The sequence below is a fragment of the Acidiluteibacter sp. genome (genome assembly GCF_055129545.1).
In genome coordinates this window covers 57,672-173,014 of the sequence record NZ_JBSRUB010000007.1, presented here as the reverse complement: position 1 = coordinate 173,014, position 115,343 = coordinate 57,672, and the positions used below count along the sequence as shown (strand labels likewise).

Here is a 115,343-nt window from a genome sequence, read left to right as displayed (position 1 = left end):
ACTATTACATTGGTATGACTGCCAAACGCAGTTCCTCCACAGGCATACCCAACAGCGTTTGTTGGAAATTGAACATCTAGAAACCAAGATGAAGTGAATGCTGTTTGATAAAACGACCACGTTTGCCCACCATCCGTTGTCCTGTGTATTCGTCCGCCTCCATCTGTCACTGCTATAACGGTATTTTGGCCAATTACTTCAATTGCGTTTTCTTGGTCACCGTGATAGTAAATTCCATTCCATTGCGAATAACATAATGTCGGAATTGAAATAGTCAGAAGAATGAGTAATATTTTCATAGGATCTGTTTTATATGTTGGTCAAGATACATGATTTCCAGTATTTTCTGCGGCAGTCAGAAGTTAAAGATACAAATTACTTGGCTACCTCAGGAACAGCTAAAAATGGAATCCCATAGCTATCGGATAGTTAAAATTTCAAGGCAATGTGTTACATCCTGCCTGGCGCATGGCAGAGCCGGTTACTAAGTTTATCAAATATGAACTCCGGCTTCACGATAGCTATCGGGATTAGTCGGAGCCATCTAATCGATTGGTAAATGGCTATTTAACAACAACTTTTATTTTCTTGAATTGGTGGACAAGGTACAGTTCCATAAGAGCAATAAACGCAACAATCTCCTACTTGTGGTTTCAGAACTGTTTTGCAATTCTCACACTGGTAGAAGAATTGACAAGCATTTGTTGGCATTTCCTCTACTTTATGATGTCAGTAGTTTGGATAAGTAATTTCTGATTTTAATTGAATTTCCATTAATATTCTTCCCTGTCGGTTACTTTATAACCTGTTGAATTAATTGCCTTCTCAATTTCTGTTTCATTGGTTTTTGTTTTGTCAAATTCAATGATTGCGTTTCCATTTTCGTAGGATGCTTTTGAGGTTACAATTCCGTTGAGTTTGTTTACTTCGTGATTGACGTGTTCTTCACAACTCGTACAAGTCATTCCATTGATTTTAAATTCAGTTGTTTTAAGGTCCGATTGGTCAACTACTATTATTTGCTTTTCTGTATTTGGGTAAAAAACTCCTGAATAGTATGGGAAAGTCAACATCACAATTACAAATGCTGTTACAATTCCTAAAAACTTTTTTGATTGAATAAATTTTGGTTTTTCATCTGTCTCACATTCGCAGTCAATTTCTTTTTGAGGTTTTAGTTTTTGATACCAAGCAAATCCAAGAACCAAAATTGTTAGTCCGATTAAATAAGGTCTAAATGGCTCAATCCAAGTGAATGTTGAAGCAATTCCGCTTGTACCTGCGATAATTGCTAAAACTGGTGTAATACAGCACAAAGAAGCAGTAATTGCTGTCAGTAAACTAGTGCCTATTAATTTGTTATCTGTTTTCATTTTTCAGTTTATTGCTAATAATTTAAATATTAATGACTTAAATCATTATCAATGAAATGTATCGTATGTTGGTAGTTGTTATTTATTCCTTGTTATTCATATTATTTTGAATGTTTAAGAATGCATTATACGCATTAATTATTCCACCACTTTTAGAAAGTGTAGAAAATTTTGCTTTTTGTCTTTCCGAACTAGCAAGGTTTGGAGTCAATATTTTTTTTGGTTTCGTAACCTTGTAAGAACTTTCTAATAAAATAGTAATAAGTTCTTGTGGAGTTAGGTCAGGATAATATGACAATATCAAGGCAGCAACACCAGAAACAACTGGAGCTGCAATGCTAGTGCCAGTAGTTTTTTTATAAGTGTTTGATGAGTCAAGAGATATTAAATCTACGCCAGGTGCATATATGTCGACATGTTTTATGCCGTAATTCGAGAACGTGCCAATTAACTCAGCATTGAGATTCATCTGTGTAGCTCCTATATTCAAAAAGTTTGTCGCTTCGACTTTATCAAGGTAAATATCACTTGGAAACCTTTCGTTTTGATCTAAGTTTTCACCTTTATTGCCGGCACCATGAATTAATAGAACACCATTTTCTTCAGCATACCTTATAGCTTTGTCAACAAACTCTTTTTGAGGAGATAGCTCTTTGCTAAAACTCATATTTATTATGTCTGCTCCATTATCAACTGCGTAAATTATCGATAAAGCTACGTCCTTGTCTCTTTCATCACCGTCTGGAGTTGACTTAAGTACCATTATTTTTACATCATTTACTATACCGTTAATACCTATATTGTTGTCTCTAGTTGCTGCAATAACACCTGCGACGGTTGTGCCATGGTCAGACCTTGAACCCTTAACATTATTATTTCCATATGATCTTTCTTCCATATTTAATGGATCATCACCTACTAGTTTTCTGGCATCAAAATCGACATTAAGATAATAGTCTAAATATAATTTTGAATGATTTATTAAATCTTCAATATATTCATCGTCTACACCTTGATCATACTTTTTATTAAGAAAACTTGCTGCATTTAATACTTCACTTTTGTTTGAGTTTACTTTTCTTAAGTCAATTTGGCTCTTTATTTCAATGTCTGTATTTTCTTTGATAATCCTTTTTGAATTATCCCAAACGTTTTTAAAATTTAGATAATTATCTAACTGTTTTTTCCTTTTGGATAACTCTTCATTATAGAGTTTTTTAGCTCTTTCGTAATCTTTATGATTTGTATCTTGTGATTTTACAATTCTTGTGAATTCAAGGTTTTCGTATAAAACATTTTCTCCTTCTTTATTACCGATGAAATTCCAGCCGTTAATATCATCAATATAACCGTTGTTATCATCATCAATTCCGTTGTTAGGAATTTCATCATCATTGACCCATATTTTATTTTCAAGATCTTTGTGATTTATATCCACACCACCATCAATTACAGCAACGACTACTGTTTTTTTAGGAGTCAAGTTAATTAGAATTTCATCATATGTTTTGTCAATACTTGCCCCCAGTAACTTGTCGTTTGATAAGTCTTTGTTGTACCAATTGATATATGCAGGATCAAATTCATTAACGTCTGCTTTTTGCGCAAACAAAATAGAAGTACTAAGAGTTAATAATATAAAAGATAATTGCTTAAACATATTTATTGATTTAGTGAATATTACCGCCAACGCCAGTTCGTCTCAAAACGAACTTAGCCCTTTTGTAAATATATAATTTTTGATATTGATTTGAAGATGAACAAAGAATAATTCTATAGCGTCAATTTTGAGATTAATTTGCATTTTTGGCTACTAAGTTTTTCCTTCAAGGACTATAAGTCCGCGGGGGCGGGGTTTAGCTACTTTTTTAATAATTCTTGTAATTCAGAAAGAGCTTGTTTTTTTTCATATCTGTAGGCCAATTTGAAGCATAATACAGGGATACCTATTATTACAATACAGATAATTAGTCGTTTCCATAAAAATGTCCATTCATTATTCTCTTGTATGAGTAATCCTGAAATAGTAGCATAAGACCAAGCTAACATAGTCAGGGTACAAAGTAGAGTTCCAAAAGAATTTAACTTGGTCCTTAAAGTAAGTTTCAACTGCCCATCAATTTCAATGAGTCTACCATGAATTACAGGATAAAAAGATCCAAACCAAAGGCTTAGTTTCCATATTTTAATTTCATCATCTGAGTATGTGCCTGAATATCTATATCTAACAAAAAATGTTGTTTTAAAGTGAGAAAAGAGACTATCCTTTTTGGGATAATGAATTAGACCTTTTAGTTTATTTTGTAAATTACTTGTCATCTTCTTCAGAAACTATAAAATAATATTTAGACAGATAAATTTCCATTTTAACTTTTGAATTTTAATGAGTGAAATGTTCGTTAAGATACCAAGGTACAACCTTGCTTGCGGCAGGCAGAAGATAAAGATACATGAGTTACACTTTTATTTGTTGTATTCAACAGATGAAATTTTTTAATAGATTCTCTAAACTAAAATAGATCTTTGAAGGGATGTTCTTTTAAACTGCGACTATTTTAGTCTGAGAAATTTGTTCGATTGTGCACTGTTTTTTATTTCACTTTGTCTGACGTGTTTTGAGTCCAACGATTTCTGCCACTTGACATTTTGCTACTCGTGTTCCACCTATCATAAAGATCCCAACAATTCCTTCATGAATTCGTTCTTGGTGGTACTTTATCATTTCTTCATTAATTATCCACATTTGAGCTTTTCCTGAAGGTGAAACATTGTGTTCTTTGGTTATAATTACCCTCCCTTGGTCATCGAGAAACTCTGACCAAATCATAAAACTCTGATTTGGTATATGATTTTCATGTTTGTACCAAAAGTCGGAACGGAAGCCTTGTACTGGTAGTCCTGAACTTCTTTCACCTTCTTTTTCTGGCAGAAAACAATAGTCGACAGCAAAGTCAGGTGGTCGATTTAGTTTCTCTTCATATGGTTGGTGGTCGGTCATTTTTTTAATGTTCGTTAAGATACATGCGTTACAAAGTTAAAGATACATGAGTTACACTATATTTTGATAAACTTTAATAGATGTTTTGTACTTTTCTTTTTTTACAAAATCCGTCGAGGGGATTTTGTGGGGTTGAAAATAGGGAAGAAGCTAACCAAACTACCTTACTAACAATGAGCTATACAGAATATTTGCGGGTCGTTTTTATTTTTATCAGCCTGGTTTTCAGTCTGTAAGTTGGGTATGTTAATCAGTCCAACCGATACGAAAAGAGCCGAAGTTACAACTTTACAGAACTGAAATGTCAGTATTTAAAGTCGTCATATAGTTGCTTAAAAGTATAAAAGATAATTTAGGTAGTGTACCATACATACCAATTGTCACTTAGTTTTTTCCAATTAACTATTCTTCCGCAATCATTGAATTTAGGTTGGGATTCTAACTTTGAGTATGCAAACCCTTGACAATTGTCTAAAAAACCGTCTATTGTGAAAGAAATAATTCCATTTTCTAGGATTGCGAAACTAATTAGCTCTGTTTCAATAAGTCTATTTCTAAGGTTCTCATAATCAACATTCTCAATATTTTCATTTTTGAAGATTTCCTTCAATGGTATTGTAGAAGACTTTAATTGAAATGTATCAATCGTTTCTGAATTATGTTTTATTGGATAAAGATTCAATGTATTCCATGTTCTTTGGCCGTCTGACATCTGTGTTATTGATTCAGATTTTTCTATTTCTAGAACAAACTCATTCAACTTTATTTCTCTTTGTTTAAAGAATATATAATCAGCTGCATAAAGTATGCTTGTGTAGAAATATAAATAATAGAATAATGATAATCCTACCGCGGTAAACAGTATCAATCGCTTAATTAGCTTTTTTTCTATAGTTAGGTAATAAATACTTGAAAATAATAAAATTAAAAAAGCTATAAATTCAATTGGGAGTAATATAAAAGTAGAGGTAGTTCTTATAAAAAATATCGTTGCGATATAAGGAATAAGAACACAAATAGAAATCACAATAACTAAAATTCTTGCTCTCATTAAAAACTAATATTTGCAAATATTTGAATGCCCGCTAATATCCGAATAAAGCGAAAGGACCATTTATTCACCTTATGTCGGGATGTACTTTATTTTTACTGTTTATAATTTATTTGACTGATAATTAAATTACAAAAACGTTTCCTCCGCGGCGGACAGGTATTAGTCGTTTTCGCTACGGCGGTCACGAAAAAATGGATAAATATTCATCATCAATTCGTCAAGTACTTTTCTCAAACCCGAAGATAAACCAAAAAAAACAATAAAGGAGGGGAGTACTTAAAAATAGAGTGTTACCCTAACAGATCACATCCAAAGAAGAAGGAATCACTTTAATCACCAAATCTTCGGTCACTTTAATGGGTTCGCCATCGATGTGCGCAATGTCTCTGTGGTGCTTTATTTTGATTTCTTTGCCTTTGTAGGTTTTATAGTACTTCGATTTTTCCAATTGCTTACTAAACAACTTAAAAATCATATCAGGCACCATCAGCGCAGGAAACTGTTCGAGTACACACACTGAAATCAATCCATTGTCGATCTCTGCTGAAGGCGCAATCCATGCATTGTTGCCATATTGGGAAGAGTTGGCAAAACTCACTAAAAACGCATGCGATTCTATGCTTTTGCCATCCACCTCTAGCGTATATTGATCTGGTATGAAATTGAAAAACTCGTTCGCCGTTACTTGCATGTACGACAAGAAACCACGTTGCCCAAATTCAGCAAATTTCCAACCGACATGGGCGTCAAAACCCAATCCGGCTGTTCCCAAAAAGGGTTCTCCATTAATGGTGGCGGTGTCTATTCGCTTTTTATTGAATTGGTTGATGCGTTTAATGGCATCTGCAATATCCATTGGGATCTTTAAAGATCGAGCCATTCCATTTCCTGAGCCTAATGGCAAAATACCTAATGCAGTGTTTGTGTGTATCAGCGCTTGTCCCACTTCGTTGACAGAGCCATCGCCACCTACTGCAATTACCGCATCCAATTTATTCAGCACCCCATCTTTACTCAAGGTAATGGCATGCTTGGGGTGTTCTGTATAAATGACTTGGTAGTTAAACTTTTCGTGGTCTAGGTGTTTTTCCAGCAACTGAACGACCTTATCTTTGGACTGAACCCCTGAGTGCGGATTGATAATGAAAAGGATATTGTATTTTTCAGAAGGAGTGGACAAAGTTGGAAAATTTAGAACCTCAAATTTAAAGACTATTTCTTTAAGGAAAGTTCATTTGAAATCATTCTGTGATTATACTGTTGAATAATTGCTTTTAGTTTATTTTCCATACTTAATCGCCTAGCCATTTCTACCGCGGCTAAATTATTAGTCAGTGTGGTATCTGTTGGATAATGGTATAATCCCACTGTATTCTCACCGTCAAATTGCAAGGTATAATCCCCCTCAATCAACTGATAAACTCCTGTGAGGTAGTTCACAGCAAAAGAGCTTTTGGAACTGTCTAATGGATATTGACCGAAATTGAGTGCTTCTCCATTAAAATTGGCGATTTCAAGGCAAATGGGCGAGATATCGGCATGCTGAGTCACTTGGCTGTAACGACCAACAGCGGGGCCATTTTTCCAATTGTAAATCAATAAAGGAACGGTAAAAATTCCAAGTCGATTCAAGTATTTTGGGCGAGCAGATTGTGCCGTATGGTCAGCAGTGATTATAAATACGGTATTCTCAAACCATGGCTGTTTCCTTGCAGTTTCAAAAAATCGCATTAAGGAATAATCAGAATAGCCCACACTTTCGTGCACATCTAAAATCCCTTTTGGAAATTGGTCTTTGTGTTTCGCTGGAATCGTGTAGGGGTGATGAGACGACAAACTAAAAATAGTAGAAAAGAAAGGCGCTTGTTTTTTACCCAATTCCTTGGCAAAATATTGAAAATAGGGTTCGTCAAAAATGCCCCAGTTGCCATCGTAGTCTGCTTCATTGTTGTATTCCGTTCTGCCGTAATACTTCTCAATGCCCGACATTTGAGCAAAGGCATCAAAACTCATGGTTCCGTTCGTTCCTCCATGATAGAAACTACTTGAATAGTTGAGCGGTGATAACAAGGTTCCAATGCCTTGTATAGAATTGTTGTTGTAACCTGAAGTGATGTATGGATTGTCCATCAAACTGGGTAATCCAGCCAATATTGAAGGCAATGCTTCAATGGATTTTTTACCATTGGCGAAGGCATTTTCAAATACTACACTTTCTTCCATTAAAGAATCTAAGAAGGGAGTATACCCTTTTCCACCATTATAACTGCCGATGTATTCCTTGGAAAAACTCTCTAAAATAATCAAGACAATATTGGGATGCTGATTGCTTTCTGCAGTGTATTTATAAATGGGATTAAATCGTTGATTCAATTTGCTTTCGGTGAAGTAATCAACTTCTATTATTTGTTCTTTAAAGAGCGTTCGTGAAATGGTGAATGGAGTATTTAATACCAAAGGAACATTTTGAATACTGGCATATTGGCTTGCTTGAAGCGAAGTAATCGGTCGCATTTGCAGGCCACCTCTGCTCGCTGTAATGAAAATTCCTAGCCAAAGCACCATGATCACCCATTGTTTCCAGGGTTTAGATTCAGGGATAAAGCTGGACCTGGTTTGATTGTAGCACCAATTGATGAACCACATTAAAACGGCAAATACCACCCCAAGGTACCAGTAATCTAAAATAAATTGAGGAATCAATCGAAGGGTGTCATCGCCGGTAGCCACAAAATCAAAAATGTCGGCGGTGGTGCGCTTTAAAGTAAATCGAAAATAGGCGATATCAATCACAGAGACCAAAACACTCAATGCTGTGGAAAACAAGAACAATCCTTTTAGTGTTTGTTGGTAACCTTTTTTATTGCGCTGTTTGAGGGGTAAAACTGAAGCAATAGAAAACGGAAAAAAAATGTAAGCAATGGCCGATATATCAAATCGGATTCCACCAATAAAAACCATGGGGTCGATCTCTGCAAAATAGCTTTTATTGAAAATAATAAAAGCAACTCTCATTAGCGAATACAGCAGAATAGCTATCCCGATTCGTTTGATTAAGAGGACTGAATGGTGATAATAGTTGCTATTCAAAGATTAGGCTTTTTTTTCGACCGGTAAATATATGAAGAAAGTACTGCCTTTTCCCAATTCACTTTTAGCAGTGATGTATCCATTGTGGTTTTCTACTACTCTTTTGGCTATTGCCAAACCAATGCCAGTTCCGGTGTATTCTGAACGACCATGTAAGCGTTGGAAAATAGTGAAAATACGATCCAAGTATTGTTCATCAAAACCAATTCCATTGTCATTAATAGTGATTTCTATGAATTCATCACTGACAATATGTGGAATTCTGTTTTCAATTCTAGTTGATGGAATAATTTTTGTCTTAATTCGTAAAATGGGTTCAACATCTTTTTTTCGGTATTTGATTCCATTGGAAAGAATGTTTTGTATTAACTGTCGCATTTGTACCGGGGTTCCATTTACTAGCGTTTCATCGGTCAATTTCAATTTTACTTTTCCGTTGGATTCGTAAATAACTTCACTTAAATCTTCCAATACTTCGTTGATCAATTGATTGACTTTTATCGATTTTCGATCACCAATATTTCTAGTTGAACGAGAGAAATTCAATAAATCTTGAATCAATGTCTGCATCCGAGAAGTAGAATTTATCATCCGATCGAAATAAGTTCTTCCTTTTTCATCCAACTGATCGGAATGTTTTCTGAGAATAATATCCGAGAAAGAAATTACTTTTCGCAATGGTTCTTGCAAGTCATGAGAAGCCACATAAGCAAATTGCTCCAGCTCTTGATTGGTTTGGCTTAATCGATGAATAGACTCTTGGAGTTTCAACTCTAATGCACTTCTTATCTGAATGTCCCGAATAAAATGGAGGTAAGCTAAAATAATGATAATCAATGTCAGCGCGGCAAAGATAGAAATGATTAGGTAGTTTTCTTCCAATGCAACCTCCACATCATTATTTCGCTTATCTAGCAGGTTTTCTTCGGTTTCTTGGATCAAACTAATGATGGATTGGATGTTATCCATGACATCAATTTCTCTTTTTAAAGAAGTTTTAATCATCGCCTTATTAAGCAAGCTATCTTCTTTGGCGATGTGGATTTCTTCAGCAATAAAATACCACTTATCAATTAAAACCAACAATTGCTTGAATCGTTTCTGCTGTTTGGGATTGTCTGTGGTTAATTCTTGTGATTCATTGTAATACTCCATGACACCAATTTTGGAATTGATGTAGGGTCGTCTAAAATTCTCGTCTTCTGAGACGAGGTAAGCCCGATGGTTATTTTCAGCGTCTTTTAATTCCACTAGTAATCGCTGAATGTTATAAATTACATCAGAGGTATGAACAACCCAAGCTCGTTTAACTTTAAAGGAACTTAGACTTCTATAAGAAACAGTGGATAAGATAATCAATAAAAGAATAGCTGCGCTCAAAATAATTCGCAGTCGTTTTTCTATTCGATTATTCTTCTTTTTTAAAGGCATAAAATGGGTTAAACGTTGTTTTTCTTTCGATCGCTTTCTTTCTTCATTTCCATTAACCCACATTTGTCACAGTCGTGGGATTTTATTTGTTTGCGCATGGCATAAATCAAATAAAATACAGCAGCAGCCAGTAAAGCAATTATTCCGATAGTTTCTAAAGTCATTTTGTTGAAAAGAGCTAATGGATTTCTCCAAAGTTAGCTAAATTCACATAACTTTGGTCGCTTAAAATATACCAAACTCAATACGATGAGCTTACTTTTCGATCACAAAGATATTCCGCACACTACGCTAAAAGACTTATATAAAAACTTGCTAAAACCTCGAATGATAGAGGAGAAAATGTTGGTGTTGTTGCGTCAGGGAAAAATATCTAAATGGTTTTCAGGAATAGGTCAAGAAGCAATCTCGGTAGGAACAGCAATGGCCTTGAAACCTGAGGAATACATCTTGCCAATGCACCGAAATTTAGGCGTGTTTACATCTCGTGGAATTCCAATGAGCAGATTATTTGCGCAGTTTCAAGGTAAAATGAGTGGATTTACCAAAGGAAGAGACCGTTCGTTTCACTTTGGGACGAATGATTACAACATCGTAGGAATGATTTCTCATCTTGGACCTCAATTGGGGGTAGCTGATGGAATTGGCTTAGCAAGTTTGTTGGATCGAAAGAAAGAAGTGACTGCGGTATTTACCGGAGACGGTGGAGCAAGTCAAGGAGATTTTCACGAATCATTGAACGTGGCTGCAGTTTGGAATTTACCAGTGTTGTTTATCGTAGAAAACAATGGGTATGGATTGTCTACGCCATCTTCCGAGCAGTTCAAGTGTCAGCAATTCATCGACAAAGGAATAGGCTATGGTATGGAAGCTGTAAAAGTGGAAGGAAACAATATTTTGGAAGTGTACTCAACGATTAAAGCCTTGGCGGAATCGATGCGAGAAAATCCTCGTCCAATATTAGTGGAATGCATGACCTTTAGAATGAGAGGTCATGAAGAAGCATCAGGTACGAAATATGTTCCGAATGAATTGTTTGAAGAATGGGAAACCAAAAATCCAGTAGACCGATATAGAGAATATTTAGAATACATGGGTTTCTGGGATGCAGATCAAGAAGCATTGCTGCGACTAGAAATTAAAAAAGAAATAGAAGACGGTTTGGCTATCGCTTATGCCGAGGCCGATGTTGTGGCTGATACTGCAACAGAATTGGCCGATATGTATGCGCCATTTGATTTCCAAGTTACTGAACCAACTGGTGAGCTAGCCGACAAACGGTTGATTGATGCCATTTCAGACGGATTGAAAGAAGCCATGGTAAAACACGAAGACTTGGTGTTGATGGGGCAGGACATCGCAGAATATGGCGGTGTGTTTAAGATTACAGATGGTTTTGTAGCTCAATTTGGAAAAGAGAGAGTTCGGAATACACCTTTGTGTGAGTCAGCCATTATCGGAACCGCTTTAGGCTTGTCCATCAAAGGGAAAAAATCCATGATGGAAATGCAGTTTGCCGATTTTGTAACAGAAGGATTCAACCAAATAGTAAACAATTTGGCGAAAATTCATTACCGTTGGGGACAAAATGCAGATGTAGTGGTGCGAATGCCAACGGGAGCAGGAGTAGCAGCAGGACCTTATCATTCGCAAAGTAATGAAGCATGGTTTACACACACTCCGGGCTTAAAAGTAGTTTATCCAGCTTTCCCTGAAGATGCAAAAGGATTGTTGTTGACCGCTTTTGAAGATCCGAACCCGGTGTTGTTCTTTGAGCACAAAGCGTTGTACAGAAGTTTGAGTGGAAAGGTGCCAGAGGGATATTATACGATCCCTTTCGGAAAAGCAAGAGCAGTAAAAGAAGGAACTCAAGTATCTATCATTACTTACGGAATGGGCGTGCATTGGGCATTGGCAGTTCTAGAAAAGCACCCTGAGATTTCAGCCGACTTAATCGATTTAAGAACCTTGAGTCCGTTGGATACAGAAACCATTTACGCTTCAGTGAATAAAACAGGTAGGGCCATTGTATTGCAAGAAGATGTCATCAGCGGAGGAATTGCTTCCGACATTTCTGCATTGATTATGGAGAATTGCTTCACTCAATTGGACGCTCCAGTAAAACGATGCGCAAGTTTAGATTCAGCGATTCCGTTTAATCCTATTTTGGAGAAAAACTTCTTGGCATCCAATAAGTTTGAAGCGGATTTGTTGGCCTTGATAGCCTATTAAAAAGAGAACCACATAAAATTTACACAAACGACTCTTTCATTTTGGGAGGGTCGTTTTTTTTTGTCCATTTTGTTAAGGAATCTTAAATCATCTGTATATTTGTTTGATTGACTATTGAATAGAAAAACGACTAACTATGAGAACTAGAATACTACTTTTAATTGCCTTTTTTCAATTGGCGACGTTGGCTTTTGGGCAGCAACTCAAATATTATGGAACTACTTCTCAAGGTGGAAATAGTAATATGGGGTCTATTTTTACTACAGACACAAATGGATTGAATATTAAAACGGTATATTCAATTGGTGATCATAGAGGTAAGGTTCCTAGTAATTCAAAGTTATGTAAAGCCAATAATGGAAAATATTATGGTTTAACAAAAGAAGGTGGACAGTTTGATTATGGAGTAATTTATGAATATGATTATCATAAAGGAGCCTGTATAACTATTTATGATTTTGATGGAATTATTTTTGGCGGAAACCCATTAGGTAGTTTAATTCAGGCTTCTAATGGTAAGCTTTATGGTATGACTTCATTAGGAGGAGTATATAATGAAGGGGTTATTTATGAGTTTGATCTCAATACAAATTCTTTTATAAAAAAAGTAGATTTTAGTATTGCAAATGGATCAAAGCCCAATGGCTCTTTATTAGAGGCTTCGAATGGGAAATTGTATGGTATGACTAGTGCTGGAGGTGCTTCTAATTTAGGAGTATTGTTTGAATACGATATCATTACAGATACATATTCTAATAAGGTAGATTTTATTGGAACAAATGGAGCTAAAGCATTTGGAAGCTTAATAGAAGTTTCAACTGGAAAATTAATTGGAGTTACTCGTGATGGTGGAGCTTTATCACTTGGAAATTTATTTGAGTATACATTAGCTACAAATACATTAGTTTCAAAAGTAGATTTTAGTGGAATTACAAATGGTGCTTTACCATATGAGAGTCCAATATTAGCTTCAAATGGTAAATTATATGGATTAACCCGATTTGGTGGAGTTAATAATAAAGGAACTCTATATGAATATGATATTTCATCAAATATTCTGATCAAGAAAAAAGATATATACAATGGTGCTGGGTCAGGTGTTGAGCCAAGAGGTAGCCTAGAAGAAACTACAAATGGAGACCTTTATGGTATGACACACATTGGTGGAGTAAACAATCATGGAGATATTTTTAAATATAACTTTAATACTAATATTTTAACACAGAAGTTTCTTTTTAATAATCAACAATCTGGTGCTTCTCCATTAGGCTCATTATTGAAAATATCAAATAATAAACTAATTGGTGTTACAAGTTTAGGTGGTCAATTTTCTAGCGGGGTGCTATTTGAGTATAATATCAATTTAGATTTGTTTAAAAAAGTTCATGATTTTGGCCTTGTAGATGAGATTGTTTACCCAACTGGTAAATTAACTTATGCAGATAATGGAATGCTTTATGGATTAACATTTACAGGAGGAAATTTTGGAAGTTTATATGATGGAGGTACACTTTTTGAATTTAATCCTAGGACTCTAAAGGTAACAGTAAAAGTTGATCGATTTTATGATTATTTACCTAGGGGGGTTCTACCGGTTGGTGACTTAATCAATATCAATGATGGTTACTTATATGGATTATCATTAAAAGGTGGAACTCCCTATTTTGTCTCATTGTTCAAGTATGATTTTACATTAGATACAATGATAACTCTTCATACATTCAGCACTATAGGACAGCCTGCTCCTTTTAGAAAGTACTCACTTTTGCATCATTCAAATGGAAAGCTTTATGGTATAGGAAATAATCCAGGTGTAGGTACCACTATTTTTGAATTTGATATTAATACAAACTCTCATACTTTGCTATATAATCTGCAAGATGCTAGATCATCATATTTTTTAACGGAGGACCAAGGAGGTACACTTTACGGGGTTAGTGCACAAGAGGCTCAATATTTAGTGAAGGGATATCTATTTAAATTTAATGTTTTAACTAATACTTTTTCAACTATTCACACATTTACAGGGTTAGATGGCCATACTCCTGTTGGGGAATTATTTTTAGCAGGAAATAACAAGTTTTATGGAGTAACTAAATTAGGAGGGGCAAATGATAAGGGCGTAATATTTGAATACAATCCCACCCTTAATTTATATACAAAAAAGTTAGATTTTGATAGCATTAACGGTGCAAATCCTGAAGATGGAATGTCAGGTTTTAAGAATGGTAAATTAATTGGAACCACAAAGTTTGGTGGGACAAATAATCAAGGAGTGATATATGAATACGATTATGTCTTGAATACTATTCAAGTGAAACATAATTTTGATAGTGCAAGTACTGGAAGTTTTCCAATGGGAAGGTTAGTTAAAGCAAATAGTTGCGGTAAAATAAAGAACTCAATATCTATTAATACTTGTTTTAGCTACACATCCCCAAGTGGAAAATACATTTGGACTAACTCAGGAACTTATACAGACACATTAAAAAATAATGGATGTGATAGTATTTTAACCATAAACCTAACAGTTAGTAAAATAAACAACACTGTCGCAACCCTTAGTCCAACAACACTTGCCGCAAATGCTTTCGGAGCCACCTATCAATGGCTAGATTGCAATAATAATTATGCAATCATCCCGAATGAAACAGGGCAATTGTTTACAGCAACAGCAATAGGAAACTATTCCGTAGAAATTACTTCAAACGGCTGTGTAGACACTTCCACTTGCTATCCAATAACTGTAGTCGGCATTTCAGAAAACCAATTCAACTCCAACCTCTCAGTATTCCCCAACCCAACCAATAGTAATGTCACACTATCTTTAGGTGGTAGGTATGGTGCTTTCACCACTCAAGTGTACAATGTACATGGAATGTTAATCAATGAAAGCGCTCACCAATCTGCTAACCAAGTTGAGGTAGAGTTAGGAGACTCAGAAGGGATTTATTTCATTCATTTAATCACGAACAGTGGAGAAAAGGTGGTACTGAAGGTAGTGAAAAATTAAGTTGAGAAATAATAGAATTATATGAACGACTCTTCCAATTTGGTAGGGTCGTTTTTTTGAAGTGTGAGAGTCAATTAGCCTCTCACACCAATTTAATGTGACTTCACTTTGCTTAAAACTGAATGACCCTTTCATTATGTCGTTTGATTATAAGTTTATTGAGTTGTTGAAATATTTTGAAAAAAGCCTTACATTTGCAGTCCAAAAAATCGGCGTATTGGCGTAGTCGGTTAACTATTAATTCCTTTCACTTAAATGCCAACTCGTAAGTGGAATACAAGTAAATATTCAGAATGTCTGAGAACAAAGAAAAAGACACGAATCCTGCAGAGGAAATCGTAAACAAAGCACAAGAAGTAGCAAGTGATGCTGTTGAAGCAGTTAAAGACGCAGTGGAAACTGTAGTTGACAAGGTTGAAGAAGTAACTTCAAAAGAAGAAGTGAAAGAGAAAACTCCAAGAAAAAAGGTTGAAGTAGATTCTTCTGACGAAGATGAAGACGAAGAAACTGTTGAAACAACTATTGACAATAGCATTAATGCTTCAGTAGCTGCAGATTCTGCAGATTTTGATTGGGATTCTATCGGTAAATTCGATGAGTTGTACTCAAAAGCAGAAAGAGATGAAATGGAAGAAGTTTATGGTAATACATTAACTTCTATTAATGAGCAAGAAGTTTTAGACGGGATTATCGTTTCTAAAAACTTGCGTGAAGCTGTTGTAAACATCGGTTACAAATCTGACGGTGTTATCCCAATGAATGAATTGAGATACAAAGAAGAAGTAAACGTTGGTGACTCAGTTGAGGTTTTCATTGAAAGTCAAGAAGACAAAAATGGTCAGTTATTATTATCTCACAAAAAAGCGAGAGCGCTTAGAGCATGGGATAGAGTAAATGATGCATTAGATACTCAAGAAGTAATCAAAGGTTATGTGAAATGCAGAACTAAAGGTGGTTTGATCGTTGATGTATTTGGTATTGAAGCATTCTTACCAGGTTCTCAAATTGATGTGAAGCCTATCCGTGATTACGATATGTATGTAGATAAAACAATGGAATTCAAAGTTGTGAAAATCAACAAGGAATTCAAAAACGTTGTAGTATCTCACAAAGCATTAATCGAAGCTGAGCTAGAAGTTCAGAAGAAAGAAATTATTGCTCAATTAGAGAAAGGACAAGTATTAGAAGGTACTGTTAAGAACATTACTTCTTATGGTGTATTTATTGATCTTGGTGGTGTTGACGGTTTGGTTCACATTACTGATCTTTCTTGGGGACGTGTTAATCACCCAGAAGAAATCGTTGAATTGGATCAGAAGGTAAATGTTGTTATCCTTGATTTTGATGATGATAAGAAGAGAATTGCTTTAGGTATGAAGCAATTAGAGAAGCATCCATGGGATGAGTTAGACGAGAAGTTAGCCGTAGGCGACAAAGTGAAAGGTAAAGTTGTTGTAGTTGCTGATTATGGTGCTTTCGTTGAAATTCAGCCTGGTGTTGAAGGTTTGATCCACGTATCAGAAATTACTTGGTCGAATCACTTGAAACCAGCTCAAGAATTCTTTACTGTATCTGACGAAGTTGAAGCTCAAATTTTAACTTTAGATAGAGAAGAAAGAAAAATGAGTTTAGGTGTGAAACAATTGACTCCTGATCCATGGGAAGGAATCGTTGAGAAATTTATCGTTGGCGACAAGCACAAAGGTAAAGTAACCAACATTTCTGACTTCGGTGTATTCGTTGAATTAGAAGAAGGTGTTGACGGTTTAGTTCACATTTCTGATCTTTCTTGGTCTAAGAAAATCAACCATCCAAAAGAAATTACCTCTGTAGGTGATGAACTAGAAGTGGTGATCTTAGAAGTGGATAGAGAAAACAGAAGATTAAGCTTAGGTCACAAACAATTGGAAGAAAATCCATGGGAAACTTTTGAAACTGTTTTCGAAATAGGTTCAGTTCACCAAGGAACAATCACTGAAATTTCTGCAAAAGGTGCTACAGTAGTATTGCCTTATGGAGTAGAAGCTTTGGCTACGAAGAAAAACATCGTAAAAGAAGACAATACAACAGCTGCAGTTGATGAAGTGTTAGACTTCAAAATTGTTGACTTCAACAAAAACGCACGTAAGATTGCTGTAAGCCACACTCAAATCTTTAAGGACGCTGAGTTCGAAGATGTGAAAGAGAAAAGAGCAACAGCAAAAGCAGAACATGCTAGCACTGCGAAGAAAATTAAGACAATGCAAGATTCTCAAGAAAGAACAACTCTTGGTGACTTAGATGCATTATCTAAATTGAAATCTGAAATGGAAAAAGGCGAGAAGAAGTAATATTCTTTTCTAAACCATAACATTTGATCCCTTCTCGATTTATCGGGAAGGGATTTTTTTTTATATTTCGGCTTCAAACCAATTTGAATGACCAAGGAAATAATTACTGACCAATTTTCAGAAGCAGCTATCAAGGATTGCAAAACATGCAATACAGAGTTGCTTGGAGCCTATTGTTACAACTGTGGACAACGAAAAATTTCTCATCGGTTTAAAACAATCGATTCTCTAAAGTGGGTATTTCAACAGCTTTTTAATATGGATCATGGGTTGTTTTTTACAACGATTCGCCTGTTACAGAATCCTAGAAAGGTGTTGTTGGACAATATTACGGGTGCAACCGTGAAATATTTGCATCCATTCCGATTCATATTTATTTGGGCTACGATAAGCGTGGTGATTTCATTAATATTTGGATTGAATGAAAAAGCTCAAGAGATGGGTGCAATTCAATCAGATGTCCGTAACGAGGAACTTGGAAAGGAAATTCAAGAATTTATTATGAATTACCTTACTATAATTACTGTTGGTATGGTTCCATTTTTCGCCTTCTACAGTAAATTATTCTTTCGAAAGTATAAATTGAACTATGCAGAGCACTTAATTATCAATTCATACAGCTACGGAGTTACGATAGCAGCAGGGATATTAACTTTTTTCTTGTGGTTTATTCCTGATTTTTTTCAGTGGTCAATTTTCATTTCAGCTGTTTTAACGATTGGCATTTTCTCTTGGATCTATCACCATTTTTTTGGAGGTAACTTTTTTATTAGCGTGGTCAAATCATTATTGATTTACCTCATTTCATATTTCACCATAATGCTGATTGGTGGTCTTGTGGGAGGTGCTTTCGCAATTGTAAATGCGATTTCGTTTTAAATAAATTTTTAGTTGAGGTAGATTATGAAAAATCTAGCTCACTAAAATAAATATTTAAGGGCATTTTTTTATTTTCAAAAAATTCTTATTTCAAAAACACTTCAGCTTCATTGGTAAAAGCCTTCAATTCGATTGGGTTTCCACTTGGATCCAAGAAGAACATGGTACGTTGTTCGCCGGTTTTTCCGGCATATCGCATATAAGGTTTTACAATAAATTCAGTGTTTATGGCCTCTAATTTTTCTTGTATAGTCTTGAATTCAATTACCGGAATAAGACAGCCAAAGTGGGGAATAGGTACGCTAATTCCATCTACTTTACCACAATAATCCAATTCAGGAATATTGGAACTGACATGTGCAGAAAGTTGGTTGCCAAAAAAGTTAAAATCAATCCAGTTTTCTGTGGAACGGCCTTCCACACAACCTAATAATTTAATATAAAACTTTCTAGTGCTTTCAATGTCTTTTACCTTAAATGCATAATGGAATGTTTTCATAGTTTCTGTTTGAAAAATCAAGGTATAAATTAAACTCCAACTTTTATTAAATAATGAGTTAATCTTTGAGAACGATATAAATAAATCCTTTAAATGCGACTACATTAATTAGTAAAACTACTGCAATAAAAAATGCGATAATTCTGAAAATGAAGCACAAATTGGACTAAAAAAAAGTGATGATTGGTAGAGCGTACTTTTACTAATCAACACCTTTATGTGTTTACTTCAAATCTTATTGTCTAGTCGAATTTAGCTTCTCTAAAAACCAGTTTAAACTTCCCATCTTTTGCATTCTTAACGTCAGTACCGTAGGAAATGTTTGCATTAAATTCACCTTCTACGGTATATAATTTTTGTGCTCTTCCAAAGAAATCTTCTGTTCCATAATAAGTAACTGATGTAACCTTAAAATAATTTGCAGGGAATGGATTGTCAGTTTCATAACTTCTATAGTAATCCCCAGATATTTCGTAATCTAAACTAATACTTGTTGGACATACTTGACACTGACCAACTACTATTTTTTTACCAATTAAGGAATCTAAATCTTTCTTTACGATGGAATCCTTGTCCATTCTGATTGTAATTCCAATGTTAGTTTTTAGCGTATAAAATGAAGCATCTGTGCTTGAACCGCTGCCTGTGCCTCCGCCGTTACTTAATCCCGAATGACTTTTTGGAACTCCATCAAGTTTAAAATTGATATAAAAAGGATTCGTTACTACTGGCGCCGGGACCACCTCATCATCCTTATCTTTCTTACATGATTGGAAGGAAATGCTAATTATTAATGCAGCTAGGATTAAAATTTTATTCTTCATCGTTTTTAAATTTTAATTGGGAAGTTAATAATATTATTAACTAAAAGTATACCTAAAGCTCCATATTGACCGCTTTTATTCTAAAATTTTATTTAAATCTTTAGTCCAACTATCAATTGGTTACTTTGATTTTACAGGTGCTTTTGAATTCAATCGCTCTCCGTTCAATTCAAAAGTTTCAATGTATTCCTGCCACTCGAAGTATTCTAATGCTTCTTTAGGATCCTTTTTTAGAGCAATTGCAAGACAAGGATTTAACAAAATATCATCGGGGTTCGTATCTCCACCCTCACAAAAAATCCGAAGATTCGTATTTTTTGATGGATCTATATACGTCCAAAGACCTCGGTCATTAAAATTTGTTGTGCTATCTTTTTCTTCTGTGTTTGTTTTTGATTGGATGACAAATTTAAAATGGCTGAGCTTTATTCAATAGTGCATAAATACTACAATTCTAAAAAATAGGTAGAATTAAAGGAAGTAGCAGAAAGGTTATTTTATAAGTGCTTTGACTTATTTCACTAGGCTAACTCTAAGACATGGCTTGAATTAATCTGATGTCTATTTTGACCTTAATTGATACGATATACCAGTTTCAATGCAAATGGCATTGTGACCATTGTTGGGCATTTGAAGGTTGGCATTTGAGTTGTGCCGAACCGATATCCTAAAATCAAACAGCAATCTCTTGCATTTTTGAGAAAAGCCAAAACCCGCTATGTCCAAGAAGGAGAAGCCCTTTTTCAGTCGCTCGGTATCTCCCGTAGAAATCATACGACCAATACTCCCCATAATATACGTGCTAAAATTTCTAACTACCGTATACCGAATTTGAAACCCTGCATTCAATGCATATTCGTTAAATGTTTTTTTTTGAGTGAACTTTTCTCGTTGCTCCAAAAAATCTTCCCCTCTTTGTTCTTCAATAAACGTTTCATTGAGTAACTGATGTTCAGAAAAATAGATACTCGGTTCTACCAAAAAATCTAGACTGAATTTACCTTTTTCCATTAAAGAAGTCTTCAGATGAATCTTAAAATATTGATTGTTATACGTATAGTTTTTATTGTTAAAGGGGAATCGATTTTGGGAAGATTGGCCGTAGTTGACACCAATATATATCGGTTTTTTACTTTGCGCAAATTCTTGAGCTTGTATTTGAAAGCTTAAAATGATGAAAGCAATAGTGATGATGGTGACACTGATTGAACGGCTAACGCTTGATAATTGCACTCTAGGTATGTTGAAGATTTGAAAAGTGCGCATAATTATCATTCTACATTTAGTAAATCGACTTTTCCATATAAATTCATTTGAACCTACTTCCTAGTAGAATTTACATTCATCAATTTAAAATCGATTGGCGTTTAGGATTAAAGAAAGTAGTGGAAGGGGTTGCTTTCTATACAATCCAATTCAGGCAATCATTTTGGGGTGGTAAAAACTGGAATTAAATTATTTCAATAGATAGGTCAACCCAATGGTCGGCCCAATGCCTGAATAGAGATTGTTCGACTGATCAGAAGTAATGTTATTGATGGTGAGATATGGAATGATGAATTCAATTCCGAACTTCTCATTGAAATAATAGTTGCCACCCAATCCAATATTTAGGATCGTTATTCCTCCACTTAATTGATCGTGTTGGAAATTTCTAAAATTATTGTTGTCCGCATTGTATTGAATGGTGCCCAACCCAAATCCCAATTCTGCAAAAACTCGCCACTTCTCTTGGTTTACAAAGTTATTTCTTAGAGTAGGAGTAAAGGCAAACGATTGATAATAGGAATCGACATTTCTAATGGTCAGGTTATTCATTGTGCCGTAGGAAAAATTTAATTCAATAGAGGTTTTATTGGAAATGTAATAGCCAATAGATGGCTTCCAAACAAAACCATTTAATCCGGAGATAAAACCATCAGCATCTCCAAACAACGGAAGACCTGCAACGGTTAATTTTAAATCATTTTTTTCGGATTGGCTAAAGCCGTTTAAAAATCCAAAAGAGCACAAGATGAAGAGTAGTAGAGAACGTTTCATGGTAGGTCTAATTTTTAACAGTTAAAGATAGTGCAATTTTGGCTTACGCTAGGTTGAACTATTTAATTATTTTAAGATTCGGTTTCAATGGATTTTCATAAAGTTTGTACTTTGCATTATTCCAAAGCCCGCGATTTCAAATGGAGGCCAATAATAGCATTCAATAGTCTCAGAATGGATTTATCTATTTCTTGATTTCCAAACCCGAATGTAACAGTTTATTTTCAAAAACAAGATTGTGAACAAATTAAAACGAGATCAATGAGTGGGCCAGTGTGCAATACATCGCTTAAACGATTAGAAAAGTAGTTTTACTTTTTTGAACAAACAAAAATGGCGCTCCATTTGGAGCGCCATTGCATTGAGTTAGTTACTTACCTGCTTTCTTCAAGCGTTTTTCTTCTCTTTTCTCTTTTAGCGATTTTGTCGGTTCTTTTTTAACCGCTTTTTTGGAATCTTGTCCTTTTGCCATGGCGTTAATCTTTTAAAGTTTGATTGGTTCTCCGAGCAATGCGCTTGATTTCAAGTAGTCATCAATCACAATGGTCCATCGTAAAACCAATGAAAAAGTACGTGTTTTTTGAATACCTTGTTTGGTTTTCCCTCATTTATTTTAATTTCACTTGTAATTAATGCGGTCCAACGGCAACATTTTGTTTCTAAATGCTGTTTATAAAAATGGTTGATTTTTATTAATTTTAGACGCATGTGCACACTGACTTATATTCCAAAAGGAAACGGAAATTTCCTTTTGACCTCCAACCGCGATGAATCCAAACATCGATTGCCAGCCGTATTTCCGGTTTATCAAACCATCATCGGCAACCAAGTATTGTTTCCACAAGATGGAGACGCCAAAGGAACGTGGTTGGCTATAGGCGAAAATCGAGTAGTGAGCTTGCTTAATGGCGCATTTAAGCGGCACAAACACCAACCACCTTACCGAAAAAGCCGTGGAATTGTGTTGTTGGAGTGTTTTGAATACGCCAGTTTCGAGCAGTTTACCTTTGATTACGATTTCAGCGGTATAGAGCCCTTTACTATCATCTGTTTGGATCAGCTCCAAGATGAACTAGAAATGATTGAATTCAGATGGGATGGCTTATTGACCCACCTTAAAATCTTACAACTAGATCAGCCGCACATCTATTCATCTGCGCCACTCTACCCCAAAGCTGTCCGATTGCAACGAGAAGAATCGTTCGCCGAGCATTTGATGAAATTCCCAGAAGTAAACCGCCAGCAAATGGTCGATTTTCATCGTTTCGGGGGCGATCAAGAACACCCGACCATTCGCTTGGACGAATCGCATTTTGTACGCACGGTTTCCATTTCTTCTATCGAAAAAAATAATGGAAGTCTATCCATGCACTACCATGACTTAAAGCAAGATGCAACGATTGTTGAGAAATTCAAATAATTGGATTTTAAACTATTAAATCGTTTACTTTATTCTTTAGGTTATTATAAATACCTTTGTGAATCTACCAAAAGTAGACGATTTGCATTGGATTGATGGAAGTATTTTTATTCTTTACATGCTCATTATGTTGGGCGTTGGGTTTTTCTTTCTCAAGAAAAATGAAAATTCTGATGATTATTTTGTAGGTGGCAGAAACATGAGCAGCTGGCACGTCGGACTCTCCGTAGTAGCGACAGATGTGGGTGGCGGTTTCTCCATTGGCTTGGGTGGTTTGGGCTTCGTAATGGGGCTTAGTGGTTCTTGGATGTTGTTCACAGGCCTCATTGGTGCATGGCTCAGTGCAGTGCTGCTGATTCCAAAGATTTCAGCCATGAATGATCGATTTAAATTGCTCACCTTCCCGCAAGTATTCGGCAATCATTATGGCCCGAAAGTGGCGCTAGTGGCAGGCTTTATTTCGCTGATTGGTTACACCGGATTTTCAAGTTCTCAAATTTTAGCTGGCGCCAAATTGGCTTCCGCTTCCTTTCCATCTTTGGATTTAACTACGGCACTCATAGTCATGGGGGTTATTGCGGTGGTGTACACTGTAATGGGAGGAATGAAAGCCGTGATTTACACCGATACCATCCAATGGATGCTATTGATGTCTGGTTTGGTATTTATCGCTATTCCAATGGCTTATTTTGCAGTTGGTGGGTATGATACCATTGTAGCTTCTGTGCGACCAGAAATGTTGTCCTTGACCAATTTTGAATGGTCTCAGTTGTTCAATTGGGCCATCACCATTATTCCCATTTGGTTTGTCGGCATGACTTTGTATCAGCGGATTTTCTCTTGTAAATCAAAGAAGGATGCACAAAAAGCGTGGTTCATAGCAGGATTATTTGAATGGCCATTGATGGCATTTATGGGAGTGCTATTGGGATTATTTGCTAACGTAGCCGCCGATCAAGGAATGTTTGCTGATTTGGGATTTGCTTCAGCCGAAGGAATGGATCCTGAAATGGGATTGCCCCTGTTATTGAGTCAAATTTTACCCATTGGTTTAATGGGAATCATGATGTCGGCTTATTTCTCGGCCATATTATCTACTGCAGATAGCTGTTTAATGGCAGCTTCAGGAAATTTAACCACCGATATTTTTGGCAAACTTTTGAAGCAAAAAAGTCACCATACTGTGTTGAAATATTCACAACTCTTTACTTTCCTCATCGGTGCTTTTGCCATTTTACTTGCCATGAGCATGGAAAATGTATTGGAGCTAATGTTGCTTTCCTATTCCTTTATGGTTTCCGGATTATTAGTGCCCATCCTAGGTCTTCTCTTTTGGAAACGAGTTAGTTCAAATGCCGCTTTGGGAGCGATGATAGTGGGTGGAGGAACTACCGTAACCTTGGAAACAATGCAAATTGCACTACCTTACGGCATCAATGCTAATTTCTTTGGCATCTTAGCTGCATTATTCGTATTCATTATTATGACATTTACAGATAAAAATTCAATCGAAATAAATCAAGCAAATGGAAAAAATTAAACTGTCTCCGAAGGTATTGAACTCTTTCTCAGGCCAAGACTTATTTTACAGCAATCATAAAATAGCAAAGTTCTTAAATACCCACTTGGATGAATTTGGCGACAGTGTCGAAGACATTCTAAAGTGTTTGGATTATGTATTTGAAAAGAATTTAGGGAACGGAGGATTCGTCTTATTGGGAATTCATGAGCAAGAAATTATTGGAGCCGTTGTAATTAACGAAACTGGTATGTCGAAATACATTCCTGAAAATATTTTAGTGTACATTGCAGTTCACCGTGATTATCGCGGTAAAGGTTTGGGTAAACAATTGATGGAACAAGCCTTAAAGTTGACGAAAGGCGATGTGGCTTTACACGTAGAACCCGACAATCCAGCCAAAAAATTATACGAGCGATTGGGCTTTACCAATAAGTATTTAGAAATGCGTTTAACAAAAGATTAACGATGTTAACTGAACCATTCTTACAATCACTACATTCATTTCGACAACTGTTGCACCGGTTTCCTGAGGTTTCTAACAACGAAAAAGAAACGGCCGATCGAGTGGTTCATTTCATTCAGCAATTTCAGCCTGATGAACTATATGAAAATGTAGGCGTGCATGGAATTTTGGCAGTCTTCAATGGACAAGAAGAAGGCCCGACTATCGCTTTTAGAGCAGAATTAGATGCGTTACCCATTCACGAAGAACCGAATAAGGAAATAGAATACGGATCTCAGAACGTAGGAATGGCGCATTTGTGTGGGCACGATGGCCACATGGCAATGGTACTTTCTTTATTGGAAGAGTTGTCTTCCCATCCGATTAAAAAGGGAAAAGTGGTCTTATTGTTTCAACCTGCCGAAGAAACTGGTGATGGTGCACTGCAAGTGCTCGAAGATTCGCGTTTTCAGCAATTGTCAATAGATGCAATTTATGCCTTGCACAATATCCCTGGAGTAACGCTAGGTAAAGTTTTGACAAGAGAAGCCCATTTTGCGGCAGCGTCAAAAGGGTTGATTATAAAATTGAAAGGAAAAACGGCACATGCAGCTGAGCCTCAAAATGGAATTAATCCTGCCGTAGCGATTTCAAAACTAACTCAATACGTAGCTGACTTAAATCAAGATTTTAAGTCGAAAAATTATGCAATCGTAACTATTGTTCACGTCAAAGTGGGTGAAGCGGCATTTGGAATCAGCCCTTCGGATGGAGTTCTCATGTTGACATTGAGAAGCTATCTGAATGATGATATGGAAGCATTAACAGTTAGAATTCACGAAAAAGTAAAGCAATTCGCAATAGAAGAGCGGTTGCAGTTTTCCATAGAAGAAACAGAGGTGTTTCCTGCAACAGTGAATCATAAGGAGAATGCATCAATCATTGAATCGGCAGCTCAGGCCAATCATTTAGAAGCGGAAGAATTGAACCAACCATTCAGTTGGTCCGAAGATTTTGGTCACTTTCTGAATGCCACAAAAGGCGCAATGTTTGGGTTGGGGTCGGGAATAAATCAACCGGCATTGCACCATTCCAATTACAATTTTCCTGATGAATTGATTGCCATTGGTAATCGCATCTATTCGTCCATTATTCAACAAACCAACCGATAGTGTTTCAGACTTCATACATCGAGCTGAGTCAATCAGCTTTAGAAGAAAATTACAAATTCCTACAAAGTGTAGTGGGTGAAAATACGCTCATTAGCACAGTTATTAAAGGGAATGCCTACGGACATGGAATTGTAGATCTAGTTCCGATGGCTGTAAACGCCGGTCAAACTCACTTTTCGGTGTTTAGTGCAGACGAAGCTCGATTGTGTCGAAAAGTGGCGCCTGAAGCAGAAATTATGATCATGGGCATGCTCGACAACGAAGAGTTGGAGTGGGCTATTCAGAATGACATTCAGTTCTACATTTTTGAAATAGACCGATTACAGGCTGCATTAGATTTTGCTGAAAAGCTTGGAATACCGGCTCAAATTCATTTGGAATTGGAAACAGGGATGAATCGAACAGGTCTGCGCAAAGAAGAAGTGAAGCAAGCTTTAGAAATATTGCTAGCCAGCAAGAATTATATCTTGAAAGGGGTCTGTACTCATTTTGCAGGAGCTGAAAGCATCGGTAACTATGTTCGTATACAAGAACAAATAAAAAGCTTTAAAAAGCAGCGGAAACAATTGATGAAAGCCGGATTGGTTGCCGAACGTTACCATTCTGCTTCTTCGGCAGCTACGTTATCTTATCCAAAGACACAGATGGATATGGTGCGAATTGGTATTCTAAATTATGGCTTTTGGCCAAGCACCGAAACATTTATCCACTTTGTGAAGGATAAGTTGGATCGAACTGACCCCTTGCGCAGAATACTGAGTTGGAAAAGTAAAGTCATGAGCACCAAAACTGTGGAGACTGGTGAGTTCATTGGTTATGGAACCACCTACATGGCGAGGAAAAATATGAAAATAGCCACTGTTCCAGTAGGTTATAGTCATGGCTATAGTCGATCTTTGAGCAATCAAGGACGAGTGCTCGTAAACGGTGAGCGTGTGAGTGTAGTTGGAATTGTAAACATGAACATGATGGTGCTCGACATTACCGATATCCCAGATACTAAAAAAGGAGACGAAGTGGTTTTGATTGGAAATCAAGGCGATTTTTCCATTTCGGTTTCATCATTCAGTGAGCTAAGTGACCAATTGAATTACGAACTATTGACCAGGTTACCACATAATATCCCACGAAAAGTAATTAAATAAAGTAATTATGGCATTCATTACATTAGACAAAGCAAAATTAAAACACAATTATAATTTTTTAGATGAGTTGTTTAAATCCAACGGAATAGAATGGGGAGTTGTTACCAAATTACTCTGTGGGAATGAATTATTCTTAAAGGAATTGATTCAATTGGGTGTGGAAGAAACCCATGATTCCAGGATTTCAAATTTAAAGACCATTAAGTCGATTAATCCAAAAATTCAAACAGTATACATTAAGCCACCCGCAAAAAGAAGCATCAAACGAATTGTAGAATACGCCGATGTTAGTTTTAACACTGAAATTGAAACGATCAGAATGCTTTCCAAAGAAGCAGTGGCTCAAAATAAAATCCACAAAGTGATCATAATGATTGAGATGGGAGATTTGCGTGAAGGCGTAATGGGGGAGGAGTTGATTAATTTTTATGGAGAAATTTTCGAAATGCCAAACATTGAAGTTTCAGGAATCGGAACCAATTTGAACTGCTTACATGGAGTAATGCCTTCTCCAGATAAGTTGATTCAATTGAGTTTGTATGAACAACTCATAGAAGCTAAATTCAACAAAAAGATTCCGTTTGTAACAGGAGGAACTTCAGTGGTTGTGCCACTTTTATTACAACGAATGCTTCCAGCTGGAATTAACCATTTTAGAATAGGTGAAATGCTATTTTTCGGAAACAACCTATTTACGGAAGCTCCAGTGGAAGGAATGAAAACTGATGTGTTGAAATTGTATACTGAAATTATTGAGTTAACAGAAAAACCTAAAGTACCAACAGGGACCTTAGCAGAGAACCCAAGCGGAGAGATGATAGAAATCAACCCGGATGATTATGGAAAGACTTCCTATCGAGCGATCTTAGATGTTGGTTTATTGGACATTAATCCTGATTTTTTAATTTCTAACCACGATGATATTAACATCGTTGGCGCAAGTTCTGACATGTTGGTGATTGATTTAGGCGCAGACGAAGGAACCTACAAAGTAGGTGATTTAATCTCCTTTGATTTAAAATACATGGGTGCGCTGAGTGTCTTGAACAGCGACTACATCGAAAAGAAGCTTATCTAGGTTTAAGGGATTCATAAACATGAGGGTAGATAATACCTTCCCACAATAGGTATTCTTGAGCAGAAGGGTGCAATCCATCAGCACTTACTAATTCAGGATTGTCTTTCATCGCTTGTGTCGTTGGGAAAATGTCGATAACAGTAACTCCATACATAGTTCCAGCATTTTTTATTACGTCATTGAATTCTGAGATTCCTGCAGTAATGTCTCTCCCATTACTGTATTCGGGACCTTTAGGAGTGGCAGAAAAATCAGGAATAGTAATCAGAAACAATCGATCAGAAGATAAAGTCTCCAGCAATGTTTCAACAATATAAGTTAAGTTACTTTCAAATATTCCGATATTAATGCCTTTTACCCAATCATTTACTCCAATAAGGACGGTTGCAAAATTGGCTTCTGACTTTGCAAAAATGGACATTTCATTATCTATCAATTGTTGAGAGGTGTAGCCAGTGACAGAAGGATTAGCTACTAAGGTTATGTCCACATCTTTTTTTGAAAGGTGTTTGGTTAGAATACTCGGCCAACATTCGGTTGTGTTAACTCCTTCACAGATTGTGTATGAATCTCCCAAGGCAACGTATCTTATTGGATCAGTATTTTGAGCAATTGAAAATAGGTAAGTTGTTATAAAATAGATTGCTAGTAATATTTTTTTCATTTTTAAATGGATTTGGAGTGGTTTGTGCACAGAAATACTAAAATACAAAACTATACGAGATATGAAAACAGATGCACAATATTTAAAGAATTCATTAAGTGATAATATAACAACAGGATTAATTGCAGGTATTATAGCAGCATTAGTAAATATCGTTTATTTTTTTGCCTACAATCAGTTCAGTAACTATACGGAACCTTTTATTAACATTTACATGGTGATCTTGGCTTCACTGATTCCAGGTATCTTTTCTGGGATATTATATTTTATCATGAATAGATACATCAAGAATAATACTTTCAAGCTATTTTCAATGGTAATATTATTAGCCACTTTTATTAGTTTGCTAGTACCCTATATGGTTAGTTTGTCTGAAACAGTAGTAAGTTTAAGAGGGTTGTTCTTATTGACCATTCCGATGCACATTATTGTTGGTCTCACTATTATTTTTACTGGTGGCTACAGAATGAACGAATAGAAATAACAAATTACTTCTACTGTTGTTAACTTAGCAGCATGTTTAGTAAAATCAACCACACTGTGTATCCCCCATCGTCAAAACCATTGATGATATGGGATGGTGAGTGTGGTTTTTGTCATTATTGGATTATCCGTTGGTGGATCATGTCGGGAGATGTAATTGAATACCAAAAGTATCAACTGGCCTGCAAGCGAGTAAAAGATATTTCAATTGATCAATACAAAGAAGCTGTGCGGTTGGTTTTACCTGATGGAAAAGTCTATTCAGGACCAGATGCGGCTTATAAGGCATTTCAACTAGCAGGGAAATATACTTTCCTAACGAAATGGTACGCTGAAAAAGAATGGTTTCAAAAACTTTCTGATTGGGGCTATCAAAAAGTAGCCAATCACCGCTATCGTTTATTTGAATGGACGAAACGATTATTTGGGAAAAATCCACGAACGCCTAAAAACCATTGGATAAACTATTTGTTCGCTATGATGGTCATCTCTCTTGGGCTATTTGTGCTGACTTTATTCGTTATTAAAAGCTTATAAACTGAAGCACAACCCAACACCAACATTCAAAACAGAAATGGTTTGTTCAAAATTTTCTTTTGTAACTGTTTTTACCCCATTTCTGTAGCTAGTGGTTTCTTTCTTAAATTCTGGGAGGGAAGTGAAGGTTTCTGCATTCAATCTTAAATACAGTTTTGAAACCAATGGGATTCTTAAATGAGCACCATAATTTATCCCAAAAGCAATGGCATCTTCCACTTTACTTTCCCTTACCACAACAGAGCCACTTTCGTTAGAGGTTACAGTTACTAATGGCTGTGATGAATTAACAGCTCCACCTAAAAATTTAAAATCTAATCGAACCTTCTTGATGGGAATAGTAAAATAAAGTCCTGCTAAAGCGTATACGTTCAACCAATCATCAGCTTTTACTTCAATCGAATTATTGGTTACTAATTGCTTTTCGTATTCCGATCTGATTTCACTTTCATTGATTGAATTAGTATACAATCCCAAGTTTACTCCGATACCAACAAACCTTGATATATAAACCCCGCCTTCAAGAGAGGCATATTTTCCAGCGTTTACTGATGAGGCCCTTGCTGTATCAAAATTTTTATACTCACCAACTGGCATACTTAAACCTGCATTTAATCCTACAAAATGTGGGTTTTTCAATTGAGCAGAAAGGGTAGAGGCGAAAAGTAGTAGTAATGTGGTGATAAAAATATTCTTCATCCTGTTTTTTTACAAAGGTATAAGAATTCGGATAGTATAAAAAATGAATTTTAATTGACTTTCAAATCAATTCTTTTATCTAATTTGGGTCGTCCTGAAAAACAAAATGAATCTAGAAATAGAATATGGCAATAAATTTTAAAACAGATAGTTACGTATCTATAAAAGGGGTGGTTGGATTACTATTTGGTAGTGTAATTGGAGTCACAATCGGGTACTTTATTTTTACTTCTGAATCTGAGAGTCCGTTGGTTTTTAATCAAAAGCAAACTCAAAACCTTAGTGAATCGCAACAAGCGAAATATCGATATCTTAATCCTAGCATCGCCTATTTGGACTTTAGTTCAATTGATTTAACATCCATAGATGGAATGGATAGTATTTTGAACAGGCAGATAGAATCTGCCAAAAAAAATGGACAGATTAGCTCAGCGGCAATATATTACCGGGATTTAACTACCAATCAGAAAGTAAGTATGAATGAAGATGAAATCTTTTCGCCAGGTAGTTTAATGAAGGTTCCAATTATGATAGCAATTTTAAAATATGCCGAAACCATGCCTCATATTTTGAATCAAAAACTAACGTATCAGATCTCTAAGGAAGCGGTGTATTTAGAATCAAAGAATCAGAGTGCGCGCTCCAATAGTAAGTTAATTCAAGGTTCTGAATATACTGTTGCTCAACTAGTAGATATTATGATCGTGGAGTCCGATAACGAAGCAACAATTCTATTGATTGATTTCATAGAAGAAGAAAACCCTAATTTTTTAAGCAAAGTCGAAGAGGAATTAGGGATGATTGTTCCTGATGGAATTGATTTCAACGAGAATTTTATAACAATCAGAACCTATGCATCCTTCTTTAGAGTGCTTTACAACTCATCTTATTTAGATAAAAGGTATTCCGAAATGGCTTTGGACATTTTATCTAAAACCGGATATGGTTATGGGATTCGTCAATCAATTCCGAAAGAAATAGCTGTGGCTCATAAATATGGTATAAAACCAAGTAAAGATCACCTTGTCCAACTGCATCATTTTGGAATCGTGTATCACCAAAAGAAGCCATTTTTAATTGGTATAATGACCAAAGGGAAAGAGGTGGAGTATTTGAAGGCTTTTATTGCAGATCTGACTACAACCATTTATCAGCGAATTGATGAGCGATCAAAGAAATCGAGTGAATTGGGATATAAAAAGGATATTGAAGATTAATGTCCTGAATAGATTACACCAGATGTTGGCGTCTCATTTAATTCAATAGTTGCTAATTCAGGTAAGTTCGGTTTGATTTTGTTCCAAATCCAAACTGCTAGACCTTCACAAGTTGGATTCTCCAATCCTGATATCTCATTCAGTACTTTATGATCAACACTTTTAACGACTGGGTCTACAGCTTTTTTCAAGTCAGTAAAATCCATCACCCAGTTTAAGTGTTCCTTTAGCTCACCTTCAACAATCACTTTCAAAAGGTAGGTATGACCGTGCATGTTTTTACATTTATGCCCTTCAGGCACATTTGGTAAAAAGTGCGCGGAATCAAAGGTAAAGCTTTTGAAGATTTTCATGTGTTTTAATTTTTTGCAAAGTTCCATAAAACCAATGGAAAAAGGAAGAGCTAATTATGAATTTAGCAAACTAAAAGAAGCCATCGATTGGATGGCTTCTTTAGTTTTATTCTTTAATTATTGGTCAACCTACTTTAAGGCGATAAATTTACATTTTAACGTATGTCTGCTCTGTAGTGTAGACAATACCATTGTCAATTATTGTATTTGACAATCGTAAAGTAGTTCCGTCATTTTGAAGAATGCTAAAACTAATATTAATGAAGAAGATTACAACGTTTAACTGATTATCATTATTTGATAATGACCAAGTGAAGTTTGTTATTTGTTCATCTGAAGGGTCACATTTAGTTAAACCTTCATTAAAAAAACCGGTGTTGTTGGAATTAAATCTAATAAAGTCGTCTTTTTCACATTGATCTAAACTTGAATATGTAGCGACTACTACATTATTCTCCATCTCAATGCTATTGGTGAGGTAATAATTTTTGTCTTGAAATTTATCCTTTGCTGATTCTTCATCTTTTTTACAAGAAGATAGAGTAAAAATGAAAATGGATAGGGATGCGACAATGAATGCGGTTATTCTATTTTTCATGGTTATATGGTTTTAAATTAATTCAAATTTAATTTGAAAAAGAATCCAAAATTATTTTTTTGTAAAAACTTCTTAACTATTACTAATGAAAAGCTCACGCTATTATTTCTTTTGTAATGTGATTTCAATAGAGTAACTATCTTCTCCATCTTTTTCTAAAGAATATAGCTTTAGAATAGTTCCGTTATTTTGCATTATATCAAAAGTAGATAGGTCAACAAAATCGAAAAATATATTCATTTTTGTATCATTGTTTGCCAGAGACCAGGCAAAGTTGTAAAGTTGACTACCACCAAAAGTGTCACATTTTAAAACTGCTTCATCAACGTAGCCGAAGGAGTTGGAGTTAAAACGATAGATGTTGTCACGATCACATGCTTCTATATCAGCAAAAGTTGAAACTACCATGTTATTTTCTAATTCAATTTGATTGATTACAACAAAGTCTTTGTCTTGAATTTTTTCTTTGGCAGTCTCTTCATCTTTCTTGCAAGATGACATACCTAATAATGCAAATACCAACACAATTAGCGTGATTTTAATGTTACTTTTTTTCATATTTACAGTGTTTATTTTTTGCCAAATGTAGATTGATTTTTAATATAAAATCACAGTTGATAAAAATTAATATCAGCATTTAATTAACTTGTAATTAGCATTTTGGGTAGAATTTTCGGGGGTGTTTTTAGCTTAGCTTGTTACTTTTGATTTAAAAGTCTACATTTTTTTTGTAAAAGTTAATTCAGAAGAATAACCACTATCCACTTCCTGAAAGTATAAACGTAAATTGGTTCTATTATTTTCTAAAATATCAAATTTTTGAGCAGCTAAGAAAAAGTTGACGTTCAAATTGGTGTCATTATTTGTTAACGACCATGTGAAGTTTATTTTCTGAGGATCAGATGGATCACATTTCGAAATGCCTTCTTCAAAGTAACCTCTGGAATTTTCATTTAATCTTATACTATTTTCTTTCTCATATGCTTCCTAATTAGCATAAGTTTCCAAGATTGAGTCATTGAAAAAGATACTTGATTGATCAAATAAAAATCTTTGTTTTGAATCTTATCTTTTGTCGTTTCTTCTTCTTTATTTACAAGCCTATTTGCTTCTAAATGATAAAGATGGGGCAACATATTTAATGGATGTTATTTTCTTTTTAATGACTTTAAATGTGAACTATTTACCTGAGTTAAATCTGAAAATCAATTCAGAGTTACTTCTCGAAAAAGTCGTCTAAAATATTTTTAATTGGCTGAATTTTATGCACATATTCTATGGAAGGTCCAGCACACCAAAAAGTCTTATAGGTCGCACCTTCGGCAGCTTTTTTCACTTGATTCATACCACGCACATAAATGAACATTTTGATATATTTCTTCAGCCATTTATTCTTCAATAAGGTTCGTTCCCACCAACCAGCTTTTGCACCAATCTTTTGAACGTAGGGTGTATTGATAATGGTTAAGTGGGATCCTGAAATTCGGTCGGTTAAAATGATGTCTTTTGCACCATAATCGACCATGGCTTGCTTGTATTCTTGAGAAATATCTGCTTCGTCACAAGCTATAAAAATGGTTCCAACACTGGCACCTGCAGCTCCCCAACTCATGGCTTCTTCTAATTGAGCACCTGTGGCTACTCCACCGGCTGTAATCACAGGAATATTGCACTCTCTTGTTAATTCCTCAATCAATTCTTTAGGTGAAATATTCCCGCAATGACCACCTGCTTTACTGTTTACCGCAATAACTGCATCTGCTCCCAATCCTTCTACTTTTTTAGCATATTCTAAATTGGTGACATCGCAAAATACTTTGATGCCTTTTTTGTGTGCTTTTTCTATCACTTCAGCCGGACTGCCTAAAGAAGTGATGATATATGGAACTCCATTTTCGACTAAAATATCAAGCTGTTTTTTGTATTTAGGATTTGATTTATTGACAATCAAATTCACTCCAAAAGATTTGTCAGAAGCTTTTTTAATGGTTTGAATCGCTGTGATTAATTCTTCATCTGTTCTGTAATTCAATGCTGGAAAAGCTGCGCTTACTCCATAATGTAAGGCTTCAATCACCATTTTGGTATTTGAAATCAAAAACATAGGAGCTACTATTAATGGATACTTGACGCCTAATAACTCAGTGATGGTTGGAGTTGTTTTCATTGTGGCAATTTAAGGATATACAATGGTAATTGTCCCTTTGGTTTCCAGTGGACCAGTTAAATTTTCATCAAACTTCGCAGATCGTGCTGCAGTTTCCGCTTTCACATACAAATATTCGCTGCTTGTTGTTGTGCCATTTGCACCTGCCAATACACTCCTAATATTCCCATATTTATCCACCACAATATCGACTACCACAGTTCCTTTGTCTTTGGTTCCAATCGAAACTTTTGGCTCGCGAATCATTTTTCTATCCTTAATCGCATACTTTACAGTGAATTGATCTACTTTAAATACCACTTCTTTAGTATCGTCCAATAATGCACCATCATAAGGTACGTATTCATTAAAAAATAAAGTGCTCACCTGAAGCATCGGATAGGTAACCATTTTTCGGTTCACCACCATACTTAATACATCGTCTTTCAATTCAATGACAACTCCACTTACTTTTTCTCCACTTTTTAGCACCAAGGTGTGTTGCGCAAAAATGGAAGTTGAACAAATTATAAATAGGGCGATAAAAAAACTTTTCATGTGATTCACTTTTTTTTGATTCATTTCAAAGTTCACTATTCATCTTTTGGTATTTATTCCAAAAGGAGATACTTTTAAACAACCAACTAGGGAAAAAGTAAAAAAGCGCCTTTGCTAGAAAGTGCGCTTTTTTAAAATAAAATGAAATGAAAGTGGAGTAGAAGTCGATTAAGATTTACTTCCAAGCATTACAATTTCATTGACCAATACTTCAGTGACATATCGTTTAATGCCATCTTTGTCTTCATAAGAACGATTGGTTAATTTTCCACTCACGGCCAACTCGCTGCCTTTATCTAAATACTTTTCAGCGATTTCAGCTGTTTTTCCCCACATCACAAGGTTATGCCATGTAGTGTCTTGTACTTTTTCGCCTTTTGCATTTTTATACGACTCGCTTGTAGCGATTGACATGTTGGCTACGACTTTCCCGCCTTCTAAATGTTTTACTTCTGGTTTTGCGCCTAAATTTCCGATTAACTGTACGTTGTTTCTTAATGCACTCATAATAATTTGTTTTTGTGATTTGTGAATTATTTCGAGGCAAAGGTTGGAATGATGTAAACGTTAAATCGGTTTTAAACGTTTATTAGTCGTTTATCATTCGTTTGTTGTCGTTTAAAAACGTTTTTATTATTGATTTAAAGTAATTTGAATTTTTTATTGAAAATGTGGTTTACTAATTCTTTTTTACTAAGAATTAAAAAAAATCCTGTGCTTTGAGAGAAACTTTGCGTCCTTTGCGGTTAAATGCATTTGTCAATTAAAAGCAAACATCGTTACTTTCTCTATTGATCAGGAGAAATACTTTTCAAAAAATCAATCGCTGTAGCATTAAAAATGTGAGGTTGCTCTACATTTACAACGTGTCCGCAATTATCAATTACATGTAATCGGGCTGAAGGGTGATGACCCACTAATTTAGTAATCGATGGCAAAAACATATGGTCCTCGGAACCCATGATGTATAAAGTAGGAACTTTACTGTCATTTATTCTAAAGAAAGACAACAATGGATTCACTTCAGAAATCAGTGTAAACCAACGTTTAAATTCTTTTTGGTAAAGCTTTTTAGCTTCATTGATGAATAAGTTACGCGATTCTTGGTGCTTTTTTCGAGGCATGATGATGAATGCAAAAAAGCGATACAATAGGAGGTAAGGAATAACAGATTTAAGCAAAGCCCCTGTGCGCATTAAAACTTGTCCTCTTAAATTTAATTTCATCACTGCGCCACCCATAATTAAACTGTCTGCCCTTTCCGGGTAACGTTCTGTTAATTCTCGGATGATAATTGTTCCCAAAGAGATGCCGACAAAATGCGTGGATTTAATCTTTAAATGATCTAAAACATCAATTACTTCGTCACCAATCACATCAAAGCTGTACTCTTTTAGTTTTTCGTAGAAAGGTTTTTTAGATTTGCCATGACCTCTTAAATCAACCAATAACACATTAAAGTGCTTTTGGAAATCACGGATTTGTTTATACCAAATCGAACTACTACCACCTGCCCCGTGAACAAAGGTCACCCACTGAGAACTGGTAGTATGCAAATGGGTAGAATAGTATAGCATCAATTAGATTAACAGAAGTTGCAAATATATGTTTGTAATTTTAAAAAACGATAACTTTAGTAATGACTTATTAATTTACGATTAATCCATATTTAATAGTTGAAAAAAGTATTAAATATCGCTAAATTTAATTGGTTTTGAAGTTCTTAAATTTATATCTTGCAATAGATAATATAAAAACATCCCACATGAAAAGTATAATACAGACTATTTCATTATTAATTCTGATATTGAGTTCGATAAACTCTCATTCTCAATTTTTATTGCCCAACTTTGGTGAACCAATTAAGGTGACAGCACTAAATAGTTACGCAGAAGAAAGTATGCCATTGCCTACTTTAAATGGCAATCGACTATTTTTCTTAAGAACTTATTTGGAAGAAATGGAACCCAAAAGTGATGGGCAAGACATTTGGTATGCAGATAGAGATGAAAATGGAGTTTGGGGAACGCCGATCAACTTTTTGCAAGAAGCAAACAAAAGTATTTCTAATGCAGTGATTGGTGCATCTGCCGATGCTGATAAAGTTTATGTTTTTAAAACCGTTACCAATAGACGAAAAATAGATCAAGAAATAATGTTTACGGTAAAAGGGGAAGAAGGTAAATGGAAAGATTTGGAAGCTTTAGAAGTCCCAGGTTTAAGATTAGATGACGGCTATTACTCTTTTTACATGAACAAAACGGAAGATATTTTAATGATTAGCATGGCACCTGCTGATACCAATGCATTTGAAGATTTATATGTGAGTTTAAAAGGTCCAAAAGGAAATTGGTCACCAATTATTAACTTGGGCAGTACTATAAATACACCCGACTATGAAGTGACGCCCTTTTTAGCTGATGATAGGAAAACGCTTTACTTTTCTAGTAATGGCCACGAAGGATTAGGAGAGTCCGATATTTTTGTGACATATAGGTTAGATTCTACTTGGCAAAATTGGTCTATACCTCTGAATTTAGGTGCACCTATTAATTCTCCAGACTTCGATGCTTACTTTGTTATGGGGAATAATAAGGAAGTTTATTTTACCAGTAATCGAGGACAAGAATACAGCGATATTTATTATTCTAAAGTAAATAAAGGAGTAAAATTTGTTGGAGACAAACAAGATCTTTTAGTTCGAGGAAAGTTTTTGTACAATGGATTGCCTATAGATGGTGTAAAAATTAGTATTTACGATGAAAATGGAAATTTAATAGATGAGGCCATTACCGATAATTATGGTTTATTTTCTTATTTAAAACTAGCAGGGGATAAAGCCTATGTTTTAAAGTTAGACGAAGAAGATTATACAAAATATCCTGATGCTAAAATATATTATGTCGATGAACTAGGAAAGATTACCGGACGATTTGTATTGATTGATGATGGTAAATATGCCGAAAGAGTAAAAGACCTTATTTATGCTGATAATATCTTAGGATTGTTTAAATACAAGAAAATGCCAACATCAGGTACTCAATTGGTTGTTTTTGATGAGAACGATTATCCCATCGATACTGTTTTAACGAATGACTTAGGACAATTTACTTACCAAAGAATGTCAGGAGATAAAAAGTACTATTTTAAACCTCTTAATGTTTCGGATGAAGATTATTTATTATCGGAAATTGCATTATTAGATCAAAATGAAAACGAAGTTGTAAATGCGATACAAGGAAAGAACAATACCTTTGTTTTTGACCCTGCAGAATTGGCAAATTACATCAAGATTAAAAATGCTGCAGTTGCAGTAACTGTAAAGGATCCGATTGAAAAGAAAACACTTCCTAAAGGTAAAGCGTTTGACAGTCCGAGTGTTGAAACAACAATTTTCTTCGGGTTTAACGATATTTTCTTAACGGTTGATGACCGTAAGAAATTAATGGAAATCGTAGAAGACTTAAAAGATGACAAACTGAAAATAATCAGCGCAACAGGTCACACCGATAATGTTGGGACTGATGATGTAAATATGAGAGTAGGTGAACAACGTGCAGCCTCCGTAAAACGATACATTGTGGCGAAGGGAATTGACGAATCTAGAGTGGAAATCGTATCAAAGGGTGAAGATTTTCCATTAGAGAGTAATGATACGGATGAAGGAAGAGCAAGAAATAGAAGAGTCGTAATTGAATATAAGTAGTAAGCTACTTTCTGAAACTGATCAATTCCTTAATAGTAATGGCATTTAATGGAAATTCCAAGACTACATGAATAAAACTCAACAGGAACAAAACGATGAATCCTGTTTGAAAATCATAAAAGTAAATGGCAATAGCGGCGAACCAAAAAAGTCCTATTGCCATTGTTTTTTTAGAATTTAATTGTTTGTGCCAGCCGATTACAGAAGTCTTGGAGAACCAATTCAGATAGTGATAAGTATATGCAAATCCGATAAAGGTTTGGATCTTTAATCCTACAACAGATAGTGCGTAAAATTGTCCATTTTCCAACCCACCGAAAAGCTGTGCGAGGAAAGAGTTTACTTTGACCATATTGCTATTTTGATAAGCCGACAAGGTTGATTCTGAAGGTGAAAAAGGAGTGATGTCAGTTGGAATAAAATAGATGATTATCGGCATGATCAATAAACTTATAAATGTGAGGTAGCCCCAATTGGATGCCGATTTCTTCGCCCCATAAAGAATGAATAAGGCCGTAAATACATATACGTGAAGGATGGTTGGGAGAAATACTGCGAAATAGACAAACGAAGTAGGAAGGAGGTAATAGATCAAGATAGCGACAACTATACTTCCCGAAAAAGCGATGTATTGCTTTGAATTTTTCAATGAAACCAGCGCTATGGAGAAAAAGAAAACGGCAATCAACAAAAAATTACTTCCATCTGCCAAGTGGCCGATGAAGGTCCTTATTGACTGGTTGATCTCTGGATTAATAAACAACACAATTGGATAAATAGATACTGCAATTGCCGCTACAATAAACGGCAATATCCAGCCTTTCTTCTTTACAAAATAGTCCTTGCCTTTGAGCCACTGAAGTTCTGTAATGTAATGCAACGGTCCGAGCACGGCATAAGAGAAGAGAAACAGCTCAAATGGAATAATAATAGCCACAATCAAGGAGACCGCAATTAATCCAATATTTAGAATGTCAATGTGCTGTGACTTCATGTTGCATTTTTAGAAATGCAATAATTCAAAAATTATATGATAATTGAAAAGATTCTTCTGAAAAACTTCAAATTTACTTCACCAATTGACCTTCAACTTCGTCTAAAAATTGATTCAAGAATTCATATTTCACGTGAGACATCACTACAATTTTCCACCAAGATGGACGAGTTTCATAAGTGTCCGCAACTAATTCATATTTCATAGCTACTTGACTCGGAATTTCTCCTGCCTTTATAGTGACAATGTTTAAGTAAGGATTTCTGAAATAGTGAATTCCCATATTATCTAATCGGCCACACAAATAGTTGGTTCGATCAATTAGTTCATCCATTTTAGCTTTCCAACCCTCAGAGCCATAGTTCATCAACAACATCCAAATCACAACGGCATTTGCACCGCTTCGGCTTCCACAAATGGTAAAATCCAACCCTGGAACATACTGCGCTTCATCTGTTGCTACGTATTGCATAAACCCTTTTCGGATTAGGAAGATTCCTGTACCATAAGGAGTTTGCAACATTTTATGACCATCAATAGAAATAGAACTCACTCTTGGGTTGGCAAAATTGTGTTGGCTATCCAGATTGGTAAAAGGATATATAAAACCTCCAAAAGCGGCATCTAAATGCAATTTAAAAACTAGATTGTTGGCATCCAAAAAGTCCACTACTGGATCTATATCATCTACTGAACCAAATAGAGTAGTGGAAACATTAAGCACCACTATAAAATACTTCACACCATTTTCTCTTGCTGCCAGTACTTTCTCTTCTAGTTTAGCAGGTATAATTTGTCGGGTTTCATTGTCTACTGGCACCAAAATGGATTGTACTTGAAGCAAATCACTTCCTTTGGCAATGGAATAGTGGGTATCATTGGAATAGATAACCCCGATTTGATTAGTAGTGGCGCCGTACTCTTTTCTATAGTAGTTTCGATAGATCCACATCGCTTCCAAATTAGCCTCCGTTCCTCCTGTAGCTACATATCCGTCTTGCTGTCCTTTAGCTCCTTGAAAGATTTCTTCGGCACAGAGTTCGATCAATTCTCGTTCAATGCTTTGAGTCCCTTTGAAAATGTCTAATCCTTTGTTTCCCATGGTATGGCAACCAATATGATTGGGGTTGGCAATCATTGTTTTAAGGAAAGGGGCTTTTGCTAAAAAAGGGGCATCTCTATAAAACTCGTCTTCATCTAAATAAGTACCCGGGATTCCTAAAATTGGACTGGTGGCGTAGTTGCTGTTTCCTTCCAGAGCAGTTTCTACCGTTTTTAAAATGGCTTCTTTTGTTCGCGATTTCCAATACATAATCTTTTATTTAATGACACTCGATGAGCTGTGTCTCATGATCAATTTTTGGGCTTAAATATGGGATGTCAAGATTTAAACCTCTTATTATAAACAGGATTCCAATGGCTAAAACGAAAACTGGAATCACTTTTTTCACCTTGTTTCTGAAAGAGAATTGCATTCGATTTCCCAATATGGAAACACTCAGCATCAATGGCAAGGTGCCTGCACCAAATGCCATCATAAACAATCCTCCGTCGAAAGGGGTAGCCATGGCCAACGAACCAGCTACTCCCATATATACTAGGCCGCATGGCAGCAATCCATTTAATATCCCAATGGACCACAAATTAAAATTGGAAGTTCTTCCCAACCGTTTTCCTAAGCCGCTTTTTACTTTCCCTAACCAGCTGTTGAATGCAGGAAAAGAGTGCATTCTATTGGTGTAAATGGATGGAATAACGATACTCAATATCATTCCTATCCCGACCGCTATGGATAAAGTCTGCTGATATCCGGCTAACGCAAATCCTTTGCCCATTAATCCGAATAAACAACCAATGATAAAGTAAGTGAATAAACGTCCCGAATTGTACAATGTACTTCCTAAAATGATGGACGACAATCGGTCTCTTTTCATGGGTAATGCAAACGCAATAGGACCACACATACCAACACAGTGTAAGCTGCCCAAAAGTCCAATCAGAAATGCAGTCCAGTATTCCATTTTTTAGGGGATAATGATTGTTCTTTCTTCGTAATAGGATTTGTTACCAGCAGTCCAATCCATTTTTAGGACGTACTTTCCTTTGATAAATTTATCAAGCTGAATGCTTTGAGTATTTGATTTAGCCTCGATTTGTACGTCAAAATCTTTGGTCTCATCCGAAGGACGAAAACAGTTAATGGTGCCTGATGCTATCGACTCTGCGCTGTTTGGTAATACGATGTTTAACTGACCACCAGTAATATCAATCTTCAAATCTTTGTCTAAATTCATTGCCCTTTCAGTATCGTTGATTTTTTGTTGATACTTGATTTCTTGAGCGTAATAATCTTCAGTCACCAAATCAAAATTTTGATTGAACGCCATGTAGACCATTCCTAATGTAAAGACAACGAAAGTAGTATAGAATATGGCGATTTTTGTTCCCCAATTTATTTTCATTTTTTCTTACGTTTTACAGGAGCTAAAAATGATGTCTCCATGTCATCTAATACTTCACCTTCTTGGTTGATTATTTCAAATTCTATATCGGTCTTTCTATCGTTCAGTTGATCCATGTCTAGAATCAAGAAGAAACTCCCTTCCGTCATTGCTTCAGAAGGAATAATTAGACTTTCATGTCCAATGATTTCTATTTTGCCGTCCATTCCTTTTAAACGAATGATGGCAGGAATAGAGTCGTATGTTTTGTTGATGATCTTATAGTTGTATAGATTACTGATTTTATTATCAGGTCGTTTTTGGTATTGTTGACCAGTAGCTTTTAGAACGGTGGCATCCACTTCAGAACGACTGAGCAATAGAAATCCAACAACAGTAAGGATAATGGTTAAAACCACAGTGTAAGCAATGGTTCGAGTCGACCAAATCTTCTTTTCTTTGTTCACGATTCCTTCTTCAGAATCATATCGAATCAATCCTTTTGGCAAACCAACGCCTTCCATCATTTCGTCACAAGCATCGATACAAGCGGTACAGTTAACACACTCTAACTGGGTTCCATTTCTGATGTCAATTCCCGTAGGACAAACATTCACACACTGATTACAATCAATACAATCTCCTTTATTGGCTTCAGTTCGGTCTTCGTTCTTTTTGAATTTTCCTCTGATTTCACCTCGAACATAATCGTAAGCCACCACAATTGAATTTCGATCGAGCATTACGCCTTGCAATCTTCCGTATGGACAAGCGACAATGCACACTTGTTCTCTAAACCAACTGAATACAAAGTAAAATACGCCAGTGAAAATCAAAATGGAAATTAATCCACCAATGTGATTAATAGGGGAGTCAGAGACTACTTGAAACCATTCTTCTGACCCGATGATGTACATCAAAAAGGTATTGGAAATGATGAATGAAATCAAAAAGAAGATACCGTGTTTTAAAACTCGTTTTCGAATCTTTTCATTTGTCCATTCACTGTCTTTTAAGCGCCTTTGTTGTTTAAAGTCCCCATCTATCCAATATTCTATTTTTCTAAAAACCATTTCCATGAAAATGGTTTGCGGGCAAACCCACCCACAAAAAATACGACCGAAGACAACGGTAAACAGTACCACAAAGAGCACAAAACTCAACATAATCAAAACGAAGATGTAGAAATCTTGTGGCCAAAACACTTGTCCTAGTAATACAAATTTTCGCTCTAGGATGTTCATTAACAATAATGGATGACCACCAATTCTGATAAATGGTCCAGAGAATAAAAAGAGCAATAAAACAACGCTCACCCATGTGCGAGCGTTGGTATATTTTCCAGAAGGTTTTTTTGGACTGATCCAATGCCTTCCTCCAGACTCATCTATTGTAGCGATGGAATCTCGAAAAGACTGGTCCATGTATTCTTCTTTCTCTTTCATTGTCGTTTTTTTGAACTTCGTTCGTATCTATTTATTCAGTGACAGCTGCCACTTCACTTTTTTCTACAGCGTCCTCAGTTACTAGGGTGTCAGTAGGGATAGCCTCCACTTTTTCTTCTATCCAAATATCACCTTGAGGGTCTTTTGGGTTTGGAGGGTTAGATCCTTGAAGACTGATGATGTAACTGGCTAATTGTTGCATTTGTACTGGGTTAAACTGACTTTGCCAAGCAATCATCCCTTTAGCCGGTACACCGTATTTTATTGTTGAAAAGATATTGCTTATTCCACCGCCGTTAATCCAATACTCATCCGTTAAGTTTGGTCCAACAAGACCTTCAGCCAAAGCGCCGTGACAAGTGACACAGTTTCCCTTGAAGATGTTTGCTCCTGTAGTAATGTCATCTAAATCAACTAATAGTGTGATATTATCTTCCGTGATTTGTTCACCACCGCTCTCCAAAGCTTCTGCTTTTGCTTCAGAAGCAGCTAGCATTTCAGTTTCATACTCTTCAAGTTGCAATGCGCCACTTCCGGTTACGTGATATCGAATCAAGTATACAAATGCAAAAATGATGGTTCCGTAGAACATGTACTTCCACCAAGGTGGCAAGTTGTTGTCCAGCTCTCTAATGCCATCATAGTCGTGATCCAACATGACGGTAGCTTCTTCTTCAACAGGCACTCGATCCACTAATTTGCTACCGATGGTATCAAAAATACTATTCATTTCATCTACCGTGAAATCATCACCTCTTTTGTATCGAATCATCGTTTTCAATGATCGAAATAAAATCGCAATGATTAGCGCTAAGAATGCTATAGTTGTAATCAATGTCCAAAACAACACATTACTCATCACGAATGGGGCAGAATCAGTCGCTCCATTTTGAGCATAAGCACTCAGGCCACCGCCTGCTAGCACTAATACTGCGATGGCTTTTATGGTTTGTTCTGCATTGGCCGATTTTGATTCTGGCGTTTCAATCTTTCCGATACTTGCGATACTTTGTCCGATAGCATGGATGATGAGGAGCAACAATAAAATGACTCCCAACAACAATGAAAGTAGAAATGCATCAGAAATTCCTGCATTGACAGCCACCGCATTTTCTGCTGCGAAAACGCTTACTGGTGCTAAACCTATAGCCACAACCGTCAGTATGGTTTTTATAGTTTGCTTTTTCATGGTTTTTTAGATTCTTTGGTTAGGTAATTGGTTGTTTCGTTTTCTTCGTTCTCAAATGGCAATGCAGAAAGCATGCTCACTTCAGACTTTTTCATTCTGCCTACCCAAAAGAAGAGGCCAATAAAAAAGAGGAAGAAAATGATGAAGGAAATAACAGGGTAGATGCCTATCCCTGCTATTGTGTCCATATTGTGTTTGATAAATTTTAACATGATCTCAGTTTTTTATTGTCCAGTTTTTGTTGTTTCAATATCTCTTCCCAATCGTTGCAAGTAGGCAATTAAGGCTACTATTTCTCTATCAGGACTAACTTCGAAACCATCTTCTTCCAATAAACCCCTCATTTCTTCAACGATTTCATTGGCTTGTTTCATTACATCTGCATTCGCTCTTTCAGGATAATCTTCTTCGTAAGGAACGCCCAACGTAATCATGGCTCTGATTTTAGCTGCAGTTACAGTGGTGTCATAGTTCTTATCCAACAACCAAGGGTAAGCCGGCATGATAGATCCATCAGATACACTTCGAGGATCGTATAAGTGTTTGAAATGCCAAGAGTGTGGCTTACGTAGTTTGCTACTTCCTTCTCTTGCCAAATCTGGACCGGTACGCTTAGATCCCCACAAAAATGGATGATCGTAAACAAATTCACCAGCTTTAGAGTACTCACCATATCGTTCTGTTTCTGATCTAAATGGTCGAATCATTTGGGTATGACAACTCACACAACCTTCTTGGATGTAAATGTCTCTTCCGTGTAATTCCAATGGAGTGTATGGTTTCACCGCTTCAATGGTTGGTATGTTAGATTTTACCAAGAAAGTAGGGACCATTTCTATAATACCTCCGATTAAAATCACTACTAAAGAGCCGATGAGCATCAATGTAGGTTTACGCTCTAATAATCTGTGCCAGTGTTCATCTTTGTGATTTTTAGATATTGGAGTCATTGGAGCAGCTTCAGCCGTTTCATTTCTTTCAAAAGAACCAGACTTAGCTGTTCTGATCAAGTTGTATACCATGGTTAATACTCCGATGTAGTACAACAATCCACCCACTGCTCGGTAAGCGTACATTGGCAAGATGTTGGTTACTGTTTCCAAAAAGTTTGGATACTTTAAGAAACCATCAGCAGTAAAGTCGTTCCACATTTGACTTTGAGCAAATCCTGCCCAATACAATGGAATGGCATAGAATAAGATTCCTAAGGTTCCAATCCAGAAGTGGAAGTTGGCTAATTTCTGAGAATACAATTTCGTTTTAAACAAGATTGGCCATAAATAATACAACATACCGAAGGTCAAGAATCCATTCCAACCCAATGCTCCAATGTGTACGTGTGCTACGATCCAATCTGTAAAGTGAGCGATGGCGTTTACATTTTTCAATGATAACATTGGTCCTTCAAAAGTCGACATCCCGTATGCGGTGATCGCAACTACCATAAATTTCAGTACTACGCTGTCTCTAACTTTATCCCAAGCACCTCTTAAGGTCAATAATCCGTTGATCATACCACCCCAAGATGGAGCTATAAGCATGATGGAGAAGACTACTCCAAGTGATTGTGCCCAATCAGGCAATGCAGTATATAATAAGTGGTGAGGACCAGCCCAAATGTATAAGAAAATCAATGCCCAAAAGTGGATAATTGACAATCGATACGAGAACACTGGACGGTTAGCTGCTTTTGGTACAAAGTAGTACATCAAACCCAAATAAGGGGTAGTGAGGAAAAAAGCCACCGCATTGTGTCCATACCACCATTGCACCAGTGCATCCTGAACACCTGCATACCAAGAGTAACTTTTTACAAAAGTAATAGGTAACTCAAAAGAGTTTACGATGTGAAGAACCGCTACAGTTACGAAGGTGGCGATGTAGAACCAAATGGCAACGTACAAGTGACGTTCTCTTCTTTTTAGGATAGTGGCGAATAAGTTCCATCCAAAAACCACCCAAATTAAAGTAATGGCAATGTCAATTGGCCATTCCAATTCAGCATACTCTTTTGAAGTGGTAATTCCCATCGGGAGCGTAATTACTGCCGAAACAATGATTAATTGCCAACCCCAAAAGTTGATTTTACTCAAGGTGTCGCTGTACATTCGAGTTTTTAATAACCGCTGAAGCGAATAATAAACTCCCGTAAAGATACCGTTACCCACAAAGGCAAAAATCACTGCATTGGTATGCAATGGTCTTATTCTACCGAAGGAAGTAAACTCGATGCCCAAGTTGGCAGCAGGATAAATAAGTTGCAGTGCGGCTAAAAGGCCCACCAGCATTCCAATAACGCCCCAGAATATGGTGGCGTTTCCAAAAAGCCTGACAATGTTATTGTCGTAGCTAAATTGTTCTTTTTGAATGGTTGTGTTCATTATTGATTAGATTTATCTGGTTGTTTTTGATTGACTGAATTCGTTTCTGTGGGTTTGTCGTCGAATAGCATTCTGACGGAAGGGGTATAGTCGTCATCGTATTGACCGGCTTTTACCGACCAGATAAAAGCCACTAAAAATCCGACGGCTACGATAAGGCTAACTAGGATAAGAATAATTAATACACTCATGGTTTAATAATTTACTCCAAAGTTGATACTACAAGGAAAGTTAAAAAATGATAATTGTCAGGTTTAAGTAAAAAACCTTCTAAAGGTCACAATCGTCTGATATGCTTGAATATGTTGGGTGAGAAGTTTCTATTTTTTTCAACTTAGGGTTGAAAATTTCCCATTCGGTGATTCTATCGATGTGTAAGTGGAGGCTGAAGGTACGTCCTTTAAATGAATTTCTTACACAATGAAAGCCCATGTCGTCATTTAAATAATAAAATGCTCCCGCTTTTACGGTAATGGAATTTAGTTTAGTGGCACTTTTTTCTTCTCTATTTACCGCATAAGTGTCTATTGTTAACTCTCCTTCTATGACCTGAATCCAACCTTCCTGAAAACTATAACTGTGAATAGGGGAGAGCTGCTTTTGTTCCCAACACATCAGCAATAATTCATATTCTTCGCAGGAGCTGATGCAGTTGCGGGTGTATTTATTCGCATCCCACTTGATGTAGGGCGTAAATTCTTTGGCAGGAATGTCCAAGGCTTTTAATATTTCCATATACCCGCCATAGCCAGGGCCGAGGTTAATGTTTTTGAGCAATTGATCGACTGTTTGAATGGATGGGATCATCGTTTATGGTTTTAATGTTGATTCGTACCAAATTTAAACCACCCTAAAAACAGATAAAATGATAATTGTCAGGTTTGTTGGAATACTTCAAAGATTAACTACAGAGACACAAAGCTATGCCTGCGCCAGTCAGGAACACAAAGGTGTGTATTAATCATGAGGTCTTGTATATAGAAAATGAAATTATAATAGGCCAATAATTGAGATAGAATGAGCATAAAGAACCTCTGTGAACTCTGTGGCTTTGTGGTGAAAAAATTGGGTAAAGCACATGAAGAAATAACCACAGAGACACAAAGAACACAAAGGGATGCTTATAATCAAGTACTTTAATAGTAAAGAAAGCTAAAGTATTAATCATTGAGAAGTTAGCGCAGTATAAAATCTCTGTGAACCCTGAGCCTTTGTGTTGAAAATAGGGTAAAGTACCTGAAAAAATAACCACAGAGATACAAAGAACACAAAGGGATGCTTATAATCAAGTACTTTAATAGTAAAGAAAGCTAAAGTATTAATCATTGAGAAGTCAGAGCAGTATAAAATCTCTGTGGCTTTGTGGTGAAAAAATTGGGTAAAGCACATGAAGAAATAACCACAGAGACACAAAGAACACAAAGGGATGCTTATTATCAAGTACTTTAATAGTAAAGAAATCTAAAGGATTAATCATTGAGAAGTCAGAACAGAATAAAAGCTCTGTGAACTCTGTGCCTTTGTGGTGTAAAAACAGGGTAAAGCACCTGAAAAAATAACCACAGAGACACAAAGAACACAAAGGGATGCTTAGAATCAAGTGCTTTAATAAAAGAAAGCTAAAGGATTAATCATTGAGAAGTCAGAGCAGAATAAAAGCTCTGTGAACCCTGAGCCTTTGTGGTGAAAAGATAGGGTAAATACGTGATAGAATAACTATAATGACATAAATAAATGCTGTATATTAGCACCTTAGAGATAACATAGAAAAGCCATGACTGAAAATGAAATTTCAAGGAAGATAATTGGTGCTGCAATTGAGGTGCATAAACAATTAGGACCAGGCTTATTGGAAAGTAGTTATGAAGTTTGCCTTGCCTATGAACTAAAGTAACAAGGATTAAGAATACAAACTCAGGTAGCTTTGCCTGTAGTATATAAAGAAGTAAAGTTGGAAGCAGGTTATCGGATTGATATTATAGTAGAAGGCAAGGTAATAATTGAATTGAAAGCAATTGATTTTCTTGCCGATATTCATACTGCTCAACTTTTAACATATTTAAAACTAAAAGAGTTAAAGCTTGGCTTGCTAATTAATTTTAATAACATAAGATTAACTGATGGAGTAAAACGTATACTAAATGGATATTTATAATTAACACTCAAACCCCATGCTCAAACTCCTACTCATTATTCTAACCACCATCTTTACCTTCAATTCTTATTCACAAACAAATGGAGGAGAAGCCTGTCAACCTTTATTATTAAACGATAGTTTATTTCAACTGCAGTCTGATTCTTACAATTTTGGTATTTCAACAAGCACCCATGTGCAAGGTATCCGGAGAGATTTAGTTAGCAATATCAATGACATTGTTGCCATTGAAGAAGACTGTTTGAAATTTAGAATAAACTATAGTTGCGGTTGTGGGGATAACGAAAAACGATTGGCCACTAACGGACTTTTGGTTAGAGATAACCAAGGACGAAGCTATTACGCTATAAAGTTTATTTTCTCAAACTACAACAAAGGCTGCCAGGCATTGTGCCACGATATTCTTTCGTTTGATATTTCTGAATTAAAAGATTCTTCAAAAATAGTATACTTGAAGTTCGATGAATTTGAAGATTTCATTGAGTATTGAAAGGGCTAGAGTAGGACTATAGTCTCATTAAACTATGCGTTATTAAAAAAGACTTGCAGCCCATCCTAGTGATGCACTTGAAAAGACTGCAAGTCTGTTAAAGTGATTTTACTATTCAGAGATTAATTTGCCTGATTGAATCACACTTCCATTATTCATGACTCTGTAAAAGTAGACTCCAGAAGGAAAGTTGGGCTCAATGGTAGTGACTTGTTTACTGATTTTTGTATCGAGTACTTTTGCTCCCAAATTATTATAAATGCTCAATTCACAGTTTTGAATGTGTGATGCATCATTTATTTGAATAGATGCAGTGCTTCGAAAGGGGTTCGGATAAATTGAAACCGTTGCTTTTTCACCATTTATTGTTGAAATACCAACAGTTGTACAATTGGTTGGAATCGCAGTCGCTGTTGCATTCATTGCAGTTGAAGTCAATGCTCCATTGGTTGTAAGCGCTCTTCCATCCAATACTACTCCTGTATTTAAAGCGCCCAATGCTCCATTGTTACAAATGATTGTACCTCTAAAAATGGAATAGTTGTTTATGCTCACTGCTCCTTCCACTTTCCAATACACATTTTTAGAAAGTGCGCCATTCATAAGAACTACTTTAGCATAGGTACTTGTTGATAATGCTCCATTAATCTGGATCACAAAAACGGCATTAGCATTCCCTTGGGCATTCAGGAAAAGGGTATCAGTAAAGGTGGCTGCTCCGCTCATCAAATAGGTATGTGGAGTCAACACCAAGTTTTTCCCAAAGTCGGCTGGGTACAATAATTCGATGTCCGGGGTAAGTGTGTTGACATAATTATAAGCCACTAATAAATCTGCTGCAGATTGCGCTGTAGAACCGTCAGGAATCAGGTGAACAGTACCAGACACCAATAAAGGATCAAAGCCAGTTGCAGATCCATTGTTGCTACCAACATCTCCAGTAACATTGGTGATTCCTGAATTAGAGACTGCACCATCAGATGAAAATATAGCGTAGCAAGCGGCAGCGCCTAAATTAGGAGCAGTAGGACCATTCAGTAAAGGACTTCCACAGCCGATCGGCATTTGGGTCAATACTCCATCAACCGTCACCGCCCCAGCAGTAGAAAGTGCTCTACCTTCTAGTTCAACTCCAGTATTCATCGTTATCGCAGCATTGTTAGCGATAACCGTCCCTCTCATAGTTGTTCCCGAAGCCATGCTTACTAAGCCTTCTACTTTCCAAAATACGTTGCAGGCTAATGCTCCATTAATCAAATTAATTTTTGAGGCAGCATTGGTCGACAAAGGACCTTGAATTTGAAAGATAAATACAGCATTTGGATTGCCTTGGGCATTTAAATTAAGGGATAAATTTAATGTGGTGGCAGATGAAATCGAATAGATTCCAGCAATTAAAGTATCTCCATTTCCTAAAAGTGGTGCTGGAAAGAGTGTTGGAATAGCATTATTTAATTGGTTATAAGCGATCAGTAAATCCGATGCGCATTGTGCACTCACTCCATCGCCATCGTGCATTTGGCCATTTACGTTTCCAAAGGCTGTGCTAGAGCCATTATTGGTTCCCACATTACCAGTAACTTGAGAAATACCTGAGTTGCTTACTGCTCCATTAGTAGTAAAGAGGACAAAATCTCTAGCTGTTCCCAGATTGGGTGCTTGCGCAAAACTATCTGGAGAAAATGAAAGGCTTAAAACTGTGATTATAATCGAATAAAGTATTTTTTTAATCATATTTAAAGGTTTATTGTTGGGAATAAATTTTCACAGCAGCCGAAAAAAGACGGCATTTCAAGAAAATCGAAATGCAATTTTTGATTTTATCTTACGATGGTATTGGCATCCATAGTTATGGAACCAGTTCTTGCCATGGCGCTTCCACCTAAAGTAGCTCCGGTATTGAACGAAATGGTTTCCATTACGATTACCACTCCCTTAAAAACAGAGGTAGTTCCAAAAGTAGCCGAGCTGCCCACTTGCCAAAAAATATTTGAAGGTAATGCTCCACCGGCCAAGATAACTTTACGTCCTGAAGTGGTGGTGAGTGAAGAGGCGATCTGGATCACAAAAACAGCGTTAGCATCTCCTTTTGCATCAAAAGTGACATCTCCTGAAGAGATTGCTAGGGAGGAAGTTGATTTGTATAGACCTGGAGTTAGTGTAAGTCCACCTATATTTCCTGAAAGGGTAACGATATCTGCAGCTACTCTTCCTGCGGCATCATTGTATGCAGCAGTAATGTCCCGCTTTGCTTGCTTGGCAAGCGTATCGTTAATGTGCAATGTACCATTTAACGTTCCTGGAGGAAAACCGCCAATTGAGGTTCCTGGACTTAGGCCCAAGTCGCCTGTGATGACAGTTGCTCCGGTATTGGTTACTTCTGCGCCACAAATCACCGCAAAGCTAGATGAAGCACCCAAAACAACTTTCGTTTGTTTGGTGGTTTGTATAGGGATTACTGTTGGATTTGAAGATCCATTTGGAGTTGGTTCATCTGTATCTTTCTTACAGGCAGAGATTAATGTAATAGTTGTTAATGCAACGACAGATAGTAGTTGGCTTATTCTCATTTTTGTTTTTTTATGTGTTGAATGAATTTTCAATTGTGCACAAAATTGAGAGCAATTACCGACGCTATGGTTACATAAAAAAAGAAATAGGTTACATAAATCACACATCAAAATCCTGTAAATATGTGGTTGAAATAAAAGGAAGTGGATTTAGATTCCGCTATCCAAGGAGGATGACATGCTTTCTAGGAAAAGTTAGGCAACTATAAATTTTTGGACATAAAAAAATCGCTTCAGCATTGCAGAAGCGATTGAAGAATCATTGATTCCTGTATTCTATAAGTAAGTCTGTAAGTTTGTTTGAGAAGAAACTCTTCTTAAACGTCTTAAGCCTCTTTCTTTAATTTGACGGATTCGTTCTCTTGTCAATCCAAAAGTGTTTCCAATTTCCTCCAATGTCATTTCACTTGAGCCACCTAATCCATAAAATAAACGGATTACTTCTGCTTCCATACCTTTTAGGTAAGAAAGAGTGCGCTCTAAATCTTTAGATAAAGATTCTTGCATCAATGAATCAGTAGGATCAGGAGTGTCACTGTTTTCCAATACACTAACTAAGCTATTGTTGTCGTCATCATTGCTCATTGGCGCATCGATAGAAACTTGTTTCTTCGACATTTTTAGTGACATTTCAACTTTAGCTACGTCCATTTCAGTTAAATCACTTAATTCGTCAGCTGTAGGCGTACGCTCGTTCTTTTGTTCGAACTCGTTAGAAGCCTTACTGATTTTTTGGATTTCACCTAATCTGTTGTGCGGTAAACGGATAGTTCTTGAATTGTCAGCTGCTGCTTTCAAGATACTTTGTCTAATCCACCAGACTGCATAAGAGATAAACTTAAACCCTTTGGTGTGATCGTAACGCTTTGCAGCCTCTATCAAACCTAAATTCCCTTCGTTAATAAGGTCTTCAAGGGTAAGTCCTGTATTTTGATATTGTTTAGCCACAGAAATCACAAAACGTAGGTTGGCTCTCACCAATCTGTTAAGTGCTCTCTCATCACCAGTCTGAATTTTAATCGCTAATTCTACTTCTTCTTCTGCGTTGATCATTTCTTCTTTAGAAACGTCTTGCAGATACTTTTCAAGCGATTTACTTTCTCTCTTGGTGATCTGTTGACTAATCTTTAGTTGTCTCATGGGTTATACCTTCTAAAAATGTTTAATGTAATATGACGTATAAAATCTAGCAATAATTGTACTAGATATTGTTTTTTTAAGCTTTTTTAATCTTTTAAATTCGAATCATTCTGATTTTCCCTTCAGAATCATCTTGTTTCCATATTGTTGGTTCAAAAATATGAGTCAAGTAACGACTGTATAATTTCAACCTTTTTGCACCTTCTTTGTCATCGTTTTCATTTGTGGGTTCCCCAGAAAATTCAAACTCTGTAATTTTAGGATGCCTCTCCTTATAGTAACGCACAACTTCCACTAAAGTTGCCATTACCCTATAAACTTCTCCTCGATTGGTCAATGAATACTCTTCTCCATCAAATTCATCATTCAATACTCCAAATACGATAGAAACATTAAAAATGTTCGTCGATTTTCTACCAAACTTTACTTCGTACCTCAATCCTGAGTCGCTGGTGAAGTAGAATGTAGAACCACTGTCGATAGTTGGGACTACTATTTTATAAGGAGTTAGCAATATCTGTCAATCAATTTGACTGCAAAGATAAAACAAATCTCCTTTTTTAAAAATTGTACAACAATTATTATGAGAACTCTTTACGCTTTGGTTATTTTTGCCCTCAACCATAAAATTAAATAATGGCAGGATATAGTAAATGGATCGCAGGTGGATTAGGATGGGCTTTTGGTGGTCCTTTAGGAGCAATACTTGGTTTTGCGGTTGGTAGCATGATTGATAAATCTTCTACTGAGGTAGATACAGAATTTTACCAAGGTGGAGAAACAAGAAGATCCAATCAAACAAGGACAGGAGATTTTAGCGCAAGTTTAATTGTGTTGGCAGCTGCTGTGATGAAAGCCGATGATAAAATTTTAAAAAGCGAGTTGAATTATGTTAAAGCTTTTTTCGTGCGTCATTTTGGAGAAGCCAAAACCAAAGAATTATTGGTGTTGTTAAAAAATGTACTCGATCAGGATATTAATGTGTATCAAATTGGGCAGCAAATACGATTGAATATGCGCCAAGCCGATCGATTGCAATTGTTGCACTTTCTATTTGGTGTAGCAGGAGCAGATGGAAACTATAGTGAATCGGAAGTCAATGTGTTGGATCAGATTTCATCCGCATTGGGAATTAATTCTTACGACTTTCAGTCGATTAAGGCCATGTTTATCAAAGAAACAGCAGGAGATTATAAAATCTTAGAAATTGATAAAAATGCTTCAGATGATGAAATAAAGAAAGCCTATCGAAAAATGGCGACGAAATTTCACCCTGACAAAGTGGCGCACTTAGGAGAAGATGTCAAGAAAGAAGCTGAGCAAAAGTTCTTAAGAGTGCAAGAAGCGTATGAGAACATTAAGAAGATGAGAGGAATAAATTAATTATAACTCTTCGTCTTTCCTTTCTTTTATAGCAGGTTTACTGACCGTATCTTGCTTCTCTTTAACCAAACTATAGGCAATTTGGAACAAGGAAAACTCATATTTTACAGTCGTTTGTTTTTGGCTTGATTTTTTAGGGCCTTCCATTGGCTTTGCATTGGTATTTGCTAGCGCAGGGGCACTGAAAAATAGTAAAATAGCGGTGGCAGGAATGATTAAATGCTTTTTCATTGTTGCACGGGTTTTTGTAGACCATAATATTACCATTTTTTATTCAACTTCAATTCTATTTTTTTATAGATGGCGATATTTATTCACAAATGGTAACTTTATAATCAAATGAATACGACGGACAAAAGAAAATTTTTCTTCTCCATATTATTTCCATTCCTTTTTGTGGTGACGATATGGTTGATAAAAGCAGTGGAAATCACCTTTGACATCTCTTTTGTTGAGTTTGGGATATACCCTCGCAAATGGAGTGGCTTAATGGGTATTTTATTCATGCCTTTTATTCATGGCGATTACAATCATTTATTTAATAATTCAGTCCCACTGCTTATTCTCGGAAGTAGTTTGTTTTATTTCTATCGGCCAGTAGCGTTTAAGGTTATCTTTTGGTCCATTATCATGAGTGGTTTGTGGACTTGGATTTCTGCGCGTGACAGTTACCACATTGGTGCTAGTGGTTTAGTATATAGTTTGTTTGGATTTCTTTTTGTCAGCGGTTTTATCCGAAAACATTATCGATTAATTGCCATTTCTTTTCTAGTTGCATTCTTATATGGAAGTATGATTTGGGGCATTTTTCCGATCGATTACAAGGTTTCCTACGAAGGTCATTTTTGGGGTTTGTTTGCCGGATTGATATTGGCTTACATTTATCGAGATATTGGATTGAAAAAAGTGGAATACGTTTGGACCAATGAAGATGAACGACCAGAAGATGATCCTGATGCGTATTGGAATAAACCGTTGAATAATCCTCCAATCAATAACGCCCCGGAACCGCCAATAAGTCCAGTCATTCCCACAGAAAGAGAAGTGGTATATCATTATAAGCCGAAGGGGAAATAAAATAATTACTATTTTTTTTACAATTAATCAAACAATAAATATTTTTCGTAAGTTTATGCCAATGAGTGAAATGTGACAGTATACTAGTTTCACTTAAACCCATATTTGTATTCAATGACTCACGTAGAGTCTTTTCTATAAATTAAATTTAAGCTTATGAAAAATGTTAGTGTAAAAACCTTTAAGAAAGTAGTACCATTTCTTTTGTTTTTATTGATTAAATCAAATGTAATTGCGCAAATCCCTCCTGACCAGCCATGCCCAACAAGAATAATTGTACCGGGTAATTATACCGTTGATGATTTAGTGAATGATCCTGATTTTTATGGACTAGTTTCTCTAGTATATGATCCACTTTCTCTTTCAACAGTTTATACGCTTCAAGTATCAAGTTCTATAGTACTGTTTCAAGGATTGTTTTTTGTAAATCAACCTTTTCAAATATTAAGCACAAATGCGGTTTTTGAACTTGGGGCGGGTATAAGAGTAGTACCAAGCAATAAACAGAATATACCTGATGGTAAATTGATTCTTACCGAAAGTTTATTAGAGGGTTGCGAAACTATGTGGGAGGGGATTAACTTAACAACTGGAACTACTTCATTAAGAATGACTGATTCTGAAGTAAGAGACGCAGAGATTGCAGTTTTGTCAAACTCAGGAGCACATTTTGATATAAAATATTCAGTTTTTGATGCAAATTATGTAGGTATTAAAATGCCCGAATACTATGGAGAACATACAGGAACTGTAATAGGGTCTACATTTAAAGCCTCCAAATTTTTATTGCCACCTAGGTCAGGTAGTAGAGCTTATGCAGGAGTTTTACTTGATGGCGTAATTGATTTGAGTACTAGTAAAGGTTTTACCTTAGGTGATAATAGCATTCAGAGTTTTAAAAATTATTTTTTTGGAAATGATTATTCTATCCCTATACAGCCGGGATTGTTATTTGGAATAAAGTCAGATAAATCATCCGTTAAAATAATTAACAATGAATTTAGGGGATTTGTTTCAATAGATGTTATCGATCCAAACACTAAAGCTGCAGTTTATATTGATGGAATTTCTCAAATAGGTACTTTTAGTCCAATTACTGTTCCTGTTGTGACAATTGGTGGTAATGATACTTATGAAAGAAACTTCTTTTATGATTCAAATGAAAATATTAGGTTATTCGGAATTCAAAAATCAAAGGTTATAAATAATTTTTTCAGTGGTTTTTATCAATTTACAAATTCTACTAATGCTGTGGCAATTGGTGGCAGAGACAATACACATGCTTTAGGTGAATTACTTATTGAAAATAATGATATAAATGATAATTTACAAACTGGAATTAGTTTATCGAACTATTTTACAAACGATGTTATCATAAAAAATAACTCTATTAATCTTGAGGATGCATACAGAACTATTGGGATATATAACGACAATATCCATCCTGGTGCAACTTATGATTTACTTAGTAATGTTATTGATGATGCTTGTATTGGAATTAAGGTCATTAATTCTTCAGGTGCCCATATTGTTGAAAATATCATTGATTTAAAAACAAATACCTATCTGTTCAACGCTCTAAACACTGGAATTGATATTTCAAACACTTTTAACTTTGAAGGAAATAGGAATGTTGAAGTATGGAATAATCAAATTATTGGAGATAATACCATTGCTCCGGCATATTGTAAACAAACGGGAATAAGAGTTTCTATGTCTGGGCATGATGCAATGGTAAGCTGCAATGAGATTAGCTATACGACAACATCGATACATTATTTAGGAATTAATACTGAAGGAGATGATTCTTTTATACTTGGAAATACAATGTCTCAGGCTGATTATGGATTTGTTGCTTCAAATGGTACTGAGCTTGCTAACATTGGTTTAATAACCTTCCCTTCTGATAATCAATGGGACTTTATACCAATACATACCTATACAGAAAATGCGAATGGACAGTTTACTAGGTTTTGGACAAGAAATGGAGGGTTGCCCTTCGAACCTTGGAATAATTTATCGTTAAATCCAATTGAAGAAATAATTGTTGACCCAAATGCAAATGGTAATTTTTATGATTGTGATGACGTTTTTGTACCTCCATTTCAACGATTAGCCTCAAATATTACTACACCAAAAATGAAAAGAAGTACTATTTTCTTAAGTGAAAATTGGTTGAAAAACTACGGTTTCTTTAAAACTTTGTATTCGACTAAAAGCAGATTAAATACAGTATCAATAAATTACTTAGATAGTTTGAAAAGTACTTCTATTGGGTCTGCCATTTTAACTCAGAACAATGGGGATAGCTTGAGTAAATATAGAAATGTAAGTACCAATTTTATGGAAGATAATTTACTTTTTGCCTATTCCATCCGAGAAAATTTGTTGTATTCCAAACAACCTACTTTATCTAAAATGGATTATTATAGAATGGATACCATTGCAAAAAGTTGTCCGTTTGTTGTTGGCCCATCTGTTTACGAAGCAAGAAGTATTTTATTTGAACTTTATGGCATTGAGTATTATAATCAATGTGAAGAAATTATTGGAAAAGAAAATTATGAAAATGGAAAGGGTGCTAGATTGCGATCAGAACCAATAAGAGAAGAATCTATTTTAGATATTGACGTTTTTCCAAACCCTGCAACTGATTTATTGACCATAGAAACTACGTCAGAAAATGTACAATATCAATTTTTTGATTCTTTTGGAAAATTAGTTAAACTGGGAAATATACAATTCGGAAGAAATGAAATTAGTGTTAAGGAATTGATTCCTGGAATTTATTTTTTAATGGTTTCATCAGAGAATAAAAATGTGTTTACTAAGAAAGTAAATATAAAATAAAAACCAATAGGGATCAATCCTTTTTGATCCCTATTTTTACATAGAACCAATGAAAGCCTCTTCATCTTTTATGCTCTTGTTTTTTGTGGTATATTTTTCAACTGCCCAAAACTTAATTCAGAATCCAAGTTTTGAGCAGTATACGACTTGTCCAAATAATGGTGGACAAATTACACGATCAATTTATTGGCAAAATCCTACCAATGCAACTCCTGATTATTATCATGTTTGTTCTACTAATCCTTCAATTTCAATACCGTCAAGTTCTATAACAGGTTTCCAAATTCCTAGAAATGGGGATGCTTATTGTGGCTTAAATTTAAGCAGTATTCAAAGTCAATATAGAGAATATATTTATACAGAACTATCAGCTAGATTAACAAAGAATAGAAGATATAAAGTTGAATTTTATGTAAATCTAACTGATATTTCAAAATATGGCATCAATCGGGTTGGTGCATATTTATCTGCACATATCCCTGTTCCTCCTGTATTTGTGGGCACAGGGCCCTTAAGTATGTACACTCCACAGATAAATAACCCATTGGATCGGGTTATTTTGGACAAAGAGGCGTGGACCGAAATTTCAGGAATTTATACTGCCACAGGAGGTGAACGTTACATTACATTCGGAAATTTTTATGTGGACGATTCGGTTTCCACAATGAATACACCACCAGTTACCAATCCTTATTTTACAGCGTATTATTTATTTGACGATATGTCTGTCATTGAGTTGAATGACTATGATATTGAAGTATCTCAAATTGCAGTCAATGAAGTTTGTTATGGCAATCAAGATACAGTAAACATTACTTTGACTAATCACGCCGATTCGGCCATAGATTTTACGGTAGATACTGTACTTTTGAACCTCAATTTAGCGGTAAATGGTAGTTTAATCAACTCGTATTCTTATGAGTTGAATAACAATAATTTGTTAGGAACTGCATTGCAGCCGGACAGTTCAGTTCGTATTGAGATAACTGGAGTAGATTTTTCGATCATCGATTCACTTTATACTTTATCGGTAATCAGCAGCATGAAAAGAGACATTAATTCGCTCAATGACACCCTTAAAACCACTCATTCTCCTAGAATGGCAGTGGGAACTATTTCACCTTTACCAAAAGAAGTGTGTCACGGATCTTCAATAGAACTCATAGCTTCTAACTCAATTGGATCAGGCAATTGGCAGCACTCAGACGATGGTTTAATTTTTCAAAATTTTCAACCCAATGACACCATTAATCAAGTGTTGTATCGACCTACATATTTCCGTTATCAAGTGTGCAATGTTTTGCTTAGCGATACTTTTTTGGTTGCCGTAAATCGCCCTCCGTCAACTAACGACACTAGCTTTAATAGCTGTGAGTACAATTGGGTACTAACACCTCGAATAGAATTGCCCAAACAAACATTTGAATGGTATTATGGAAGTGATACTACTACTTTTTTCTACAAAGGAGACACATTGACTGTTACAGATACTTTGAATTCATTTTTTTACATCAAGTCGGTGGTAGATTCCTGTACTTCCAATGAATTTTCAATGGTTCAATTGCTTTGGGAGAATTGTGAAACACCTGATACTACTAAAGAAATTCAAATGGTGATACCAAATGTAATCACACCAAATGGAGATGGGATTAATGATTTCTTCATTTACACAATAGATTCCAATCAGACCATAGAAACAATTATTTTTGATCGTTGGGGCAGAGAAGTAGCCAATTGGAAAGGTAATCTGCCTTGGACTGCAGAAAAAGTAGAAGCTGGAACCTATTTCATTGTTTCAAAAATAAATGGCCGAGTTTATAAAAGCACATTGAGTGTATTGAAATAAGTTATCACAACCGATAAATCATTCGTGTAGTGCATGCAAAATGACCAGTATTTCCCATGGAGTGATCAATGTATTCGAAACCAGTTTTTTCATACAAATGAATGGCCTCTTTCAAAGCTGGGAAGGTTTCTAAATAGCAGATTTCAAAATCCTTTTCTTTCGCAAACTCCAAACAAAGTTGCATCAATTGTTTGCTAATTCCTTTTCCTCTTGCCGAAGTATGTAAAAACATCCGCTGTAATTCGCAAACCGAATCGGGTTCGCCTGGTAAGAGATTAATTCCTGCACCTCCCAACAGCTTACCATTTTCGAGGGCAACGAAATAGCGGCTTTTCACTGATGTAAAAGTAGTTGAGAGTCGATTGGTGCCATCATCAGTAAAAACAGTTCCAGGCGTCGCTGAATCGTATTCAATCAATGTATCTTTAATGATGCGACTCAGCGCTTCATCGTCTTTGGCTTCGATGGTTCTGTAGGTAATTTGCATTAGAATTTTAAACGCAGTTGAACTTTAATTTCACTTTTCACACGACCTTCAATTAAATCCTTGCTTGAAGAGATTTCATCTCGGTCGCTGTAATACGTTTGTGCATACCGCACCCATAAATCGATGCCTCTTCGAATGTGATATTTAGTCGATAAATAGAATCGGGTTCCTCGTCCACTGTAGGCGGGAATAGAAAAGGCGTAGAGCACATCGTTTTCATAAGCGTATATTCGACTATTGTAGGAATCGGTGTCAAACAGCGCATATCGCAAAGAGAAAGAGAAAGGGCTACTCAAACTATTGTATGAAAGGTCTTGATACAACACATATCCATATTCTGCTTTTTGATCGCCTTGGATATATCTGACCATTTCAATTCTATTGTCGAGGTCGAGTTGTTTGTTGATTTTATAGCTGATGTTATAACGATAATTGGTTTGTTTTTCATTCACCACAAGGTCGATGGGTTCTCCTTCAACTCTCAAATTAGCACCTCTTTCTCGTTCTCGAATCCGAGCATACATGCTCAGTTGTTTGTTGGGAGAATAAGTGATTTGAGCGAGATAATTGTAACCATCTGTTGGAGCATCCGATTGAAAACGCAACCAAGGGAAAACAAACCGATCAAAATATCCCGAAAGGGTGATGGTTTTAAATGGCTTGGCTGTAATTCCCATAAAAATTCCTTGTTCATTTACATTGGTTCCACCATCACCAATGGCATTGCTTTCAAATGGTTTAAAGTCTCTGTCGTACTTGCGTTGCTGAACAGCCAATGATAATTTAGGATCTAAATAAACCAATAAACCATTGGTAGTCGCCATTCCTCCATCAATGGAGTGACTAACCTCCCCAAAGAAGTTGAAATTTTTGTAAATATAATTGTAATCCAATCCTACGTTGGTATTTTCCTTTCCAATCTGGCTAAACTGATTATAGGTCTGTGTGCGAGGTTGATATTCTCCTTCCAGTTTATTTGTAACTGCCGTTAATCCGAAGTTGAAATTTCGTTTTTTATAGGTTAAGTGACCACCTAAATAAGTTCTTCTGATTCTATTTTTATTTTCTAATTCGCTTGGGGTTCTGTGAAATCCAGATTCACCTAAAGAGGTAAAAACAAACGTTTCTTGGTTATCCAATGTGTCGGTTACGTTAGCATCTACCTTATTGGAGGAATAAAAAGCGGTCAACTCAAAGTTGTATTTCTGAAGGGTAATTCCACCACCCCTCATAAATCGATCTTCTTGAACTGAAGTATAAGGACGTAAACCTCTTGCACTGCGCTTTATGGTTTGAAGATCGGCAGTTTTCCCAAAAGCTAATCCTGACCAAAACGTTAAACCTTGTCCAAATTGGGCTTGGAAATCTCCTAAAGCTAGCTCTTTTACGACTCCAAAATTTTGAAGGTATAAATGAGCTGAATAAAAGTCAAATCCATTCTTTTGAGTTCCTGTAAAGAATTCTTCACCGGCGTCTTTGTCTGCTGTAAATCCTGCACTGACATTATTGCTATAGGTAAATTTATATCTGGCATAATAGCGATCCTGACTTCCTAAATAGCGTGCATTTTCATTTTTATCTAATTCTTCAGGTGTTGCATCTGTGTATCCTTGCTGCTGTTCTAGCGTTCTAGTGTAACGCATGAAAAACTGATTGTCGCCATCCAATATAATGTCTTTTAAACTTGCATTGGGTGCATCTGCGTTTCGGTTCACCTTTACAAACGGTTGAATCAAACGAATGGATTCTATGTCCATCCCATCAACTGATTGCAGCTCTTCTAAAGTAATTAGTTTGCCATACTTCTCAATATGAACTAGTAAATTATTGATTTGAATGTCATTAATTAAACCTAAAGTTTGAAGCTCTTCGAAGCTCGTCTTATTTAAATTGATCGGCTTTCTATAATAGAACTCCAATTGCTCAAATAGGGTGGTGTAATCGGCATCACCGCTTTCATTGTTGTCCAATAAAAACTCAATTCGAGATTCAATGATGCGGTTTTTCTCTTTTTCGATGTCTAAGTTTTGCGACAAAGCATCGGATGCATTAAAAAAGTAAAATAGGAGAGAAGAATAGAATAGAAGTTGCTTCATTATTCAAACGTATAGGACAATGAAATTTTTGGAGAAAATCCTAAGTTGGAATCAAAACAAGAAGCAAAATCCATTTGGAAGTCTTTGAATAAAAGCCCAAAACCAAAACTGCTTTCTGCTGGTTTGTTTGCTATTCCTGCTCGTAAATAAAGGATCTCAATTACTTGGTATTCTAATCCAATGTGAATACTTGGGTCAAATTCTAGGTTTTTAGAAACTTGAATACTGGTATTTAATTTCTTTGAAAATTCGTAGTTCAGTCCAATCTGAATTTCAGTGGGCAAACGTTCGTCTTTAAAGTCGTTTAGATTATCTCTGGTAGGTAGTTTTGTTCTGGTAGGGTTACTGATGGTAGCCGCTAGACTTAATTCATCATTTATTTTAGTGTAAAATCCAACTTTGGCAGTTAAAATACCCGCACTTCCATATCCTTCACCGATTTTAAGATTAAAATAATTCAATTGAGCTCCGACACCAAATTTCTCACTCAATTTGATTCCATAGCTCAATCCCACTTTATTTTCTTGGTATTGTGAATATCCAAATTGAGATAAACTCAATCCAAAACCAGAGTTTTTTAACGCATAAGTGGCAGCGACAGATTTTAGTGCCAATTCTTTCACTAAGAATGAATTGGAATAGTAGGCGCCAACCGAAGTTTTGTTGTAAAAAGCTATCGCTCCCATGTTGTTTTCTACTGACCAAAGGTCTGCTTGGTTAATGGATGCTCCGCCCATTGCTGCTGCTCTTCCGCCGATAGACTCATTTAATTGGGCGCTTACGTGTATTGCAATGAAAGATAATAAACCAGCTAGTAGTGTTTTAACCATTCGTAAAAGTTAATAAATTCTAAAATTCTAAAGTACAAATCTTTTTAGAGAAGCTTATCAGCACTTACATTAAAAAACAATTAATTATACACTAGAATTAACACAGGTACCATTATATTTGCCCCATGCGACTACTCTCTCAATTTATTTTTTGGATCACCGGATGGAAAACTGCTGTAAAAGATAGTCCAGAGGTGAAGCGATGTGTACTCATAGCATCACCCCACACCAGTAATTGGGATTTTTTATATGCTAGATGTGCCCTGTATATCCTAAATATTAAAGTAAAGTTTTTAATCAAGAATGATTATTTCATTTTTCCGTTAAACCTCTTTTTGAAGTCAATGGGCGCGATTCCAGTTGACCGATCGAAAGCAAAAGGCAATAAAGTACAAGCCCTTATTGATTTGTTTGATGAGCACAAAGATTTAGTGACGATGATTCCGGCAGAAGGAACTCGAAGTTTAGTAAAGGAATTCAGAAAAGGATTTTATCACGTAGCTAATGGAGCCAAAGTGCCAATTGCATTAGGGTACTTGGATTACAAAAAGAAAATTGCAGGAATTGGTCCGTTGTTCTATCCCACAGGAGACATCGAAAAAGACTTGCAAAAAATCTATGCATTCTATCGCACTATTAATGCGAGGTACCCTGAAAATGCTATGCCTTAAGATTTAATGTCTTTGTTCATTTGATCGACTTTTGTTTTTAAGCTTTCTTTGTAGCTTTGAACATTGGTCATGATTTGTGGATTAGAAGTGGCAATGATTTGAGCAGCTAGAATCCCCGCATTTTTTGCTCCATCCAAAGCTACTGTTGCTACAGGCACACCACCAGGCATTTGTAAAATAGACAAAACAGAGTCCCAACCATCAATAGAATTACTTGATTTTACTGGAACTCCAATTACAGGAAGTGGAGTCAAAGAAGCGACCATTCCAGGTAAATGAGCTGCACCACCAGCACCGGCTATAATTACCTTTAATCCTTTTTTTAGGGCTGATTTCGCATAATCGAACATTAGTTCAGGAGTTCTGTGAGCAGAAACAATTGAGATTTCATAACTCACACCCAATTCTTTCAATACTTCAGCAGCTTGATTCATTACTTTTAAATCTGAGCTACTTCCCATTATAATTCCAACTTCTGCCTTCATACTGCTTTTATTTTGATGGTTTCTTTTACTTTTTTGGCAATTGTTTTAGCTTCGGCCAAGGTTTCTGCAACAATCGTTACATGTCCCATTTTTCGGAAGCTTTTGGTGGTGGCTTTTCCATACAAATGAATGTTGACGCCTTTCATTGCCATTGCTTCATTAACTCCTTCATATTTCGCGCGACCTTCAAATCCTTTTTCGCCCAATAGATTCACCATTACAGATGGTTTAACCGCTGCTGTATCTCCCAAAGGAAGATTCAATATGGATCGAATGTGCTGATCAAATTGAGAGGTGAAATTGCCTTCAATGCTTTGGTGTCCGCTATTGTGTGGACGTGGAGCAATTTCGTTGACCAACAACTCTCCTGAAGTGCTCAGAAAGAATTCTACTGCCAATAAACCCACCATATCTAATTCGGTAATCACTTTTTGAGCCAATTCTTGCGCTTGTTGTTCAATTGCAGCTGAAATATTGGCAGGAGCAAAAAGGTATTCCACCATATTGGCTTCATGGTTAAACTCCAATTCAACTACCGGGAAATTTTTCACTTCTCCACTCTCATTTCTAGCTACAATAACCGATAATTCTTTGTCCATTGGAACAGCTACTTCGCACATAGAAGGGCCTTCCATCGCGTTTTCGATATCTTCCATAGAGTTGATCTTTTTTACACCATATCCATCATACCCAGAGGTTCTTAATTTCTGAAAAAAGGGAAATTGAGTCGCTTTTTCAGCGATTTCATTTTTGTCTTTTGCAATAAAATAAGGAGATGTAGGAACACCAATCTTAGTAAAGAATTCCTTTTGTAATCCCTTATCTTGAATTATCTTAAGCGCTTTAGGTTGTGGAAATACTTTAATGCCTTTTAATTCTAAATCAGCTAAAGCGTCAGAGTTTACATCTTCAAATTCGATGGTAATCACATCTTTATCTAATCCGAAATTGTATACGGTATCGTAATCTTTGAAATCTCCCACAATAAACTCATTTGCCAATTGATGACAAGGAGCTTGAGGGGTTGGGTCTAGAACAGAAATAAATAAGTTGTAATCGTAGGCTTTTTGCAACATCATTCTGCCCAATTGACCTCCGCCTAAAAGGCCAATTTTAAAATCAGCACTGTGAATACTTTTCATGGCGCAAAGATAAACTGAATGAGTGGATGAAGCCAAATAAAAAAAGTAGAATTATTCGATTCGGCGTGATATCGAAACTTAAAAAAGTTGACAATCGATCGAGTCATGACATAAGAAGAAGATATTCTACTTTCTGTCTTCTTTCAATACAGTAGTCGTTTTCTGGATTGTTTTGATAACAGCATACCAAACTATTCCCAATACTAACCCCCAAAACCAATAACAATCTGTGAAGCAAGGTTGCTCCGTTAAGAGGTAGCTAGAAATGGAATTGAATACATAAAACATTAGAAATAAGTAAAGTATTCCAGCTTTCTCTTGTCTAATAATTTTTATGGCACTAAATGAATTACTAGGTGTTTTCCATTTTGAGAAAGAAGGAACAAATGCAGGTATGTTTGCAGAATAGTTGGTGTATTTGTCGCCATATTTATCAATTAAGTAGGATTCTTCCGCGAAAATAATACGCTCATAGTACAACCAATACAGCAGGGTGAATGCCATTATGAACCAAAAGTTCAATGTCAACATGGCAATCCCCAACCACATGAAATAGTTACCTACATATAACGGATGACGACAAATAGAGTAGAGGCCAGTCGCATTGATTTCATCAGCAATTTGACCTTGAGAAGTGTTTCTACCAGAAGTATTGTCGGCAGAATATCCTACTGCAATAATTCGAATAATGAGCCCCAGGGCACTTACTGCAAAACAACCAATGTTGAAATAGCTGATCCAGCTAGGCGCCTCTGTCGTTAATTGTGTTTGGATAAAAACAGTCAATCCTGCGATAATGATGATTACTGGTAAGTAACTTCTATATCTAAATAGGAAATTTCCCTGTGATCTTAATTCGTCTTTTAATGCCATAATTACGATTGAAAAACTCTTAGTGTTTTGTTAAAAGTTGGTAAATGTATGTATTCAGAATTGAAAACTAAGACTGTTTCCGACGTTTCTATTCATAAAAATAATATCCTTTTGAATAAGAAATTGTTATTTCTACATTAAATTATTTACTATTAAGATTTTAAAATAATACTTGGAAAGACCTAATTTGAAAGATTCATCATAAAAACGGAAGGGAAATTGATTCAAGGTAATAATATTGGACCAAGGCATTTGAACCAAATTAATAAAACAGGTAGATTTCATTAACACAGGTAAAATTGTTTAAATCCAAAGATAGAAGAAACAGCAGTTGGGAAAGATTAGTAAGTATTAAATAAATATCGATTACTTCCCAGTTAATGAGTTGGTTATAATTGTATTTAGACACTATGCGTCATCACCGAAGAAATGATTGATTTTTTTTTCCACTTTAATCAAACGCCCTTTTTTGTCTTTTTCTTTAAAATAGACAATGACTTTATTAAAGATGGGGATTTTTTTAGCCAACAGAAAAAAGGAAGCGAATAAAAAGGCATAGCCTAGTGGGATCATTGGCAAAAGGGCAAATGCACAACCTAATATAAAAAGGAGGATTCCGTATACAACTCTAGAATAGGGGAATCGAAATGGATTGAATTTCATTATTTGCTTTGGCTAAATAAAAAGTTTTTTTCTTCCTTGGTTAAACTATCGTAACCTGACTTTGAAATTTTATCCAATATGGCATCCACTTTTTCTTGTTCTAGTTTTTTGTTTGCGTTATACTGGTAGTCAGATTTTGGAACGCCAGAGCGGTGAGTGACCTTTATTCTCGACTTTTTTTCGAAACTAAATAGTTTCTTGAAAAACCGTTGAATTGGCCAAATCCATGCGCTGATGTCTTTTCCTTTCTTCAACTGTATAGCAAAGAAGTAGCCATAAAGAGCACCTCCGATGTGAGAAATGTGTCCTCCACTATTACTTTGACTGATGCTCAGTACATCTACAACAAATAAGAAGATAACAATCCATTTTAATTTAATGTTGCCAATGAAGAACATGCGCACTTCCATATTGGGCACGTAAGTCGCTACAGCAGCAAGAATGGCCATGATAGAAGCCGAAGCTCCTATCGCTTTTGATACGGGAATGACCTCTCCAAAGACAGGGAATAAATTGTAGGCAATAATGTACAATATTGCACCTGCTAATCCACCATTGATGTATACGCTCCACACTTTTTTCTGACCTAGAAATTGGCTGAAGAGTTGACCCCCAAAATACAGCGCAATCAAGTTGAAGATCAGATGGAGAAAGCCTGTATGAGTGAACATATACGTGAATAATGTCCAAGGGCGCATGATTAGCTTATCAACATAGGTTGGAACAGCCATGAAGTCCATGATCCAATCGTTGGCATCGCCACCTTTGATAGCAAATAGCCACAAGGTGACTAAAATAATTTTTAGCGCTATAAATACAGCTCCATTGATGTAAATCAACCGAGTAGCTGCATCTGCATCAGTATAACCCTTCAACACTTGTTGAAATGAAAATTTATTCATGTTTCTAATAGAATTGATTGGTGTCTTTCTTCCAATATTGAATCAAGAAATAACCGAATAACATTCCGCCTAAATGCGCAAAGTGAGCCACATTATCTCCAGGGTTGTTACTAATTCCTGAATACAATTCAATGGCTCCGTATATGATTACAAAGTATTTAGCTTTGATCGGAATAGGAGGGATCAATAACATCAATTGAGTATTTGGGAATAACATTCCGAAAGCCAAGAGGATTCCAAAAACAGATCCGGAAGCACCAACTGTTGGAATATCTCTGGTCATTAACAATATTTGTTTCGCCTTAGAAATGGTGGCTTGAATGTATTCTTGATTTTGTGCATTTTGCGTAAATTCTGCTATAAATTGCATGTAGTTTCCGCCGCCGCCATGATCGTCTAGGAATAACTCAAAGTTTGATGGAGTCGGGTTTTGAATGTAATAGTTTACTGCTTCTTCCAGGCCGTTCAGGGCAAAAGTTTGCACAATCATATTGATAATGGCAGCTCCAACTCCTGTTACCATGTAATAGAGTAAGAACCGTTTTGGCCCCCATACAGTTTCCAATACTTTTCCAAACATGTATAAGGCGAACATATTGAAAAATAGGTGCATAAAGTTACCGTGCATAAACATATAGGTCACCAACTGATATGGCTGAAACTCTGGGCTAGAAAAATGATGGATTCCTAAAATACTGGTCAGGTTAACACCCTGACTTTCCAATACCATCGTAGCCAACAGCATGATTACGTTGATGATCAGTAAGTTCTTTACGACCTCTGGAATATTACTTAAAAATGATTGTCTGTTTAAATTCATATGCGTTGAAATCGTTTATCTAATTCGTCAATACCATAGGTAATCACGATTGGTTTTCCATTGGGCAAATTATTGGGCATTTCACAAGAAAATAATTCGTCGATTAAGTTCTGCATTTCATCTTCATGCAATAATTTACCTCTTTTAATAGCCGTATTGTGCGCCAGCGATCTAGCCAAACTTTCACGCTTGTCTAATCTCAAATCGTCACTGTTCAATTTAAATTGATCGAGTAGTTTTTCCAATAATCCTTTCAAGTTATTTTCGGTCAATTCTACTGGAACTGCATTGATTACAAATGTATTCTTGCCAAATTCATTAATTTCAAATCCCAACTGATTGATTTCGTCTACTATGCCTATCATCATGGCGTAATCATCAGCTGAAAACTCAATCGTTTCAGGAAATAACAACCGCTGACTAGCGTGTTTCTTTTCGTTTAATGCCTTGATGAAACGTTCGTACAAAATTCGTTCATGTGCCCGCTGCTGATCGATAATTACAGCTCCCGACTTAATTTGGGTCATAATGTATCGCTGATGCAATTGCACCATTTTGTGGGCATGCTGAGTCGGTTTGTCATCCCAATTTGCAGTTATGATTTGACTTGCGGGTTCAGGCTCAATACTATTAGTAGTCGATTCTTTTTCAAAATCAGCTTGACTGTATAATTGTTGCCAATTGGTGTCTACGCGCTGTCGTTGTGCACTAAAACTGTCGCTTCCAGTTGATGGTCGCGGTGGTTTTTGATTGTTCTCAAAAGGGTTGAAATTCGGGTTCACCTCTATGGTGGGAACTTTAATCTGATCTGGAACACGCAAAGAAGCGTTAAAGCTCGTTTCTTGTTCAAAATCTAAGCTTGGCGCAATGTTGTATTTTCCCAATGCCTGTTTAACCGAAGTTCTTATAATGGCATAAATAGAGCGTTCATCTTCAAACTTAATCTCTGTTTTTGTGGGATGTATATTGATGTCAATCCGTGCGGGATCAATGTCTAATTTCAAAAAATAGGAGGGGTGCTGATCTTTAGTAACTAGTTCATCAAAAGCAGCTTGTATGGCATGATTCAAATAAGGACTTTTAATGAAACGATCGTTTACAAAGAAGTATTGCTCTCCCCTGGTCTTCTTGGCGTATTCTGGTTTTCCAACAAATCCGCTGATGCTAACAATGTCTGTCGTCTCCTCAACAGGAACCAATCTCTGGTTATATTTATCACCAAAAATACTGACAATTCGCTGTCTGAAACTGCCTTTGGGCAAATGAAACAATTCGCTTCCATCAGAATGAAATTTGAATGAAGCTTCAGGGTGGACCATCGCTACACGATAAAACTCTTCAATGATGTGTTTGGTTTCTACAGGGTTGCTTTTTAGAAAATTACGTCGAGCTGGAACGTTAAAAAATAAGTTCTTTATGCTTAAATTACTTCCTGATTGAGTAGAGCAAGGTTCTTGCGCGTCTACCACACTGCCTTCAATTACGATGTATGTTCCTAAATCCTGATCATCTTGTTTTGTTTTCAATTCTACCTGACTAATGGCTGCAATGGAAGCCAATGCTTCTCCACGAAATCCCATTGTTCTCAGGGCAAAAAGATCGTCTGCAGATTTAATCTTAGAAGTAGCATGCCGTTCGAAAGCCAATCGAGCATCGGTCGCACTCATCCCTTTGCCATTGTCGATGACTTGAATTAAGGTTTTTCCAGCATTTTTGGTTATTAAACAAATATCCGTAGCTCCTGCATCTATTGCATTTTCTAAAAGTTCTTTTACTGCTGAAGCAGGACGTTGAACAACTTCACCAGCTGCAATTTGGTTGGCAACTGAATCTGGAAGAAGTTGGATGATGTCTGACATGGAATGGAATCGAATTGAATGTTTTGTTTAACGCTGTGCAAAAGTACAAAATTCGAAAGGCATTACTTGGCAGAATTCTTATATTTTATTGGAGGTTGTAACTTACTTTAACACCACATAAGCCAAGCCTATTAAGGCAACCAATATGATTAAAATTCGTGTGTTCGATTTTCTTGTGAAATTGGAAGTGTTTTTATTGCTTTTCCATTGCTGTTTTAGGGTTCCTCTTAAATGGTCGCTACTGTAATTGGACGCATTGTCTTCTCGATTGAGTTCTGCTTTGATTCGAGCTTTTCGATCTTCCATTGCTTCCTTGGACTCATTGTAGTAACGAGGAGTAAACTCAAATTGTTTGGCAGCTCTACTTTTAAAAAATGATGGTAATCGCATTCCTGACATGGTTCAAAATTACTAAATGTTGTGCAAGTGCAGAGTTAAAAAAACGGGTTAGGAATAGAATTATTGTAAAGCCTCTTTTTATTCAACTTGAACCTCTATTGCTCGTTGATTTGAGTCTTCAAACTATAATAGTGTACTATTCTATAATTAACTTCATTAGGGCATCAATTTTGTTAGAATTTTAAACTTACAAATAGCTATTAAATAGTAAGTTAAATTGATTGGGTTGTTCAATGTAGTGCATGTGGATTAAAAGTCTATTTAGAATAGAATTGGAGTTGTTTCATTTTTTTAATGAACTTATGCTGAAAATTGTTAAAATTACCGTTGGAAACCGTTTATATTTAAAATAAACTTGAAACAAATGACGCAAGAGGAACTCTCAAAATTAACAGATCAAGAACTATTGATAGAGGCAAAAAAAATGAAATCAACGGCTGTAATAAATGCATTATTAGTTGGATTTTTGGTTGGAATTATAATTTACAGTACTGTAAAAAATACATTGGGATTTTTTACTTTGATCCCATTGTTTTTCATCTATAAAATAGTGAATCGGTCTAAAAATGATGAGGCACTGAAAAAAATACTTGAAGAAAGAGGGTTGAAATAATCAGCAAGTTATTCTCATTTTACTTTCCTACTCGCAAACCACACCGCAATCGTGGAAAAGCCTACCACAGAAATGGAACTGATTGGCATTAAAATCGCCGCAGTTACAGGCGACAATAAGCCTTGAACGGCAAAACTCAATCCAACAATGTTGTACAAGAATGAAATGATAAAACTTGCAATCACAATGCGTTTGGCACTTTTGGCGAAGGCTAAAATTTGTTCCAATTGATTGAATGCATCCGCCGATAGAATGAGATCGCAGGCAGGAGAGAAGGCGTTGACATCTTCGGCCAAAGCAACTCCCACATTACTTTTTTTCAAAGCTCCAGCATCGTTTAGTCCGTCGCCCACCATCATCACCTTTAAGTTTTGAGTTTGCAACTGTTCGATGTAATCCATTTTTTCTTTCGGACTTTGTTTAAAAATCAAGTCACTCCCTTTTGGAAATAAGGAGATCAATCGATCCTTTTGTCCATCATTGTCACCTGAAATTAAAGATAGACCGTAAGATGCGCTCAATTTATTCAGTAATGTATCCAATCCTTCTCTGTATTCGTTGTAGATGGTGTAATAGCCAATTGGTTGGTTATTGATAGAAATCGCCACAATGGAATCAGTGGTATTTTGAATGTCCATTCCAATCCAAGACGGTGAACCTATTTTATAATGTTCGTCGCCCACTTTTGCAGTTAAGCCTTTTGCAGGAATTTCTTCAAATTCGCTAATGGCCGACCAATTTTCTTGTTCGATAGAATTAAAAATCAACCGACTTAATGGGTGATTTGATTGCCTCAAAATGGTGTGTACATCATTTTGTTGGATAGCCGTCAAAGCTTTGCCAATGTAATGAATCGTTTGGTTGTTGCTGTAGGTTAGTGTTCCTGTTTTATCAAACACGATGTGGTTAAGATTGGCCATATCTTCTACCACAGCCGATTCCCTTAAATAACAATTGTGACGCCCCAGCCATCTGGTGGTGTGTCCAAATGTAAACGGAGCTGCTAATGCCAAAGCGCAAGGGCAAGCGACAATCAAAACGGCCGAAACCACTTGAATGACGGCATGAATTCCGTTGGCCCATTGAAAAATGCCTGATACAATGGCCACTATCAATATAATTGGAGTAAACCATTGGCTGATTTTGTCCGTAATTTCAGAGAAATGGTTGTGGGTTTTGTCTTGTTCCACTTGATCATTCCACAAACTTGTCAATTTGCTTTGTGATAACGGTCGAAGGGCTTCAATTTCTATGGCTTCTCCTTGTTGTCGTCCTCCCGCATAAATGCGATCTCCAGATTCTTTGCTGATGGGTTTAGATTCTCCTGTGGCAAAACTATTGTCTATTTGAGCGTCTCCGCGAATTAGAATACCATCCACAGGAATTAATTCTCCATTGTGAATCAGAATTCGATCTCCTTTTTGAATTTCATTGACTGGAATGGATTTTTCTTCATTGTCTTTAATTCGTACGACCGAAATAGGGAAGTAGGCTTTGTAATCGCGCTCAAATGACAGGCGGTGATAAGTTTTCTCTTGAAAAATACGTCCCAATAATAAGAAGAACAGTAATCCACACAAAGAATCAAAATAGCCTGCTCCAGTTTGAGAAACTACTTCGTAAAGGCTTCTAATATACAAAACTAATATTCCCAAAGCGATGGGAACGTCAATGTTGAGTCGCTTGCTTTTCAAACTAATCCATGCCGATTTGAAATAATCCCAACCGCTATAGAACGCCACTGGCGTGGCGATGAGTAAATTCAAGTAACCGAACCAAATGGCAAATTCCTCATAACTTTCTAGGTCTAGCCCAAAGTATTCTGGTAAACTCAGCAACATGATGTTTCCAAAAGCAAAGCCTGCTAGTCCAACTTGGTACACTAGTTTCCTACTGATGGCTTTTTTCTTGGGTTGATCTATTCGATCAAGGTTGATCTCGGGCTCGTAACCCAAGCTTGCCAATAATTCGACTAATTCTCTGAGAGTAAAATCCTTGTTGGAAAATGTGACTACAACTTCTTTCTTCAAAAAATTAACACGACTTTGCTGCACTGCGGGCTGCAATCGGTATAAATTCTCCAACAACCACAAACAAGAGCTACAGTGAATCTGTGGCAAGTATAAATGCGTTCGACTGATGGAGTCGTCTTTATAATCCAATAATTGCTCTTGAATTTCTTCGTTTTCTAAGTAGGCAAATTTGTTTTGTTTCTGCACTTTCGGAGATATCCCCGGCATTTGCTCCAATCGGTAATAGTCGCATAAGTCATTTTGATTCAATATTTCATACACAGTTTGGCACCCCTGACAACAAAATGTTTTGTCTTCAATTTTAATTGTTTCCTCTTGGCAAGGGTCTCCACAATGGTAGCAAGTAGTCATGTCTATTTATATTGGCTCTAAACACCGATTATGGTTCAAAATTCCTTTTTAAATCAGTTCAAAAGTATGACATTTGTCAGGTATTAAAACAGCTGTCATGAAAGAAGAAATAGAGGTTCCAAGTTGTCAAAAATGTGGCGCTAGACAAAAATCTGTTTTTTGTAGCCTTAATAGCGATCAATTGGTCAAACTCAATGAGGAAAAGGGGTGCGACTTCTATTCTAAGGGTGATGTTATTTTCAAGGAGGGGAGCTACTCGAAGGGACTTTTTTGTGTCAATAAAGGTAAAGTTAAGCTTAGTCGAATAGGACAAAGTGGCAAAGAGCAAATTGTACGTTTTTCTACAGCAGGAGATATATTGGGGTATAATTCGATGTTGAGTAAGCGTGCATTAGGTGCTACAGCCATCGCTTTGGAAGACTGCTCCATTTGTTTTGTTCCGGCCAGTCATTTCTTTGAATTAATAAAGCAAGAACCAGAATTTAGTTTGAAGATGTTAGAGTTAACTGCTAAAAACTGGGACAATGCTTCTAAATTGATCACCAATATGGCACAGAAAACGACCAAGCAACGGTTGGCAGAAATGCTATTGTGGTTGAAGGAAACATTTGGATTGGATAAAGACGATTGCATCGATGTTCAGCTCTCCAGAGAAGAAATTGCCAATATGGTTGGAACAGCAACAGAAGCAGTGATTCGTCTGTTGGCAGATCTTAAAAAGAATAAATTAATTGGCTTAGAAGGGAAGAAAATCAAACTACTGGACATTCACGGATTAGTGATGATTGCCGATTTAATCGATTGATTTCAATAGCGATTTTTTAATGCCTGGACTCAAGGATTCAGTATACTCTTCTGTCATGAACAATTGAATTTCATTTTGAAGTTCAGGATATTTCTTGGCGATTTTTAGCATTAATTTAATTGCGGTAATTCGAGTCGAAGAAATCTTCTCTAAGTCTTCCCAGATATTGGCGCAAACGTCAAATAAATGGCCTTCAAATTCTTCCTCCATGTCATACACCTCAAAGATTTTTAACAATTCACGCTGGTGACCGTCTTCTTTTCCTTCTATCGATTGTATGATTTCTAATAAATGGGGTTTTAGTCGCTCGTCGTTCTTTTTCAAACAGCCTCTCAATACCCAACCAGCTCGCCAAGAAATTTGATCTTTGCTGTCCAAGCACAACTCAAGCAGTCGATTAAACTCTTTGCTGTCCTTATTGGCAGATTCAATTAGTTTTTCCTTAAAATTGGGTCCTCTGAAGAGGAGTTGAAGGGTTTCTAATTGTTGATTCTCAGATGACATGTTATTGTGCGTGTTTAGAGGTGATCGTTGACTGTGAAGCCAGTACTTTTTTCTATAAAATTATGTAAAATCAGTAATTGATCCTGTCCTTTTTTCTGACCAAAATGAGAAGTGAAGTAAAGCGACAAAAACAAAAGAATTAATGCAGGAGTCAACCACAGAATTTGGGCTGATTTGTCCAAAGAAATATTAGTGAGTCCGATAATTGCAATGATAATAATTGAAAAGCCGATGGTTGCATAAAAGAATACAAACATGGTCCAAATGGACGGTTTAGGACCATATAATCCTCTCATTTCTGTTCCTTCTGTTGTTTCTTCTATAGAAATGACCAGCTGTGGCGACCAATAATGCTGTTCTGTTTTTGGGATGGTAATGGTTCCAAACCCGTGATTGATTTTTCCTTTACAACTGCACCCTTCGGTTTTTAAAAAAGCATTGATCAGAGATTCAATCTCTAATTGACTTTTGGTGGTTCTTACTTTAAACCGTGTACGTATTTGTATGGGATGGCTTTCAGACATATTGGTTTTCAGAATGCACTAAAAGTAATAAAATCTGATGAAATTAGAATAAGCACATTTTTTAGGTCATTAGTTTGTTATGTTGTTTTCTATAAGAAAGGTAGATAAGTATTCCCATTAGCGTTAGCGAAACTGAGGACGCTGCTAAGGTTCCTAAATCTAAACCTCCATTTGAGATGGGTTTTGTTAAAAAATCGCCAAATGTGGCCCCAAACGGTCGAGTAAATATAAAGGCGATCCAAAAAAGTAGGATTGGATTGATACTGGATTTCCAATGCAGGATTACGACGATTAAAATGATAAATGAAGTAATCCCTGCGCCTTTTAAATAGGAAAAGTTTAAACTATCCGTAATGAAATCGCCAAAAGCAGTTCCTAAGCTATTTGAAAACAAAACGGCCATCCAAAAATAAAGTTCTTTGGACTTAGAGTGTATCGGATAGACCGATAATGAATGGTACTTTTTATACCATATCGCAAGCGTAAATATCAATGCTAAAAATAGAAGAATACTTCCAAAAGTGTAACCTAAATGGAAGGTTCTATCCATTAAATCTGATATTTCTGTACCTAGGGTAGTAGTAGAAATTATGACTAACCAATACTTCAGTGGAGAATATGCTTTGGTGCTCAACTGTATGAATATTAAAACAGTAAATAGTGCTAAAGTGATTCCAAAACCAATCAAATAGCCCAGATTTAACGTCATTGAAAGGTAGTCACCTAATGTTTCACCAAGAGTTGTAGCGACTATTTTCATGATCCAAAACAATAAAGTTACTTGAGCAACTTTATTGAGAGTAGGGACTGGATTCTCCATATTATTAGTGTTTAACGGTCTGTATTTAAAAGCGAAGTCTTTTTTTGAATCAATTTGATGATAACGTACCAAATAATTCCAACGACTAAGCCCCAAAACCAATAAGATTTGAGGTTGTAGTATTTGCCTTCATTCAAAAACTCTCCAAGAGATTTAAAAATATAGACCATTATGAACAAGTTGAGAATACCAGTTTTCTCCTGTCTAATAATTTTGACCCAACTGAAAGTATTCTTGGGTGTTTTCCATTTACTCAATTCAGGAATGAATGCAGGAACTGTGGCTGCATAATCGGTGTATTTTGTTCCATATTTATCAATCAAAAAGCTCTCTTCTGCGAAAATAATTCGCTCGTAGTACAACCAATACAAGAAAGTAAATGCAATCAAAAACCAAAAGTTTAAGGTAAACATGGCGATTCCTAACCACATAAAAAAGTTGCCTACATACAATGGATGTCTGCTAATGGAATACAGACCGGTGGCGTTAATGTCATCGGCAATTTGTCCTGCAGAAGTGTTTCTACCAGAGGTATTGTCAGCAGAGTAACCCACTGCTAAAATTCTGATGAGCAAACCAAAAAATCCAACTAGAACGCATGCCACATCATAATAGGCCATCCATGGTTTATTTACGGAGTTGAGTTTGGTGTCTACAAACACACTAATTCCTGCTACTATAATCAAAACAGGGAGGTAGCTTCTATTTTTGAATAGAAAATTACCTTGTGATCTTAATTCGTCTTTTAATGCCATTTTTTTAATTTAATTGAGGTTAGAATTGATGTTTGTATCCCACTCGGATAACTTGAGATTCTCTATAATCGGTACTTCGATAACTGAATCCATTGCCTTGAATATTTTTTCGAATAATACTTGTGTTTAGCAAGTCTGAAGCATTGATGAAAAGTTCTCCTTTGCCATTGTTTAACGACTTTTTGAGTCCGGCATTCAATGTGAATCGTTCACCCATTTTTCCTTGTGGAATGATGTCTGGAGCGAGGTAAATAGCAGTGATGTTGACATCTATTTGTTTTTTCAGGTGGAAGGTAGTGTTTAATTTTACATTTCCAGAAATGATGCTTTGTCGATTCGCAGAAAAAACTTGCGGAGTTGGGTATAAATTATTGACCGTGAATGCTTCGATTGTGTTGTAATAGACATTCACTCCTAAATTATAGGAAATAGATTTCGTCATATCTTGAGAGAATACAGACTCTATTCCGGTTGTGTTACTTTTTCCTGCATTTTGAAAGACGGCATAAATCAAATTACTACTATCTGCTGTAGATGATATCCTGGTGATGGTTCCATCCGAAAATCGACTAAAAATTGAATTGTACCAGTAGCCTTTCTTTAATGTTTTTTTATGAGCGAGTTCAAATGAATTGGTGTATTGTGGCCTCAAAGATGGATTCCCCACTTTTATGATTTCAGCATCGTCGTATTTTGGAAAAATTCGAATGTCTACTTCATTAGGACGATCTATCCGACGGTTGTAGAAAACGGAAAGTTTGCTCCCTGAATTCACCTTATAACCCAATCGTAGGCTCGGAAATGGTTGAAAGTAATTGTATCCATCACTTTTGTAGGTGTTGTGATTGGGGTCTACTTTATAATCTAATTTTACGTATTCCAATCGCAATCCCAATTCGGCATCCCACTTATTTTTTTCAACTGAGTAATTGCTATAAACGGCAGGAATAATCTCTGAATAGGTTGCTTTTCCTCCTGCATTGGTATCTAATGGAGATTGAGCACTTGGAAAAAACTGCATATTTGTTGGGATGGTTCTGACTCTTAGTTTTACTCCTGTTTCTAATTTTCCATACTTTAAAGGTTCGGTATAGTCAATACTCAAATCGCCTACTTTTTCATCCGAAAGGAGTTTGAAGGCTTCCTCTCCCGAATAATTGGGCAGTGTGTTTTGAAAGGTATATTGCTCGTTTTCTCGATGAAAGGTGTAGTTAAAGCTTGAATTCAAACTTCTTCCGGGCAATGCAAATTGATGACTGTAAACCACTTTGCCCATAATGGTTGTCTTCAATTCATTCTCAACAAACTGCCACAACCTTGTTCGCTCTTGGTCATTGTTAAAAAATGGCTGTTCGCCCTTATCGATAATGTGTTCCGTTCCGAATAAAGTTGAAATGGTAATTTGATTCGATTCATTGAGGTACCAATCCAGACCCAAAGTAGAAGTGAAGAAGTTGGTGTTTCTATTCCGCTTGGTTTGTTGATTGATAACCGTCCCATCGTCATAAGTCCTAGTTACAAATTCATTTTTATTTAAAGATTGGGTGTATAAATTATCTACTTGCAAAAAGACATTGATTTTCTTTTTTCTGTAGTTCAATGACAAGGAAGGATTAATTTTTGGCGTATATTGATACTGATCGCTTATGGTTGGTAAGTTCTCTCTTCTGACCCACAAAGAACCTACTCCAGCTGTTGCTCCAAACTTTCCATTGAATCCTTCTTTTTTCTCTTTTTTAAGAATGATGTTGATGATTCCGGCATTGCCGTTGGCATCGTATTTAGAAGTTGGGTTATTAATAATTTCAATGCGTTCAATAGAAGAAGCTGGGATATTTTCTAACCCTGATTGTCCGCCATAACCAGTCAACGCAGATTGCTTTCCATCAATTAGAATGATTATTTTGTCGCTTCCTCTTAGGTTTACTTTACTATCTACGATAGTGATTCCCGGTAAACTTTCCATCGCTTGGATTGCAGATCCACCACTTTGTGAAACATTGTCTTCTAGGTAGAATTCTTTTTTATCCATCTTGGAGGAAATGGCATCTCGTTTTCCTTGAATCATTACCTCTTCTAATTTAGTAACGCTAGGCTCTAATTGGATTTCACCAATGGCAATGAAGTCAGATTTATTTCCAACGAATAGGGATTGTGATTTTGAGGAATAACCAATGTAAGAAGTAGTTAAAGTGTAGTTGCCTGGCGTCACATTTTCGAAAGTAAATCGACCGTTCATGTCTGTTATAGTTCCCGATTGAAAAGTAGAATCATCTGCTTTGTTGATTACCACGGAAACGAAAGGAAGCTTTTCTTGAGAAGAGTCATCGACAATAGTACCAGAAATTGTAATGCTGGAAGTTTGAGATTTAACAATAAAAGGCGTGAAACAAATAAAAAGAAATACTGTGATTCTGAAGTTTAGAGACATAGTTCATTGTTTATTTTGGTAAAACTATGTGGTGATTCTGTTTTTTATTTGAAGTTAAGAGCCAAAAAAAAATACCAAACAGTTTGCTTGGTATTTTTTAATGATCCGTTGTTGTTTTAATCGTCAGCTTCTTCTTTCTCAACTTCTTCTTTGACTATTTTTCCTGAATGGTCGAGTAATAAGTGAATTGTTTGTTCATCGTTTTTCAGTTCGACTTCATATCCTTTGAAATCAGGTTTCTCTATAATCTCAGCATGTTCTGCTTTATAAGTGCTATAGCTTTTTAGAATCATGCTTTTGATGGAGTTAGGCAAATCATTGACCAATATTTTTTGTTCTGTTTCTTTCCATGTGCCATCGGTACCAAAGTTGGCGGAATAATTTATTCCATCTATTCTAAATTCGGCTTCCCATTCGTTCGCATTTTCTTTCTCCCATTTCACCGTTTTTGCTTGAGGGAATTTTTTAGAAAATGAGGTGGTAATAGTTGTTGGAACATCTTGAGCATTAGAGGTAAATGACAACCCAATGACTAGACTAATTGTTGCAATGGTGTTTTTCATAATAGTTGTTTTTAATTGTTTAAGAATCAAAAGTAGGTTGTAATTCTAAAGAAAGTCTGTAGACTTATTGTTTTGAAATTTTAATTGAAAAAGTAGTGCCATCGCAGAATAAATCCATTTTTAGTTGACTCGTTTCCACAATGCGATTTACTATCGCCAATCCTAATCCCAATGAATTTGATTTCTGATTGCCTTTTTTAAATCGGTTTAAAATTTCTTTGGTATCACACATTTCTGCAGTGGAATTAACAATACTAAATGAGGTGGAATCTAATCTGATATCTATTTTTCCACCTCTTAAATTGTGCTTTATTGCGTTTGTTAATAGGTTTGTTATTAATATATTCGCTAGTGTGTTGTCGATTCCTAATTCAAATTTATCGATTGAATTTATAGAAATACTTAGGCGACTCTCTTCCGAAAAAGCTTCGAACTCCTTCAATTTATTATCGATTAGTACATTGAAATTGATGGTTTTAATTTCATTAAATTGGCTATTGTCTAATTTCGCCAACAGTAGTAGTTTCTCATTCAATTTGGAAAGTCGCTGTGCGGCCTGATAGCAAGTATAGATTCGTTTGTTATTCTCTGCAGAAGGCTCATCTTGAATAATCTCATCTAGCGTCATTAAAATAATGGCCAAAGGAGTCTGAATTTCATGAGAAGCATTTTCGGTAAACTCTTTTAGCGTTTGATAATCCTTTTGAACCTTAAGCGTGATGTCTTGAATTGATTTTTTGAGTGTTTCAAATTCATCTATATTGGATGCCTCAAGCAACAAAGGTTCAGGGTCAGAAAGGGAGAAGTACTTTAATTTATTGATGTTGGCATAAAACGGTTTCCACAATTGTTTCGAGAATCGTTGATTGTAGAAAAATAGAAGAACAGCAAAAAGGATCAGATTTAGAGTGAAAGTAAAGATGGTGGCCAATAAAAAGTCTTTTCCTTCGATGATCGATTGCCGTACTTTAATGAGGTATACTTGGTTATTGATGATCCGGTATGATTCTATTTCTCTAAAAAGTTCTTCTTCTGATTCTATAGGATCGTATAGATATTTATTTTGTATGACAGTTCTTTCCGTTTTTATTTGATTCAGTTTCTTTACTTCAATAATGGGTTCAATCGAAGTAATTTCGATCCCTTTTTCCAATTGTTGAATAATTCTTAACTCATCCAACTTGAGCTTTTCATCTACTTCGTCATAAATCAAAAATTGCAGTGTAAGGTACAAAGCAAATAAGGAGATAGGCAATGTGAGTAGCAATACCGCTAGAAAGTTTCGATTGGTTTTGGTAATTAATTTCATGATTAGCAATATTTATAACCTATCCCGTGAATCGTCTTCAAATAATCGGTTCCTTCGAGTTGATCTATTTTCTTTCTTAAATTCTTGATGTGGGTATAAATGAAATCATAATTGTCAACGAAATCAATATTATCTCCCCACAAATGTTCTGCGATGGACTCCTTGGTTAATACCCTGTTTTTATTGGTAATAAAATAGAGTAGGAGAGCAAACTCTTTTTTGGTTAATTCCAACAATTGGGCATTGATGTAGGCTTGATTCTCTGAAAGATTAATGGAGATTTCATTAAAGGTTAAAACCTCCTCCGATTGGAATAGTTTTCTTCTTGCCAGTGCTTTAACTCTAGAATTTAATTCAGCTAGATGGAAAGGTTTGGTGATGTAATCGTCAGCACCCAAGTCAAGCCCTTTTACTTTATCGTCTAATGAGTTTTTCGCTGAAACAATAATAATGCAAGGTTTCTCTTGGTGTTTTTTGATCTCAGACAGAATGTCCAATCCATTGCCATCTGGTAAACCAATATCCAAGATAATGATGTCAAATTGATTGTAGCGTAACTTTTCGTTGGCTTCCTTTTTATTGAAAGCTGTTATTACCACATCGATTTCCTTTTTTAGAAAATTAGCCATCGTCTGGCACAGTTCAATTTCATCTTCGATAATCAGTAACTTCATTTTACAAAAGTATTCCTTAATTCTGAAGGATTTCTGAAGTTGATGGATAGGAATAGGTAGTTCAAAAAAAAAGCGAATGAAATTGAATTCATTCGCTCTAGTTATTATTTCACGTAATATCGGACTAGCTTTTGGACAGGGGAAGTAGGGTTAGAGGCATACTGTATCTGAGTATTGTAAATGATCCCTATGTTTTTGGCGTATAGTTTATTTCTGTTTCTATCTCTGAAATGAGCATACGCTCCCTTAAAGTCAACTTTCTCCAAAGCATTATAGGTTTTAAACGATCCCGCAGGCACTGATACAAGACTGTCTTTATTTCTCATTTGTCTGTAGATATGATAAACAGTATCATTAGTCGTTATCAAATTATAATGGTTAAATAAAATTGAACTGAAGTCGGTTAATGAAAAATAGATTCTACCATCAGAGTCTATTATATAATCTAAAGAATCTCTTAATATAAAATGAGTTTGTGTATTTGGAATATGAGATGGAAGTATGAGAACCGCATATTTATTTCCGTTTATCAAAGTATCTCTTTCTACGTAACTGCTATCATAAACACCCAAAGCGGTTTCATTGCCATTAGTGTCTATGTTGTATCGCTCATAAATCCAGTAATTTCCAACATCAAGCTTTGCATATTCACTAGCTGAAGTAGCATTAGTAACAGGAGGAGGAATGATTATATCATCATCTTCTTTTTTACAAGCATAAAGAACTATGGTTAGAAAAAATAGAGACAGCCATTTGTTTAATAAAGTCATCGTTTTTTGGTTTAAAATTCAGTCTAAAAACGATTCGCTTATCACTTTATTGTTATAGCAACTTAATTATGACTTTTTTACAAACTCGGTCAAGATTACAATCTGCTGTCCGTTTACTTTTCCTTCTATTTGTGAAGCATTGTCGTGAACCAATGAAATGCCTCGAACAGCCGTTCCACGTTTTGCGGTAAAATTGGCGCCTTTTACATTTAAATCTTTGATTAAAACCACAGCATCTCCAGCAGCTAATAATGCGCCATTGCTGTCTTTGTGAATGATTCGATCTTCTTCTGCTACATGGTCGTTAGTGGCTTTTGCCCATTCTTTGGTTTCATCTTCCATGTACATCATGTCGATCAAATCTACTGGCCAGCCTTCAGCTTTCAATTTGTGCAACATTCTCCAAGCTACAACTTGCACTGGTGGGTTTGGATTCCACATGCTGTCGTTTAAGCATCTCCAATGATTGGGATCAATCAACTCCGAATTTTCCAACTGCGTTTTACACGTTTCACAAGCATATACTGATCCATCAACTGTTCCGCTAGGAGTGGGAGGAACGATATAGATTCCCAAGGATTCTGTTGATCCACATAATTCACATTTTGATTCGCTTCTTGCTTGCAATTCTTTTTCTAAACTCATAAATTTCGCTTTGGATGCCGCAAAAGTAGGCTTATTTGAAGAAATTAAAAATCAAAGGCTAATTTGTTAAATGTTAGTTAGAAATATTGCAAAACAGACGATTTTTTTGACCTACCTTTGTAGCACTTTTTTCAAGAAAAAAACAATCTAAAAATATTTAATAATCAATTGATAATAAAATGAATAAGTCAAAAAGCGAAGCACTTCTAGCCCGTAGAAAAAATGCCGTTGCAAATGGTGTTGGTGTATTTAATACCGCTACAGTTCAATCGGCAAAAGATGCCACCATAATAGATGTAGATGGAAACGAACTAATTGATTTTACAGGAGGAATTGGAGTGGCAAATGCAGGTCATTGTCCACAGCCTGTCGTTGACGCTATTATCAATCAAGCGCAAAAATTTATTCATACGAGTTTTAATGTGGTGACCTATGAGCCATACATTGCCTTGTGTGAAAAACTAAATACCTTATTTCCTCACGGTGGTAAAGCAAAAACCATGTTGGTGAGCACCGGAGCTGAAGCGGTAGAAAATGCGATTAAAATTGCAAAACAAGCTACTGGCAGAAGCGCTGTAATTTGCTATTCTGGGGCTTTCCATGGTCGTACGATGATGGCCATGACATTGACTTCCAAAACAGCATACAGTATCGGTTGTGGCCCATTTGCGCCAGAGGTGTATCGAATAGATTATCCTAATTTCTACAAAAAGGGAGAAGGAAAAACAGAAGAAGAGTTTGTTGCTCAAGAATTAAGACGATTAGAGAAATTTTTCATAACAAACGTTCAACACGAAGATGTGGCGGCCATTATATTGGAGCTCGTTCAAGGAGAAGGTGGTTTTACTGTGGCTCCGAAAGCATATGTTAAAGGATTGAGAGAGATCTGTGATAAATATGGCATCATGCTGATCTTTGATGAAGTGCAAACCGGTTTTGGACGCACAGCCGCTTGGGGAGCCATGAATCATTATGATGTTCAACCAGACATTTCTACTTGGGCGAAATCAATGGGTTCAGGAATGCCAATTGGAGCTGTAATCGGGAAACAAGAAGTAATGGATGCAGCAGCGCCCGGAACCATTGGTGGAACGTACATCGGAAATCCTATTGCTTGTGCCGCTTCATTAGCGACCATTAAATACATGGAAGACATCAACCTCAATGAAAAAGCTCAAAAAGTAGGAGACATCATTCGCAACCGATTTGAGGTATTGAAGTCAAAACACCCTCAGATAGGTGAAGTTAGAGGACTTGGAGCCATGATTGCGATGGAGTTTGTGAAAGACAATGATCCCAGCCAGCCAGATTATGAATTGTGCTCTAAATTGGTCAATGCTTGCGCAGATAGAGGATTAATCGTAATTTCTGCGGGAGTGCACAAAAGTGTGTTAAGAACCTTGTGTCCTCTAGTAATTTCTGAAGAGTTACTGAATAAAGGCTTAGATATTATAGCTGAGGAATTGGCTAAACTGACTGCATAATTGCAGTATTAATTTTTACAAATAGATTATAACAACTTACCATATGAAACCATTTTCAATTGGAGGCATCCAGATGCACGTATCAGCGAATCAGAGAAATATCCCGTTAATGAAACACAAGATTGACGTGATGTGCTCTGTTTATCCTTGGGTTCAAATGGTGGTGTTGAGTGAGCTTTGTGCTTATGGTCCTTTGACCTATTTTGCACAAGAAAGTCACAATAATGACGAAAAGGAATTTCAAGAAATTGCCAAGAAATATGGTATTTGGTTGATTCCTGGAAGTATGTTTTATAAGCGAGACGATAAAATATTCAATACTGCTTGTGTCATCAATCCTCAAGGTGAGATTGTTGGTCGTTATGATAAGATGTTTCCTTTCTATCCTTATGAAGTTGGGGTGACTGGTGGCGATCAATTTTTGATGTGGGATGTGCCGCAAGTTGGAAAGTTTGGTATTTCAATCTGCTACGACATGTGGTTTCCTGAAACCTCTCGAACAATGGCTGTAAATGGGGTAGAGGTAATTATTCACCCCACGTTAACAGGAACCATTGATCGTGATATTGAATTGGCATTGGCTCAATCTACTGCGGCAACCAACCAATGTTATGTGTTTGACATTAATGGATTAGGAGAAGGTGGTACTGGTCGTTCTATTGTATGTGGCCCTGATGGTCGTGTGTTGTATCAAGCGAGTACAGGACCTGAATTAATTCCAATTGAAATTGATTTAGAGCGAGTAAAAAAGAGTCGTGAAGAAGGTTTATTGCGACTAGGACAGCCGTTAAAAAGCTTCAGAGACCGCAAAGTGATGTTTGATATCTATGAACCTGGAAAAAAATATCCAGAATTAGATAAATTGGGCTCATTATCTAAGCCTATTAGAATGAAGCAAATAGAGTCGACTCTTAGCAGTCAGCACCCACCTGAGTTTTCAAATGATGGAAATAATGATATTCCAATTAATAAAATTCTGTAACTTAAGCAGAAAAAAAACATGAAGACATCAACAAGGCGACCGAAAGTAGAAGAAATAAATATTAAAGGAAGTTTTGTCAGTTGGTTTGAAATTCCCGCCCTGAATTTTGAACGTGCAGTAAATTTTTACAATTCAATTTATCAAATGAAAATGGAGACGAATACCATGAATGGGTATTCTATGGCCTTTTTTCCGGGAGAAAATGAAACTGGTGGAGCCATCATTTCAGGCGAGGGTTCGAGTCCCAGTGATAAAGGATTATTGATTTATTTGAATGGAGGAGATAATCTAGATTTGATTTTGAATAGAATTGAACCTGCTGGCGGGCGTGTACTCATGTCGAAACAAAAAATTAACGACGATGCAGGTTACTTTGCACTGTTTATAGATAGCGAAGGAAATAAAATGGCTCTTCACTCAAAAAATTAATTAATGCCAAACGAAATTGCTTACACCAAAAAATTTAAAGCGAAAGATTATTTTAACATTGCCCAATACAGAAGTGATTCATGGAACAACCTGAAATTAGTAGCCACTCATTTTGCTAAAAATGATTTCGAGCAATTTACTTCAGAAACCTTTATTGAGCGAATCAATCATTCTTTTGAGTCCCTTAAAGTTATAGAGCGCTATTTTGCTTATCCTGGTGTCAAATACATCGATTCCTTAAAGTCGATGTATGATAGAGGCCAATACGCTGCCTTTACGCACTCTATTTCTGAAGTAGTGCGTTCATTGATAAGCGAAAGTTATCGTTCCAATAGAAGCGCCACAGAAACCGAGGAAAAGCGCAAGAAAATGTTGGGGGATGATAAAGTGAATCAGCCTAAAAGGCAGAATTACTTTGAAGTCATCGTCGTCGATGAGATCTCTGAAGACGAGAAAACGAACCTTCGAAATAAATTTGAACAACTTAGAAGCAAGAGTGAACAGTTTACCTACGATGTGATCTTCTTATCGAATGTGGAAGATGCATTGATTGCGTTACTGTTTAATCCCAATATACAAACTGCGATCGTCCGCTCGGGAATTGCAAAAAAGTCGTCGGAAGATTTAAAGTCCATCCATCCTTTTATCACAGGATTGGACAGCATAGAAATCGACGAAAGCAAAAACTTAGATTTAGGATTGAACTTAGGCAAGATCATCAAGTTGCTGCGTCCTGAATTAGATTTATTTTACATCTCAGATATTGCCGTTTCTCAATTGAGCGACAGTACCTTGGATTGCTTTAAAAGGGTGTTCTATAGAACGGAAGACCTGCAAGAAATACATTTAAGTGTATTGCACAGCATTAAGGAACGATACGAAACGCCATTCTTTTCGGCATTAGTTGATTACAGTAAAAAACCAACAGGAGTGTTTCACGCCATGCCTATTTCTAGGGGAAACTCCATTTTTAGGTCTTCTTGGTTGCAAGATTTTGGCGACTTCTATGGGAAGAATATTTTCTTAGCAGAAACCTCCGCAACTACTGGTGGATTGGATTCATTATTACAACCTACGGGTCCTTTGAAGAAAGCACAAGAACTTGCTTCAAAAGCATACGGTTCGTTAAGTTCGTATTTTGTAACTAACGGTACTTCAACTGCAAATAAGATAGTACTTCAAGCATTGGTTCAGCCTGAAGATTTAGTGCTAATTGACAGAGATTGCCATAAATCACACCATTATGGGTTGGTACTTTCGGGAGCATTGCCTGTGTATTTGGATTCCTATCCTGTCGAAAAATACAGCATGTACGGTGCAGTTCCATTAGCGGAAATAAAGCACAAGCTGCTTAAATTAAAAGAAGCAGGGAGATTAGACAGTGTTAAAATGTTGCTGTTAACCAATTGTACCTTTGACGGAATTGTGTACAACGTTCAAAAAGTAATGCATGAAATCTTGGCCATAAAGCCAGATATGATTTTCTTGTGGGATGAAGCGTGGTTTGCATTTGCTGGATTTACGCCTATCTACAAGCAGCGTACCGCCATGTACTCGGCTAGAATGTTGCAAAAAAGGTACAAAAGCGACAGTTATAGAAAGAAGTTTGAAGCCAATAAGAAATTAGAAAACCCGGAACCAATGCCTGATCCTGATTTAGTAAAAATCAGGGTGTACGCGACACAATCTACTCACAAAACGTTGAGTGCTTTGCGTCAAGGTTCCATGATTCATATTTATGATGAGTCTTTCAAGCGAAAAGTAGAAGATTCCTTTCACGAGGCCTACAAAACACATACTTCAACTTCTCCATCCTACCAAATATTGGCCTCATTGGATGCTGGAAGAAGACAAGTGATGTTTGAAGGTTATGAAATGGTGGAGAAAAGCATCGAAATGGCGATGGTATTGCGTTCGAAGATTGCTACCCATCCGCGTTTGAAAAAATACTTTGATGTGTTAACTGTTGAAAACAATATTCCAAAAGAGTATAGAAAGTCAGGGATCTCTCAGTATTTTAATCCCAAAAATGGATGGATTCGAATGGAGGAAGCATGGACGAATGATGAGTTTGTGTTGGATCCAACAAAGATCAATTTGTTTATTGGCCGTACTGGGGTAGATGGAGATACGTTTAAGAATAAATTCTTAATGGATCAGTTTGGAATTCAAATCAATAAAACATCAAGAAACTCTGTGCTTTTCATGACGAATATTGGGACTACGAGAAGTTCAGTCGCCTATCTGATTAGTGTTTTGCTAAAGATTACTGATCAATTGGATGAGCAACGGGAAGCAATGAGTAATGCTCAATTAAAAATAGTGGAAAGGAACATTAAGTCGTTAACGGAGGATTTACCGCCATTGCCTGATTTCAGTCATTTTCACAGTTCATTTCAAGCAGTTCCAGGTGTGCCAGGTGGTAATATACGAGAAGCCTATTTCTTGTCTTATGACGAAACAAAATGTGAGTTCATCAGAAGAGGAGAGTGCAAAGAGGCGATGGCCAATGGTCGCGAGATCGTTTCGGCTTCTTTTGTGATTCCTTATCCTCCTGGTTTTCCAATTTTAGTGCCTGGTCAAGTATTGAGCAATGAAATTTTAGAGTTCTTTATCAATTTGGATGTGAAGGAAATCCATGGATATCGAGATGAGTTAGGGATTCGAATCTTTACTCAAGCAGCTCTAAATCGTAAAAAAACCGCTACCGCCATGATGGGAGTCTATTCCATGAATGGCCACTCTAAATAATTAATTTCTAATAAAATATAAAGTATGTCTGCAAAAAAATCAAGCTCGAAAACTAAGAAAAAATCAGAAAAGGAAGTGTTAAAAGGAATACCTGAAATTAGAAGATTCTTTTACAGAAATGAGAAACCAGTTTATTTTATAAGCGCGACCAATTTTAACTTATTGGGAGCTGATGAGTGGGTTCGAAAGTTCAAATTTATCTGTTACATCGAGTGTTTTGATGGTGGACATCCAAACGTATTTGCTCCTAAAGAAGAGCTTCCACACGAAGAGTTTACTAGCATTGAAGACATCAATAACTACCTTTTAGAGCACAAAGAAGTGGTGGATTACATTAAAAAAAGAGGGCCTGGTGGAAAAGCACTTTTCTTAATGTTTGATGAACGAACTGAAGAATTGGCCAAGAAAAATGGCCTAGAGGTTTGTTTTCCTCCAGCCAAGATGAGAAGCTTTATGGACAATAAGGTGAACACGAACCGAATTGCTGAAAAAGCAGGTGTGCCTTGTGTTCCTTATGTGTTGACTAAGATTTCATCGTATAAAGAATTGGGAAAGAAAGCCAAAGAGTTGGGAACGGATTTAGTAATTCAGTTGCCATACGGAGATTCAGGACATACGACCTTTTTTATCAATGATGAAGCGAGCTATAACAAGCATGCAGACGAAATAGAGGGAGAGGACGAAGTAAAAGTGATGAAACGCATCAACTGTAGAGGTGCGGCAATCGAAGCTTGTGTGACCCGCCATGGAACGATTGTAGCGCCTTTAATGACAGAGTTGGTTGGCTTTAAAGAATTGACTCCTTACAAAGGCGGCTGGTGTGGAAATGAAATCTATGCCGATGCATTTACGAAAACCATTCGTGCGAAAGCAAGAAAATACACCAGACTATTTGGAGATCAGCTACGAAAAGAAGGTTACAAAGGATATTTTGAATTGGATTACTTAATCGACCAAGATAACAATCAGATATATTTAGGAGAATTAAATCCACGTATTACAGGTGCGAGTTCAATTACCAACCATGCGGTGTTTGCATTGGCTGATATGCCATTGTTTATGTTCCATTTATTGGAATGGATGGATCAACCGTATAAACTTAGTGTTAAGGCAGTCAACGATAGATGGGCTCGAAAAGAAAACATTGACAATTGGTGTCAATTGGTGATAAAATACACGGAAGACAACATTAAATTAGTTTCAGAAGCTCCTAAATCAGGAATTTGGAGTTTACAGCAGGACGGAGAATTTGTTTATGATAGAATGGACACTCACCGTAGAGCCATTGAAAATGAAAATGAAGCGTTCTTCTTGAGAATTACCCGAAAAGGCGATTACCTCTACGAAGGTGCCGATATGGGAATTCTAGTGCTTAGAGGCCGCTTAATGACCGATAATTTTGAGTTGAAAGATCGCGCTAAGAAATGGATTAACGCCATTAAAGGCAAGTATCAAACAATTGACCCAAGTGAAGCTCAAATTCAATTGAAAGAAGCCGAAATAGGTGGGTTTAAAATGATGTAAAATATGCTCGTCTCGCTTAAGAGTGTTGAAGAAGATAAGGTAGGAAAGAAGTGGCAGAAGTGTTTCAACAAGTCGTGGCCGTACTATAGGAATTGGTACGTACAGGAAGGATTGCTAGCGCGTCCTGGCTATTTAACGTGCGTCGAACAACTGGAAAAATACATGCCAGAGCTGTTGCCCATTTATGAAGAAGTTGTGCGATTGGCTGGTGGTGGAGACTTGGCTGCTCGCTATTTGAGCATGTACAATCCGCCGGTGTTTATGAGCGGTTGCACGCAAGTGGCGTGGAATAAACCGCCCTATTCTTTGATTCGAAACTACGATTACAATCCCAAATGGTTTGAAGGCAATGTTTTTAAAACGAATTGGTTGAAGCCAGTTATTGGAACTTCTGATTGCAATTGGGGGTTGCTAGATGGAATCAACGCAGATGGACTTTCCATCTCCTTGACGTTTGGTGGGAAAAATAGCAGCGCCGACGGTTTTGGGATTCCACTCATTATGCGTTATGTTCTCGAAACGTGTTCGAATACGGAAGAGGCGGTAGCTTGCTTGCAGCGAATTCCTTCGCACATGAGTTACAACATCACTATTTTGGATAAAAATGGAGCGTTTCGAACCGTGTATCTATTCCCGGGAAAGGCGCCATTTATCGATCATGAAATGGTGGCGACAAATCACCAGCAAGCCACGGAGTGGTTGGCATATGAGGAGTTTACTTTAACCAGAGAGCGAAAACAGTTTTTGGATGAAATGGTAAATATTCCGAATATTTCACGAGATCAAATACGGAACAAATTTTTATATCCACCTTTGTACAATAAAGACATCCAGAAGAATTTTGTTACTCTTTATGGTGTTCAATATGATATAGAAGAGTTGTCAGCTACCTATTTTTGGCCTGGCAGAAGCACCAAACAAAGTTTCGATAATTTCAGACAAGAACGGATTTATATCAATATCAATAATGCCAAAAAGGGCGAGTTCAAATGAAGTTAGCAAACTTCAAACAGACAAATTAATACCGAACAATTCAATATATAACAACATGAGAAATTATCAGTCAAATAACTATATCGCAGGGAAGTGGGAGTCAAAAGGAACGGGAGAATTTCAGGTTATTTTAGATAAATATCAAGGAACCGAAATCGGAAAAATTCCACAAGCGACAGAAGAACAGATGGAAGCAGCAATCGTTGCGGCCAATGAAGCTTTTGAAATCACTAAAAGATGGTCGGCAGGAAAGCGCGCAGAGATGATGCAAAAGCTGTACGACAAGCTAAAAGAAAGAAAAGACGAATTCATTAATATTATCATCAATGAAGGCGGGAAGCCTCGTTCATACGCTACCAATGAAGTAGATCGAAGCTTAACCACTTTGCGTTTGGCCATAGAAGAAGCCACTCGTTTTGGTGGAGAAGTGGTGCCGATGGATTGGGGAGCAGGTGAAGGGAAAACGGCTTTCACGAAGCGTTTTCCTATTGGCGTAATTGCTTGTATTACACCTTTTAACTTCCCGTTAAATCTAGTAATGCATAAAGTAGCTCCTGCGTTGGCAACTGGCTGCACAACGGTAATTAAACCAGCGCCACAAGCGCCAATGTCGTGTTTGGCTTTTGCGTCCTTGATGGAAGATGTGGGGTATCCTGCAGGTGTCATCAATGTATTGGTGTGCGACATTCCTGTTGCAGAGAAATTGGTAAAGGATGAGCGTGTTGCTAAATTATCGTTTACTGGAAGTGATAAAGTAGGTTGGTATTTGAAAAGCATTTGCGGCAAGAAAAAAGTAACCTTAGAATTGGGCGGAAATGCATCTGTTGTTGTCGATGAGGATGTTGACGTAGAATCAATAACAGACTTAGTAGCCAAAGGAGCTTATTTATATGCCGGACAGATTTGCATCTCTACGCAACGAATTTTTGTGCATGCGAAAGTATTCGACCGTTTTCAGTCGGCGTTGATTTCATCCATTCAGAAACTAAAAGTGGGTGATGCGCAAGATGATAATGTGATGGTAGGGCCAGTAATTGATAAAGGACATTTAAACAGAATCAATGATTGGGTGCAAGAAGCCAAACAACAAGGCGGAAAAGTATTATTGGGTGGAGCCATTTTAAGTGATGAGCACAACCTTTACGAACCAACATTGATCACCAATAGCAATTCGGATATGAAAGTGGCCGCAGAGGAAGTATTTGGGCCAGTAGCGGTATTGGAGAAGGCGAACAGCTTCGAAGAAGCCATCAAAATGACGAATGACTCTAAATATGGATTGCAAGTTGGGGTGTACACCAATTCGTTGAAAAATTTCAAATACGCCACTGAAGAGTTGGAAGTAGGAGGAGTGATTATGAATAACATCCCAGGGTTTAGAATCGATCACATGCCGTACGGTGGAGTAAAAGATTCAGGATTAGGAAGAGAAGGAATAAAATACGCCATGGAAGAAATGACCGAAGGGCGTTTGATCGTGTATTAATGTTATTTTTTAAACCGCCGTAGGGACGTTGCATGCAACGTCCCTACGGCGGTTTCTTTTGTTTTTAGTTATTCAACGGAGCAGACAAATTCCACAATTTGAATTGATCGTCTTTATTCACACCTTCTTTCAATTCAATGTTAATGCCATCAGAAAGACCAGTCTTCACGTATCGCTTTTCAAAAATCTGATCTCCAACCATCAATTCTACATAAGCAGAGTCGCCATCAAATTGCAATAAGGATTCTGGCAAAGCCAAAACGCTGTCTCTTCTTTCCAACACAATGTCTGCATTGGCGCTGTAGCCAGCTCTCACAAATTGATTTTCTTTTAATTTAACTGCCGCTTTGATCTCAAACTGAATGGCGCCATCTTCTTCGATTCCTTTTGGAGAAATGTATTCCAAAACTGCATCAAAGGTTTCATTTTCAATGGCTCCAATTCTAAGAATCAACGCCATTCCCTCTTTAATTTTACCTACTTCCGATTCATCTACTTTTCCTTCAAACACCAAATCGCTCATGTCGGCAACAGAAGCCACTGTGGTTCCGTCGTTCATGGTATTGGCTTCTATCACTGAGTTTCCTTCTTTGATTGGCACATCCAACACCATTCCTGAAATGGTAGATCGAATCAATCGGTTGGTGGTGCTTTTGTTGTTGGAAGTTTCTCCTTTTTGAATCAATTCCAAATTGTCTTGTGCAGCCTTCATTTCTTCTTTTGCTGATTTGTAAGACAATTCAAACGGTTGAAATTCAGCAGCAGCAATCACGGATTTGTCTTTTAACTCTTTATTTCGATCCAAGTCCATCTTTGCATTGTCCAAACTAATCTTCGCTTGACGCACTCGATTTTCAGCATTGTTTAGGCTCACCATGTTTGGAATAATCTTCACCAAGGCAATTTTATCTCCTTTTTGAATCATCTGCCCAGCTTCCACATAAATGACATCAATGATTCCTGACACCTGTGGTTTGATTTCAATCTCTTTACGGGGAACAATTGATCCTGTAGCCACTGTCTTTTTGATGATGTCGGTGGTTAACGTACCAGTGGTTTGGTAAACCGTTGGCACCTCCTCCGATTTAGAATACAAGAAATAGATCGTCCAAACGAAGATGGCCAATAATACGATTCCAATAAATATTTTAAAAAACTTTTTCATAATCAATTGTTTACTTTCTTGTTTGTGTTCTTTTTTATTCTGTTCTAAGTGCTTCTATGGGTTTTACTTTCACTGCTTTCCTTGCGGGAATTAATCCTGCCAAAGCGCCCGAAATAACCAAAATGACCAATGCTGTTAAGGCCACTTGTAAATCGATTTCTGGGTTGGTAAACATGCTGTCGCCGTCAGCAGGGCCAAGGTTGGCGGCAATTAATTCCACCACACCAATTCCTCCAACTAATCCAAAATAGCCTGCTAATCCGGTTAATACAATGGATTCCGTCATAATTTGAGAAATAATGGAGGCAGGAGTCGCACCAATGGCGCGTCGGATTCCTATTTCTTTGGTTCGTTCTTTAATCACAATCAGCATAATGTTGGTCACTCCAATCACTCCAGCCATCAACGTTCCAATGCCCACCACCCAAATGAGGGTAGAGATGGCGCTAAATAAACCGCTCATTTGTTTGAATTCTTTCTCTGCATTGAACGATCCAAAAGCTCGATCGTCTTGTGGAGCAACTTTGTGGCGCTTTTTAAGAATGTTCACAATTTTCTCTTCAACTGCTTCACCTGAAGAATTCGGGTTGGCGGTCACTGCCATCCAACCTACGATGTTGCCATAATTGAATGCTTTCTGAAAAGTAGAGAAGGGAACAAACAGCGTTTTGGTGTCTTTTTCAGCTTGGTTGCCCGATTTCTTGGTTTTCCAAACGCCAACCACTTTAAAATAAACGCCATTGATCTTTACATTTTCATTGATCGGACTTTTATCGCCAAACAGCACTTCTTTCACATTCGTGCCGATGATCACTACTTTTCGTTTTTCTTCAATGTCCAAATGGTTGATGAATCGGCCTTCTAGAATGTCCATCGGAGAGATGAATTGAATCTGAGGATAATCACCCATCACGCTAAAGTTGCCCGATTTGGTTTGGAAACTCACATTGTTTCCACCTTGATAACCCCGTAATTGATTCCGTGGCGCTAAGTATTCTATTTCGTTTACTTCACGGCGAATGGCTTCCATGTCTTCATTGTCCATATTGAATCGGCGGCCTTTGGGCAAACCCGCATAGGGAATGGAAGTGCTCTGTGTCCAAATGAAAACGCTATTGGTGACCGTGCCGCCAAAACCACTCGTAATCCCATTTTCCAATCCTTTTCCGGCCCCCAACATCACCACCAGCATAAAGATTCCCCACGACACGCCAAAAGCGGTTAGAATCGTCCGAACGGTGTTCTTTCGAAGAGAACTATATATTTCTTGCCATTTATCGCTGTCAAACATATTATTCGTCTCTTAGTGCTTCAATGGGTTTAATCGCTGCTGCGCGAGTGGCAGGAACCAATCCTGCTAACGTTCCGGCTACAACCAGTATAACGGTTGCCGTCAGTGCGACTTGAAAATTAACCTCTGGATTATTGAAAAACTGGGTGTCTGGCGGAATAAAACTGTCCACCAATTCGATGAGGCCAACGCCCAACACTAAACCGATGTAACCAGCCACGGAAGTAATCAATACGGATTCCATAATAATCAGACTAATAATGGAGTAGGGCGTAGCACCTAAAGCTTTACGGATGCCAATTTCTTTGGTGCGTTCTTTCACCACAATCATCATAATGTTACTAATTCCTACAATTCCTGCGATAATCGTCATGGTTCCGATCACCCAAATAAAGAGGGCGATGTTGTCAAACAGGTTATTGAATTTTAGGAATTCTTCTACATTGTTCCAAAAACGAATGGCACGCTCATCCTCTGGATTAAAGACATGGGCTTCGGCCATTTTTTGACGAACTGCTGTTTCTATCTGATGGCTTTCTTCAATGCCGGCATCGCCTACGGTAAACATCATTTGATGCACTCGGTTTCTACCGTTGAATACCATTTGAGCCGTGGAAATGGGCAAATAGAGCATTTCTTGTTCGTTTTCGCCACCTTCGTCTTCAAAGATGCCAATCACTTTAAAGGGAACGCCGCTCACTTCTAAATACTTTCCCATCGGGTCTTCGTCCTTGAACAACGTCTTTTGAACCAACGTGCCGATGGAAACGACTTTCCGCTTTTGCTCAATATCTATGTTATTGATAAACCTTCCTTCGATGGTTCTTGTTTTCTCGATGTATTGATGATCGGGATGAACGGTTCTGATTCCAAAATCGCCAGTTTCTTTTTTGTAACTCACATTGGAACCAGGCACATAAAAACGACCACTCGCTTTCTCCACGCCTTGTATGTCGGTCTTGATGGTGTTGAAATCAGCATTGTCGAACTGAATAAAACGCCCAGGTTTCATGCCTTTATAGGGCTCGCTCGTTTGACCGCCAAACACCCAAATGCTATTGGTGGCGGCATCTCTAAATTCTACTTTTACGCCGTTTGACAAACCAGTACCGGCTCCCAGCAGAATAATCAACATGAAAATTCCCCACGCTACGCTAAAGCCAGTCAAAAACGTACGCAACTTGTTTTTGCTGATGGTGTGAAATATTTCTTGCCATTTGTCTCTGTCGAACATGGTGGTTAGCGGCTTGGATTAATCAATGATGCGTCCGTCTTTCAGTCGAATCAATCGGTCTGTTTTGTCGGCAATGTCATTTTCGTGAGTAACTATAATTACTGTAATTCCTTCTTTGTTGATTTGTCGCAATAAATCCATCACTTCGTGGGAAGTGGTAGAATCCAAGGCTCCTGTAGGCTCATCGGCGAGCAATACTTTAGGGTTGGAGATTAACGCTCTAGCAATGGCTACCCGTTGTTTTTGACCTCCAGAGAGCTCGTTGGGCATGTGTTCGGCCCATTCTTTTAAGCCTACTTTGTCTAAATATTCTAGCGCCAATAAATTCCGTTCTTTTCGGTTCACCTTTTTGTAATAGAGAGGAAGCGCAACATTTTCCATGGCATTTTTGAATGAAATCAAGTTGAACGACTGGAAGACAAACCCCAGGAATCGGTTTCTGTATTGTGCGGCCTTGGTTTCGCTTAAGTCTTTGATTAAAGTACCGTCTAGGGTGTACGAACCTTCGTCGTAATTGTCGAGCATGCCCAAAATGTTGAGCAACGTAGATTTACCAGAACCGGATGATCCCATAATGGAAACCATTTCACCTTCCTTAATTTCGATGTCGATCCCTTTTAGGACGTGCATACTGTTCTTACCCATTTGGTAAGACTTGTGAATGTTTTGCAACTTTATCATAACTGCTGACCAAGTTAATGGAAGATTTGGTTGTGGAATACAGCTATTTTATAAGCGGTCGATTATACGGATGGGATGGAAAAGTGGGGGGGATTTAGTTTACTAAAGGAGATAACCCATAATGCACTATATAGATTATTAACGACTTTATTTTTCATCATAAGCTTTCTTCTTAGCTATATAATCCATTAAAGAGGCTTGACTCAATGAACAAGATATTTTTCTTTTACTTAATTCAATGGGTCTAAAGGTGAATTTTTTGAGATTTGAGAAATCCTTTGACAATTCTTTTTCTATAAGCTCTAATTGATTATTCATTTTTTTTAAGATTTCATAATCTTCAGGTCTTGGTTCAATAGCATATTGATTAAGAAGTTGTAGTCTTGGAAAGTTTTGTTGTTGATCTGACTGTTTAATACTACTCATTAATGGAAGTACTTTCATAAATGTCCCCTCAACAAATCCATGAATTAATTTATATAGTTCAGGATTCGAATATGCACTGTGTCTTTCTAAATATTTATTACTTTTTTCTTCCCATTTTTTATGATTTTGTAAAATCCAACTCCACCAGGTTCTCTCAGGGGTTACGTTGGGTTTAGAGTTTAAATCTAGATTATCAAAAGTTTTACCAAACCCTTTTTCTGATAAGAAGTCATCGAAAGTAACAGGAAACTCTTCATTTACAGAAACTGAATATGCATCTGTCCAAAATGAAATAAAATCAGAGAATAAATCAAAAGCATCTTCGTATTCGGCAAGTTTTAAAGGAGCCATTCTCTTATTCTCTCTATCTTTTACGAGTTTATCAATGATTAAGACTGTTATTACTACACCAAGTATTTCTGTAAAAAAATTTAATCCAAAGTCCTTGATTTCATTTTCTCCAAAGAACCAGAGGCAAAACCCTCCAATTGCAAATGCAATAAGTAATATTGAAAGTAAGTTGTTTTTTATTTCTATTTTCATCATTTAATAGAGGTTAATATTCATATTTAGCAAAAGTTATAGGTACATACACTAAACCAAATTAATTTCTAACCTTAATGATTGTACTTTATTTTTTGATTCTATAATAATTCACTTTTATCTCTTCTTTTTCTTCTTCAGGTGTTAATGCTTCAATCGTTTCTTTTATGAGTTTGTAGGTGGGTGCAAGATTAATTATTTCAATACCTTTCTTGCTGAAATCTCGTGCTTTAATTGACCATTCGAACTTTACTTCTTTCGAATTTAACTCTGGAAGAATTGACACTTTAAAATAACGACTTTCACCTTGAACTAATACTGCCTTTTGTTTTGGGTTGTAATTAATTGTTTTTTTCTTTTTATCGATCCATCTAGGGTCGTCCTTATTTAGGTTAATCATGGAAATGTCTCCCATCATAATACCACTTGAATCATCATCTAAAACATAAACTCCTTCATTGAAAGTCATGCTAAAAAACCAGTCTTCAAGAACCATATTACCAGAATTTTCCAAAATAATTTCAAATTCTACCCATGATTTATTGATGTATTCTGATTTAAAAGGGTTAGTAATATTTATTCTTGCGATGTTTAATCCAGGTTGAGTTAAAGTCTTTTGTATGTTTTCGATTAACAGTCTTGACTCTTGGTTTATCTCTTCTAGAGATTTTTCGAAATACTCATGTTTAATTATTTTTTTTTCGAGTACAGGAGATAAAGTAATAGATTCTTTAAAGTCATTGAACCGTATTCTGAAGTCGTACTTTGTTTTATGCATTAAATCTTTGACATACCAATCATGCGTATGTTTATTTTCTTCGATTAAGTCAGCAATATCTTCCCATGAAAATAATAGAACTTTAAATCCAGATTCCTCGTCTTTTAGTCTGACATATTCTTCAATTTTTGCATCCTTATTTGCAGTGGTTGCAAATAATAATACTCCTAGAGCTGGTTTGAACAACTTAGCTTTTTCAATTTCAGAATCAATCTCTTTTTCGGTAAGTACTGCATTCGTGTAATCGTCTTTCCCTTTGCATTGTATCCCAACATTTTTACATTCTCCTTTTGGTTTACCATATATATCTACACCGTGTTGGGCTTGACCACTTCGACCATTTTTTTTAATCTCATGAGGTATTTCAAAAATTTCACCCCATAATTTCTTACATAAGGTTTCAAAATCTTGCCAGTTCTCTGGTTTCTGAATGGTTTTTTTAGTCATTTTTGATTAATGTTAAAGAATCCATTGAATAAGTTTCTTTGCTTGTTACTTGGAATTTATTCATTGTCAAATTCCCTCGGGTACCTCCAAATATAATTCTATGTTTTTCCAATTTTTTTTTCTCCTTTGAAGTTAGATTATTCTTCTTTTTTAAGGAACTTATTGTTTGTTCGAAGTAAGATTTTACATTATGATGAGGGATATAACTAACTACAATTAACTTATTTTCAAAATCAAAATATAGCCAAATTAATTGATGGAATGCCTTGTATTTGAATGATGTAGTTCCTGATAGAGATGAAGTTGATTTAACTTCGTATTCTCTTCCTTCACTATCAATAAGATCATTTCCTTTAGAATGTGGTTCATCTTCTGAAATTCTCTTTCTAATTGAAAAACCTTTTAATTCAGCGATTAAGTTTTCAGTAAAAGGTCCCGGTAAAGGTGGGCAATTTCCCCAGTTTTCTTTTTGATATATTTCTCTTAATTCCAATAGTTTGGACAAAAAAAACAATGTAATTTTTTTTTGAGTTTTCCATTTGTTCGATAATAAAGTATGAAGTTTAGCTATGAAACATGGGGCTTTTTGAAGTTCTTTTTGTACACCGAAACTAAAGCTGTCTATAGAGCGTAAATCTGGTCGGCAGCCTTTCATTAGCCATAAGCTATATGTTTTGTAGCACACGTTTTTTTCATTCAAAGAGTTCGGTTATTTCTCTATTTTTATTTTCAAATAGTTCACAAAAGCAGAACAAGAAACTAACATAAATTTAGCATCCTCAAATGTAATTTCCTGTCCATTTTCTAATAAGGAATGACGAATCCCACTTTCATCACTAGAGTATCCATACAATGCACTAAAGGAAGTTTTTAATGCTTTGTGAATTTCCCATTTATATTCAATCTGCTTCAATGCTTGTCCTAATGTTGCTTTTGTTTCTCCTGTAATTATATTGCAAAAACTTTCAATTGCAGAAATCGATTCTTTGATGGAATTTCTATAATCTGGAGATTTTCTATCAGCAAGGTATTTTAATGCTGTTTTTAAATGTTCATTTACAGTTTTCCATCTTGAAGTTGAAGTTAATGCTGATTCTATGGCATCAATTTCTTCTTCAGTTGTGATTTGAACAACAGATTTATCCACAATCCTATATCCAGACACTTCTCTCTCAAGACTCATATTACAATTTTCAATATATTTCGTATGCTGTATTTGAGAATCAAGCGAAGCAACAAATTCTATAAAATCATAAATATTGTACCATTCAGTTTTATAGAACCAATCCTTTATATAGGCATTATTCTCTTTTTGATGTGTATCGTAAAATCCTCGAGGAAATTCATCAATAGGATTAGTGAAAAATTCCGTCCAAATAAGGATATAGACTTTTTCACTAAGACTATCTCCTAATTTTCTAAGAAAGTCTTGTAATATATTATTCCACAATCTATTTTTAAGTACTGTGTCAATATCATCAATCTGTATGGTTTCTCTAATCTTGGTTTTTCCTATTCTTTGTGAAAATTTCATATTAAATGTAGGTGTTATTTTCTAATGGGAGCTAAAATATGGATATGACGCACAGGCTTCGTCATATCCATATTTTAAAATGTTAATTATTTAATTTAATAAAACTTTTAACTATTTAAAAATAGATATAAAGTCGTTTGTTGTCGTTTCCACTTCGGCGGACACGTAAAACTGATCAATAGATGTTTTTCATCAAGTAATCATTTTTTTTCCAAACCCGAAGATAATGTAAAAGTTTGAATAAATAGAGGTGGAGTGCTTTAAAATTAGAAAGTTAAAGAGTGAGAGGGGATTTGGGAGAGGTTGGAAGGTTATTGGAGTAGAGAACTTGACTTATTTCTTTTAGACTTTAGTTATTATTGAATTTATACTTGTGTTATGTAAATGAATTCTCTTTCTAGCTCACGTTTCATTTTTCTAACAGCCTTTTTCATTAGAATTAGCGGTAGGCTTATCATAAATGCAGCGTGGATGATGATAAAAAGCATCATAATTATGTTCAGATTTAGTGCTTGGTCATTGTTCCAAAATGCAAAGCCAAAGAAAAATATAAGGTAAAATAGTAATATAACTGCATAGTAGTAATAGAATATTTTATGAAAACCTCTGATTTCTGATTCAACAATTAGGCTATCCTCTTTTTGATAATAATTTCCGGAAGCAATTACAGTGTTATAATTTGCATCTAAAAATCTTTTTTTGCGTTTAATTTTGAATGAGTTTATGTTTACCTCACCTTTAAACTCATTTTTACTTTTACTAAATATATCAAAAGTATCTGAAAAAAAGCTTGTACTGCCTTTATCTACAATACCAGACAATTTAGAAACAAAATCAGATTTACCTATTTTTAATTCTACTCTCAAGTTATCAACTAATTTTAATTTGCGCAAAAAGTCTTCCATAGCCGTAAATTGAAATATTCAGAAATCTACAAATTTAATAAGCTTTCATCTAAACTGATTTTGCTTTACTATAGAGACAGATACTTCATTCAATCTCTAAAAAAACAAGCCCGAAGATAATCTAAAAGTTTCAATAAATAGAGGTGGAGTGCTTAAAAATTAGAAAGTTAAAGAGTGGTTGAGGATTGGCGAAGGGTTGGAAACCCTTCGAAACGGAGTTAGAAAGCAAAAGGAGCGACAAGTGATTTAAGTGAAGTTACTTTGTTTTAATTAATGACTTTATTTTTTCTTTAGCAGTATCTAATAATGTTGGTGGAGTTGCATAGAAAGAAATCGTTTGCGTTTCAAGATGAAAAAGAGGCTCATGCTGTTTAATTTCAAGCGCTGCATTTAGCTCTATACTATCGCCTTTTAATGTGTCTAATTGTATAATAATAGCTTTGGACTCATAGTTTTCTGCATTTGCAGAAAACATTATCTTATTTGTTTGAATTTTTGATTTTAAGATTGATATAGAATAATGGCCATTACTATCCGTAATAGCTAACGTTTTAGTTGAATCAAGCTTTACACTTGCATTAGAAATTGGTCCCTGATTAAAAGTGTCCGAAGGAAGGGTAGAAATAGTTCCGTGAATGGTTATGGATTTATTTTCTTTTGAATCACTCTGTGCAAAAGTGTTAATAGTCAATGCTGTTGATATGGCAGCAACTGCTGCTATTTTTTTCAAATGCTCACTTTTAGTCGTAATCTCTTGTCCCCAATTGTTTAGTTGTCTTTTTGAATAAATACCACAAATTGAATTGTTATTTTCAGACTGCTTTTTTTCAATTTCTGCCCATGTCTTTTTTCTAAAGTCGACGATTAGTTTTGTACAAGATTTACAAATTCTTCCGCCTTCTGCTGGAGTCATATTTGACCATTTTTCTTTGCAAGGAATTGGTTTATCCATTTTTTCCATTTTGACGTTTATCTGATTAATACTCTCAAGTGGATGTTACTCGTAGAGTGCGCTAAATCCATTTTTATCTCTAAACTAATTCATTTTCCAAACCCGAAGATAATGTAAAAGTTTTAATAAATAGAGGTGGAGTGCTTAAAAATTAGAAAGTTAAAGGTTAGTAAAGATTGGCAAAGTGTTGGAAAGCTTTGGGGGCGGATTAGTTTTTTTTCTTTTCCAGGAATTGTTCAATTAATTTAAGTTCCTCCTCATAATTTCTCTGTGATTTGTCATACCTTTCTTTTGCCCAATTATATGCCTCAATACCGAACTCTTTTGAAATTACTTTATCAAGATGATGTGAGTGACCACATTGATCCACGTAATTATTGTGAGCGAAAATATACCAATGTTCGCCTATCAAAGCACCAAGTCCACAATTAGAAGTTGTCGTCAATACAGAAATAGTGTCTCTATAATCTTTGTTTAGCAGATTTCTCTCAACGACAAACGTTAGTTTATCACTTTCAATTCCTTTTTTATCTACTGAATTATCAATAGAGATTAATTGACCGATAAAAACGTCAGACGCATCTTTATAAATTTTCTTGCTAAGCTTATTTAAACTTCCACAAGTACAACTAAATGACGAAAAACTATAAAGGGCAAATATTAGAGTGAATATTGATTTCATGTGTTTTTAATTAATCCCAACAAGTAGATATGATTAATAGCCTATCACGACATCTCTATTTTTTATTATTCAATCAATTTAAGAGTCCAAACCCGAAGTTAATGTAAAAGTTTGAATAAATAGAGGTGGAGTGGATGGGAATTAGAGGGTTATCGAGTTTAAGTTTAACGAAGGGTTGCAAACCCTTCGGAGCGGGGGGGTATAGTTTGGCGAAGGGGTGGAGCCCATCTAAACTGACTGGTTATGCTACTTTAAATTCCGAATCGTTCATTTCGATACTAAATCGAACATTTGCTTTTAATGCTCTGAAGACTTTTAAAATCGTTTCTATAGTTACGTTTTTAGTATTTCGTTCCAATTTCGAAATTTGTGATTTTTGAACACCAATCAATTCGCCGAGTTGCTCTTGAGTCAGTTTCCGTTCTTTTCTGACAGACTTTATCATATCGCCAAGAACCTCGATTTGCAAATCAAATTCGTATTTATCTCGTTCTGTAGTACCTACTTTTCCAATGTCCTTGTCCTTCATTTGGTCAAGGGTCATCATTTTCATCTTTCTATTTTTTGTGTTCATCATTTTAAGTTTATTCGTCAAAATATTCAGCTCTAATTTTCAATGCTTTCTCTATTTCTGCTTTTGGAATTTTACTAACCTTTTTAACAATTCCATGTGTTGACAATACAAGTGTTTCAGTTTTGTCTGTTTTGTCCCAAAATGCAAAGAGTCTGTATTGAATTCCTTTATAGAGTGTTCTTATACCAATTAAGTTTTTAATTTGCTCGCACGACAAGTACGATGGCTATATATTGTTCTTAACAAATAGTTTAAAAATGTAGAATTGGTAAATGCTGACCTGCTAACAAACGAGTGGTTGAGGAACGAAATACGCGATATTTGATAGCTAAATCGGTATAAATTCCCAAATGTCATCGGTTAGTTTTTTAAACAGTTTTGAATCATTTTCGAGTTTCGCCTTATCCAAATTGTAATAGATTTTCTTTTTTGCTTTTAAATCCAACTTGGACATAAAATCAATGGCTTGTTCAAGAAAAACTACTTCAAAATTTGGTTTCATTTATTTTATTGTCGTTTGACATGTACAAAGATAATAAATAAGTTGAGTTATATGGAAACTTTCTATATTTGAATAACCTATTCTTTCGTAACTCATTCTTTCTTCAAATGAACATTTATTTTACTGTTGCCATCTGGGTTCTGTTAGATTTGAATTCACTATTTATTGGTTATAAAATTTGTCATTATCCCATTTTGAAGGATTGTTAATGATGTAATTCGAAATGTTTTCGTGCGCTTTTTCATTCCTGATAATGTGTTCGTGGTAATTTCGTTGCCATAATTTGTCATTGAGTCCCAATAATCTCAATTGTTTGGTCACAGATGATTTGTATCCTCGAACAATTACTCCAATGGTTTGTGAAGGGGATAGTGGGAAGTGTGGGGGCTGTGGGGGCGTTTTGCAAACGCCCTTTTGATCCGGAGGATTCAATTCTGTGTTGTCATTGGCATCCATTTGGCTGCTTTGGGGCGAATTCAATTCTATGCTTTGAGGCGAATGCAATTCTTCTGTGCTTTGAGGCAAATTCAATTCTATGTTTTGGGGCGAATGCAATTCGCCCGTACTAATTTGCAATTCATTATTGGGCGCATGCATTATTTGTATGATGGCGTGCATGTGGTTGGGCATAATTATAAATTCGCCCAATTGTATGTTTTTTCTAATATTGGGTGTATTCATCCATTCATCATTGGCCACCTTTCCAAATTCATTTAAAATCATCGTTCCGTTTTCAATATGGCCAAATCGGCTAATTCTATTTTGGCAACATATCGTAATAAAATACAGTCCTGCACTTGAATAATCATATCCTTTTAATCGAACAGATCTGCGGTGATGGATGTCGGGATTATATGTTGATTTTTTGTGCAATTGGCGGTTGAAATCAAACTCGAAGATAATCTAAAAATTGCAATAAATAGAGGTGGAGTAGATGGAAATAAGGAGCTTAACATTTGTGAGTGGAGATTGAGGGAGAGTTGTATCCTAATCGGAGCAGTTTCGTTTTCCATTTACGGTTTTTTAATTTTTAAATTGATTGCTTCTTTCCGAGACTTTACCTTCAGTTTAGCGTATATACTACTTACATGAGATTTTACTGTACTCAACTCAATGTTGCATTCAGTGGCTATTTCTTTGTTGCTCGCACCATTTCGGATTAAATCGAAAATTTTCCTTTCTTGAATACTTAATTTATTGATTTTTTGGGTCTTATTTTTTAGATAAATCAATAGCATTATCAAAATAATACTGACAACACTCACGAAAAAAACAGTATAATTAGTGCTTTCTTTAGTTGAAAAATGAGGCATCGCAAGTGGAAATTTTTGTCGAAATGATTTAAAATAGGAGCTGTTTTCGTTTTCCCATTTTGATAAGTAGTTTTCATAAAATGTGGGATTTAAGCTGTAATCAGATTGAAAATCGGTTTTGTAAATGGCATATAGTGAAATCAAAGGATTGGATGAAGTATCTGCCACCACTTTTAACTTTTCTGAAACCACTTCCTTGATAAACTCCTTTTCAATTACTGAATTCTCATAGTCTATAAAATTGGGATAATTATACAATAGCTGAATGTGATCAAAGGTCTTCATATAGTCAGCTCCCTCTAACTTTACATTCAAGAATATAGGAATGCCTTCTGTATTGAATAGTTCTATTTCAGAGTCTTTTTTTGCGATTAAGAATAGAAAATTTTCGTCTTCGCTGCCAATGATCAACGAGTTTGGAGAGACTCCATTTTTGACAATGTGTAAACGCAGAAAAGACCAGTTTCGGGGAATTTTATCCAATTGAATTGTAAAGTTCCCAAGACTATCAATAACTGCACTCGTAATGATTAAGTCGTTAGAAACAGCGAATTCTTTCTCGAACGTTTTTATATAAGAGACATATATTTTTCGTTCCCAAGAATCGTCTAAGATCAACGTACCAGATATTTTACCAACTGATTCTGAAATTCCTTTAGTTTGAGTGCACAGCAGAAGAAAAAGTAGGAGGAGCGTGCTTTTTAATACTTTATTCATCTAATTAGATTATTTAGTTTGAGCGACTGAAATAGCCACGGATCCTTCAGCTTTTTGAGATGAAATTTTTATTTGCCATTCTCCAACTTCAGCGCTTGAGATGGTTTTATCGATAGAACCTGAGGTTTCTTTTTTCACCTCTTTTCCTTTATTTGAAACGGATGTTGATTTTAAGTCCAATGACAACTCGCCCTCTTTAATTCCTTTAGGATTGTATATTTCAATTAATGTAGTTCCAGAACCTAAGTGCGCTCTAATACCAATGTGCAAGGTGGTTTTAGAATCCACGTTAAAAGTTATTGGTTTATTATTTTTAGATTGTTTGGTGAGGGTTACATTCTCTGTCAAAATAGTCTTAGAATTCTTTCTCCATTCTTGAGCTATCTTTCTTTGGTTATCTGCTTCTACGCTTAGTATGTCAGCTTGTTTTCTTAGTTCATCAGCTTGCTTTCTTAATTCGTCAGCTTGTTCTCTCAAAGCTGAATTTTCTCCACTTTGTTCTTCTGCTTTTTTTCGTTGCTCATCTGCTATACCTCTTAATTCATCTGCCTTTTGACGTTGAATTTCAGCTAATCTTCTTTGTTCAGTTGCTTTTTGACGTTGAATTTCTGCTTGTGCTCTTAGTTTGGTCGCTTCTTTTCTGTGAATTTCTGCTAGTCTGCGCTGTTCTTTTACTTGAGCAATAAACTCTGCCTTATCTTTCTCATAGGTAAGCAGGCTCTTTTTTATTTCTTCATCTGATAATCCTTTCGACTTTAATTGTTTTACATAAGCTGCCTTATGAATTTTCCAACTTTCTTCTGCTGAAAAACCATCGTTAAAATAGTTAGGCGCATAGGTATCGATACTTGCAGAAGCTTGTGCAATTTGACCGAGCAAAACATTGCTAAAAACCAAAAAAAATAATACTAAAAATGTGTTCGTTTTCATAACTCTAAAATATATGTTTATAATTTTATTTCGGAGCAAATCTAATTTTAGTTATTAAGAATGAGTGAATAAATGGGGTAGGAAAAAGGGACGAGAGAGGTATGAAATGTTGACTGCTACTGATATTTTCAGTTTTAGTATCCAGATTTTTTATTCTTTAAATTTTACTAAAAGCGGTGGTAATCCTAAAACGCGACAATTGAAATGTTCATCATTTTCTAATTAATTATACTCTGTGGTTGAGTCATAACTAATAGAAAAAGGAACTGAGCTAAAATTGAGTGCTATTCAGCGAGCGGTATCATTTAAAAAGGATTATAATTTCAGGAGGGATTCGCCTTTTTATATCTACAACAATAACTCTAGTAATTTCCAAATTACAATATAGCTTGATCTATTGCTTTAACTATTTTCCAATCTCCATCCACTTTTTTCCAAATATTAATGTACTTCGCAGAATTTTGACTGCCTGTTTTAGAAGTTGATGTGAACGTTCCAACTTCAAAAACTACATCATCAGACAAGAATTCAATGGCAGTTGGGACACTTTTTATGTCAATTCCTGTACTAGCTACTTTTTCATAAAAGGGTCTTAATTCCATAATTCCTGCCACTTCCTTTCCACTTGGCAAAAATAGAATGGCATCTTTTGTATGCATATTTAAGACATAATCCGAATTACCATTTTTTAATGTAGTTCGCATATTTTCGTACTTCTCAATAATGATTTGTTCCATTTCTTTTTCGGAAACAGTGCTTTGATTATTGCAGGATGATACCATTATTCCAAAACAGAAAAACAATAGTAGTTTCATGTATTGTGCCATTTTAATTAAATGATTGTCTGTACTCCATTGGGGTCAAACTGGTTTTTATTTTGAATAACTTGCTGAATGACTGTGGATATTCAAAGCCCAATTGGTAAGCAATTTCACTAACTGTCAAATTGGTTGTTGTTAAAACTTCTTTGGCTTTTTCAATCAATTTTTCATGTATGTGCTGTTGGGTGTTTTGTCCCGTTAAACTTCTGAGCATATCACTCAAATAGGAAGATGAAACGTTTAATTCGGCCGCTAATTTCTCTACTGTTGGTAATGTCAAATCGGAATCGGTTGTAAAATAGTTGCTCAAACTGTTCTCAAAGTGTGCAAGCAAATCGTTTGTTGCCATTTTTCTTGTAATAAACTGTCTGCTGTAAAAGCGGTTGCAATAGCTTAAAAGCAATTCAAGATTTGAGACAATTACGTCTTGGCTGAAATTATCCAATCGTGCATTTATTTCTCTTTCAATATTTTGAACAATTGCTTCGATTGTCTTTTCTTCTTCATCTGATAGATGCAAAGCTTCCGTTATCGAGTAAGAAAAATAGCCATAATTTTTAATGGCTTTGGCCAATGGATATTGCCTGATTAAATCGGGGTGAAACAATAAGGACCAGCCATCTTTATTTCTGTCCTCTTCGCTATCGGTGCTTATTATTTGATTTGGCGCAATGAAGGACATGGTGCCATCATCAAAATCATAGTGATTTTTACCGTACTTCAAGATTCCTTTAAAACTTCTTTTGATGGAAATATTATAGAAATCGAGCACCAATTTTTGATGAGTAGATGGACTTTGATTTACTGTTTTGGCATGGTCAATAATGGTAATCAAAGGATTTAATGGACTTGGCAAGCCCATAAACGAATGGAGTTCTTTTACTGAACCTATTTTTTGGATAGTGTGGGCTGTATTTTTCATATTTAAAATCAGTAGGCAGTGATGATCAACTGCCTACTATATGGAATTGTAAGTTTAAGCATTTAAAAAATTGGCTCCAGCACTTCTGTCTGCCGTCATTATTTCTAAAACATTGCCTGGATATTCAAGAGGTAATTTGCTAGCCTCATTCAGTAGACTTAATTCCTCTTCAGTAAAAACAATATCTACGGATTTTAAGTTGTCTTGAAGTTGATGAAATTTAGTAGCACCTATAATTACACTGCTTACCACTGGTTGTTGTAATAACCAAGCCAATGCCAATTGAGAGATGGATACTTGCTTTTGCTCAGCCATTGGAGCAAGGACATCTAAAACATCATACGCTCTTTCTTCATGAAAAGGTGGAAATGGAAAACTGTTTAATCGTCCTTCTCCTTTTTGGCCATCACGTTTGTATTTGCCTGTAAGTAAACCCCCACTAAGCGGGCTCCAAATCATCATTCCTACCTTCTGATCAAGCAGTAATGGCACAATTTCACGCTCTGCATCCCTTACATCCAATGAGTAATTGGCTTGAAGCGAAGCAAATCGATCTAAATGATTGTATTGTGAATACGCCAAGCCTTTCATCAATTGCCAAGCAGCCAGATTACTTGCTCCGAAGTACCTGATTTTACCACTTCGCACCAAATCATCCAATGTTCGGATGGTTTCTTCTATAGGAGTCAAAGGGTCTGCTGTGTGGATTTGATAAAGGTCGATATAGTCTGTCCCCAACCTTTTTAAGCTGCCTTCCACTTGTTTGATAATGTGTTTTTTGGAAAGACCAAGATCGTTTTCACTTTTGCCCATGGTGCCTCTCACTTTGGTTGCCAAAACCAAATTGTCTCTATTGATACCCATATTTTTGATGGCCTGACCAATCATTACTTCGGAGAGTCCATCTGAATATATGTTGGCGGTATCTATAAAATTAATACCGGCTTCGGTTACCGTTTTGATTTGTTCATCGACTTGATCTTGATCAAGGTTACCCATGTAGCCAAAGAAACCTTTTCCACCATAATTCATAGTGCCCAAACAAAGCGATGAAACCTTTAAGCCTGTATTTCCTAATATTTTATACTTCATTTTTTTAATTTAATTGTGAAGTACAAAGCTCAGAAGATAAACAAGTTTGGTTGTGTCCAAAATGCAGTTGTTTGTGTTCAAAATGAAGTTGACTGTTGTTTAAGGGGCAATTCCCGCTAACAATTGGAAATGACTCACAGGCTGTCAAGTCTTTGGTGGCTGCGTTAAAGCTAAGTTTTTAATTAATCCAACCCGAGAATAATTTAAAACTCGAATAAGTTGAATCTTGTGAGTTGCTATTTTGAAAAGCAATCACTAGCTGATTTTTTGTAAAGGAAATACGACAGACTATTTTTATATTCCTGCGCCGCCTAAAATCTCAAGTTCTTGTCCTTTAGTCGGCTGTCCGTCTAAAATTGGCATTGCTTTCATTATAAGTTCTTTTACTCCTTCAACTTTTAGAGAGTTGTCATGGTCTTCTTTGCTTTCCCAAATTTCAGTTACAAAAACAGCATTTAGGTCATTCTTATCTTTTCCAATGGCGTAAATTTTACAACCTTTTGCGGAGGATACAAGTTTCGAAGCTTTCAATAAAATAGTGGCAAGTTCATCCGTGTGTCCCGATTTAGCTGTTAATTTTCCGTGAAGTAAATACATAATTTTCGATCTATTTTTTAGTTAAACGAATTGTTTTTATTTTTTTACTGGTGTTAGGTGAGTTAATACACAGAGCCATTGATCATTTTGTTTTTTGTAGACATCAGTTATCCATTCGTCAGCTTCCATCGGCTGGCCTTGCCAAGTTCCAGTATTTTGTCCACGTCCTGTTACTAATGCAATATTGCCATATACTTTTACTCTCAAAATCTCTTTTTTCATTGTTGAATGAGAAAGTAATCCTTGTTCTAACACGTTAAAAAAACCTTCTTGGTTTATTATTCCACCTTGACCATCAACCAAGACCCAATCTTCAGTAATGCATTTTTTTATTTCATCCACCTTATTTGAAATCACAGCTTGATTAAAATTTTCCTCAATTTCATGGAAATATAATTGTAATTCTTTGTCTGTCATATTAGTTAATTTTAAATTCTGACTAAGGGGTGACCAAAATAAGCTCTTGTTCTGAAGTCATAGCATTATTTTGATGATACTACCCGAAGATAATCTAAAAATTGCAATAAGTAGCGACAGAGTGGATGGAAATTAGAGGGTTAAAGTGTGAGTTTGAAATTGAGAATTCCTCTATTAATAGCTTATTCTTTCGGAACTTGATGATCGTAACTCAGTACTCGTTTTAATTTCCAATCGCCATTTTCAATCAGCCACAAATGAGTGAACTTGGCTGTGTTTGTTTTTCGAGCAGCTTCTCCTTCATTTTGTTGGTAAAAATCATGAATCCCATTTTGAATGGCGCCATACAACACCTGACTGTTATCTTTATACAACGGAAATACCTCCATTGATCCTTTTACTAAAGTGCGCCATGTTTTAAAAGGTAATTCTCGAATTCCATTGATGTTATTTATGAATTCGTTTTTAGTCTCCGTAATTCCATGTTCATCATGATAGAATTCAAAATCTGTCGCTGTTAATTGGGCAACTTGATGTGTGTCTATTTCATTAAAGCCAATTTGAAACAGTAAACTGTCTTTTTCCATAATTAGACGATATAACTCTTGATCTTCCGAATTCGATTTAGCTTTAATGCTGAATGCTTTTTCTCTGATAGGATTATCTGCTTTCCCACAAGAGAGTAGCGCGAGAGTCAGCACAAACGATAGTAAGGTTAATATTTTCATTGGAGTATTTTACTTTTAGTGAACGGAGTGTGTGGTGTCTTCTTTATATTTTGATGTTATTATATTCTTCAAAAGGGGATTTAATCCAAAACCGAAAGTAATCTAAAAAATACAAAAAAATAGGGGGGGAGTACCTAAAATTAGAAAGTTATAATCGAATTAAAGGGTAACAAAAAAAGCCAACTCAATCTCATTTCACTGAATTTAAGTTGGCTTATTATTGAAACGATGCTTGTCGTTTATCGTTTGATTATTTTCTGTTGGTGAACTTGATTGTTTTGTCTGACCACAACTAAATATAGTTGATTGTTCCATGTAGAAGCTGGTATCGTGATGAACTCATCTGCTGATACTATGTTCACAATTTCTCTACCTAATAAGTCAATCACTTGAATGTTCACTTTGTTGTTGGTTTTATTTTCTATTCTTAACTGATCTGAAATTGGATTTTGAATGACTTTAACTTCAAATTCGTTGGTAGAATTATCTGTAAGCCCAACTAATGTTTTACTATAGATAACACAGTTAGATGCTATTGGATTCAACTCAATTGGTCCCATCGGAGTTATTGTCCGATTGGCGAAAGCCGGATAATCTTCACTGTATTTAATCGCTTTGAATACGGTATTACCAATAGGATTATTTCCTTGACTAACGTAGGTATTGTTTAAATCAGCTGGACTTATATATTCCCAAACCAATCGATCTTGTCGGTCTAATTCATAAAAATGACCGTCTGGTCCACTTGTAATGAATGTATTTCCATTTGGTAACCTAGACGCACCAGAAACAAAATCTACGAAAACTGGCATTTGATAAATCCATTCTGGTTGATTTGGATTGAAAGTTCCATCATTCATCATGGTATATGCTCCGCTACTGTTTATGACAGGAGCAATGATTTCAACATTGGAAACTTGATTTGTTCGGTTAAAGCCATTATTAAAAACCATTA

General features: G+C 36.1%; 113 protein-coding genes and 2 pseudogenes (2 of these 115 cut by a window edge). 30 read left to right on the top strand and 85 right to left on the bottom strand.

Going from position 1 to position 115,343, the window contains the following annotated elements:
* The 11 genes and pseudogenes from ACTB0X_RS03500 to ACTB0X_RS03450 all read right to left on the bottom strand — a co-directional run.
* On the bottom strand, window positions 1–299 hold the beginning of the coding sequence (locus tag ACTB0X_RS03500) for a YCF48-related protein (RefSeq protein ID WP_463023602.1). The gene continues 934 nt to the left of window position 1, outside the view; 299 of the gene's 1,233 nt are visible here — the first part of the coding sequence; it begins with the start codon at window positions 297–299; its stop codon lies off the left edge, out of view.
* A gap of 268 nt (window positions 300–567) precedes the next feature.
* Window positions 568–774: pseudogene (locus tag ACTB0X_RS03495) on the bottom strand (GDCCVxC domain-containing (seleno)protein).
* Complete coding sequence (gene merTP, locus ACTB0X_RS03490) at window positions 774–1,373, bottom strand: mercuric transport protein MerTP (RefSeq protein WP_463023601.1); 600 nt, start codon at window positions 1,371–1,373, stop codon at window positions 774–776. The pseudogene ACTB0X_RS03495 and the gene merTP overlap by 1 nt, the downstream one beginning before the upstream one ends.
* An 82-nt stretch (window positions 1,374–1,455) precedes the next feature.
* The gene (locus ACTB0X_RS03485) at window positions 1,456–3,033 is read right to left on the bottom strand and encodes a S8 family serine peptidase (protein ID WP_463023600.1); all 1,578 of its coding nucleotides are present in this window, start codon (window positions 3,031–3,033) and stop codon (window positions 1,456–1,458) included.
* Between the two features lie 200 nt (window positions 3,034–3,233).
* Entirely contained in the window at window positions 3,234–3,692 is a 459-nt protein-coding gene (locus ACTB0X_RS03480) for a hypothetical protein (protein ID WP_463023599.1), read from the bottom strand.
* A 277-nt stretch (window positions 3,693–3,969) separates the two neighbouring features.
* Complete coding sequence (locus ACTB0X_RS03475; protein ID WP_463023598.1) at window positions 3,970–4,371, bottom strand: hypothetical protein; 402 nt, start codon at window positions 4,369–4,371, stop codon at window positions 3,970–3,972.
* Between the two features lie 352 nt (window positions 4,372–4,723).
* Complete coding sequence (locus tag ACTB0X_RS03470) at window positions 4,724–5,422, bottom strand: hypothetical protein (protein ID WP_463023597.1); 699 nt, start codon at window positions 5,420–5,422, stop codon at window positions 4,724–4,726.
* 298 nt (window positions 5,423–5,720) lie between these two features.
* A complete protein-coding gene (locus ACTB0X_RS03465; RefSeq protein WP_463023596.1) occupies window positions 5,721–6,605 on the bottom strand; it encodes a diacylglycerol/lipid kinase family protein in 885 nt (294 codons plus the stop codon).
* Window positions 6,606–6,637: 32 nt separating this feature from the next.
* Window positions 6,638–8,515, bottom strand: coding sequence for an LTA synthase family protein (locus ACTB0X_RS03460; protein ID WP_463023595.1), 1,878 nt, complete (start codon window positions 8,513–8,515; stop codon window positions 6,638–6,640).
* 3 nt (window positions 8,516–8,518) lie between these two features.
* A complete protein-coding gene (locus tag ACTB0X_RS03455; RefSeq protein ID WP_463023594.1) occupies window positions 8,519–9,946 on the bottom strand; it encodes a sensor histidine kinase in 1,428 nt (475 codons plus the stop codon).
* An 8-nt stretch (window positions 9,947–9,954) separates the two neighbouring features.
* Window positions 9,955–10,110: a FeoB-associated Cys-rich membrane protein gene (locus ACTB0X_RS03450; RefSeq protein WP_463023593.1), complete on the bottom strand. Its 156-nt coding sequence runs from the start codon at window positions 10,108–10,110 to the stop codon at window positions 9,955–9,957.
* Window positions 10,111–10,195: 85 nt separating this feature from the next.
* Between ACTB0X_RS03450 and ACTB0X_RS03445 the strand changes: the two genes are divergently transcribed.
* The 4 genes from ACTB0X_RS03445 to ACTB0X_RS03430 all read left to right on the top strand — a co-directional run bounded on the left by ACTB0X_RS03445 (window position 10,196) and on the right by ACTB0X_RS03430 (window position 18,400).
* Window positions 10,196–12,178 carry an alpha-ketoacid dehydrogenase subunit alpha/beta gene (locus tag ACTB0X_RS03445; protein ID WP_463023592.1) on the top strand — a complete coding sequence of 661 codons (1,983 nt, stop codon included), beginning with the start codon at window positions 10,196–10,198 and terminating at the stop codon, window positions 12,176–12,178.
* 136 nt (window positions 12,179–12,314) lie between these two features.
* Window positions 12,315–15,191, top strand: coding sequence for a T9SS type A sorting domain-containing protein (locus ACTB0X_RS03440; RefSeq protein ID WP_463023591.1), 2,877 nt, complete (start codon window positions 12,315–12,317; stop codon window positions 15,189–15,191).
* A 293-nt stretch (window positions 15,192–15,484) separates the two neighbouring features.
* On the top strand, window positions 15,485–17,521 hold the full coding sequence (rpsA, locus tag ACTB0X_RS03435) for a 30S ribosomal protein S1 (protein ID WP_463023590.1): 2,037 nt from the start codon (window positions 15,485–15,487) through the stop codon (window positions 17,519–17,521).
* 87 nt (window positions 17,522–17,608) lie between these two features.
* Entirely contained in the window at window positions 17,609–18,400 is a 792-nt protein-coding gene (locus ACTB0X_RS03430) for a DUF3667 domain-containing protein (protein WP_463023589.1), read from the top strand.
* Window positions 18,401–18,485: 85 nt separating this feature from the next.
* Here the strand turns inward: ACTB0X_RS03430 and ACTB0X_RS03425 are convergent, their stop codons facing one another.
* The 4 genes from ACTB0X_RS03425 to ACTB0X_RS03410 all read right to left on the bottom strand — a co-directional run bounded on the left by ACTB0X_RS03425 (window position 18,486) and on the right by ACTB0X_RS03410 (window position 21,763).
* Window positions 18,486–18,899, bottom strand: coding sequence for a VOC family protein (locus tag ACTB0X_RS03425; protein ID WP_463023588.1), 414 nt, complete (start codon window positions 18,897–18,899; stop codon window positions 18,486–18,488).
* Between the two features lie 242 nt (window positions 18,900–19,141).
* Window positions 19,142–19,723, bottom strand: a complete 582-nt coding sequence (locus tag ACTB0X_RS03420) for a hypothetical protein (RefSeq protein ID WP_463023587.1) — start codon at window positions 19,721–19,723, stop codon at window positions 19,142–19,144.
* 561 nt (window positions 19,724–20,284) lie between these two features.
* On the bottom strand, window positions 20,285–20,956 hold the full coding sequence (locus tag ACTB0X_RS03415) for an acyloxyacyl hydrolase (protein ID WP_463023586.1): 672 nt from the start codon (window positions 20,954–20,956) through the stop codon (window positions 20,285–20,287).
* A gap of 222 nt (window positions 20,957–21,178) precedes the next feature.
* The gene (locus ACTB0X_RS03410) at window positions 21,179–21,763 is read right to left on the bottom strand and encodes a hypothetical protein (protein ID WP_463023585.1); all 585 of its coding nucleotides are present in this window, start codon (window positions 21,761–21,763) and stop codon (window positions 21,179–21,181) included.
* A 706-nt stretch (window positions 21,764–22,469) separates the two neighbouring features.
* On the opposite strand from ACTB0X_RS03410, the gene ACTB0X_RS03405 reads away from it, so the two are divergent.
* The 6 genes from ACTB0X_RS03405 to ACTB0X_RS03380 are packed head-to-tail and all read left to right on the top strand — an operon-like array spanning window position 22,470 to window position 28,542.
* Complete coding sequence (locus tag ACTB0X_RS03405; protein WP_463023584.1) at window positions 22,470–23,183, top strand: NRDE family protein; 714 nt, start codon at window positions 22,470–22,472, stop codon at window positions 23,181–23,183.
* 58 nt (window positions 23,184–23,241) lie between these two features.
* On the top strand, window positions 23,242–24,723 hold the full coding sequence (locus ACTB0X_RS03400) for a sodium:solute symporter family protein (RefSeq protein ID WP_463023583.1): 1,482 nt from the start codon (window positions 23,242–23,244) through the stop codon (window positions 24,721–24,723).
* The gene (locus tag ACTB0X_RS03395) at window positions 24,710–25,168 is read left to right on the top strand and encodes a GNAT family N-acetyltransferase (RefSeq protein ID WP_463023582.1); all 459 of its coding nucleotides are present in this window, start codon (window positions 24,710–24,712) and stop codon (window positions 25,166–25,168) included. The genes ACTB0X_RS03400 and ACTB0X_RS03395 overlap by 14 nt, the downstream gene beginning before the upstream one ends.
* A 2-nt stretch (window positions 25,169–25,170) precedes the next feature.
* The gene (locus ACTB0X_RS03390) at window positions 25,171–26,319 is read left to right on the top strand and encodes an amidohydrolase (RefSeq protein ID WP_463023581.1); all 1,149 of its coding nucleotides are present in this window, start codon (window positions 25,171–25,173) and stop codon (window positions 26,317–26,319) included.
* Window positions 26,319–27,464 (top strand): alanine racemase, encoded by a 1,146-nt coding sequence (alr, locus tag ACTB0X_RS03385; RefSeq protein WP_463023580.1) that lies wholly within the window; start codon window positions 26,319–26,321, stop codon window positions 27,462–27,464. Before ACTB0X_RS03390 ends, alr begins: the two co-directional genes overlap by 1 nt.
* A 7-nt stretch (window positions 27,465–27,471) precedes the next feature.
* Window positions 27,472–28,542, top strand: a complete 1,071-nt coding sequence (locus ACTB0X_RS03380) for an alanine racemase (RefSeq protein ID WP_463023579.1) — start codon at window positions 27,472–27,474, stop codon at window positions 28,540–28,542.
* Here the strand turns inward: ACTB0X_RS03380 and ACTB0X_RS03375 are convergent.
* Window positions 28,535–29,206: an SGNH/GDSL hydrolase family protein gene (locus tag ACTB0X_RS03375; RefSeq protein ID WP_463023578.1), complete on the bottom strand. Its 672-nt coding sequence runs from the start codon at window positions 29,204–29,206 to the stop codon at window positions 28,535–28,537. The two genes, ACTB0X_RS03380 and ACTB0X_RS03375, sit on opposite strands and share 8 nt — an antisense overlap.
* A 61-nt stretch (window positions 29,207–29,267) precedes the next feature.
* On the opposite strand from ACTB0X_RS03375, the gene ACTB0X_RS03370 reads away from it, so the two are divergent.
* Both ACTB0X_RS03370 and ACTB0X_RS03365 read left to right on the top strand, forming a co-directional pair.
* Window positions 29,268–29,684, top strand: coding sequence for a hypothetical protein (locus ACTB0X_RS03370; protein ID WP_463023577.1), 417 nt, complete (start codon window positions 29,268–29,270; stop codon window positions 29,682–29,684).
* Between the two features lie 38 nt (window positions 29,685–29,722).
* Window positions 29,723–30,226, top strand: a complete 504-nt coding sequence (locus ACTB0X_RS03365) for a thiol-disulfide oxidoreductase DCC family protein (protein ID WP_463023576.1) — start codon at window positions 29,723–29,725, stop codon at window positions 30,224–30,226.
* Here ACTB0X_RS03365 and ACTB0X_RS03360 read toward each other — a convergent pair.
* A complete protein-coding gene (locus ACTB0X_RS03360) occupies window positions 30,221–30,925 on the bottom strand; it encodes a hypothetical protein (RefSeq protein WP_463023575.1) in 705 nt (234 codons plus the stop codon). The two genes, ACTB0X_RS03365 and ACTB0X_RS03360, sit on opposite strands and share 6 nt — an antisense overlap.
* 125 nt (window positions 30,926–31,050) lie before the next feature.
* On the opposite strand from ACTB0X_RS03360, the gene ACTB0X_RS03355 reads away from it, so the two are divergent.
* Window positions 31,051–32,142: a serine hydrolase gene (locus ACTB0X_RS03355; protein WP_463023574.1), complete on the top strand. Its 1,092-nt coding sequence runs from the start codon at window positions 31,051–31,053 to the stop codon at window positions 32,140–32,142.
* Here ACTB0X_RS03355 and queD read toward each other — a convergent pair.
* The 7 genes from queD to ACTB0X_RS03320 all read right to left on the bottom strand — a co-directional run bounded on the left by queD (window position 32,139) and on the right by ACTB0X_RS03320 (window position 37,374).
* Window positions 32,139–32,495 carry a 6-carboxytetrahydropterin synthase QueD gene (queD, locus tag ACTB0X_RS03350; RefSeq protein ID WP_463023573.1) on the bottom strand — a complete coding sequence of 119 codons (357 nt, stop codon included), beginning with the start codon at window positions 32,493–32,495 and terminating at the stop codon, window positions 32,139–32,141. The genes ACTB0X_RS03355 and queD overlap by 4 nt on opposite strands.
* A gap of 148 nt (window positions 32,496–32,643) precedes the next feature.
* Window positions 32,644–33,093 (bottom strand): lipocalin family protein, encoded by a 450-nt coding sequence (locus tag ACTB0X_RS03345; protein ID WP_463023571.1) that lies wholly within the window; start codon window positions 33,091–33,093, stop codon window positions 32,644–32,646.
* A gap of 102 nt (window positions 33,094–33,195) precedes the next feature.
* Window positions 33,196–33,651: a hypothetical protein gene (locus ACTB0X_RS03340; protein WP_463023570.1), complete on the bottom strand. Its 456-nt coding sequence runs from the start codon at window positions 33,649–33,651 to the stop codon at window positions 33,196–33,198.
* 658 nt (window positions 33,652–34,309) lie between these two features.
* A complete protein-coding gene (locus ACTB0X_RS03335) occupies window positions 34,310–35,260 on the bottom strand; it encodes an NAD(P)H-dependent flavin oxidoreductase (protein ID WP_463023569.1) in 951 nt (316 codons plus the stop codon).
* A gap of 9 nt (window positions 35,261–35,269) precedes the next feature.
* Window positions 35,270–35,797, bottom strand: a complete 528-nt coding sequence (locus ACTB0X_RS03330; protein WP_463023568.1) for a hypothetical protein — start codon at window positions 35,795–35,797, stop codon at window positions 35,270–35,272.
* Between the two features lie 168 nt (window positions 35,798–35,965).
* Entirely contained in the window at window positions 35,966–36,304 is a 339-nt protein-coding gene (locus ACTB0X_RS03325) for a single-stranded DNA-binding protein (protein ID WP_463023567.1), read from the bottom strand.
* 281 nt (window positions 36,305–36,585) lie between these two features.
* On the bottom strand, window positions 36,586–37,374 hold the full coding sequence (locus ACTB0X_RS03320; protein WP_463023566.1) for an alpha/beta fold hydrolase: 789 nt from the start codon (window positions 37,372–37,374) through the stop codon (window positions 36,586–36,588).
* Between the two features lie 188 nt (window positions 37,375–37,562).
* On the opposite strand from ACTB0X_RS03320, the gene ACTB0X_RS03315 reads away from it, so the two are divergent.
* Window positions 37,563–39,503, top strand: a complete 1,941-nt coding sequence (locus tag ACTB0X_RS03315) for an OmpA family protein (RefSeq protein ID WP_463023565.1) — start codon at window positions 37,563–37,565, stop codon at window positions 39,501–39,503.
* 4 nt (window positions 39,504–39,507) lie between these two features.
* Here ACTB0X_RS03315 and ACTB0X_RS03310 read toward each other — a convergent pair whose 3' ends face one another.
* The 10 genes from ACTB0X_RS03310 to ACTB0X_RS03265 all read right to left on the bottom strand — a co-directional run bounded on the left by ACTB0X_RS03310 (window position 39,508) and on the right by ACTB0X_RS03265 (window position 48,760).
* Complete coding sequence (locus tag ACTB0X_RS03310) at window positions 39,508–40,497, bottom strand: hypothetical protein (protein ID WP_463023564.1); 990 nt, start codon at window positions 40,495–40,497, stop codon at window positions 39,508–39,510.
* A 73-nt stretch (window positions 40,498–40,570) separates the two neighbouring features.
* Window positions 40,571–41,809 (bottom strand): pyridoxal-dependent decarboxylase, encoded by a 1,239-nt coding sequence (locus tag ACTB0X_RS03305; RefSeq protein WP_463023562.1) that lies wholly within the window; start codon window positions 41,807–41,809, stop codon window positions 40,571–40,573.
* Window positions 41,810–41,819: 10 nt separating this feature from the next.
* Window positions 41,820–42,518 (bottom strand): sulfite exporter TauE/SafE family protein, encoded by a 699-nt coding sequence (locus ACTB0X_RS03300; protein WP_463023561.1) that lies wholly within the window; start codon window positions 42,516–42,518, stop codon window positions 41,820–41,822.
* Between the two features lie 3 nt (window positions 42,519–42,521).
* Window positions 42,522–42,959, bottom strand: coding sequence for a FixH family protein (locus ACTB0X_RS03295; RefSeq protein WP_463023560.1), 438 nt, complete (start codon window positions 42,957–42,959; stop codon window positions 42,522–42,524).
* Window positions 42,956–44,383: a cytochrome c oxidase accessory protein CcoG gene (ccoG, locus tag ACTB0X_RS03290; RefSeq protein ID WP_463023559.1), complete on the bottom strand. Its 1,428-nt coding sequence runs from the start codon at window positions 44,381–44,383 to the stop codon at window positions 42,956–42,958. The genes ACTB0X_RS03295 and ccoG overlap by 4 nt, the downstream gene beginning before the upstream one ends.
* Window positions 44,384–44,414: 31 nt before the next feature.
* Window positions 44,415–45,572, bottom strand: a complete 1,158-nt coding sequence (locus tag ACTB0X_RS03285) for a cbb3-type cytochrome c oxidase N-terminal domain-containing protein (RefSeq protein WP_463023558.1) — start codon at window positions 45,570–45,572, stop codon at window positions 44,415–44,417.
* Window positions 45,569–45,784 carry a CcoQ/FixQ family Cbb3-type cytochrome c oxidase assembly chaperone gene (locus ACTB0X_RS03280; RefSeq protein WP_463023557.1) on the bottom strand — a complete coding sequence of 72 codons (216 nt, stop codon included), beginning with the start codon at window positions 45,782–45,784 and terminating at the stop codon, window positions 45,569–45,571. Before ACTB0X_RS03280 ends, ACTB0X_RS03285 begins: the two co-directional genes overlap by 4 nt.
* 12 nt (window positions 45,785–45,796) lie before the next feature.
* Window positions 45,797–47,941, bottom strand: a complete 2,145-nt coding sequence (gene ccoN, locus ACTB0X_RS03275; protein ID WP_463023635.1) for a cytochrome-c oxidase, cbb3-type subunit I — start codon at window positions 47,939–47,941, stop codon at window positions 45,797–45,799.
* Between the two features lie 11 nt (window positions 47,942–47,952).
* Window positions 47,953–48,144, bottom strand: a complete 192-nt coding sequence (ccoS, locus tag ACTB0X_RS03270) for a cbb3-type cytochrome oxidase assembly protein CcoS (RefSeq protein ID WP_463023555.1) — start codon at window positions 48,142–48,144, stop codon at window positions 47,953–47,955.
* A gap of 79 nt (window positions 48,145–48,223) precedes the next feature.
* Window positions 48,224–48,760 (bottom strand): cysteine dioxygenase, encoded by a 537-nt coding sequence (locus ACTB0X_RS03265; protein ID WP_463023554.1) that lies wholly within the window; start codon window positions 48,758–48,760, stop codon window positions 48,224–48,226.
* A gap of 967 nt (window positions 48,761–49,727) precedes the next feature.
* On the opposite strand from ACTB0X_RS03265, the pseudogene ACTB0X_RS03260 reads away from it, so the two are divergent.
* A pseudogene (locus ACTB0X_RS03260) lies at window positions 49,728–50,108 on the top strand (GxxExxY protein).
* Window positions 50,109–50,124: 16 nt separating this feature from the next.
* Window positions 50,125–50,598: a hypothetical protein gene (locus ACTB0X_RS03255; protein ID WP_463023553.1), complete on the top strand. Its 474-nt coding sequence runs from the start codon at window positions 50,125–50,127 to the stop codon at window positions 50,596–50,598.
* 111 nt (window positions 50,599–50,709) lie between these two features.
* Here ACTB0X_RS03255 and ACTB0X_RS03250 read toward each other — a convergent pair whose 3' ends face one another.
* The 4 genes from ACTB0X_RS03250 to ACTB0X_RS03235 all read right to left on the bottom strand — a co-directional run bounded on the left by ACTB0X_RS03250 (window position 50,710) and on the right by ACTB0X_RS03235 (window position 54,822).
* Complete coding sequence (locus ACTB0X_RS03250) at window positions 50,710–52,332, bottom strand: ice-binding family protein (RefSeq protein WP_463023552.1); 1,623 nt, start codon at window positions 52,330–52,332, stop codon at window positions 50,710–50,712.
* An 86-nt stretch (window positions 52,333–52,418) separates the two neighbouring features.
* A complete protein-coding gene (locus ACTB0X_RS03245) occupies window positions 52,419–53,168 on the bottom strand; it encodes an ice-binding family protein (protein ID WP_463023551.1) in 750 nt (249 codons plus the stop codon).
* A gap of 276 nt (window positions 53,169–53,444) precedes the next feature.
* Complete coding sequence (locus ACTB0X_RS03240; protein WP_463023550.1) at window positions 53,445–54,308, bottom strand: sigma-70 family RNA polymerase sigma factor; 864 nt, start codon at window positions 54,306–54,308, stop codon at window positions 53,445–53,447.
* 94 nt (window positions 54,309–54,402) lie between these two features.
* Window positions 54,403–54,822: a hypothetical protein gene (locus ACTB0X_RS03235; protein ID WP_463023549.1), complete on the bottom strand. Its 420-nt coding sequence runs from the start codon at window positions 54,820–54,822 to the stop codon at window positions 54,403–54,405.
* A gap of 122 nt (window positions 54,823–54,944) precedes the next feature.
* Between ACTB0X_RS03235 and ACTB0X_RS03230 the strand changes: the two genes are divergently transcribed.
* Window positions 54,945–55,691: a TerB family tellurite resistance protein gene (locus tag ACTB0X_RS03230; protein WP_463023548.1), complete on the top strand. Its 747-nt coding sequence runs from the start codon at window positions 54,945–54,947 to the stop codon at window positions 55,689–55,691.
* Here the strand turns inward: ACTB0X_RS03230 and ACTB0X_RS03225 are convergent, their stop codons facing one another.
* Window positions 55,692–55,922 (bottom strand): hypothetical protein, encoded by a 231-nt coding sequence (locus ACTB0X_RS03225; RefSeq protein WP_463023547.1) that lies wholly within the window; start codon window positions 55,920–55,922, stop codon window positions 55,692–55,694.
* Between the two features lie 108 nt (window positions 55,923–56,030).
* Here ACTB0X_RS03225 and ACTB0X_RS03220 point away from each other — a divergent pair, with 108 nt between their 5' ends.
* The 3 genes from ACTB0X_RS03220 (at window position 56,031) to ACTB0X_RS03210 (ending at window position 61,464) form a co-directional block, all read left to right on the top strand.
* Complete coding sequence (locus tag ACTB0X_RS03220; RefSeq protein ID WP_463023546.1) at window positions 56,031–56,768, top strand: rhomboid family intramembrane serine protease; 738 nt, start codon at window positions 56,031–56,033, stop codon at window positions 56,766–56,768.
* 156 nt (window positions 56,769–56,924) lie between these two features.
* Complete coding sequence (locus ACTB0X_RS03215; protein ID WP_463023545.1) at window positions 56,925–59,618, top strand: T9SS type A sorting domain-containing protein; 2,694 nt, start codon at window positions 56,925–56,927, stop codon at window positions 59,616–59,618.
* A 49-nt stretch (window positions 59,619–59,667) separates the two neighbouring features.
* Complete coding sequence (locus tag ACTB0X_RS03210; RefSeq protein ID WP_463023544.1) at window positions 59,668–61,464, top strand: T9SS type B sorting domain-containing protein; 1,797 nt, start codon at window positions 59,668–59,670, stop codon at window positions 61,462–61,464.
* Window positions 61,465–61,468: 4 nt separating this feature from the next.
* Here ACTB0X_RS03210 and ACTB0X_RS03205 read toward each other — a convergent pair whose 3' ends face one another.
* From ACTB0X_RS03205 to ACTB0X_RS03195, 3 genes are read right to left on the bottom strand one after another with little or no spacing between them, the layout of a single operon-like run.
* Complete coding sequence (locus ACTB0X_RS03205) at window positions 61,469–61,951, bottom strand: GNAT family N-acetyltransferase (RefSeq protein ID WP_463023543.1); 483 nt, start codon at window positions 61,949–61,951, stop codon at window positions 61,469–61,471.
* Window positions 61,951–64,047, bottom strand: a complete 2,097-nt coding sequence (locus ACTB0X_RS03200) for a helix-hairpin-helix domain-containing protein (protein ID WP_463023542.1) — start codon at window positions 64,045–64,047, stop codon at window positions 61,951–61,953. Before ACTB0X_RS03200 ends, ACTB0X_RS03205 begins: the two co-directional genes overlap by 1 nt.
* Window positions 64,047–64,877, bottom strand: a complete 831-nt coding sequence (locus ACTB0X_RS03195; protein ID WP_463023541.1) for a PorV/PorQ family protein — start codon at window positions 64,875–64,877, stop codon at window positions 64,047–64,049. Before ACTB0X_RS03195 ends, ACTB0X_RS03200 begins: the two co-directional genes overlap by 1 nt.
* Before the next feature lie 125 nt (window positions 64,878–65,002).
* On the opposite strand from ACTB0X_RS03195, the gene ACTB0X_RS03190 reads away from it, so the two are divergent.
* Entirely contained in the window at window positions 65,003–65,548 is a 546-nt protein-coding gene (locus tag ACTB0X_RS03190) for a 1-acyl-sn-glycerol-3-phosphate acyltransferase (protein WP_463023540.1), read from the top strand.
* Here the strand turns inward: ACTB0X_RS03190 and purE are convergent.
* The 8 genes from purE to ACTB0X_RS03150 form a co-directional block, all read right to left on the bottom strand.
* Complete coding sequence (gene purE, locus ACTB0X_RS03185; protein WP_463023539.1) at window positions 65,545–66,033, bottom strand: 5-(carboxyamino)imidazole ribonucleotide mutase; 489 nt, start codon at window positions 66,031–66,033, stop codon at window positions 65,545–65,547. The genes ACTB0X_RS03190 and purE overlap by 4 nt on opposite strands.
* Window positions 66,030–67,175, bottom strand: coding sequence for a 5-(carboxyamino)imidazole ribonucleotide synthase (locus ACTB0X_RS03180; RefSeq protein ID WP_463023538.1), 1,146 nt, complete (start codon window positions 67,173–67,175; stop codon window positions 66,030–66,032). Before ACTB0X_RS03180 ends, purE begins: the two co-directional genes overlap by 4 nt.
* A gap of 126 nt (window positions 67,176–67,301) precedes the next feature.
* The gene (locus ACTB0X_RS03175) at window positions 67,302–68,048 is read right to left on the bottom strand and encodes a methyltransferase family protein (protein ID WP_463023537.1); all 747 of its coding nucleotides are present in this window, start codon (window positions 68,046–68,048) and stop codon (window positions 67,302–67,304) included.
* 408 nt (window positions 68,049–68,456) lie between these two features.
* Entirely contained in the window at window positions 68,457–68,711 is a 255-nt protein-coding gene (locus ACTB0X_RS03170; RefSeq protein ID WP_463023536.1) for a hypothetical protein, read from the bottom strand.
* Window positions 68,711–69,613, bottom strand: a complete 903-nt coding sequence (locus ACTB0X_RS03165) for a rhomboid family intramembrane serine protease (protein ID WP_463023535.1) — start codon at window positions 69,611–69,613, stop codon at window positions 68,711–68,713. The genes ACTB0X_RS03170 and ACTB0X_RS03165 overlap by 1 nt, the downstream gene beginning before the upstream one ends.
* 4 nt (window positions 69,614–69,617) lie before the next feature.
* Window positions 69,618–70,433: a rhomboid family intramembrane serine protease gene (locus ACTB0X_RS03160; RefSeq protein WP_463023534.1), complete on the bottom strand. Its 816-nt coding sequence runs from the start codon at window positions 70,431–70,433 to the stop codon at window positions 69,618–69,620.
* Window positions 70,430–72,292, bottom strand: a complete 1,863-nt coding sequence (gene mutL, locus ACTB0X_RS03155) for a DNA mismatch repair endonuclease MutL (RefSeq protein WP_463023533.1) — start codon at window positions 72,290–72,292, stop codon at window positions 70,430–70,432. The genes ACTB0X_RS03160 and mutL overlap by 4 nt, the downstream gene beginning before the upstream one ends.
* 102 nt (window positions 72,293–72,394) lie before the next feature.
* Entirely contained in the window at window positions 72,395–72,691 is a 297-nt protein-coding gene (locus ACTB0X_RS03150; protein ID WP_463023532.1) for a hypothetical protein, read from the bottom strand.
* Between the two features lie 364 nt (window positions 72,692–73,055).
* On the opposite strand from ACTB0X_RS03150, the gene ACTB0X_RS03145 reads away from it, so the two are divergent.
* On the top strand, window positions 73,056–73,304 hold the full coding sequence (locus ACTB0X_RS03145; protein WP_463023531.1) for an FUSC family protein: 249 nt from the start codon (window positions 73,056–73,058) through the stop codon (window positions 73,302–73,304).
* 14 nt (window positions 73,305–73,318) lie between these two features.
* Here ACTB0X_RS03145 and ACTB0X_RS03140 read toward each other — a convergent pair whose 3' ends face one another.
* Window positions 73,319–75,688, bottom strand: coding sequence for a heavy metal translocating P-type ATPase (locus ACTB0X_RS03140; protein ID WP_463023530.1), 2,370 nt, complete (start codon window positions 75,686–75,688; stop codon window positions 73,319–73,321).
* Window positions 75,689–75,785: 97 nt separating this feature from the next.
* Between ACTB0X_RS03140 and ACTB0X_RS03135 the strand changes: the two genes are divergently transcribed.
* Complete coding sequence (locus ACTB0X_RS03135) at window positions 75,786–76,493, top strand: Crp/Fnr family transcriptional regulator (RefSeq protein WP_463023529.1); 708 nt, start codon at window positions 75,786–75,788, stop codon at window positions 76,491–76,493.
* Here ACTB0X_RS03135 and ACTB0X_RS03130 read toward each other — a convergent pair.
* The 10 genes from ACTB0X_RS03130 to ACTB0X_RS03085 form a co-directional block, all read right to left on the bottom strand.
* Window positions 76,482–76,997 carry a hypothetical protein gene (locus ACTB0X_RS03130; RefSeq protein WP_463023528.1) on the bottom strand — a complete coding sequence of 172 codons (516 nt, stop codon included), beginning with the start codon at window positions 76,995–76,997 and terminating at the stop codon, window positions 76,482–76,484. The genes ACTB0X_RS03135 and ACTB0X_RS03130 overlap by 12 nt on opposite strands.
* A gap of 14 nt (window positions 76,998–77,011) precedes the next feature.
* Entirely contained in the window at window positions 77,012–77,521 is a 510-nt protein-coding gene (locus ACTB0X_RS03125; protein ID WP_463023527.1) for a hypothetical protein, read from the bottom strand.
* Window positions 77,522–77,582: 61 nt separating this feature from the next.
* Window positions 77,583–78,341: a COG4705 family protein gene (locus ACTB0X_RS03120; protein WP_463023526.1), complete on the bottom strand. Its 759-nt coding sequence runs from the start codon at window positions 78,339–78,341 to the stop codon at window positions 77,583–77,585.
* An 11-nt stretch (window positions 78,342–78,352) separates the two neighbouring features.
* Window positions 78,353–79,096: a methyltransferase family protein gene (locus ACTB0X_RS03115; RefSeq protein ID WP_463023525.1), complete on the bottom strand. Its 744-nt coding sequence runs from the start codon at window positions 79,094–79,096 to the stop codon at window positions 78,353–78,355.
* A gap of 19 nt (window positions 79,097–79,115) precedes the next feature.
* Window positions 79,116–81,527, bottom strand: coding sequence for an outer membrane beta-barrel protein (locus ACTB0X_RS03110; RefSeq protein ID WP_463023524.1), 2,412 nt, complete (start codon window positions 81,525–81,527; stop codon window positions 79,116–79,118).
* A 116-nt stretch (window positions 81,528–81,643) separates the two neighbouring features.
* On the bottom strand, window positions 81,644–82,090 hold the full coding sequence (locus tag ACTB0X_RS03105; RefSeq protein WP_463023523.1) for a PepSY-like domain-containing protein: 447 nt from the start codon (window positions 82,088–82,090) through the stop codon (window positions 81,644–81,646).
* A 64-nt stretch (window positions 82,091–82,154) separates the two neighbouring features.
* Entirely contained in the window at window positions 82,155–83,399 is a 1,245-nt protein-coding gene (locus ACTB0X_RS03100; RefSeq protein WP_463023522.1) for a sensor histidine kinase, read from the bottom strand.
* Between the two features lie 2 nt (window positions 83,400–83,401).
* Window positions 83,402–84,073, bottom strand: a complete 672-nt coding sequence (locus tag ACTB0X_RS03095) for a response regulator transcription factor (protein ID WP_463023521.1) — start codon at window positions 84,071–84,073, stop codon at window positions 83,402–83,404.
* Between the two features lie 104 nt (window positions 84,074–84,177).
* Window positions 84,178–84,843, bottom strand: coding sequence for a hypothetical protein (locus tag ACTB0X_RS03090; RefSeq protein ID WP_463023520.1), 666 nt, complete (start codon window positions 84,841–84,843; stop codon window positions 84,178–84,180).
* A gap of 66 nt (window positions 84,844–84,909) precedes the next feature.
* The gene (locus tag ACTB0X_RS03085) at window positions 84,910–85,488 is read right to left on the bottom strand and encodes a PhnA domain-containing protein (protein ID WP_463023519.1); all 579 of its coding nucleotides are present in this window, start codon (window positions 85,486–85,488) and stop codon (window positions 84,910–84,912) included.
* Window positions 85,489–85,667: 179 nt separating this feature from the next.
* On the opposite strand from ACTB0X_RS03085, the gene ACTB0X_RS03080 reads away from it, so the two are divergent.
* The 7 genes from ACTB0X_RS03080 to ACTB0X_RS03050 are packed head-to-tail and all read left to right on the top strand — an operon-like array spanning window position 85,668 to window position 95,137.
* The gene (locus ACTB0X_RS03080) at window positions 85,668–86,972 is read left to right on the top strand and encodes an aspartate aminotransferase family protein (RefSeq protein WP_463023518.1); all 1,305 of its coding nucleotides are present in this window, start codon (window positions 85,668–85,670) and stop codon (window positions 86,970–86,972) included.
* A gap of 43 nt (window positions 86,973–87,015) precedes the next feature.
* The gene (locus tag ACTB0X_RS03075) at window positions 87,016–87,954 is read left to right on the top strand and encodes a carbon-nitrogen hydrolase family protein (RefSeq protein ID WP_463023517.1); all 939 of its coding nucleotides are present in this window, start codon (window positions 87,016–87,018) and stop codon (window positions 87,952–87,954) included.
* A gap of 18 nt (window positions 87,955–87,972) precedes the next feature.
* Window positions 87,973–88,383: a VOC family protein gene (locus tag ACTB0X_RS03070; RefSeq protein ID WP_463023516.1), complete on the top strand. Its 411-nt coding sequence runs from the start codon at window positions 87,973–87,975 to the stop codon at window positions 88,381–88,383.
* Between the two features lie 3 nt (window positions 88,384–88,386).
* Complete coding sequence (locus ACTB0X_RS03065; protein WP_463023515.1) at window positions 88,387–91,134, top strand: aminotransferase class I/II-fold pyridoxal phosphate-dependent enzyme; 2,748 nt, start codon at window positions 88,387–88,389, stop codon at window positions 91,132–91,134.
* A gap of 24 nt (window positions 91,135–91,158) precedes the next feature.
* Window positions 91,159–92,658, top strand: a complete 1,500-nt coding sequence (locus ACTB0X_RS03060; protein ID WP_463023514.1) for a biotin carboxylase — start codon at window positions 91,159–91,161, stop codon at window positions 92,656–92,658.
* A 3-nt stretch (window positions 92,659–92,661) separates the two neighbouring features.
* Complete coding sequence (locus ACTB0X_RS03055) at window positions 92,662–93,651, top strand: C45 family autoproteolytic acyltransferase/hydolase (RefSeq protein ID WP_463023513.1); 990 nt, start codon at window positions 92,662–92,664, stop codon at window positions 93,649–93,651.
* A gap of 55 nt (window positions 93,652–93,706) precedes the next feature.
* Complete coding sequence (locus ACTB0X_RS03050) at window positions 93,707–95,137, top strand: aldehyde dehydrogenase family protein (protein WP_463023512.1); 1,431 nt, start codon at window positions 93,707–93,709, stop codon at window positions 95,135–95,137.
* Between the two features lie 64 nt (window positions 95,138–95,201).
* On the opposite strand, the gene ACTB0X_RS03045 is transcribed toward ACTB0X_RS03050, so the two are convergent.
* The 24 genes from ACTB0X_RS03045 to ACTB0X_RS02930 form a co-directional block, all read right to left on the bottom strand.
* Window positions 95,202–96,302, bottom strand: coding sequence for an efflux RND transporter periplasmic adaptor subunit (locus tag ACTB0X_RS03045; RefSeq protein ID WP_463023511.1), 1,101 nt, complete (start codon window positions 96,300–96,302; stop codon window positions 95,202–95,204).
* 34 nt (window positions 96,303–96,336) lie between these two features.
* Complete coding sequence (locus tag ACTB0X_RS03040) at window positions 96,337–97,593, bottom strand: ABC transporter permease (RefSeq protein ID WP_463023510.1); 1,257 nt, start codon at window positions 97,591–97,593, stop codon at window positions 96,337–96,339.
* 1 nt (window position 97,594) lies between these two features.
* Complete coding sequence (locus ACTB0X_RS03035) at window positions 97,595–98,827, bottom strand: ABC transporter permease (RefSeq protein WP_463023509.1); 1,233 nt, start codon at window positions 98,825–98,827, stop codon at window positions 97,595–97,597.
* 18 nt (window positions 98,828–98,845) lie between these two features.
* Entirely contained in the window at window positions 98,846–99,508 is a 663-nt protein-coding gene (locus ACTB0X_RS03030) for an ABC transporter ATP-binding protein (protein WP_463023508.1), read from the bottom strand.
* 147 nt (window positions 99,509–99,655) lie between these two features.
* Entirely contained in the window at window positions 99,656–100,480 is an 825-nt protein-coding gene (locus ACTB0X_RS03025) for a hypothetical protein (RefSeq protein ID WP_463023507.1), read from the bottom strand.
* An 85-nt stretch (window positions 100,481–100,565) separates the two neighbouring features.
* A complete protein-coding gene (locus tag ACTB0X_RS03020; protein WP_463023506.1) occupies window positions 100,566–101,702 on the bottom strand; it encodes a hypothetical protein in 1,137 nt (378 codons plus the stop codon).
* On the bottom strand, window positions 101,695–102,357 hold the full coding sequence (locus tag ACTB0X_RS03015) for a hypothetical protein (protein ID WP_463023505.1): 663 nt from the start codon (window positions 102,355–102,357) through the stop codon (window positions 101,695–101,697). Before ACTB0X_RS03015 ends, ACTB0X_RS03020 begins: the two co-directional genes overlap by 8 nt.
* Window positions 102,358–102,411: 54 nt before the next feature.
* Window positions 102,412–103,236 (bottom strand): AbiJ-NTD4 domain-containing protein, encoded by an 825-nt coding sequence (locus tag ACTB0X_RS03010; protein ID WP_463023504.1) that lies wholly within the window; start codon window positions 103,234–103,236, stop codon window positions 102,412–102,414.
* A 365-nt stretch (window positions 103,237–103,601) separates the two neighbouring features.
* Window positions 103,602–104,141 carry a hypothetical protein gene (locus ACTB0X_RS03005; protein WP_463023503.1) on the bottom strand — a complete coding sequence of 180 codons (540 nt, stop codon included), beginning with the start codon at window positions 104,139–104,141 and terminating at the stop codon, window positions 103,602–103,604.
* A 256-nt stretch (window positions 104,142–104,397) separates the two neighbouring features.
* The gene (locus ACTB0X_RS03000; RefSeq protein WP_463023502.1) at window positions 104,398–105,093 is read right to left on the bottom strand and encodes a peptidase associated/transthyretin-like domain-containing protein; all 696 of its coding nucleotides are present in this window, start codon (window positions 105,091–105,093) and stop codon (window positions 104,398–104,400) included.
* A 208-nt stretch (window positions 105,094–105,301) separates the two neighbouring features.
* Window positions 105,302–105,775: a hypothetical protein gene (locus ACTB0X_RS02995; RefSeq protein ID WP_463023501.1), complete on the bottom strand. Its 474-nt coding sequence runs from the start codon at window positions 105,773–105,775 to the stop codon at window positions 105,302–105,304.
* 241 nt (window positions 105,776–106,016) lie between these two features.
* Window positions 106,017–106,349 (bottom strand): helix-turn-helix domain-containing protein, encoded by a 333-nt coding sequence (locus tag ACTB0X_RS02990; RefSeq protein WP_463023500.1) that lies wholly within the window; start codon window positions 106,347–106,349, stop codon window positions 106,017–106,019.
* Between the two features lie 10 nt (window positions 106,350–106,359).
* Window positions 106,360–106,566: a type II toxin-antitoxin system RelE/ParE family toxin gene (locus tag ACTB0X_RS02985; RefSeq protein ID WP_463023499.1), complete on the bottom strand. Its 207-nt coding sequence runs from the start codon at window positions 106,564–106,566 to the stop codon at window positions 106,360–106,362.
* A gap of 111 nt (window positions 106,567–106,677) precedes the next feature.
* Window positions 106,678–106,851, bottom strand: a complete 174-nt coding sequence (locus tag ACTB0X_RS02980) for a hypothetical protein (RefSeq protein WP_463023498.1) — start codon at window positions 106,849–106,851, stop codon at window positions 106,678–106,680.
* A 162-nt stretch (window positions 106,852–107,013) separates the two neighbouring features.
* Window positions 107,014–107,724 carry a transposase gene (locus tag ACTB0X_RS02975; RefSeq protein ID WP_463023497.1) on the bottom strand — a complete coding sequence of 237 codons (711 nt, stop codon included), beginning with the start codon at window positions 107,722–107,724 and terminating at the stop codon, window positions 107,014–107,016.
* A gap of 140 nt (window positions 107,725–107,864) precedes the next feature.
* Window positions 107,865–108,881, bottom strand: coding sequence for a response regulator transcription factor (locus tag ACTB0X_RS02970; RefSeq protein ID WP_463023496.1), 1,017 nt, complete (start codon window positions 108,879–108,881; stop codon window positions 107,865–107,867).
* A 9-nt stretch (window positions 108,882–108,890) separates the two neighbouring features.
* On the bottom strand, window positions 108,891–109,811 hold the full coding sequence (locus ACTB0X_RS02965) for a hypothetical protein (protein WP_463023495.1): 921 nt from the start codon (window positions 109,809–109,811) through the stop codon (window positions 108,891–108,893).
* 377 nt (window positions 109,812–110,188) lie between these two features.
* Entirely contained in the window at window positions 110,189–110,626 is a 438-nt protein-coding gene (locus ACTB0X_RS02960) for a YybH family protein (RefSeq protein ID WP_463023494.1), read from the bottom strand.
* A gap of 13 nt (window positions 110,627–110,639) precedes the next feature.
* Window positions 110,640–111,554 carry a helix-turn-helix domain-containing protein gene (locus tag ACTB0X_RS02955; RefSeq protein WP_463023493.1) on the bottom strand — a complete coding sequence of 305 codons (915 nt, stop codon included), beginning with the start codon at window positions 111,552–111,554 and terminating at the stop codon, window positions 110,640–110,642.
* 54 nt (window positions 111,555–111,608) lie between these two features.
* Window positions 111,609–112,646 (bottom strand): aldo/keto reductase, encoded by a 1,038-nt coding sequence (locus ACTB0X_RS02950; RefSeq protein WP_463023492.1) that lies wholly within the window; start codon window positions 112,644–112,646, stop codon window positions 111,609–111,611.
* A gap of 294 nt (window positions 112,647–112,940) precedes the next feature.
* Window positions 112,941–113,243 (bottom strand): putative quinol monooxygenase, encoded by a 303-nt coding sequence (locus ACTB0X_RS02945; protein ID WP_463023491.1) that lies wholly within the window; start codon window positions 113,241–113,243, stop codon window positions 112,941–112,943.
* Between the two features lie 36 nt (window positions 113,244–113,279).
* Window positions 113,280–113,660, bottom strand: a complete 381-nt coding sequence (locus tag ACTB0X_RS02940) for a nuclear transport factor 2 family protein (RefSeq protein ID WP_463023490.1) — start codon at window positions 113,658–113,660, stop codon at window positions 113,280–113,282.
* 182 nt (window positions 113,661–113,842) lie between these two features.
* On the bottom strand, window positions 113,843–114,388 hold the full coding sequence (locus ACTB0X_RS02935) for a nuclear transport factor 2 family protein (protein ID WP_463023489.1): 546 nt from the start codon (window positions 114,386–114,388) through the stop codon (window positions 113,843–113,845).
* 239 nt (window positions 114,389–114,627) lie between these two features.
* A protein-coding gene (locus tag ACTB0X_RS02930) for an aryl-sulfate sulfotransferase (protein WP_463023488.1) crosses the window boundary here: on the bottom strand, window positions 114,628–115,343 show its 3' portion. Its footprint extends 937 nt past the window's final position; only the last 716 of its 1,653 coding nucleotides appear in the window; its start codon lies beyond the right edge, outside the window; it ends in the stop codon at window positions 114,628–114,630.

What these genes read in the sequence shown, in the direction of transcription:
- merTP (WP_463023601.1), bottom strand. Translation starts at nt 1,373, where the DNA reads ATGAAAACAGATAACAAATTAATAGGCACTAGTTTACTGACAGCAATT.
- ACTB0X_RS03485 (WP_463023600.1), bottom strand. Translation starts at nt 3,033, where the DNA reads ATGTTTAAGCAATTATCTTTTATATTATTAACTCTTAGTACTTCTATT.
- ACTB0X_RS03480 (WP_463023599.1), bottom strand. Translation starts at nt 3,692, where the DNA reads ATGACAAGTAATTTACAAAATAAACTAAAAGGTCTAATTCATTATCCC.
- ACTB0X_RS03475 (WP_463023598.1), bottom strand. Translation starts at nt 4,371, where the DNA reads ATGACCGACCACCAACCATATGAAGAGAAACTAAATCGACCACCTGAC.
- ACTB0X_RS03470 (WP_463023597.1), bottom strand. Translation starts at nt 5,422, where the DNA reads ATGAGAGCAAGAATTTTAGTTATTGTGATTTCTATTTGTGTTCTTATT.
- ACTB0X_RS03455 (WP_463023594.1), bottom strand. Translation starts at nt 9,946, where the DNA reads ATGCCTTTAAAAAAGAAGAATAATCGAATAGAAAAACGACTGCGAATT.
- ACTB0X_RS03450 (WP_463023593.1), bottom strand. Translation starts at nt 10,110, where the DNA reads ATGACTTTAGAAACTATCGGAATAATTGCTTTACTGGCTGCTGCTGTA.
- ACTB0X_RS03445 (WP_463023592.1), top strand. Translation starts at nt 10,196, where the DNA reads ATGAGCTTACTTTTCGATCACAAAGATATTCCGCACACTACGCTAAAA.
- ACTB0X_RS03440 (WP_463023591.1), top strand. Translation starts at nt 12,315, where the DNA reads ATGAGAACTAGAATACTACTTTTAATTGCCTTTTTTCAATTGGCGACG.
- rpsA (WP_463023590.1), top strand. Translation starts at nt 15,485, where the DNA reads ATGTCTGAGAACAAAGAAAAAGACACGAATCCTGCAGAGGAAATCGTA.
- ACTB0X_RS03430 (WP_463023589.1), top strand. Translation starts at nt 17,609, where the DNA reads ATGACCAAGGAAATAATTACTGACCAATTTTCAGAAGCAGCTATCAAG.
- ACTB0X_RS03425 (WP_463023588.1), bottom strand. Translation starts at nt 18,899, where the DNA reads ATGAAAACATTCCATTATGCATTTAAGGTAAAAGACATTGAAAGCACT.
- ACTB0X_RS03420 (WP_463023587.1), bottom strand. Translation starts at nt 19,723, where the DNA reads ATGAAGAATAAAATTTTAATCCTAGCTGCATTAATAATTAGCATTTCC.
- ACTB0X_RS03410 (WP_463023585.1), bottom strand. Translation starts at nt 21,763, where the DNA reads ATGAAACGTTCTCTACTACTCTTCATCTTGTGCTCTTTTGGATTTTTA.
- ACTB0X_RS03405 (WP_463023584.1), top strand. Translation starts at nt 22,470, where the DNA reads ATGTGCACACTGACTTATATTCCAAAAGGAAACGGAAATTTCCTTTTG.
- ACTB0X_RS03395 (WP_463023582.1), top strand. Translation starts at nt 24,710, where the DNA reads ATGGAAAAAATTAAACTGTCTCCGAAGGTATTGAACTCTTTCTCAGGC.
- ACTB0X_RS03390 (WP_463023581.1), top strand. Translation starts at nt 25,171, where the DNA reads ATGTTAACTGAACCATTCTTACAATCACTACATTCATTTCGACAACTG.
- ACTB0X_RS03380 (WP_463023579.1), top strand. Translation starts at nt 27,472, where the DNA reads ATGGCATTCATTACATTAGACAAAGCAAAATTAAAACACAATTATAAT.
- ACTB0X_RS03375 (WP_463023578.1), bottom strand. Translation starts at nt 29,206, where the DNA reads ATGAAAAAAATATTACTAGCAATCTATTTTATAACAACTTACCTATTT.
- ACTB0X_RS03370 (WP_463023577.1), top strand. Translation starts at nt 29,268, where the DNA reads ATGAAAACAGATGCACAATATTTAAAGAATTCATTAAGTGATAATATA.
- ACTB0X_RS03365 (WP_463023576.1), top strand. Translation starts at nt 29,723, where the DNA reads ATGTTTAGTAAAATCAACCACACTGTGTATCCCCCATCGTCAAAACCA.
- ACTB0X_RS03360 (WP_463023575.1), bottom strand. Translation starts at nt 30,925, where the DNA reads ATGAAGAATATTTTTATCACCACATTACTACTACTTTTCGCCTCTACC.
- ACTB0X_RS03355 (WP_463023574.1), top strand. Translation starts at nt 31,051, where the DNA reads ATGGCAATAAATTTTAAAACAGATAGTTACGTATCTATAAAAGGGGTG.
- queD (WP_463023573.1), bottom strand. Translation starts at nt 32,495, where the DNA reads ATGAAAATCTTCAAAAGCTTTACCTTTGATTCCGCGCACTTTTTACCA.
- ACTB0X_RS03345 (WP_463023571.1), bottom strand. Translation starts at nt 33,093, where the DNA reads ATGAAAAATAGAATAACCGCATTCATTGTCGCATCCCTATCCATTTTC.
- ACTB0X_RS03340 (WP_463023570.1), bottom strand. Translation starts at nt 33,651, where the DNA reads ATGAAAAAAAGTAACATTAAAATCACGCTAATTGTGTTGGTATTTGCA.
- ACTB0X_RS03335 (WP_463023569.1), bottom strand. Translation starts at nt 35,260, where the DNA reads ATGAAAACAACTCCAACCATCACTGAGTTATTAGGCGTCAAGTATCCA.
- ACTB0X_RS03330 (WP_463023568.1), bottom strand. Translation starts at nt 35,797, where the DNA reads ATGAAAAGTTTTTTTATCGCCCTATTTATAATTTGTTCAACTTCCATT.
- ACTB0X_RS03325 (WP_463023567.1), bottom strand. Translation starts at nt 36,304, where the DNA reads ATGAGTGCATTAAGAAACAACGTACAGTTAATCGGAAATTTAGGCGCA.
- ACTB0X_RS03320 (WP_463023566.1), bottom strand. Translation starts at nt 37,374, where the DNA reads ATGCTATACTATTCTACCCATTTGCATACTACCAGTTCTCAGTGGGTG.
- ACTB0X_RS03315 (WP_463023565.1), top strand. Translation starts at nt 37,563, where the DNA reads ATGAAAAGTATAATACAGACTATTTCATTATTAATTCTGATATTGAGT.
- ACTB0X_RS03310 (WP_463023564.1), bottom strand. Translation starts at nt 40,497, where the DNA reads ATGAAGTCACAGCACATTGACATTCTAAATATTGGATTAATTGCGGTC.
- ACTB0X_RS03305 (WP_463023562.1), bottom strand. Translation starts at nt 41,809, where the DNA reads ATGTATTGGAAATCGCGAACAAAAGAAGCCATTTTAAAAACGGTAGAA.
- ACTB0X_RS03300 (WP_463023561.1), bottom strand. Translation starts at nt 42,518, where the DNA reads ATGGAATACTGGACTGCATTTCTGATTGGACTTTTGGGCAGCTTACAC.
- ACTB0X_RS03295 (WP_463023560.1), bottom strand. Translation starts at nt 42,959, where the DNA reads ATGAAAATAAATTGGGGAACAAAAATCGCCATATTCTATACTACTTTC.
- ccoG (WP_463023559.1), bottom strand. Translation starts at nt 44,383, where the DNA reads ATGAAAGAGAAAGAAGAATACATGGACCAGTCTTTTCGAGATTCCATC.
- ACTB0X_RS03285 (WP_463023558.1), bottom strand. Translation starts at nt 45,572, where the DNA reads ATGAAAAAGCAAACTATAAAAACCATACTGACGGTTGTGGCTATAGGT.
- ACTB0X_RS03280 (WP_463023557.1), bottom strand. Translation starts at nt 45,784, where the DNA reads ATGTTAAAATTTATCAAACACAATATGGACACAATAGCAGGGATAGGC.
- ccoS (WP_463023555.1), bottom strand. Translation starts at nt 48,144, where the DNA reads ATGAGTGTATTAATTATTCTTATCCTAGTTAGCCTTATCGTAGCCGTC.
- ACTB0X_RS03265 (WP_463023554.1), bottom strand. Translation starts at nt 48,760, where the DNA reads ATGATCCCATCCATTCAAACAGTCGATCAATTGCTCAAAAACATTAAC.
- ACTB0X_RS03255 (WP_463023553.1), top strand. Translation starts at nt 50,125, where the DNA reads ATGCTCAAACTCCTACTCATTATTCTAACCACCATCTTTACCTTCAAT.
- ACTB0X_RS03250 (WP_463023552.1), bottom strand. Translation starts at nt 52,332, where the DNA reads ATGATTAAAAAAATACTTTATTCGATTATAATCACAGTTTTAAGCCTT.
- ACTB0X_RS03245 (WP_463023551.1), bottom strand. Translation starts at nt 53,168, where the DNA reads ATGAGAATAAGCCAACTACTATCTGTCGTTGCATTAACAACTATTACA.
- ACTB0X_RS03240 (WP_463023550.1), bottom strand. Translation starts at nt 54,308, where the DNA reads ATGAGACAACTAAAGATTAGTCAACAGATCACCAAGAGAGAAAGTAAA.
- ACTB0X_RS03230 (WP_463023548.1), top strand. Translation starts at nt 54,945, where the DNA reads ATGGCAGGATATAGTAAATGGATCGCAGGTGGATTAGGATGGGCTTTT.
- ACTB0X_RS03225 (WP_463023547.1), bottom strand. Translation starts at nt 55,922, where the DNA reads ATGAAAAAGCATTTAATCATTCCTGCCACCGCTATTTTACTATTTTTC.
- ACTB0X_RS03220 (WP_463023546.1), top strand. Translation starts at nt 56,031, where the DNA reads ATGAATACGACGGACAAAAGAAAATTTTTCTTCTCCATATTATTTCCA.
- ACTB0X_RS03215 (WP_463023545.1), top strand. Translation starts at nt 56,925, where the DNA reads ATGAAAAATGTTAGTGTAAAAACCTTTAAGAAAGTAGTACCATTTCTT.
- ACTB0X_RS03210 (WP_463023544.1), top strand. Translation starts at nt 59,668, where the DNA reads ATGAAAGCCTCTTCATCTTTTATGCTCTTGTTTTTTGTGGTATATTTT.
- ACTB0X_RS03205 (WP_463023543.1), bottom strand. Translation starts at nt 61,951, where the DNA reads ATGCAAATTACCTACAGAACCATCGAAGCCAAAGACGATGAAGCGCTG.
- ACTB0X_RS03200 (WP_463023542.1), bottom strand. Translation starts at nt 64,047, where the DNA reads ATGAAGCAACTTCTATTCTATTCTTCTCTCCTATTTTACTTTTTTAAT.
- ACTB0X_RS03195 (WP_463023541.1), bottom strand. Translation starts at nt 64,877, where the DNA reads ATGGTTAAAACACTACTAGCTGGTTTATTATCTTTCATTGCAATACAC.
- ACTB0X_RS03190 (WP_463023540.1), top strand. Translation starts at nt 65,003, where the DNA reads ATGCGACTACTCTCTCAATTTATTTTTTGGATCACCGGATGGAAAACT.
- purE (WP_463023539.1), bottom strand. Translation starts at nt 66,033, where the DNA reads ATGAAGGCAGAAGTTGGAATTATAATGGGAAGTAGCTCAGATTTAAAA.
- ACTB0X_RS03180 (WP_463023538.1), bottom strand. Translation starts at nt 67,175, where the DNA reads ATGAAAAGTATTCACAGTGCTGATTTTAAAATTGGCCTTTTAGGCGGA.
- ACTB0X_RS03175 (WP_463023537.1), bottom strand. Translation starts at nt 68,048, where the DNA reads ATGGCATTAAAAGACGAATTAAGATCACAGGGAAATTTCCTATTTAGA.
- ACTB0X_RS03170 (WP_463023536.1), bottom strand. Translation starts at nt 68,711, where the DNA reads ATGAAATTCAATCCATTTCGATTCCCCTATTCTAGAGTTGTATACGGA.
- ACTB0X_RS03165 (WP_463023535.1), bottom strand. Translation starts at nt 69,613, where the DNA reads ATGAATAAATTTTCATTTCAACAAGTGTTGAAGGGTTATACTGATGCA.
- ACTB0X_RS03160 (WP_463023534.1), bottom strand. Translation starts at nt 70,433, where the DNA reads ATGAATTTAAACAGACAATCATTTTTAAGTAATATTCCAGAGGTCGTA.
- mutL (WP_463023533.1), bottom strand. Translation starts at nt 72,292, where the DNA reads ATGTCAGACATCATCCAACTTCTTCCAGATTCAGTTGCCAACCAAATT.
- ACTB0X_RS03150 (WP_463023532.1), bottom strand. Translation starts at nt 72,691, where the DNA reads ATGTCAGGAATGCGATTACCATCATTTTTTAAAAGTAGAGCTGCCAAA.
- ACTB0X_RS03145 (WP_463023531.1), top strand. Translation starts at nt 73,056, where the DNA reads ATGACGCAAGAGGAACTCTCAAAATTAACAGATCAAGAACTATTGATA.
- ACTB0X_RS03140 (WP_463023530.1), bottom strand. Translation starts at nt 75,688, where the DNA reads ATGACTACTTGCTACCATTGTGGAGACCCTTGCCAAGAGGAAACAATT.
- ACTB0X_RS03135 (WP_463023529.1), top strand. Translation starts at nt 75,786, where the DNA reads ATGAAAGAAGAAATAGAGGTTCCAAGTTGTCAAAAATGTGGCGCTAGA.
- ACTB0X_RS03130 (WP_463023528.1), bottom strand. Translation starts at nt 76,997, where the DNA reads ATGTCATCTGAGAATCAACAATTAGAAACCCTTCAACTCCTCTTCAGA.
- ACTB0X_RS03125 (WP_463023527.1), bottom strand. Translation starts at nt 77,521, where the DNA reads ATGTCTGAAAGCCATCCCATACAAATACGTACACGGTTTAAAGTAAGA.
- ACTB0X_RS03120 (WP_463023526.1), bottom strand. Translation starts at nt 78,341, where the DNA reads ATGGAGAATCCAGTCCCTACTCTCAATAAAGTTGCTCAAGTAACTTTA.
- ACTB0X_RS03115 (WP_463023525.1), bottom strand. Translation starts at nt 79,096, where the DNA reads ATGGCATTAAAAGACGAATTAAGATCACAAGGTAATTTTCTATTCAAA.
- ACTB0X_RS03110 (WP_463023524.1), bottom strand. Translation starts at nt 81,527, where the DNA reads ATGTCTCTAAACTTCAGAATCACAGTATTTCTTTTTATTTGTTTCACG.
- ACTB0X_RS03105 (WP_463023523.1), bottom strand. Translation starts at nt 82,090, where the DNA reads ATGAAAAACACCATTGCAACAATTAGTCTAGTCATTGGGTTGTCATTT.
- ACTB0X_RS03100 (WP_463023522.1), bottom strand. Translation starts at nt 83,399, where the DNA reads ATGAAATTAATTACCAAAACCAATCGAAACTTTCTAGCGGTATTGCTA.
- ACTB0X_RS03095 (WP_463023521.1), bottom strand. Translation starts at nt 84,073, where the DNA reads ATGAAGTTACTGATTATCGAAGATGAAATTGAACTGTGCCAGACGATG.
- ACTB0X_RS03090 (WP_463023520.1), bottom strand. Translation starts at nt 84,843, where the DNA reads ATGACTTTATTAAACAAATGGCTGTCTCTATTTTTTCTAACCATAGTT.
- ACTB0X_RS03085 (WP_463023519.1), bottom strand. Translation starts at nt 85,488, where the DNA reads ATGAGTTTAGAAAAAGAATTGCAAGCAAGAAGCGAATCAAAATGTGAA.
- ACTB0X_RS03080 (WP_463023518.1), top strand. Translation starts at nt 85,668, where the DNA reads ATGAATAAGTCAAAAAGCGAAGCACTTCTAGCCCGTAGAAAAAATGCC.
- ACTB0X_RS03075 (WP_463023517.1), top strand. Translation starts at nt 87,016, where the DNA reads ATGAAACCATTTTCAATTGGAGGCATCCAGATGCACGTATCAGCGAAT.
- ACTB0X_RS03070 (WP_463023516.1), top strand. Translation starts at nt 87,973, where the DNA reads ATGAAGACATCAACAAGGCGACCGAAAGTAGAAGAAATAAATATTAAA.
- ACTB0X_RS03065 (WP_463023515.1), top strand. Translation starts at nt 88,387, where the DNA reads ATGCCAAACGAAATTGCTTACACCAAAAAATTTAAAGCGAAAGATTAT.
- ACTB0X_RS03060 (WP_463023514.1), top strand. Translation starts at nt 91,159, where the DNA reads ATGTCTGCAAAAAAATCAAGCTCGAAAACTAAGAAAAAATCAGAAAAG.
- ACTB0X_RS03055 (WP_463023513.1), top strand. Translation starts at nt 92,662, where the DNA reads ATGCTCGTCTCGCTTAAGAGTGTTGAAGAAGATAAGGTAGGAAAGAAG.
- ACTB0X_RS03050 (WP_463023512.1), top strand. Translation starts at nt 93,707, where the DNA reads ATGAGAAATTATCAGTCAAATAACTATATCGCAGGGAAGTGGGAGTCA.
- ACTB0X_RS03045 (WP_463023511.1), bottom strand. Translation starts at nt 96,302, where the DNA reads ATGAAAAAGTTTTTTAAAATATTTATTGGAATCGTATTATTGGCCATC.
- ACTB0X_RS03040 (WP_463023510.1), bottom strand. Translation starts at nt 97,593, where the DNA reads ATGTTTGACAGCGATAAATGGCAAGAAATATATAGTTCTCTTCGAAAG.
- ACTB0X_RS03035 (WP_463023509.1), bottom strand. Translation starts at nt 98,827, where the DNA reads ATGTTCGACAGAGACAAATGGCAAGAAATATTTCACACCATCAGCAAA.
- ACTB0X_RS03030 (WP_463023508.1), bottom strand. Translation starts at nt 99,508, where the DNA reads ATGATAAAGTTGCAAAACATTCACAAGTCTTACCAAATGGGTAAGAAC.
- ACTB0X_RS03025 (WP_463023507.1), bottom strand. Translation starts at nt 100,480, where the DNA reads ATGATGAAAATAGAAATAAAAAACAACTTACTTTCAATATTACTTATT.
- ACTB0X_RS03020 (WP_463023506.1), bottom strand. Translation starts at nt 101,702, where the DNA reads ATGACTAAAAAAACCATTCAGAAACCAGAGAACTGGCAAGATTTTGAA.
- ACTB0X_RS03015 (WP_463023505.1), bottom strand. Translation starts at nt 102,357, where the DNA reads ATGAAAGGCTGCCGACCAGATTTACGCTCTATAGACAGCTTTAGTTTC.
- ACTB0X_RS03010 (WP_463023504.1), bottom strand. Translation starts at nt 103,236, where the DNA reads ATGAAATTTTCACAAAGAATAGGAAAAACCAAGATTAGAGAAACCATA.
- ACTB0X_RS03005 (WP_463023503.1), bottom strand. Translation starts at nt 104,141, where the DNA reads ATGGAAGACTTTTTGCGCAAATTAAAATTAGTTGATAACTTGAGAGTA.
- ACTB0X_RS03000 (WP_463023502.1), bottom strand. Translation starts at nt 105,093, where the DNA reads ATGGATAAACCAATTCCTTGCAAAGAAAAATGGTCAAATATGACTCCA.
- ACTB0X_RS02995 (WP_463023501.1), bottom strand. Translation starts at nt 105,775, where the DNA reads ATGAAATCAATATTCACTCTAATATTTGCCCTTTATAGTTTTTCGTCA.
- ACTB0X_RS02990 (WP_463023500.1), bottom strand. Translation starts at nt 106,349, where the DNA reads ATGAACACAAAAAATAGAAAGATGAAAATGATGACCCTTGACCAAATG.
- ACTB0X_RS02980 (WP_463023498.1), bottom strand. Translation starts at nt 106,851, where the DNA reads ATGAAACCAAATTTTGAAGTAGTTTTTCTTGAACAAGCCATTGATTTT.
- ACTB0X_RS02970 (WP_463023496.1), bottom strand. Translation starts at nt 108,881, where the DNA reads ATGAATAAAGTATTAAAAAGCACGCTCCTCCTACTTTTTCTTCTGCTG.
- ACTB0X_RS02965 (WP_463023495.1), bottom strand. Translation starts at nt 109,811, where the DNA reads ATGAAAACGAACACATTTTTAGTATTATTTTTTTTGGTTTTTAGCAAT.
- ACTB0X_RS02960 (WP_463023494.1), bottom strand. Translation starts at nt 110,626, where the DNA reads ATGAAACTACTATTGTTTTTCTGTTTTGGAATAATGGTATCATCCTGC.
- ACTB0X_RS02955 (WP_463023493.1), bottom strand. Translation starts at nt 111,554, where the DNA reads ATGAAAAATACAGCCCACACTATCCAAAAAATAGGTTCAGTAAAAGAA.
- ACTB0X_RS02950 (WP_463023492.1), bottom strand. Translation starts at nt 112,646, where the DNA reads ATGAAGTATAAAATATTAGGAAATACAGGCTTAAAGGTTTCATCGCTT.
- ACTB0X_RS02945 (WP_463023491.1), bottom strand. Translation starts at nt 113,243, where the DNA reads ATGTATTTACTTCACGGAAAATTAACAGCTAAATCGGGACACACGGAT.
- ACTB0X_RS02940 (WP_463023490.1), bottom strand. Translation starts at nt 113,660, where the DNA reads ATGACAGACAAAGAATTACAATTATATTTCCATGAAATTGAGGAAAAT.
- ACTB0X_RS02935 (WP_463023489.1), bottom strand. Translation starts at nt 114,388, where the DNA reads ATGAAAATATTAACCTTACTATCGTTTGTGCTGACTCTCGCGCTACTC.